Raw genomic sequence first — 115,343 nt, forward strand, 5'->3', positions numbered from 1 at the left:
GGCGCCGGGGCGGGCTCGGGGGCCGGGGCCGGAGCCGGGGCCTCGGCGGCGGCCGGGGCCGGGGCGGCGGGCGGAGCGCCGGAGCCGTCGTCGATGACGGCCAGCTCGGCGCCGACCTCGACCGTCTCGTCCTCGGCGACCTTGATGGAGGACAGCACGCCGGAGGCGGGGGAGGGGATCTCGGTGTCGACCTTGTCGGTGGAGACCTCGAGCAGCGGCTCGTCGGCCTCGACACGCTCGCCCTCGGCCTTCAGCCAGCGGGTGACAGTGCCCTCGGTGACGCTCTCACCGAGCGCCGGAAGGGTTACGGAAACCGCCATGGTTTCGGTTGCTCCTAACGAATTGCGGAAGTCTGTGTCGTCGCGCGCGTGTGACCGAAGGCTCAGTCGTGGGAGTGGAGCGGCTTGCCGGCCAGCGCCAGGTGGGCCTCGCCGAGCGCCTCGTTCTGCGTCGGGTGGGCGTGGATGAGCTGGGCGACCTCGGCGGGCAGAGCCTCCCAGTTGTAGATCAGCTGGGCCTCGCCGACCTGCTCGCCCATGCGCTCGCCGACCATGTGGACGCCGACCACGGCACCGTCCTTGACCTGGACGAGCTTGATCTCGCCCGCGGTCTTCAGGATCTTGCTCTTGCCGTTGCCCGCCAGGTTGTACTTCAGCGCGACGACCTTGTCCGCGCCGTAGATCTCCTTGGCCTTGGCCTCGGTGAGACCCACGGAGGCGACCTCCGGCTGGCAGTACGTCACCCGCGGCACACCGTCGTAGTCGATCGGGACGACCTTCAGGCCGGCCAGGCGCTCGGCCACCAGGATGCCCTCGGCGAAGCCGACGTGCGCGAGCTGCAGGGTGGGCACCAGGTCGCCGACGGCGGAGATGGTCGGGACGTTGGTGCGCATGTACTCGTCGACGAGGACGTAACCGCGGTCCATGGCGACCCCGGCCTCCTCGTAGCCCAGGCCCTGGGAGACCGGGCCGCGGCCGACGGCGACCAGCAGGATCTCGGCCTCGAACTCCTTGCCGTCGGCGAGGGTGACCTTGACGCCGTCCTGGGTGTACTCGGCCTTGTCGAAGAAGGTGCCCAGGTTGAACTTGATCCCGCGCTTGCGGAAGGCGCGCTCCAGCAGCTTGGAGGAGTTCTCGTCCTCGACCGGGACCAGGTGCTTCATGCCCTCGATGATCGTGACGTCGGCACCGAAGGACTTCCACACGGAGGCGAACTCGACGCCGATGACGCCGCCGCCCAGGATGATCGCGGACTTGGGCACGCGGTCCAGGGTCAGGGCGTGGTCGGAGGAGATGATGCGGTCGCCGTCGATCTGCAGGCCCGGCAGGGACTTCGGCACGGAGCCGGTCGCCAGGAGGATGTGGCGGCCCTGGATCCGCTGGCCGTTGACGTCGACGGAGGTCGGGGAGGACAGCCGGCCCTCGCCCTCGATGTACGTGACCTTGCGGGAGGCGATCAGGCCCTGCAGGCCCTTGTACAGGCCCGAGACGACGTCGTCCTTGTACTTGTGGACGGCGGGCACGTCGATGCCCTCGAAGGTGGCCTTGACGCCGAACTGCTCGCTCTCGCGGGCCTGGTCGGCGATCTCGCCCGCGTGCAGCAGGGCCTTGGTGGGGATGCAACCCCGGTGCAGGCAGGTGCCGCCGACCTTGTCCTTCTCGATCAGGGCGACGTCCAGGCCCAGCTGGGCCCCGCGCAGGGCCGCGGCGTAACCACCGCTACCACCGCCGAGGATCACTAGGTCGAAAACGGTGCTGGCGTCGTTCGCCACGTCACGTCCTCCATGCATGTGCGCCGTGCACCGGTCGTCGGTGACCGGTTGGCGGCTGGTGTCCGGCCGCTCGTTCTTCGGCCCTCGGGTAGGGGCCCTGTCCTGCCGACGCCCATCTTTGCACTTGTCAGAACCGGACGAGACGCCGGGCCGCTGTGTGAGACGTACCACGCGCGTCGCGCAAGGGGACAAAACGGCCCCGAGCGCGAGAAGCGCCCGGGGCCGTCCCGCCGGACGGGGGAACTCCCGAGGTGACCGGAGGAAGATCAGACCAGGTCGCCCGCGGCGGCACGCTCCGCCAGCCGCACCAGCGTGCGCACCGCGCTGCCCGTGCCGCCCTTCGGCGTGTACCCGAACGGGCCCTGCTCGTTGAAGGCCGGCCCGGCGATGTCCAGGTGCGCCCAGGTGATGCCCTCGCCGACGAACTCGCGCAGGAACAGACCGGCGACCAGGCCGCCGCCCATGCGCTCGCCCATGTTGGCGATGTCGGCGACCGAGGAGTCCATGCCCTTGCGCAGGTGCCCGGGCAGCGGCATCGGCCAGGAGTCCTCGCCGGCCTCCTGCGCGGCCTCGTGGACCTTGGCGCGGAAGGTGTCGTCGTTCGCCATGATGCCGAAGGTGCGGTTGCCCAGCGCCAGCACCATCGCGCCGGTCAGGGTGGCCACGTCCACCAGCGCGTCCGGCTTCTCCTGCGAGGCAGCCCACAGCGCGTCCGCCATCACCAGCCGGCCCTCGGCGTCGGTGTTGAGCACCTCCACCGTCTTGCCGCTGAACATGCGCAGCACGTCACCGGGGCGCACGGCGGAGCCGGAGGGCATGTTCTCGGCCAGCGCCAGCCAGCCGGTGACGTTGACCTCCAGACCCAGACGGGCGGCGGCGACCACCGCGGCGAACACGGCGGCGGCACCGCCCATGTCGCACTTCATGGTCTCGTTGTGGCCGGCCGGCTTCAGCGAGATGCCACCCGAGTCGTAGGTGATGCCCTTGCCGACGAGCGCCAGGTGCTTCTTCGCCTTGGAGCTGGTGTACGACACCTTCACCAGCCGGGGCGCCGACGCCGAACCCGAGCCGACGCCCAGGATGCCGCCGTAGCCGCCCTTGGCCAGCTCCGTCTCGTCGAGCACCTGCACCTTCAGGCCGTGCTCCTTGCCCGCCTCCTGCACGATGGCGGCGAACGCCGCCGGATTCAGGTCGTTGGAGGGGGTGTTCACCAGGTCGCGGGCGCGGTTCAGCTCCTCGGCCACGGCGGTGGCGCGCTCGACGGCCGCCTTGAACTCCTTGTCGCGGGGCTTGCCGCCGAGCAGCACGGCCTCGCCCAGCGGCTTCTTGCCGTTGCGGCCGGAGCCGTCCTTGCCGTTGTCGCCCTTGTACGCGTCGAAGGAGTACGCGCCGAGCAGCGCGCCCTCGCCGACCGCGCCGGCGTCGGCGGCGTCGGCCAGCGGCAGGAGGAAGGCGGCCTTCTCGGCGCCGGCCAGGGCGCGGGCGGCCGTACCGGCGGCGCGGCGCAGTGCCTCGTGGCCGAAGCGACCGTTCTCCTCGGGCGCCGTGCCCAGGCCCACCGCGAGCACGAGCGGAGCCTTGAACCCGGACGGCGCGGGCAGCTTGGTCACCTCGCCCTCGGCACCCGACGCACCGAGGGTGTCCAGGACGTCGACGAGCTTGCCGTCGAAGGCGGCGTCGACCTCCTCGGCGCCCGGCACGAGGACCAGGTCCCCGGAGGCGGACGAGGAGCCCTTGGCGACACCGACGACGAGCGCGTCGGCACGCAGGCCGGAAACCCCGGCGGTGCTGAGAGTGAGAGCAGTCACGGTGGTGAATTCTCGCTTCCCTGTAAAAGGCGGTGATGTGGCCGAAAGGGGTGGGTCGACCGGGCCCGACCACCGAACCCCAGACCTTGCGGAGATCCTTCCTGCGGCGCGGTCTTCACCCGGACAGGCAGACACCCGGCCACGAGCCTACGCGCGTCGCCGCACCGGGCAGCCGTGCGGGTTGTGTGAAGACGGGGTACCGCCGCCGGCCGCCGGTGTCCCGAGGGCGCCCGTCGGCCGGTGACCAGGCGCTGTCGTGTGCCCGGCGTGTGCGCCGTCCGCCCGGTCCGAAGCGCCGTTGCCGCCGACCCGGTGCGCTCCGCCCGCCGGTCGCGCGCGCCCGTCCGCCGGTGCGCGCACCGCTGGAAAGCGCCAGTGCGCGGTCCGGACGGACACCCGCGCGTCCGGGCGGTGCGGCCGGTCGGCGATGATCGTCATGTGCACACCACCGCAGAGCGCTCCGTCTCCCCGGTCGCCGCCCGCCCGCTCCTCCTCGCCGTCGTCCTCACCGCCCTCCTCGCCGTCTCGCCTCTGCTCGCCGGATGCGCCGGCTCGTCCGGCGGGGCGGAAGGGGACGACGACACGGCGCACGACCGGGACGCCGTGCCGTCCGCATCCGCCGCCCGCTGGCAGCCCCGCCCCGGCACCACCTGGCAGTGGCAGCTCAGCGGGCACCTGGACACCTCCGTGCCGGCCGAGGTGTACGACATCGACGGCTTCGACCAGACCGCGGCGACCGTCGCCGCGCTGCACCGCAAGGGACGCAAGGTCATCTGCTACATCTCCACCGGCGCCTGGGAGGAGTTCCGCGCCGACGCGAAGAAGTTCCCCGCGTCCGTGCTCGGCAAGAGCAACGGCTGGCCCGGCGAACGCTGGCTCGACATCCGCCGCACCGAGGTGCTGGAGCCGCTGATGGCGGCCCGGCTCGACATGTGCCGGGACAAGGGCTTCGACGCGGTCGAGCCGGACAACATGGACGGCTACCGCAACACCACCGGCTTCCCGCTGACCGCCGCCGACCAGCTGCGCTACAACCGTCTGATCGCCCGCCTCGCCCACGAGCGCGGTCTGGCGGCCGGCCTGAAGAACGACCTGGACCAGATCCCGCAGCTGGTCGGCGACTTCGACTTCGCCGTCAACGAGCAGTGCGCCCAGTACGGCGAGTGCGCACGGCTGAAGCCGTTCACCGACGCCGGCAAGGCGGTCTTCCACGCCGAGTACGAGCTGCCGCCCAGCCGCTACTGCGACCAGTCCCGCGAGCTGCGGCTCAGCTCGCTGCGCAAGACGTACGAGCTGACGGCCTGGCGCCGCACCTGCTGACCCGCCGCCCGGCGCCGCCCGCCGTCCCGTCCCGGCCCGGCCGCTCAGCCCAGGGACAGCAGCACCAGCGCACAGGTCGCCGCCGTCTCCGCGAGAGCGCCGAAGACGTCCCCCGTCACCCCGCCGAAACGGCGGACGCAGTGACGCAGCAGCAGCTCGGCGGCGGCGAGCGCGGCGAGCACCGCGCCCGCGGCGAGCAGCGCGGTGCGCACACCCAGGGCCGCGCCCGCCGCGGCGGCGGCCGGCGTGACGACCAGCGCCACGGCGAGCGCACCGCCCGGCGGGACCACACCCGCCACGGCCGCCCCCAGCCCCTCGGGCCGGGCGGCCGGAACCCCGGTGCGCGCGGCCAGCGTCAGCGCCAGCCGGGCCACCACCGCCGCGACGACCGCGGCGAGCGCACCCCGGGCCCAGGAGCCGGCCCAGGCCTGGGCCAGCGCGGCCACCTGGGCCGCCAGCACCAGCACCAGGGTGATCACCCCGAAGGGGCCGATGTCCGACCGCTTCATGATCCGCAGCGCGTCCGCGGCGGGCTTGCCGCTGCCCAGCCCGTCCGCGGTGTCCGCCAGCCCGTCCAGATGCAGCCCGCGGGTGAGCACCGCCGGCACCGCCACGGCGGCGACGGCCGCGAGCAGCGGACCGGCGCCCAGCACCCTCAGCAGCAGGCCCGCGGCGGCGCTCGCGGCACCGACGACCAGCCCGGCCAGCGGCGCGCACAGCATGCCGCCCCGCGCCGCGTCCCGGTCCCACCGGCTCACCCGCACCGGCAGCACGGTGAGCGTGCCGAAGGCGAACCGCAGACCGGGCAGCGCCGGCCGGGGCGGCCGCTCGGGCGCGGCGGACGGCGCAGAGGACGAGGAGGACGAGGAGGACGAGGAGGACGAGGAGGACGAGGACGGCGGGTCAGGAGTGGACGCTGCGGACACCCGGGCAGACTACGGGACCACCGCGCGTGCCCCGCGCACCAGGACCACGACCGCCCATTCCGCCCGGTGCCTCAGTGCCCGCCGGAGGTCTCCGCCTCCGGCCGCACCGTTGCATCGCCCTCGTCGCCGGACGTTCCGCCGGCCGTGTCCGGCGTCTCCTCCTCGGCCGGTGCCTCGGGCAGCTCCGCCGCCAGGGCCGCCGCGGACTGCACCAGCGGCAGGGCCAGCAGGGCGCCCGCGCCCTCGCCGACGGTCACCTCGTGGTCCAGCAGCGGCTCCAGCGCCATCCGGTCCAGTGCCTTGGCCTGGCCCGGCTCCCCGCTGCTGTGCCCGGCCAGCCACCAGTCCGGCGCCCGGAACGCCACCCGCTGGGCCACCAGCGCGCACGCCGCCGAGACCACGCCGTCCAGGATCACCGGCAGCTTGCGCACCGCGCACTGCAGCAGGAATCCGGTCGTCGCGGCCAGATCGGCACCGCCCACCGTGGCCAGCAGCCGCAGCTGGTCGCCGAGGACCGGCCGGGCCCGGCGCAGCGCGTCCCGGATCGCCGCGCACTTGCGCATCCACGCCAGGTCGTCGATCGGCTCCCCGCCGCGCCCGGTCACCACCGAGGCGTCCGTCCCGCACAGCGCGGCGATCAGCACCGCCGCCGCGGTGGTCCCGCCCACGCTGATGTCGCCGAGCACCACCGTGTCCGTGCCGGAGTCGGCCTCCTCGTCGGCCACCGCCATCCCGGCCCGGAACGCGGCCTCCGCCTCCTCGGGCGTCAGCGCGTCCTCGACGTCGATGCGCCCGCTGCCGCGCCGCACCCGGTGCCGTACGACGTCCGCGGGCAGCGACTCGGCCGGGCAGTCCAGCGCCATGTCCACCACCCGCACCGGCACGCCCTGCCGGCGGGCCAGCACCGACACCGGCCGCCCGCCCTCCAGCACCGCCCGCACCAGCCGCTCCGCGCTGCCCGCGGGCCGCCGGGAGACCCCGAGCGACGCGACCCCGTGGTCGCCGGCGAACAGCACCACCCGGGGCCGCTGAATCGGCCGCACCGGCACGGTGCCCTGCGCCGCGGCCAGCCACTCACCCACATGGTCCAGGCGGCCCAGCGCACCGGGCGGCACCACCAGGCGCTCCCGGCGCGCCTCGGCGTCACGGCGGACCCCGCCGTCGGGGCGCTCGATCAGGTCGGTGAAGTCGTCGAGATTCAGCGAGCTCATTCGCGGAACAGTACCGGCCCGCCCCGCGCCGGTCCGAGTCGCGTCACCGCCATACCCGTACGGGCTCTTCCGGGCCAAGATCCCGATCCCATACGTTCCCTTTGCCGTGAAATGCCGACACGGGCGGAGCGGCGCGTCCACGGCGGACGTGCCCCGCCCCGCCCATCCGGGAGCCGCCCATGCCGCCTGTGCCGTGCGCCTCGCCGGTCCGTGACCCGCGCCGCATCGCGTACGCCGCCGAACTCGCCCTCGGCACCGACCACTTCCACGAACCGCGCCGCGAGGACTGCCCCTGGTGCGGATCGACGCGGCTGCGCACCCGGCTGCGCGCCCCCGACCTGCTGCAGCACAAGCCGGGCACCTTCGTCCTGGACCGGTGCCGGGACTGCGGGCACATCTTCCAGAACCCCCGGCTCAGCCCTGCCGGGCTCGCCTTCTACCACCGCGATCACGACGAGACCGACCCGGAGAACCTGCCCGACCCCGTCCTCGCGCTGCGCCGCAGCCACCGGCGCCACCGGGCCGACGCCCTGCTGATGCGGGGCGTGGGCGAGCCCGAGAGCTGGCTGGACGTCGGCACCGGCCACGGCCACTTCCCGGCGGCGGCCAAGGAGGTCTTCCCGTACACCTCCTTCGACGGGCTCGACCCGACCCCGCGCGTGGTGCGGGCCCGCGCAGCCGGCCATGTCGAGGAGGCCCACATCGGTCATCTGGCCGACCCGCGCATCGCGCGGCGGCTGCGCGGACGCTACGACGTCGTCAGCATCTTCCACCACCTGGCCCACGCCCCCGATCCCCGGGCGGAGCTGCGCGGCGCGCTCACCGTCCTGCGGCCCGGCGGGCACCTGCTGGTCGAACTGCCCGACCCGCGCAGCGCGTTCGCCCTGCTGCTGGGAAAATGGTGGCCCGGGCACGGACAGCCGCGCCATCTGCACCTGCTGCCGCCGGCCAACCTCCGCGCGGAACTGCGGGCGGCCGGCTGCACGGTCCTCGTCACCGACCGGCGCAGCCCCCACCGCCCGGGCGACCTCGCCGCGGCCCTCGCGCTCGCCCTCGCCCGCCTCCTGCCGCCGGACGACGTCCCCTGGCGCGCCGTCCCGCCGAGCACCCCGCACCGCGCCCTGCGCACCCTGCTGTCCGCGCTGACCAGTCCCCTGGTGGACGCCACGGCCCTGCTCGACCACGCCCTGGCCCCCCTGGCACGCCGCGTCCCCGGCCTGTCCAACGGCTACCGCGTCGTCGCCCGCCGGGACACCGCATGACGGGACACCACGTGACGGGGCACCGCGTGACGGGATGCGGACCGGGCGGGGTCAGCCCCGCAGCGCCAGGGCCTGGCCCGCCACCACCAGCAGCACCTGCTCGCACTCGGCGGCGAACGCGGCGTTGAGCCGGCCGAGTTCGTCCCGGTAGCGGCGGCCGGAGGCGGTGGCCGGGACGATGCCGGAACCGACCTCGTTGGAGACCGCGACCACCGTACGCCGGGTCGCCCGGACCGCCTCCGTCAAGGCGGTCACTCGTTCTTTGAGCGCCTTCTCGCCGCCTCCCGCCCACTCCGCGTCGTCCCAGGCGCCCACGGCGTCCATCGCGTCCGTCAGCCACAACGACAGACAGTCGATCAGCAGCGGCGGACCGTCCTCGGCCAGCAGCGGCACCAGGTCGCAGGTCTCCACGGTGCGCCAGGAGCCCGGCCGGCGCTCACGGTGCGCGGCGACCCGGGCCGCCCACTCGGTGTCCCCGCCCCGGGTGCCGCCGGTGGCGACGTACACCACTCCGGGAAAGGACTCCAGCCGCCGCTCGGCCTCCGCCGACTTGCCCGACCGCGCCCCGCCCAGCACCAGGGTGCGCCGCGGCACGTCCGGCACGTCCTCGTACGCCCCGACCGTCAGCGTGGTGCCGTCCGGCACCGCCCGCGCCCCGGCCGCCGCCAGCCGGCGGTGCAGCTCCGGGCCGGGCGGCACGTCGTGGTCCAGATGGACCGCGATCACGTCCGTGGTCGGCCCCACCGACCCCACCGCCCGCAGCCGGGCCAGCGCGTCCGGCCTCCCCACCACGTCCAGCAGGACCATGTCGTACGTCTCCGCCGCGCCCTCCTCGACCCCGGCCGGGGCACCCCCCGGCGGCAGATACAGCAGCCGGGTGCCGTCCGCCGCGGTCACCGCGTAGCCCGTGCCCGGCGCGTCCAGGGCCACCGCCCGCACCCGGTGCCCGGTCAGCAGCGCCAGCTCACGGCCGTCCGGCACCCGGCCCGGTTGCGGCAGCCCGGCCGGCACCTCCAGGGCCGGCCCGTCGTGCGGATGGGACAGCAGCACCTGCGTCACCCCGGTCAGCGACCGCCCGGCCCGCGCGGCCGCCAGCGCCGCCCCCGGGGTGAGGTCCAGCAGCAGCGCCCCGTCCACGAGCAGCGCGGTCGCCGTGCGCGCGTCGGGGCCGAGCGCCGACGCGCAGGCCGCGCAGGGGCAATGGGGGCGGGGCAGTCCCGCGGGGGCACCGGTGCCGAGCAGAGTCACGTCCACGGACCCGATTGTCCTGTGCCGTCGCAGGCCTTGCGCATCCGACTAGGCTGCGGGCAGGAGCCGGACCGCGATCCGGCTTCCGCCGTGCAGTGTGCCGACAGTGCTCACACCAGGGAGGCGTCATGGTGGCATGGACGTGGCGGTTCGAGAGGGCCGACGGGACGGAGGTCCAGCCCGCCGTCCAGCCGGAGGAGTTCTCCACGCAGAGCGACGCCGAGTCCTGGATCGGGGAGAACTGGCGGGCCCTGCTGGAGGGCGGCGCCGACCAGGTGCGGCTGTTCGAGGACTCCACCGAGGTCTACGGCCCGATGAGCCTGCACGCGGAGAACACCCCGGGCGACGCGTAGACGTCCCGGCGCGCCGGGGGACGGCCCCGCCGTTCCCCGGCCCTGTTCTCGGGTTCGGTCACTGTTCGCCGAGCGTCACCTCCACCGTCTTCTCCGCGCCGTCGCGCAGATACGTCACCTGCACCCGCTGCCCCGGTTTCGCCGTGGCCAGCGCCTCCGACAGCGAGGTGATCGTGGTGATGTCCGTGCCGCCGACCCGGACGATCACGTCCCCGGCCCGGATGCCCGCCCGGTCCGCCGCGCCGCCCCGCCGCACCTCGACCACCGCGACTCCGGCGGGCTGGAAGCCGGCGTCGACGACCGTGCGGCCGGTGATCTGCAGCGCGGCCCGCCCGGAGCGGACGACCCTGCCGTACTTCACGATCTGCCCGGCGATCGTCTTCACCGTGGACGCCGGGATCGCGAAGCCGATGCCGGGCGCCGCACTGCCGCCCAGCTGGGGATCGGTGGCGGCGAGCGTGGGGATGCCGATGACCTCGCTGTCCAGGTTCACCAGCGCCCCGCCGCTGTTGCCCGGATTGATGGCGGCCGACGTCTGCACCATGTCGGCGATCGTCGCGCCCGTGCCGCCGTTGCCGTCGCCCTCGCTGACGGTGCGCCCCGTCGCCGAGACGATGCCCTGGGTCACGCTGGAGGACAGCCCGAGCGGCGAGCCCATGGCCAGGACGATCTGCCCCACCTCCACCTTCTCGGAGTCGCCGAACACCGCGGGCCGCAGCCCGCGCGGCACCGTGTCCAGCTTGACGACGGCCAGGTCCTGGTCCGGGTAGGAGGAGACCAGACGTGCGGTGAGCGTCTGCTCGCTGCCGGCCGTGGTCACCCGGAACGTGCGGTCGTCCGCGACGACGTGCGCATTGGTGACGATGTGCCCCTTGTCGTCGAACACCACACCCGAGCCGAGATCGCGGCTGCCCTGGATCTGCACCACGGACGGCAGCACGTCCTTGATCACCCGCTGGTAGTCGCTCTGCAGGGCGTCCGTGGCACTGCGGGCGGTGTCCCGGCCGGTCTCCGCGGACGGCTTCTTGGTGCCGGAGGGCTCACCGGAGCCGGTCGGCCCGTCGCACCCGGACAGCGGGGCGGTCAGACACAGGACGGCGACGAGCGCGGCGAGCAGCCTGAGGGCCGGTGTGCGGGCAGGGGAGACGTCCATGCACCGAGTCTGGCCGGGCACCGGGGCCGAGGCGTCCGATGCTCACCCGAACGAGCGGCGCTGTCGGCGCGGACCGGGAAACGCCCGAAGGAACAGTGCGCCCGGCACGCACCCAGGAGCGGACACGTACCGAGGAGTGAGTGAGGAGTGAGTACGGCCCCGGCTCAGCCGCGCACCCCGCACAGGTGCAGCAGGGTGGCGACCGCACGGTAGGGGTCCGTCCGCCCGGCCCGCTCCTCGACGGCCAGCAGCATCCCCACGTCCACCGGCAGACCGGCGTCCGGCTGCGGCCGCTGCGGGAAGACCGCGTCGGTGAAGACCCGCACGCCGTACCAGGCCTGCAGCGGCGCACCGATCCCGGCGAGCGTCGCCGTCAGGTCGGCCAGCCGTTCCGCGCGCCCCTCGCGGGGCGGCTGCGCCGAGGAGGCGCCGGTGTCCGTCTCGTCGTCCGCGCCGGTGCGCGGACCCGGCAGCCGCACGCCGGCGTCGAGGGCCGCCAGCGCCCCGGCCCAGTCGCCGCGCAGCCCCGGCCCGAACGCCGGCGCGTCGCCGTTGCGCACCACCAGGGACAGCAGGCCGCCCGGGGCGAGCATCCGGGCCAGCCCGGCGAGCAGCGGATCGGGCTCCGGCACCGACATCAGCACGCCGTGGCACAGCACCACGTCGAAGCTGCCCGGAAGGAAGTGCACCCCCGTGTCCCGGCCGTCGCCCTCCACGATCCGCGTCCGCTGCCGGATCCCGGGCGGCTCGGCGGCCAGCGCCTCGCGGGCCGCGGTGAGCAGGGCGGGGTCGTCCTCCAGACCGGTCACCGTGTGCCCGGCCCGCGCCAGCCGCAGGGCCTGCGTGCCCAGGCCCATGCCGACGTCGAGCACCCGCAGCTGCCGTCCGAGCGGGAACCGGGCCGCCAGCTGCTCGTCGAGCTGCCGGGCCACCAGCTCCCGCCGTACGACGTCGTGCAGTCCGGCGGGCCGGACGTGCCCGGCGTCCCCGGGGCACGCGGTCGTACTCAGGGCCGCTCCCCGCGCTTGACCACCGGCTTGGGCAGCCGCAGCCGGCGCATCTGCAGCGAGCGCATCAGCGCGTACGCGACCGCGCCCCGCTTGTTCTCGTCCGGGAAGCGTTCGTTCAGCCGCTTCCTCAGCCGGAACCCGGTGACGGCGGAGTCCAGCACGATCAGCACGATCACCACGAGCCACAGCAGCAGCGCGAGGGTCTGCATGGAGTCCACGCGGATCATGCTCAGCACGAGGATGACCACGGCCACCGGCAGGAAGAACTCCGCGACGTTGAACCGCGAGTCGATGAAGTCCCGCGCGTACCTGCGCACCGGTCCCTTGTCACGGGGCGGCAGGTAGCGCTCGTCGCCGGTGGCGAGCGCCTGGCGCTGGCGCTCCAGCGCGGCGCGGCGCTCCTCGCGCCGCCGCGCGGCGGCCTCCTTGCGCGTCATCGGGGTATGGGCGACGCTGCGGCGCTGGGCCTGGGCCTCACGCCGCTTGGGCGTGGGGCGGCCCTTGGGGGCCTGCGGGTCACGGGGCTGCTTGGAGACGGTCACCGGCGCCTGTTCGGCGACCGGGGCCTTCTCTTCCTTGGCACGGGTACGGAACACAAAGCCCAAGGGTAAAGGTTTGACCCTGGCGGGCCCCAGTCCCGCGGGGAACGATCCGGCAACGCCGGGCGTCCTCACGGGGCGAGGAACGCACCCCCGCACGAAACGGTGCACTCCGCCCCTGTCCGCTCCCGCGGCCCACCATCCCCTCCTCCTTGCGCCGGAGCGCGGACGCGCGCAGTCGTCCTCGGGAATGAGCGCATTGCTTCCCCGGCAGTGCGGTAATGGATGCAGGGCCCGTACTGTGGGTTCTGTCGCAGAGCTGTGAGCCGGAGTCGGTCAGAAGGGGGCGCGCGAAGCCCATGAGCGGTGTGATGAAGCGTATGGGGATGATCTTCCGCGCGAAGGCGAACAAGGCCCTGGACCGGGCCGAGGACCCGCGCGAGACCCTCGATTACTCGTACCAGAAGCAGCTGGAGCTGCTGCAGAAGGTCCGCCGCGGCGTCGCCGACGTGGCCACCAGCCGCAAGCGCCTGGAACTCCAGCTCAACCAGCTGCAGCAGCAGTCCGGCAAGCTGGAGGACCAGGGCCGCAAGGCGCTCGCGCTGGGCCGCGAGGACCTGGCCCGCGAGGCCCTGTCCCGCAAGGCGGCCCTGCAGCAGCAGATCACGGACCTGCAGACCCAGCACGCCACCCTCCAGGGCGAGGAGGAGAAGCTGACCCTGGCGGCTCAGCGGCTGCAGGCCAAGGTCGACGCCTTCCGCACCAAGAAGGAGACCATCAAGGCCACCTACACCGCCGCCCAGGCGCAGACCCGCATCGGCGAGGCCTTCTCCGGGATCTCCGAGGAAATGGGCGACGTGGGCCTGGCGATCCAGCGCGCCGAGGACAAGACCGCCCAGCTGCAGGCCCGCGCCGGCGCGATCGACGAGCTGCTCGCCTCCGGCGCCCTCGAGGACCCCTCCGGCATGGTCAAGGACGACATCCAGGCCGAGCTGGACCGGCTTGCCGGCGGTACGGACGTGGAGCTGGAGCTGCAGCGCATGAAGGCCGAGCTGGCCGGAGGCATCTCCGCCGGCCGGCAGGAGCTGGAGGGCGGCCAGGGCCAGGCGCAGCCCCAGCAGCAGCCGCAGGACACCCCGCGGTTCGACAAGCAGTAGGCCGTCCGCGCTCACCGCACCACCGGGCAGCGCGGCAGCAGCCCGCCGCACAGCCACGTCACCGACAGCCGCGGCCGTCCACGCCGCCGAGGAGGGCGACATGATCGTACGGATCATGGGGGAGGGGCAGGTGAGGCTGGCCGACAGCCACCTCGCCGAGCTGAACAAACTGGACGACGAACTCCTGGCCGAGGTGGAGAAGGGCGACGGTTCCGGCTTCCGCCGCACGCTGACCGCCCTGCTCACCCGGGTCCGGGAACTCGGCGAGCCGCTGCCGGACGACTCCCTGGAGCCGTCCGAGCTGATCCTGCCCGCCGAGGAGGCGACCCTGGAGGAGGTCCGGGAGCTGCTCAGCGGCGACGGCCTGATCCCCGGATGACGCCGCGGCAGTCCGCTCCCGCTGCCGACTCCGCCGCAGCTCAGCGGCGACGGCCGGCGCCGCACCCGGCGCCGGCCGCCTGCCGTCACCCCGTACGGTGGACACCCGTGACCACCCTCGACCGCGCCCGCTGCCGGCTGCACGCGCACCCTCGCGCGTGGGACGCGGCTCTCGCCGCCGGTGTGCTGGTGTGCATGGTGGTCGGCTCCTTCGCCGGGCAGAACGGCGGCTGGGCCGTGCACCGCCCGGCACCGCTCAGCCTGGTTTTGATGATCTGCGGTGCCGCCGCGCTCGTGTGGCGCCGCCGCGCCCCCCGCACGGTCCTCGCCCTCACCGCCGCCGCCTCGGTGACCGAGAGCGTCACCGCCGACCCGCGCGCCCCGGTCGCGATGGCCGCCGTCGTCGCCCTGTTCACCGTCGCCGCCTCCACCGACCGCACCACCACCTGGCGGCTCGGCCTGGCCACCATGACCCTGCTGACCGGCGCGGCCATGCTCGGCGGCCCGCTGCCCTGGTACGCCCAGGAGAATCTCGCTCTCTTCGCCTGGACCGGCATGGCCGCGGCCGGCGGCGACGCCGTCCGCAGCCGCCGCGCCTTCGTCAGCGCGATGCGCGAGCGTGCCGAACGCGCCGAACGCACCCGCGAGGAGGAGGCCCGCCGCCGCGTCGCCGAGGAACGGCTCCGCATCGCCCGCGAGCTGCACGACGTGGTCGCCCACCACATCGCCCTGGTCAACGTGCAGGCCTCGGTCGCCTCCCACGTCATGGACAAGCGGCCCGACCAGGCCAAGGCCGCCCTGGCGCACGTCCGCCAGGCCGGCCGGACCGCGCTGGACGAGCTGCGGGCCACCGTCGGACTGCTCCGCCAGGCCGGCGACCCCGAGGCCCCCACCGAACCCGCGCCCGGCCTGCGACGCCTGGACGACCTCGTCGGCACCTTCCGCAGCGCGGGCCTCGACGTCGAGGTCGCCCGCGACGCCGCGGGCACCGTGCTGCCCGCGGCGGTGGACCTGGCCGCGTTCCGCATCGTCCAGGAGGCCCTCACCAACGTGCAGAAGCACGCCGGCACCGGCGCCCGCGCCGAGGTCAGCGTCGTGCGCAGCGGAGAGGACCTGGAGATCACCGTCCTCGACGACGGCAACGGCCACCGCACCGCGTCCGTCCAGGGCGGAGGGCACGGGCTGCTCGGCATGCGCGAGCGGGTCACCGCGCTCGGCGGCATCCTCACCACCGGCCCCCGCCCCGCCGGAGGCTTCCGCGTCCATGCGATCCTGCCGGTCACGACCAGCACGCGTGTTCCGGGGGATGCCGCATGACGATCCGTGTCCTGCTCGCCGACGACCAGGCGCTGCTGCGCAGCGCCTTCCGCGTCCTGGTCGACTCCGAGCCCGACATGGAGGTGGTCGGCGAGGCCTCCGACGGCGCCGAGGCGGTACGGCTGGCCAAGGAGCAGCGTGCCGACGTGGTGCTCATGGACATCCGCATGCCGGGCACGGACGGCCTCGCCGCCACCCGCACGATCTGCGCCGACCCCGGCCTCGCCCACGTCCGCGTGGTCATCCTGACCACCTTCGAGATCGACGACTACGTGGTGCAGGCGCTGCGCGCCGGCGCCTGCGGTTTCCTCGGCAAGGGCAGCGAACCCGAGGACCTGCTCGACGCCGTCCGGATCGCCGCCCGGGGCGACGCGCTGCTGTCCCCGGCCGCCACCAAGAGCCTCATCGCCCGCTTCCTCGCCCAGAGCACCCCCGCCGACGACGGCAGCGACCCGGCCCGGCCGGACCGGCTGGACACCCTGACCGTCAGGGAACGGCAGGTCCTCGTCCAGGTCGCCGGCGGCCACTCCAACGACGAGATCGCCGAACGGCTCCAGGTCAGCCCCCTGACCGTGAAGACCCATGTCAACCGGGCCATGGCCAAGCTGGGCGCCCGGGACCGCGCCCAGCTGGTCGTCATCGCCTACGAGTCCGGGCTGGTGAAACCGGGACGGTGACCTGCCCCGACGGTCACCGCCCTAGGGGAAGACCCCGCACGGGATCAGGGAACCGGCCGGTGCCGCTCCCTCCGCGGGTGGACCGCCCCTCCTCCCGGCGTACTGCGACCGGAGTAGGCGCACGACGCGGAAATGGACCTGGAGGCTACGGAACACCCGACCCCGATGACGCAGGGTGGTAAGGGTGGGCGGACCCTGCCGCCCGTGCCGCATCTGCCGCTCCACAGGAGACTTTGACCCATGTCCTGGCTGTCCAGATTCAGCCTCGCGCAACGAGCGCTGATCGGGCTGATCTCGATCATCGCGCTCGTCTTCGGGGCGATCGCGATACCCCAGCTCAAGCAGCAGCTGCTGCCGAGCATCGAACTGCCCGCGGTGTCCGTGCTGGCGCCCTACCAGGGCGCCTCGCCCGACGTGGTGGAGAAGCAGGTCGTCGAGCCGGTGGAGAACGCCCTGAAGGCCGTCGACGGCATCTCCGGGGTGACCTCGACCGCCAGCGAGGGCAGCGCCGTGATCACGGCCTCCTTCGACTTCGGCAACAACACCCAGCAGCTCGTCGCCGACGTCCAGCAGGCCGTCAACCGCGCCCGCGCCCTGCTCCCGGACGGCGTCGACCCGCAGGTGATCTCCGGTTCCACCGACGACATCCCCACCGCGGTCCTCGCCGTGACCTCCAGCCAGGACCAGCAGGCGCTCGCCGACCGGCTCGACAAGACGGTCGTCCCGGCCCTGAAGACCATCGACGGCGTCAGCCAGGTCACCGTCAACGGTGTGCGGGACCTCAGGGTCACCGTCACCCCCGACGACAAGAAGCTCGCCGCGGCCGGGCTCACCAGCGCCTCCCTCACCCAGGCCCTGCAGGCCGGCGGCGCGACCGTGCCGGCCGGCTCCTTCGACGAGAACGGCGCCAACCGCACCGTCCAGGTCGGCGGCGGCTACACCTCGCTGCAGCAGATCAAGGACCTGGTGGTCACCGGCGGCACCGGCACCGGCGCGGGCCAGGCCAAGCCGGTCCGCCTCGGCGACGTCGCCACCGTCAAGGAGGAGCCCGCCCCGGCCGACTCCATCACCCGCACCGACGGCCGGCCCAGCCTCGCCGTCGCCGTCACCATCGACCACGACGGCAGCGCCGTCGCCGTCTCGGACGCGATCCACGACAAGCTGCCCGAGCTGCGCGACAGCCTCGGCAAGGACGCCAAGATCACCGTCGTCAGCGACCAGGGCCCGGCCGTCGCCAAGTCCATCCACGGCCTGACCACCGAGGGCGCGCTCGGCCTGCTCTTCGCCGTCCTGGTCATCCTGGTCTTCCTGGCCTCCCTGCGCTCCACCCTCGTCACCGCGGTCTCCATCCCGCTGTCGGTGGTGCTGGCCCTGCTGGTGCTGTGGACCGGCGGCCTGTCGCTGAACGTGCTCACGCTGGGCGCGCTGACCATCGCCATCGGCCGGGTCGTCGACGACTCGATCGTGGTCCTGGAGAACATCAAACGGCACCTCGGCTACGGCGAGGAACGCCGCGAAGCCATTCTCAACGCGGTCCGCGAGGTCGCCGGCGCGGTCACCTCCTCCACGCTCACCACCGTCGCCGTGTTCGCCCCGATCGGCCTGGTCGGCGGCCTGGTGGGCGAGCTGTTCGGCCCGTTCAGCATCACCGTCACCGCCGCCCTGCTGGCCTCGCTGCTGGTCGCGCTCACCGTCGTGCCGGTGCTGTCGTACTGGTTCCTGCGCGCCCCCAAGGGCACGCCCGCCGAGGCCGAGGAGGCCCGGCGCCGCGCGGAGGAGAAGGAGGCCAACAGCCGCCTGCAGCGCCTGTACGTCCCGGTGCTGCGCTTCGCCACCCGGCGCCGCCTGACCAGCGTGCTGATCGCGGTGGTCGTGCTGATCGTCACCCTGGGCATGACCCCGCTGCTGAAGACCAACTTCTTCGACCCGGGCGAGCAGAAGGTCCTCAGCATCAGCCAGGAGCTCAAGCCCGGCACCAGCCTGGCGGCCACCGACGCCGAGGCCCGGAAGGTCGAGAAGCTGCTCGCCTCCACCAAGGGCGTCAAGGACTACCAGGTGACCGTCGGATCGTCCGGCTTCCTGGCCGCCTTCGGCGGCTCCACGGACACCAACCACGCCTCCTACCAGGTCATGCTGGAGGACGACGCGTCCGCCGAGACCGTCCGCGCGGACATCGAGAAGGGCCTGCACCGGCTCTCCGGCGCCGGCACCACCAGCGTCAGCGCCGGCGACGGCTTCGGCGACCAGGACCTCAAGGTCGTCGTCAAGGCCTCCGACCCCGACACCCTGCGCCGGGCCGCCGAGCAGGTCCGCACGACGGTGGCCGGCATGGACGACGTCACGGACGTCACCAGCGACCTGTCGCAGAGCGTGCCCCGGATCTCCGTGCGCGCCAACGCCAAGGCCGCCGCGGCCGGCTTCACCCAGCAGACCCTCGGCATGGCCGTGACCGAGGCGGTCAAGGGCACCACCGCCGCCAAGGCGACCCTGGACGACGCCGAACGCGACGTCGTGGTCCGCTCCGCCAAGCCCGCCCGGACCCTGAAGGAACTGAAGAACCTGCGTCTCGGCCCGGTCGAGCTGGGTGACATCGCCACCGTCGAGCTGGTCGACGGGCCGGTGTCGATGACCCGCATCGACGGTCAGCGCGCCGCGACCATCAGCGCCAAGCCCACCGGCGACAACACCGGCGCGGTGAGCACCAAGCTCCAGTCGAAGATTGACGCGCTGAAGCTGCCCGCCGGCGCCACGGCCGAGATCGGCGGCGTCACCTCCGACCAGAACGACGCCTTCACCAAGCTGGGCCTGGCCATGCTGGCGGCCATCGCGATCGTCTTCATGCTCCTGGTCGCGACGTTCCGCTCGCTCGCCCAGCCGCTGATCCTGCTGGTGTCCATCCCCTTCGCGGCCACCGGCGCCCTCGGCCTGCTGCTGCTCACCGGCACCCCGCTGGGCGTGCCCGCGCTGATCGGCCTGCTGATGCTGATCGGCATCGTGGTCACCAACGCCATCGTGCTGATCGACCTGATCAACCAGTACCGGCGGGCGGGCCACGGCGTCATCGAGGCCGTGATCGAGGGCGGCCGTCACCGTCTGCGCCCGATCCTGATGACGGCCCTGGCGACCGTCTTCGCCCTGCTCCCGATGGCCCTGGGCATCACCGGCGAGGGCGGCTTCATCGCCCAGCCGCTGGCGGTGGTCGTGATCGGCGGTCTGGTCACCTCGACCCTGCTGACGCTGCTGCTGGTGCCCACGCTCTACGCGATGCTCGAACTCCGCAAGGAGCGCCGCGCCAAGAAGCGCGCGGCCAAGCGCGAGCAGCCGACCGACGAGCAGCTGGAAGCGGCGGGCGTCTGACCCCACCGCCGCACATCACCGACGGCCGGGCCCCCTGGGTTGCCAGGGGACCCGGCCGTCGCCTCATGTACGCCTCGGGCGCCTCCTGCACCTCTCATGCCGTGAGCGACCTGACGCACGCGTCCCAGGCTCCGTCCGGGACGACGATCACCGGGCCGCCGGCGGCCGCAGGGTCACGGTGTACGAGCGCCGCGGGCAGCTCGCTGACCGGTCACGAGCACGGCCGTGCCCCGGCCCGCGCAACGCGCGCCGGGGCACCGGCGTCCGTGTCCAGCGTCGGCCGCCCTACGGCAGCGCCAGCATCCGCTCCAGGGCCAGCTTGGCGTAGTGCTCCGTCTCCTTGTCGACCTGGATGCGGTTGACCAGGGTGCCCTCGGCCAGGGACTCCAGGGCCCAGACCAGGTGGGGCAGGTCGATGCGGTTCATGGTCGAGCAGAAGCAGACCGTGCGGTCCAGGAAGACGATCTCCTTGCCCTCGGGAGCGAAACGATTCGCCAGGCGGCGGACCAGGTTCAGCTCGGTACCGACCGCCCACTTGGAGCCGGCCGGGGCCGCTTCGAGCGTCCTGATGATGTACTCCGTGGAGCCGACGTGGTCGGCGGCGGCGACCACCTCGTGCTTGCACTCGGGGTGCACCAGGACGTTGACGCCGGGGATGCGGGCGCGGACCTCGTTCACCGAATCCAGGGTGAAACGGCCGTGCACCGAGCAGTGGCCGCGCCACAGGATCATCTTCGCCGCGCGCAGCTCCTCAGCCGTCAGCCCGCCGTTCGGCCGGTGCGGGTTGTAGACGACGCAGTCCTGAAGGGACATGCCCAGGTCGCGGACGGCGGTGTTGCGGCCGAGGTGCTGGTCGGGGAGGAACAGGACCTTCTCGCCTTGCTGGAACGCCCACTCCAGGGCCCGCCGGGCATTGGACGAGGTGCAGATGGTGCCGCCGTGCCTGCCGGTGAAGGCCTTGATGTCGGCGGAGGAGTTCATGTACGACACCGGGATTACCTGACCGGCGATGCCCGCCTCGGTCAGGACGTCCCAGCACTCGGCGACCTGCTCCGCCGTCGCCATGTCGGCCATCGAGCAGCCGGCGGCCAGGTCGGGCAGCACGACCTTCTGCTCGTCGGAGGTGAGGATGTCCGCGGACTCCGCCATGAAGTGCACGCCGCAGAACACGATGTACTCGGCCTCGGGCCGTGCCGCCGCCTCCCGCGCCAGCTTGAAGGAGTCGCCGGTGACGTCCGCGAACTGGATCACCTCGTCGCGCTGGTAGTGGTGGCCGAGCACGAAGACCTTGTCCCCGAGCTTCTCCTTCGCCGCACGGGCGCGTGCCACCAGGTCCGGGTCGGACGGCGCGGGCAGGTCACCGGGGCACTCGACGCCGCGCTCGCTCCTCGGGTCGGCCTCGCGGCCGAGCAGCAGCAGGGCGAGGGGCGTCGGCTGAACGTCGAGCTCCTGGGGCTGGGCGGTGGTCACGACACGCACCCTTTCTACTTATCGTCGAACTGACGCTATCTATCATAGCGGCTTCACGTCAGTTTGACGATGCCCATAGCGTCGATGTGACGCGACTCCTCCCGGGCCCCCCGGACGGGCCCGGGACCGGGTCCGTCGCCGCCGTCCGTCACCCCTCGGGCTGCTGCCCGCTCGTGCCGCGTGTGCGAGCATGGGGACGAGCGTGGACAAGAGAAGAAGCACGAGCCCGGCGCGGAATGAATCCTCGAACTCGCCGGTTGCACTCGTCGGCAAGCAGTCTCCGTACAACCCGGGAGAGATGTAGATGTCCGTATCGGACGAGACCACGACCGTCACCGACGGCATCATCCTGACCGACGCCGCCGCGGCCAAGGTCAAGGCCCTGCTCGACCAGGAAGGCCGTGACGACCTCGCCCTGCGCGTGGCCGTCCAGCCCGGTGGCTGCTCCGGCCTGCGCTACCAGCTCTTCTTCGACGAGCGGTCCCTCGACGGCGACATCGAGAAGGACTTCGGCGGCGTCAAGGTCGTCACCGACCGCATGAGCGCCCCGTACCTGGGGGGTGCCACCATCGACTTCGTGGACACGATCGAGAAGCAGGGCTTCACGATCGACAACCCGAACGCGACGGGCTCCTGCGCCTGCGGCGACTCCTTCCACTGAGCCGAGCCGGCCACAGCGTGACGCACGAGGCGGCGGTCCCCTGCACGGGGCCGCCGCCTCTCGCGTCGCGTCACCTGCCGTCCGCCGCGGCCGGGTGCCTCAGCGCACCGGCTGTGACGACCGCAGGGGCCCCGCCCCCGTCGCCGGCGGGATCGGCCGGCCGTCCGAGCCGGTCACCGTCCGGCCGCCGAGCGGGCGGTCCAGGTGCACCGTGCGCTCGTACTGCCGGGCGATCAGGATGCACACCCGGTCCCGCTGCGAGGTCTGCGTCACCGTGACGGTCACCCGGTCGGAGCTCTCCTTCGCCGACGCGGTGTAGTCCGCGCACACCCCGCCCTCGAAGGACAGCGTCAGCGCGTTCCCCGCCGCGCGGTACCCCGTCACCCGCACATCCTGCGTCACCGTCCCGTCGCCGCCCGGACGGGGACTCTCCGCTCCGGACGGCGTGCCCGCCGACCGCACATACCGCGGATCCACCGCCGGGTACGCCACGGTGAACCCCTCCTGCCCCCTCGTGCCGCGGACGTGGAACAGCCAGGACGGCACCAGCACCGGCCGCCCCTGCGAGGCCTGCGCGGACAGCCCGAACTCCGCCGAGTCGACCGTCGCGGTGCCCCGCCCGGCAGCAGGCGAGGCGACCGCGTTGCACGGCTGCTCCAGCCGGTCCTTGAGCGGCACCGGACGGGTGCAGCCGCCGATCCCCATGCGGTGACCGCCGCCCGCCGAGCCGTTCATCAGCTCCAGGGTCCGCTGCGCGCTCAGCACCGGATACGTGTCCGCCTTCACCGGCTCGGCCAGCTGCCCGCTGCCGCCGACCACCTCGCCGTCCGCGCCGACGGTCAGGGACGTCGTCCAGCCGTGGGTGGGCAGCCCGCCGACCCGCGGATCGGCGTCGACGACCCGCTGGGCGCCCATGACCTGCCCGGCGTCCACCGCGGCGTCGCCCTGCCCCAGGGCCGTGAGCACCGGCGCCGCCGCCTGCTCGGCGGCCTCCTCGCTCACCGGGTCCCCGGCCGGAGCCGCCGGGTCGTGAACGCACCGCACGCCCTTGCAGTCGTCGGTGCCGGGCGCGTACCGGCTGAACGTCCAGGCGCCCGGCGCCTGCCGCTCCACCCGCAGCACCGGGTCGGCGCCGTCCTTCCCGGCGCCCACCCGCCATGCGTCCGCATCGGCCACCGGGGTGCCGGTGACCCCGAGCGCCCGGGCCAGCCGGGTCACCTGCTCCCGGGTCACCTCGCCCCGCGGCACCTGGACCGCCGCCGAGCCGGGGCCGTCGGGCAGCGGGCCCGCGGCCTGGTAGACGGTGCCGTAGGGGTCGGGCTCGCCGGGCGCGATGCCCTGCGTGGCGCCGCCGCTGCCGCCCTCGGCCGGCACACCGTCCAGGACGAGCGCCGCGGGAGTGCCGTGATCACCGCCGGACGCGGAAGCGGCCGCGCGCCCGTCACCCGCGCCGGACGCGCCCGTGGCGAGATACGCCCCGCCTCCGCCCACCAGCAGCACGGCGGCGGCGACCGACGCCACGGCCACAGGCGACCGCCCGCGCCCGAAACGGCCGCGACGGCCCCCGGACGCACCCGCACCCCTACCGGCGTCGCCCCCGCCGGCGGCCCGCGCCTGCGCTGTGTCCTCCGACGCCTGCGAAGTGCCCGCAGACCCCGTCTCCTCCGGCCGCCCCGAGTCCTCCCCGGCGGCCTGCGCGGCCCGGGCCGCGGCCGCATCGTCGTGGTCGGGTCGCTCGGTGTTCACCGCATCGCTCCTTCGGCTGCACGACAGTCCCTGCCGTCCCGGCCCGACGGCCCGGCCCTGTCTGCCCGGCGGGGCGACCGGCCGACGGGACGTATCCGGCATCCCCCAGACGGGGGACGGCGATGGGACGCGGCGGGGGAGTACTTGGTTCCACCGGCGCCGAGGGCACCGCCTCCGTCCGGCTCAGCCGGCCGCTTGAAAGGATCCGTACTCGGACATCCCTGCCACCAGCCGCACGGCCGACGGCGGCACGGACACGCCGCGCAGGCCGGCCGGGAACCTGGACGCGACGGCCTCGTCGTCCGGTCCGCGGCCCGCCCAGCGCGGCACCGTCCGGGCCCCGTCCTCGCGCAGGGACGCCAGGCCGCCCTCGAGGTCGGCCGGAACGGGGGTGGTGCGGGACTCGTGGAACGTCATGCCAGCACCGTAGGCACGGTCACGTATGCCGCGAAAGACCCGGAATCAACCGGTCTGCGATCCTGCGCCCGCGTCCCCGGACCGGGTAGCGTGAACTGTCAATCCGCCTGCTTTCAGGAGAGTCCACGCCGTGCGCATCGCAGTCACCGGGTCCATCGCCACCGACCACCTCATGACCTTCCCCGGCCGTTTCGCCGACCAGCTCGTCGCGGACCAGCTGCACACGGTCTCGCTCTCCTTCCTGGTGGACCAGCTGGACGTACGGCGCGGCGGGGTCGGGGCGAACATCGCCTTCGGCATGGGCCAGCTCGGCACCCGGCCCGTCCTGGTGGGCGCCGCGGGCACCGACTTCGAGGAGTACCGCGCCTGGCTGGAGCGGCACGGCGTCGACACCGACTCCGTGCGGATCTCCGAGACGCTGCACACCGCCCGTTTCGTGTGCACCACCGACGCCGACCACAACCAGATCGGCTCCTTCTACACCGGCGCGATGAGCGAGGCCCGGCTCATCGAGCTGAAGACCGTCGCCGACCGCGTGGGCGGCCTGGACCTGGTGGTCATCGGCGCCGACGATCCCGAGGCGATGCTCCGGCACACCGAGGAGTGCCGCACCCGCGGCATCCCCTTCGCCGCGGACTTCTCCCAGCAGATCGCCCGGATGGACGGCGACGAGATCCGGATACTGCTGGACGGGGCGACGTACCTGTTCTCCAACGAGTACGAGAAGGGCCTCATCGAGTCCAAGACCGGCTGGAGCGATGCCGAGATCCTCGGCCGTGTCGGCCGCCGCGTGACCACCCTCGGCTCCCGCGGCGTGCGCATCGAGAGCGCCGGTGAGGACCCCATCGAGGTGGGCTGCCCGGACGAGGAGCGCAAGGTCGACCCGACCGGCGTCGGCGACGCCTTCCGCGCCGGCTTCCTGTCGGGCCTGGTCTGGGGCGTCTCTCTGGAGCGCGCCGCCCAGGTCGGCTGCATGCTGGCGACCCTGGTCATCGAGACCGAGGGCGCCCAGGAGTACCGGCTGCGCCGCGCCCACTTCATGGAGCGGTTCACCAAAGCCTACGGCGAGGACGCGGCCCGCGAGGTGCGCGCCCACCTGTGACCCTCCCAGCGCCCCGGCCACGGCCCCGCCCTACGGGACCTGCCGGGGTGCCCCGCCCCCGAGGGTGCGTGTCCGGGCCCACCCCCGCCGAGGGTGCGGGCCGTAGCGACACCACTGACCTTGCCGGGGTGCCCCGCCCCCGAGGGTGCGTGTCCGGGCCCACCCCTGCCGACGGTGCGGGCCGTACCAGGGCCAGTGTCCTCCGGACACCGGCCGCGAGGGAGCCTGCGGGGGCGCGCCGGTGGTGAGGGGGTGAACGCGCGCAGGCCCGAAGGGCCGAGCACGATCACCCCCTCACCACCGGCTGCCAGCGCCCCCGCAGGCGACCGAGCCATCCAACCCGCGTCCCACTGCAAGCGCCCTTGAACGACCGGAAGCACCTGGCCAACCGCAAGCACCCCGCCCGACCGATCCTGGCTGCGCCCAGCCGGCCCCAGCCCTCACACCCTCCGCACCACGTAGGCGCTCCCCACCTCCGCAGGCTCCTCGCCCACGTACTCCTGCCCGCGCATCTCGCACCAGGCCGGGATGTCCAGGCGGGCCGCCTCGTCGTCGGCCAGGACGCGGACCGTGCCGCCGACCGGGACCTCGTCGATGATCTTGGCCAGCTCGATGACCGGCAGCGGGCAGCGCTTGCCGAGGGCGTCGACGACCCGTTCCTCCGCCGGGGCGGCCGCCTCTGCCCGCACCGCCGGGGCGTCCAGGTGCTCACGGACCGAGGCCACCGCGCCCGGCAGAACCGACAGGAACCGCTCGACGTCCTCCTCGGGCGTCCCGGGCGGCAGGGACACCCGGACGTTCCCTTCGCTCAGCACGCCCATCGCCTTGAGCACGTGACTGGGGGTCAGGGTGGAGCTGGTGCAGGAGGAGCCGGAGGAGACGGAGAAGCCTTCGCCGTCCAGGGCGTGCAGCAGAGCCTCCCCGTCCACATAGAGACAGGAGAAGGTGACGATGCCGGGCAGCCGGTGGCCGGGGTGGCCCACCACTTCCACGTCCGGCACCAGTTGCGGCACCCGCGTCCGGATCCGCTCGGTGAGGTCCCGCAGCCGCGCCGACTCCGCCGCAGCCTCGGCGCGTACGGCGCGCAGGGATGCGGCCGCCGCCACGATCGCGGGGATGTTCTCGAAGCCCGGCTGCCGGCCGGATTCCCTGTCGTCCGTCGGGCCGGGGACGGCGAACCGTACGCCTTTACGCACCACGAGCAGTCCGACTCCCGGCGGTCCGCCCCATTTGTGGGCACTCGCCGTCAGCAGCGACCAGCTGCCCTCCACCGGTCCCCAGCCCAGTGACTGCGCGGCGTCCACCAGCAGCGGGACACGGGCGGCGCGGCACACCTCGGCGACCTCGGTGACCGGCTGTTCGGTGCCCACTTCGTGGTTGGCGGACTGCAGGCAGGCCAGGGCCGTGTCGGGACGCAGTGCCTCGGCGTACGCGGCGGCGTCGGCCCGGCCGGTGCGGTCGACCCGGACCCGGGTGACAGTTCCGCCGCCCGCTTCGTGGGCGTCAGCCGCATGAAGCACACAGGAGTGTTCGACCGCTGACACGATCAGGTGGCGTCCGGTGCGGCGCCGGCCGGTCAGGGCGCCGGCGATCCCGGTGTGCACGGCCTGGGTGCCGGAGGTGGTGAAGGTCAGCTCGTCCGGTCGGCATCCGACGGCCTCGGCGGCCGTCTCCCGGGCCGCGTCCAGCAGCAGCCGGGCCCGCCGGCCTTCCCGGTACAGCCGTGCGGGGTCGGCCCACCCCTCGTCGAGGGCGGCGAGCAGAGCCTGCCGGGCCACCGGGTGCAGGGGAGCGGAGGAAGCAGCGTCGAAGTAGGCCACACGGCAACGCTACGACCCACCGGCCCACGACGACGCACGGAAGCCCCCGCACTATGCCCACTCCACTACGGACCGCACTCCACTCCGTACCCGCACTCCACTCCGTACCCGCACCACACTCCGCACCCGCACCACACTCCGTACCCGCACCACACTCCGCACCCGCACCACACTCCGTACCCGCACCACACTCCGCACCCGCACCCTCACCCCTCCCACCTCTTCAGGGTGACCCGCGGCGCGTATGGCACCCTCCCCGCGAACCGCCGGAAGGCGTCCAGTAGGGTTTGGTCCGCATAAACATCCAAACCCCTGCCCGACGCAGGGCGGCGACCGACCAGCGAGAAGGCCGCAGCCGAACAGCGCGGGCGAGACTCTCGGGAAGGCGCTACGTGAGTCCCAACGGCTCCGACCGCTCGCCGCGGCGCCCGATGCGGCGGAAGCTGCTGCAGGCACTGACTGCGGGCCTGGTCCTGGCGACCGCTACCGGTTGCACATACAAGGACTTCCCTCGGCTGGGTATGCCCACCCCGACCACGGAAGAGGCTCCCCGGATCCTCTCGCTGTGGCAGGGTTCCTGGGCGGCCGCGATCGCTGTCGGCTGCCTGGTGTGGGGTCTGGTGCTGTGGAGTGCCATCTTCCACCGGCGCAGCCGCACCAAGGTCGAGGTACCTCCGCAGACCCGGTACAACATGCCCATCGAGGCCTTGTACACGGTGGTTCCGCTTCTGGTCGTCTCGGTGCTCTTCTACTTCACGGCCCGCGACGAGTCCAAGCTCCTCGACGAATCCAAGAAGCCCGACGTCACGGTCAACGTCGTGGGCTACCAGTGGAGCTGGGCCTTCAACTACATCGCCGACGTGCCCGGCTCCACCGGTGATGCGAAGACCGACAAGAACCTCTCGGCGATCCCGGACCGGTTCAAGAACGCGTTCCCGGCGAACGCCGGCGGCGTCTACGACGTCGGCACGCCCGCCTCGCGGAACCCGCAGACCGGCCTGCCGGGCCCGACCCTGTGGCTGCCCAAGGGCAAGACCGTCCGCTTCATCCTCACCTCTCGGGACGTCAACCACTCCTTCTGGGTGCTGCCGTTCCTGATGAAGATGGACGTCATCCCGGGGCACACCAACTCCTTCCAGGTGACCCCCAACAAGGAGGGCACCTTCCGGGGCAAGTGCGCCGAGCTGTGCGGCCAGGACCACTCCCGGATGCTGTTCAACGTGAAGGTCGTCTCGCCGGAGCGCTATGAGCAGCACCTCAAGGACCTCGCTAAGAAGGGGCAGACCGGTTACGTTCCCGCCGGCATCGCGCAGACGGGCCACGAGAAGAACCGGGAGACGAACAACCTGTGAGCATCCTCAACGAACCTCAGGGTGCCGCGGCGGCGGGTGCCATCGCGCCCGCACCGCCGGTCCGGCGCAAGCAACCCGGTAGCGTCGTGGTCAAGTGGCTGACGACCACCGACCACAAGACCATCGGAACGCTCTACCTGGTCACCTCGTTCGCGTTCTTCTGCATCGGCGGTGTGATGGCGCTCTTCATGCGCGCCGAGCTCGCCCGCCCGGGTCTGGAGATCATGTCGAACGAGCAGTTCAACCAGGCGTTCACGATGCACGGCACGATCATGCTGCTGATGTTCGCGACGCCGCTGTTCTCCGGCTTCGCGAACTGGATCATGCCGCTGCAGATCGGCTCTCCGGACGTGGCCTTCCCGCGCCTGAACATGTTCGCCTACTGGCTGTACACGTTCGGCTCGCTCATCGCGGTGGGCGGCTTCCTCACCCCGCAGGGCGCGGCCGACTTCGGCTGGTTCGCCTACGCCCCGCTGTCCGACGCGGTGCACTCGCCGGGCGTCGGCGGTGACATGTGGGTGATGGGTCTGGCCCTGTCCGGCTTCGGCACCATCCTCGGTGCGGTCAACTTCATCACCACGATCATCTGCATGCGCGCGCCGGGCATGACGATGTTCCGCATGCCGATCTTCACCTGGAACGTCCTGCTGACCGCGGTGCTGGTCCTGCTGGCCTTCCCGGTGCTGGCGGCGGCCCTGTTCGCGCTGGAGGCGGACCGCAAGTTCGGCGCCCACGTCTTCGACTCCGCCAACGGTGGAGCCCTGCTGTGGCAGCACCTCTTCTGGTTCTTCGGCCACCCCGAGGTGTACATCATCGCGCTGCCGTTCTTCGGCGTGATCAGCGAGGTCATCCCGGTCTTCTCCCGCAAGCCGATGTTCGGCTACATGGGTCTGATCGGCGCGACCATCGCCATCGCGGGTCTGTCGGTGACCGTGTGGGCCCACCACATGTACGTCACCGGTGGTGTGCTGCTGCCGTTCTTCTCCTTCATGACCTTCCTGATCGCGGTCCCGACCGGTGTGAAGTTCTTCAACTGGATCGGCACCATGTGGAAGGGCTCGCTGTCCTTCGAGACGCCGATGCTGTGGGCGACCGGCTTCCTGATCACCTTCGTCTTCGGTGGTCTGACCGGTGTGATCCTGGCGTCGCCGCCGATGGACTTCCACATCTCGGACTCGTACTTCGTGGTGGCGCACTTCCACTACGTGGTGTTCGGCACCGTCGTGTTCGCCATGTTCTCCGGCTTCCACTTCTGGTGGCCGAAGTTCACCGGCAAGATGCTCGACGAGCGTCTGGGCAAGATGACGTTCTGGCTGCTGTTCATCGGCTTCCACGGCACCTTCCTGGTCCAGCACTGGCTGGGTGCCGAGGGCATGCCGCGCCGCTACGCCGACTACCTGGCCGCGGACGGCTTCACCGGCCTGAACATGGTCTCGACGATCTTCTCGTTCCTGCTCGGCCTGTCGATCCTGCCGTTCTTCTACAACGTGTGGAAGACGGCCAAGTACGGCAAGCCGGTCGAGGTGGACGACCCGTGGGGTTACGGCCGCTCGCTGGAGTGGGCGACCTCCTGCCCGCCGCCGCGGCACAACTTCCTCACGCTGCCGCGGATCCGCAGTGAATCCCCGGCGTTCGACCTGCACCACCCGGAGATCGCCGCGCTCGACCAGCTGGAGAGCGCCGGCCACGGTGAGAAGGCCCTCGCTGGCGGCAAGGAGGCCGGCAAGTGAAGATCCAGGGCAAGATGTTCCTGTGGCTGAGCGTCTTCCTGCTCATCATGGCCGTCGTCTACGGCCTGTGGTCGAAGGAGCCCGCCGGCACCACGGCCCTGTTCCTCTCCTTCGGCCTGAGCATCATGGTCGGCTTCTACCTGTCCTTCACGGCCAGGCGGGTCGACGTGGGCGCCCAGGACAACAAGGAGGCGGACGTCGCGGACGACGCCGGTGAGCTGGGCTTCTTCAGCCCGCACAGCTGGCAGCCGCTCGCCCTCGGCGCCGGTGGTGCGCTGGCCTTCCTCGGCGTCGCGATCGGCTGGTGGCTGATCTACTTCGGGGCGCCGCTCGTCATGCTGGGCCTGTGGGGCTGGGTCTTCGAGTACTACCGCGGTGAGAACCGCACTCAGTGACCTCGGCCGACCTGGCTGACGACCCGGAGAACCCGGGCCTCCTCGTGGGGGCCCGGGTTTCTTCCGTTTCCGGGACCGTTGCCGGACCGTTCCGGAACCGCTCCCGGGAACATCCCCCATACGGACGATCCACCGCGCCGGAGTTGACGTACCTCTTTAGCGTGAGGTCATGAGCACCGCCACTCCGCGCATCCATACAGCCGTCAGTTGCGCACTCCTGGTGGCCGCCCTCGCGGCGGGCGTCACGGCCTGCGGACCGGACGGCAGTCCGCTGGCCGCCGATCCCTACGACGCGGCACGTCAGATCTCCGTCAACGCGCCCACGGAACGCGGCAAGAAGGCCGACCCGGACAAGCCCCTGGAGATCACCGCACAAGACACCGACGCCCGTATCACGGACGTCGTCGCCCAGGACGCCACAGGACGCCGTGTCGCCGGTGAACTCGCCGCAGACGGCAGCCGCTGGCACAGCACCTCACCGCTGGCCGCAGGCGCCCACTACACGGTCACCGTGCGCACGGAGGACGCGGACGGAGCACCCGGCCGCAAGGTCCTCACCTTCGACACCAGCCGTCCGACGACGAACAAACGTCTGAACATCAAGCTCGGACCGAAGTCCGGGACCTACGGGGTCGGCCAGCCCATCACCGCCGAACTCGACCAGCCCGTCACGGACAAGGCCCAGCGCGCGATCGTGGAGCGCGGCCTGCAGGTCCGCTCCACGCCCGCGGTGCAGGGCTCGTGGTACTGGGTCAGCGACAAGGAGCTGCACTGGCGGCCGCGGGAGTACTGGCCGACGGGCACCACCGTCGAGGTGCGCAGCGGCCTGGAGAACATGCGCATCGCCGACCGGCTCTACGGCGGGGCCGCCGAACCGGTCCAGCTCACCATCGGCGACCGCATTGTCGCCGTCACCGACGCGGCCGCACACCAGCTGACGTTCTACAAGGACGACGAGAAGATCAAACAGATCCCGGTCACCACCGGCAGGCCCGGCTTCGACACCCGCAACGGCATCAAGGTCGTCCTCGCCAAGGAGGGCACCGTGCGGATGCGGAGCACCACCATCGGCATCGCCGCGGGCTCCTCGGACTCCTTCGACCTGATGGTGAACTGGGCCACCCGGGTCACCTGGAGCGGCGAGTACGTGCACGCCGCCCCCTGGTCCGTGGGCTCGCAGGGCGTGGCCAACGTCAGCCACGGCTGCACCGGCATGAGCAACGCCAACGCCAAGTGGTTCTACGAGAACATCCACGAGGGCGACATCGTCCAGGTCGTCAACTCCAAGGGCAAACCCATGGAGACGTTCGGCAACGGCTTCGGCGACTGGAACATGCCCTGGGACAAGTGGGTCCAGGGCAGCGCCCTGACCTCCGGCGGCGGCACCTCCCCGTCGGACACCTCGCGCCTGACCCCGCAGGCCCTGTGAGGAAGGGCTCCGCAGACCCTGTGAGGAAGGGCCTCGATACGCCGTCGGCGGCCCCACGGACAGCACCGCGGGACCGCCGACGACGGGGCTCACCGGGCTCTCAGGCCGCCAGCGCCTTCGTGCGCAGCAGGCCGGCCAGGGCGGAGGCGAACTCCACGGGATCCACCGGAAGGGTGACGGCCGCGTCCGCCCGGCTCCACGTCGCCAGCCAGGCGTCCTGCGGACGCCCGATCAGCAGCAGCACCGGCGGGCAGCGGAAGATCTCGTCCTTGATCTGCCGGCACAGCCCCATGCCGCCCATGGGCACGGCCTCGCCGTCCAGGACGCACACGTCGATCCCGCCTCGGTCCAGCTCCCGCAGCACGGCCGCGGGCGTGGCGCATTCCACGAACTCCACGACGGGCGTGTCCTGAGCCGGCCTCCGGCCGGTGGCCAACCGCACCTGCTCCCGGGTGTTGGCGTCGTCGCTGTAGACCAGCACCGTCGCGGTCGCCTGCATGGTTCCTCCACACGTCTTGTAGGGAAGGCACAGCATGGGTCGAGAATCCGGGTACCGACGGCGCGGACTCTACTCTTTTCCCCTGCTGGTCGGCACCGTCCGGTGAGCCGCCGGGGCGGGCCGTACGGCCCGGACAGACCGCACAGACACTCCGAACGGGACCCCCGGAGTGAGGGCGGGATAAGCGACCGACATAATGTCGGTCGTGGCGACAGCAACGACAGTAGAAACCGGGCACGCGCACCCGTCGGTCAACCGGCCGAACCTCACCAGCGTCGGAACCATCATCTGGCTGAGTTCCGAGCTGATGTTCTTCGCGGCCCTCTTCGCGATGTACTTCACCCTGCGATCGGTGACGGGGCCCGATCACTGGCGGGAGATGGCGGACCACCTGAACGTCCCCTTCTCCACCGCCAACACCACGATCCTGGTGCTCTCCTCCCTCACCTGCCAGCTCGGCGTGTTCGCCGCCGAGCGCGGTGACGTGAAGAAGCTCCGGGGCTGGTTCATCGTCACCTTCATCATGGGTGCGATCTTCATCGGCGGCCAGATCTACGAGTACACGAGCCTGGTGAAGGAGGACGGGCTGTCCCTGTCCTCCGACCCGTACGGCTCGGTGTTCTACCTGACCACCGGCTTCCACGGCCTGCACGTGACGGGCGGCCTCATCGCCTTCCTGCTGGTCCTCGGCCGCACCTACGCGGCGCGGCGGTTCACCCACGAGCAGGCGACCGCGGCCATCGTCGTGTCCTACTACTGGCACTTCGTCGATGTCGTCTGGATCGGCCTCTTCGCCACGATCTACGTGATCAAGTAAGCCGACGAACCGATCCGAGTCCCGCAAGCATCGACGCAGAAGATCCTGACACCGGGGTAATCCGTGAAAAAGCTCTCCGCACGACGACGCCATCCGCTGGCGGCGGTCGTCGTCCTACTTCTCGCGCTGGCGGCCACGGGGGGGCTGTACACCGCGTTCGCGCCCGCGAGCAAGGCGAAGGCCGACGAGTCCGCCCAGTCCCTCACCATCGAGGAGGGCAAGAAGCTCTACGAGGTCGGCTGCGCCAGCTGCCACGGGGCCGGTGGTCAGGGCACCACTGACGGCCCGTCCCTGGTGGGTGTGGGCGCCGCGGCAGTCGACTTCCAGGTCGGTACCGGCCGTATGCCGGCCCAGCAGCCGGGCGCGCAGGTCCCGCGCAAGAAGGTCATCTACACGCAGGCCGAGATCGACCAGCTGGCGGCGTACATCGCCTCCCTGGGCGCCGGTCCGTCCGTGCCCACGAAGAACCAGTACAGCCCGGAGGGCGCGGACATCGCCAAGGGCGGTGAGCTGTTCCGGACCAACTGCGCCCAGTGCCACAACTTCACCGGCAAGGGCGGTGCGCTCACGCACGGCAAGTTCGCCCCGGACCTCGAGGGTGTCCAGCCGAAGCACATCTACGAGGCCATGCAGACCGGCCCGCAGAACATGCCGTCCTTCCCCGACACCGTGATGCCGGAGAAGGCCAAGAAGGACATCATCGGGTATCTGAACGCGGTCAACAGTGACCAGACGAAGAACCCGGGCGGTCTCGAGCTGGGCGGCCTCGGGCCGGTCAGTGAGGGTCTGTTCGCGTGGATCTTCGGACTCGGTGCGCTGGTCGTCGTCGCCGTGTGGGTCGCCGCCCGGACCGCAAAGGCCAAGAAGTCATGAGTAGCCAAGACATTCCTGAAGAGAAGCTGCCCGCCGAGCCGGGTGCGGCGCACGGCGCCGTGAGGGCCGCGGACGAGGAGAACCCGTTCGCCGACCCGGGCCTGCCCCCGCACGAGCACCGGATCCAGGACATCGACGAGCGGGCGGCCAAGCGGTCCGAGCGCACCGTCGCCCTGCTGTTCACGGTGTCGATGCTGGCCACCCTGGGCTTCATCGCGTCCTACGTGTGGATCCCGAACGACAAGTCGGTCTACATCTTTCCGCTGGGCCACATCAGCGCGATGAACTTCGCCCTGGGGCTCACCCTGGGCGTGGCGCTGTTCTGCATCGGCGCGGGCGCGGTCCACTGGGCCCGCACCCTGATGTCCGACGCGGAGCTCGCCGACGAGCGTCACCCGATCGAGGCCTCCCCCGAGGTCCGTGCCAAGGTCCACGCGGACTTCAAGCAGGGCGCCAAGGAGTCCGCGATCGGCCGCCGGCCGCTCATCCGCAACACGCTGCTGGGTGCGCTGACCCTGGTGCCGTTCTCCGGCCTGTTCCTGCTGCGCGACCTGGGTTCGCTGCCGCACGAGAAGCTGCGCCACACCATGTGGGCCAAGGGCAAGCGCCTGGTGAACATGAACACCAACCAGCCGCTGCGTCCCGAGGACATCACCACCGGCTCCCTCACCTTCGCCAAGCCCGACGGCCTGGAGGAGGAAGGCAACGAGGAGTACCAGACCGAGATCGCCAAGGCCGCCCTGATGATCGTCCGGCTGCAGCCGGACAACATCAAGGACAAGCGCGAGCTCGAGTGGTCGCACCAGGGCATCGTGGCCTACTCCAAGATCTGCACCCACGTCGGCTGCCCGATCTCCCTGTACGAGCAGCAGACGCACCACGTGCTCTGCCCGTGCCACCAGTCCACCTTCGACCTCTCCGACGGCGCCCGAGTCATCTTCGGCCCGGCCGGTCACGCCCTGCCGCAGCTGCGCATCGGCGTGGACAGCGAGGGTTACCTCCAGGCGCTCGGCGACTTCGAGGAGCCCGTCGGTCCTGCATTCTGGGAGCGCGGATGAGTACTACAGCGAGCAACCCGACCCGCTCGCGCGGGAAGGCACCGGCCGGCGAGAAGCTCGCCGACTGGGCCGACGGCCGGCTGGGCATCTACAGCCTGGCCAAGGCCAACATGCGCAAGATCTTTCCCGACCACTGGTCGTTCATGTTGGGCGAGGTCTGCCTCTACAGCTTCCTGATCATCATCCTCACGGGTGTATATCTGACGCTGTTCTTCCACCCCTCGATGAACGAGGTGGTGTACCACGGCAGCTACGTCCCGCTCCAGGGACAGCTGATGAGCGAGGCGTTCAACTCGACCCTGCACATCTCCTTCGAGGTGCGCGGTGGTCTGCTCATCCGGCAGATCCACCACTGGGCCGCGCTGGTCTTCCTCGCCGGCATGTTCGTGCACATGATGCGCGTGTTCTTCACCGGCGCGTTCCGCAAGCCGCGTGAGGTCAACTGGCTGTTCGGCTTCCTGCTGTTCGTCCTGGGCATGTTCACCGGTTTCACCGGTTACTCGCTCCCGGACGACCTGCTCTCCGGCACCGGTGTCCGCTTCATGGAGGGCGCGATCCTGTCCGTGCCGATCATCGGCACGTACATCTCGTTCTTCCTCTTCGGCGGCGAGTTCCCCGGTCACGACTTCGTGGCCCGGTTCTACTCGATCCACATCCTGCTGCTGCCGGGCATCATGCTCGGCCTGGTCGTCGGCCACCTGATCCTGGTCTTCTACCACAAGCACACGCAGTTCGCGGGCCCCGGCAAGACGAACAACAACGTCGTCGGCATGCCGCTGCTGCCGGTGTACATGGCCAAGGCCGGAGGCTTCTTCTTCCTGGTCTTCGGTGCCATCGCGGCCATCGCGGCGATCGCGCAGATCAACCCGATCTGGGCCATCGGCCCCTACCGGCCGGACCAGGTGTCCACCGGTGCCCAGCCCGACTGGTACATGGGCATGGCCGAGGGTCTCATCCGTGCGATGCCCGGCTGGGAGATCAACTTCTGGGGTCACACGCTGGTCCTGGGCGTCTTCATCCCGCTGGTGCTCTTCGGTGTGGTCCTCATCGCGATCGCGCTGTACCCGTTCATCGAGGCCTGGGTCACCGGCGACAAGCGCGAGCACCACATCCTGGACCGCCCGCGCAACGCCCCGACCCGCACCGCCTTCGGTGCCGCGTGGATCGCGTGGTACTTCGTGCTGCTGGTCGGCGGTGGCAACGACCTGTGGGCCACCCACTTCCACCTGTCGATCAACGCGATCACCTGGTTCGTCCGCATCGCGTTCTTCGTGGTGCCGGTTCTCACCTTCATCGTCACCAAGCGGATCTGCCTCAGCCTGCAGCGCCGGGACCGCGACAAGGTGCTGCACGGCCGCGAGTCGGGCATCATCAAGCGCCTGCCGCACGGTGAGTTCATCGAGGTGCACGAGCCGCTCAGCCAGGAGCAGCTGTACACGCTCACCGCTCACCACCAGTACGAGCCGGTGGAGATCGGTCCGACGGTCGACGAGAACGGCGTCGAGCGCAAGGTCAAGGGCACGGAGAAGCTCCGCGCCAAGCTGAGCCGCGCCTACTACGGCGAGGGCAACCAGATCGCCAAGCCGACCGTCGAGGAGTACAAGGAGATCACGAGCGGCCACGGCCACCACTGATCCTTCGATTCCGAGCGTCGCCACGCCCGGTCACAGGGCCCCGTCCGCCTCCCGGACGGGGCCCTGTGCCGTCCCCGGGGCTGGATAGGGTGGAGGCGTTGCACGTCCCCGTCCCGTCCGTGCGGGACACCGAACAGGACACCGGACACCGACCCAGGAGCGGCTTATGAGCGCTGTGACCCCCGCTGGAGGCGACACCGCGGCGGGCCGTTCCTGGCCCCGCGTGCTGAACACCCTGCTGGCCGGCCGCGACCTGGACGCCGACGACACCGCCTGGGCCATGGACCGGATCATGCGCGGCGAGGCGACGGACGCTCAGATCGCCGGCTTCGCGGTGGCGCTGCGGGCCAAAGGCGAGACGGTGCGGGAGATCACCGGTCTGGTCCGGGCGATGTACGAGCACGCCCGCGTCATCGAGGTCCCCGGACCGGCCGTGGACATCGTCGGCACCGGCGGCGACGGTGCGAAGACGGTGAACATCTCCACGATGTCCGCCATCGTCGTCGCGGGCACGGGCACCAAGGTGGTCAAGCACGGCAACCGGGCCGCGTCCTCCGCCTCCGGAGCCTCCGACGTCCTGGAGAAGCTGGGGGTGAACCTGGAGCTGAGCCCGCGGCGGGTGGCCCAGGTCGCCGAGGAGGCCGGGATCACCTTCTGCTTCGCGGTGAAGTTCCACCCCGCCCTGCGGCATGTCGCCGCGGCACGCGGACAGCTCGGCATCCGCACCACCTTCAACTTCCTCGGTCCGCTCACCAACCCGGCCCGGGTCACGGCGCAGGCGGTCGGGGTCGCCGACGCGCGCATGGCGCCGATCGTGGCAGGGGTCTTCGCCGAGCGCGGCAACTCCTCCCTGGTCTTCCGCGGGGACGACGGCCTGGACGAGCTGACCACCACGGCCACCTCGCGGGTGTGGGTGGTCCGGGACGGCACGGTCACCGAGGAGACCTTCGACCCCAGGGACGTCGGCATCGACCTGGTGCCGGTCGAGGCGCTGCGCGGCGCCGACGCCTCCTACAACGCGGACGTCGCCCGCCGGCTGCTGGACGGCGAGCGCGGGCCCGTCCGGGACGCCGTCCTGCTGAACGCCGCGGCCGCCCTGGTGGCGCTGGAGCCCGGCCCGGGGACGCTGCCCGAGCAGATCCGCGCCGGGATGGAGAAGGCGGCCGAGTCCATCGACTCCGGCGCGGCCCGGCGGGTGCTGGACCGCTGGGTGGCGGCCAGCAACGCCTGACGGCCGCCTGCGGCCGTGCGGTCCCGCGATCCGGACACCGGTTGCGGGACCGCGATCTTTTCGCGTACGTTCCTGTCCAGGTCATGAGTGACAGCCTTCAGGCCCCGGCCGGCTGTCCGGCAACCCTCCGTCCGTGGCGGGGTGCCCCGGGTGAAGACCAGGCCGCAGGCAGCGAGGTCTGCGGCAAGCGCGGACCCCTCGCGCGCTCCTGACGAGCGCGAGGCCAGGGGTCCTGGTCGTAACGAGGGAGTCCTCCGTGAGCAAGCGAATGCGTTAGGGCCTGTCGCCCGTCTCCCGCCGTCCGCCCGCGCTCGTGCGGCGGGCCGCGCCGCCGGTGAGCCGCGACAGGCCCGGGGCCCACGCCCCCGCCTCTTCCACCTTTTTCCTCTCGCGTCACTTCTCCCGCGCTGAGCCGTGCCCGACACCGGTATGTCCCGGGGCGCGTGTGCTCGCGCGGTCGATTCCGCCTGTCTCCACGGGAGTTCACCCATGTCTGTCTCCGCTGCTGCCCCCGGCCGGTCCGTGTGCGCCCCGCTGCCCGTGCTCGGCCGTGACGTCACCGTGCCGCTCGTCACCGGCGGCGAGGTCACCTACGCCGCGCTCGACTACGCGGCCAGCGCACCCGCCCTGCAGCGCGTCTGGGACGACGTGGCCGCCTACGCGCCGTACTACGGCAGCGTGCACCGCGGGGCCGGCCATCTCTCGCAGCTGTCCACGGACCTGTTCGAGTCCTCCCGCAGGACGGTCGCGGAGTTCCTCGGCTGCCGCCCGGACGATGAGGTGATCTTCACCCGGTCCACCACCGACTCCCTCAATCTGCTGGCCCGCGCGCTCCCGGCCGGCTGCCAGGTGTTCGTCTTCGCCACCGAGCACCACGCCTCGCTGCTGCCCTGGCGCGGCGCGCAGGTGACGTACCTGGACGCGCCCCGCAGCCCCGGGCAGGCCGTGGACGCCCTGGAGCGGGCGCTGGCCCTGCGCGGACCCCACGGTCCGGCCCTGGTCTGCGTCACCGGCGCCTCCAACGTCACCGGCGAACTGTGGCCGGTCGCCGAGCTGGCTGCCGCCGCCCACGCGCACGGCGCCCGGATCGTCCTGGACGCCGCCCAGCTGGCCCCGCACCACCCGGTCTCCGTGCGGGACCTCGACGTGGACTGGGTGGCGTTCTCCGGCCACAAGCTCTACGCCCCGTTCGGCGCGGGTGTGCTGGCAGGCCGGACCGATTGGCTGCACGAGGCGGAGCCGTACCTCGCCGGCGGCGGGGCCAGCCGCCGCGTCACCCGGCGTGCCGACGGGAGCGTGGACGTGGAGTGGCACAAGGGCGCCGCCCGGCACGAGGCCGGTTCCCCGAACGTCATCGGCGCCTACGCCATCGCGTCGGCGTGCGAGGCGCTGACCGAGGCCGGCTTCGACACGCTGGTGGCCCGCGAGCAGCAGCTGATCCGCCAGGTGCGCGAGGGGCTGGCCGAGGTGCCGGAGGTGAAGGTGCTGTCGCTGTTCGGTGACGACGCCCCGCGGGTCGGTGTGATCTCGTTCGTGGTGCAGGGCTGGAACAGCTCCCACTTCGCCGCGGCGCTCTCCGCCGAGTACGGCATCGGGGTGCGGGACGGGCTGTTCTGCGCCCACCCGCTGGTGCGGACCCTGCTCGGCGGCGACCCTCAGGCGCGGGGCGAGTGCGGTGCCCCCGAGGCCGCGCCCGGCGAGGTGTCGCTGAACGCCGTCCGCGTCAGCTTCGGCGCCGGCACCCCCGACGAGCACGTCGAGCGGTTCGTGTCCGCGGTGCGGGAGCTGGTCCGCGACGGCGCGAAATGGCAGTACCGCACGGAGGGCGGCCGCTGCGTGCCGGTGGTGTGACCCGGGCGGCCGGGAGGCGGCCGGCCGCGGTCAGGAGTCCAGGCCGATGGCGAACGCCGCCTCCAGGTCGTGCTGCGAGTACGTGCGGAAGGCCACATGGGTGTCCGTGGCCTCCACCCCCGGGATCTTGCTGATCCGCCCGGGGATCACCTCGGCCAGCTCCTCGTGCTGCCGCACCCGGACCATGGCGATCAGGTCGTAGGTGCCGGTGACGGAGAAGACCTCGCTGACGGAGTCCAGCGCGGCGATCTGCTCGGCGATCTCGGGGATCCGGTCCACGCTGGTCTTGATGAGGACGATCGCGGTGATCACGGCTGGTTCTCTCCCTCGGGAGCCGGAGCGGGGGCGGGCTTCACTCTAGTCCGCCGCCCGTAGCGGGCCCATGCGCAGGCGAAGCCCAGGCCGAAGCCGATCACATGGGCGAGGTAGGCCACGCCCGGGCCCTGGGTGGCCCGCCCGGCGGCCAGCCACTGCAGGGCCGCCCAGAACGGCAGGACGATCCACGCCGGCAGTCTGAGCGGCAGGAAGAACAGGAACGGCAGGACACTGGTCACCCGCGCCCGCGGGAACAGATACAGGAAAGCGCCGAGGACCGCCGAGATCGCCCCGGAGGCGCCCACCAGGGTCTGCTCGGAGGCGGCGTGGGCGACGGCGTAGCCCAGCAGGGCGAGGCAGCCGCAGCCGAGGTAGAACAGAAGGAACGGCAGGCGGCCCATCCGCTGCTCGGTCATCGCGCCGAAGACGTACAGGAAGAGCATGTTCCCGAGCAGATGGACCCAGCTGCCGTGCACGAACAGCGCGGTCGCCGGGGTCAGGGCGGCCCGCGGGTTACCGGTGAGCAGCTCGGCGGGGATCACCCCCCAGCGCCGGAAGTAGGAGCGCTGGGCGTCCAGCAGCGCGTCCCCGGTGCCCAGCCGGGGGTCGAGGCCGGAGGCGGGGCCGAGCGCGAACAGGACACAGCACACCACGATCAGGGCGCACGTCACCGGCGCGGGCGTGGTCCTGAGCGCCTTCCACGCCCTGGCCGCCCGGCCGGTCACCGTCTTCGTGTCGCCGGTCATGTGCACAGAGCATGGCGTACCGGGACGCTTCCGTGCGGACCGCCTCGCCGCCGCGGACCCCGGGGCGGGCAGGGGATGTGAGGCCGTAGGGTTACGAGCCGGACCCGGTGCGCCCGAGCGACGCGGGCACCGGACACTGGAAGGAAGCGAGCAGCCACGATGACGGTTCCCCAGCCGACCGCCACGACGCGGTGGCGCTGCACCCTCTGCGGCAACCTCACCCGCTTCGACGTGACGCGTTCGTCGAAGGTCGTGGAGTACGTCCACCTCGATCTCGCCGGCGAACCCACGGTGGAGGAGCGCGAGGTGCTCAGTGAGACCATCGAGTCGGTGCGCTGCCGCTGGTGCAACGCCGTGGACAAGGTGGAACTCGTGGACAGGCCGGGCGCCGGCTCCTGAGCGGAGCGGCCCGCACAGGTACCCCCGCCGGGGGACCGCTAGGCATTGGGGTGACGGATGGAGCAGACACGAGGCGGGGAGCCGGACGACGGCGCCGCTGAGGTGCTCGACCGTCCGCTGCCCGAGAGCGTGCGCCGCCGGGTCGTGCAGATCGTCGCCGATGCCTTCGGCCGGCTCACCGTGGCCGAGCTGCCGCTGCAGCTGCGGCAGTACGCCCGGTTCGCGCCCAAGAGCCGCACCAAGTTCGCGGGCAACGCGATGGCGGCCGCGGTGGAGAACGACACGCTGTTCCGGCAGCGCGTCGGGGAGAAGTTCCGCGAGGCGCAGCCGGAGCTGTGCGGCGCGCTGGAGGACGGATCGCCGCCGCCGGCCGCGGATCCCCTCGACGTGGCCGCCGCTGCTTATGTGCTGCGGCCCGCCGGCTGGGTCAAGCTGGTCACCGCCGTCGGCGAGGAGGTCCGGCGGGCGCATGCCGAGCGCGCCGAGGAGGCGAGCCGGGCCGAGCTGGAGCGGCTGCGCGCACAGCTCGCCCAGATGCGCGAGCGCACCCGGGCCGAGACCGAGCGGCTGCGCACCGAGCTGGAGGCCGCCCGCAAGGAGGCCGAGTCGCTGCAGCGCAAGCTGCGCAGTGCGCTCAGCGACGTCAAGCGGGGCGAGGCCGCGCTGCGCGCCGCGCGGTCGGAGACGGAGGCGGTGCGCGCCGAGGGGCAGGCGCAGCTGTCGGCGGCCGAGAGCGAGACCCGGCGGCTCAAAGCCCGCCTGGGCGAGGCGGAGGCCGCGCTGGAGGCCACCCGGCGGGCGGCCCGCGAGGGACGCAGCGTGGAGGACATGCGGGTCCGGCTGCTGCTGGACACGGTGCTGGACGCCGCGCAGGGGCTGCGCCGGGAACTGGCGCTGCCGCCGGTGTCCGTCCGGCCCGCGGAGACCGTGGACGCGGTGGAGCCGGGGCGTATGACGCCGAAGGACATCGCCGCCCGTGCGCTGTCCGAGAACGACCCCGCGATCCTGGACCAGTTGCTCGCGCTGCCGCAGGCCCATCTGGTCGTCGACGGCTACAACGTCACCAAGACCGGGTATCCGCAGATGCCGCTGGAGAAGCAGCGGCTGCGGCTGCTCGGGCAGCTGTCCCAGCTCGCCGCGCAGACCGGCGCGGAGGTCACCTGCGTCTTCGACGGGGCGGAGCTGGCCGCGCCGGTGCTGCTCGCGCCGCCGCGCGGGGTGCGGGTGCTGTTCTCCAAGCCGGGCGTCACCGCCGACGAGCTGATCCGCCAGCTGGTGCGGGCCGAGCCGCCGGGCCGGCCGGTCATCGTGGTCTCCACCGACCGTGAGGTGGCCGACGGGGTCGCCCGGGCCGGGGCGCGGCCGGTGGCGTCGGCCGTGCTGCTGAAGCGATGCACGCGGGGCTGATTCCGGGCACACGGCGTTTTCCGGCCTATGGGTGCCGTAGGGAACGTACGCGGTGAAAACGCGGATCGGTGGGCACCGTGCGGCGACGGTGTGTCAACCGCGTCTTACTCCATGTGAGTTGTGTGCAAAGAATGGCGAGTGTGGTGTGATTTTTTGCTGTGAGGATTTGAATTCATCACGACGAGGTCACTAGGGTCTGGCGTCGAACCTCCGAGCGGGTGATCACTCACAAGAATGGAGCTCGCTTCCGTGGCGTCCCATCGTCGACCCAAGCAGCCGAGTCGTGCACGCGTGACCGTGCTCACCACCGCGGCAGCCGCCGCCGTCGCCATCAGCGCACAGGCGGCCAACGCGGCGCCGAGTGAGAAGCCGAGCAAGGACGAGGTCAAGACCAAGGTCGACAAGCTCTACGAGCAGGCGGAGCAGGCCACCGAGAAGTACAACGGGGCCAAGGAGAAGCAGGAGAAGCTCCAGAAGGAGATCTCCACCATCCAGGACAACGTCGCCCGCGGCCAGCAGGAGCTCAACAAGCTGCGCGACGGCCTGGGTTCGCTCGCCGCCGGCCAGTACCGCTCCGGCGGGATCGACCCCTCGGTCCAGCTCTTCCTCTCCTCCGACCCGCAGGACTACCTGGACAAGGCCGCCACGCTCGACCAGCTCAGCGGCCAGCAGGTGGACGCGCTGAAGCAGATCCAGGACAAGCAGCGCGAACTCGCCCAGCAGCGCGCCGAGGCCACCGAGAAGCTCAAGGACCTCGACGCCACCCGCAGCGAACTGTCCAAGAAGAAGAAGGAGATCCAGGGCAAGCTCGCCGAGGCGCAGCGCCTGCTCAACACCCTCACCGCCCAGGAGAGGCAGCAGCTGGCCGAGGAGGAGCAGCAGCGCTCCACCCGCGCCGGCGGGCGCACCCAGCTGAGCGTCGACGTGCACGGCAGCGGCTTCGCGGGCGCCGCCTTCGCCGCCGCCCAGACCAGGATCGGCTCGCCGTACGTCTACGGCGCCACCGGGCCGTCCTCCTTCGACTGCTCGGGCCTGACCTCCTGGGCCTACGCCCAGGCCGGCGTGTCCATCCCGCGCACCTCCGAGGCGCAGGCCACCATCGGCACCCGCATCTACTCGCAGAGCCAGCTCCAGATCGGCGACCTGGTCTTCTTCTACGGCGACCTGCACCACGTCGGCCTGTACGCGGGCAACGGCCAGGTGCTGCACGCCCCGCACACCGGCGCCAGCGTGCGCTACGAGTCGATCGGCAACATGCCGTTCCAGTTCGGCGTCCACGTCTGACGCCTCCCCGGCACCGGACCGCCCGGGGAGGTTCTGGACACCCCGGACTCACACCCGCGGCGCCGCCCGAACGGGCGAATCACGCCGAGGCACATTGACCCCGCGCCCCGCCTCTGACCTGCTGTCGGAGGCGGGGCGCCGTGCTGCACGCCCCTGAGGTGCGTTCTGACGCGGTTGCCGAGTGGCCTACTGTCTGCCGCGTTTCCCCCGGCCCGCCGGGCGCGCCGCGCGCCCGGCAGCGGGCGGGGAGACGGTGTCCTGTCGGTCCGTGGAGGGAGTTCGGCTTCCCGTGGGGTCCCATCGTCGCCAAGCGCCATCGGGGTTCGACCGGGGTGTCTCAGCGGCCTGCGCCGCCGTCACCGTGCTGTCCGCCGCGCTGGGCGGACTGTCCGCCGCACCGGCCGGCGCCACTTGGCACGGCGGCACCCGCGCCGAGGTGGACCGCCTCTACCAGGAGGCGGAGAAGGCGACCGAGGCCTACGACAAGGCCGGTGAGCGCGCCGAGCGGCTGCGCCGCCGGGTCCGCGACGCCCAGGACCGCATCGCCCGGCACCAGCAGCGCGTCAACACCCTGCGGGACGCCCTGGGTTCGGTGGCCGGCGCCCAGTACCGCTCCGGCGGCGTGGACCCGGCGCTGGCTCTGCTGCTGACCGGCGACCCGGACGACTACCTCGACAAGGCGGCCACGCTCGACCGGATCGGCGCCCACCAGGCCGTCCGGCTGCGTCAGCTGCGGCAGGAGCTGCGCCGGCTCGCCCAGGAACGCGCCGGAGCCACCCGCACCCTCGCCGAACTCGACCGCAGCCGCACGGCCGTCGCCGCGCACCGGCGCGCCGTGCAGCGCAAGCTCGCCCGGGCCCGGCAGCTGCTCAACTCCCTGTCCCCGGCCGAACGGCGCGCCTACCACCGGGCCACCCGCTTCGGCCGCGGCGGCCTGTCCGCCGGCCCCGGCCTCCCCGTGGACGCCGCCCCGGCCTCCGCCCGTGCCGCCGTCGCGCTCACCGCGGTCCGCTCCGCGCTGGGCCGCCCCTACGTCTGGGGTGCCAACGGCCCGTCCGGCTTCGACTGTTCGGGCCTGATGCAGTGGGCCTACGCCCAGGCCGGGGTGCATCTGCCGCGCACCTCCCAGGAACAGCGGCTGGCGGGCCGGCGCATCCCGCTGTCCCGGATCCGCCCCGGAGACCTCGTCGTCTACCGCTCCGACGCCAGCCACATCGGGATGTACGCCGGCCGCGGCCGGGTGATCCACGCACCGTACCCGGGGGCGTCGGTGCGCTACGACCCGCTGCACATGATGCCTGTCTCGTCGGTCACCAGGATCTGACGGCCGCCCGCGCCCCGCACGTGACGTTCCGTCCGCCGCCCGGCCCGCCCCGGGGCGGACGACGCGACGGTGCGGACACGGTGCCGGCGGCCGCCGTACCATCACGCAGTGGCCGGTCGCAGGCGAAGGACGAGACGTGTCGCGGCGGCGGCGTGCCTGCTGCTGGCGTCGCTGTCGGCGTGCGGCGTGCCGTCCGCGGCCGACACCGCGCGCCGGCAGGTGCAGCAGCTGCTGGACCGCAGGGCGGCCGCCGTCCTGCACCACGACCCGGCCGCCTACGCCGCCACCGGAACCCGCGACCCGTACGCGAACCTCAGCTCCGTGCCGTTCGCGGACCTGTCCTACCGGGTGACCGGGGTGCACCGCAGTGGCGGCACGGCCACCGCCGACGCCGAACTGCGCTACCGCCTGGCCGGCTACGACGACGCGCCGGTCACCGCCGGCCGCACCCTCACCCTGGCCACCACCGCCTCCGGCGGCTGGTACGTCACCGCCGACCGGCCCGCGACCCGCTCCGCCCAGCAGCTGTGGGACCAGGGCCGGGTGACGGTGGTCCGCGGCCGCTCCGGCATCGTTCTCGGCGTCGGCCAGTCCGCCTCCGCCCTGCGCGGCTACGCCGGCCTGGCCGACCGCGCGGTGCCCGCGGTGTCCTCCGCCTGGGACGGCGACTGGAGCCACCACGTCGTCGTCCTCGTCCCCGGCTCCCTCCAGGGCATGGCCGCCCTGCTCGGCTCGCGGGCCGCCGACTACCGCGGCATCGCCGCCGTCACCACCGGCGAGGCCGGCAGCGGCGGACGGGCCCCCGCCGACCGGATCATCGTCAACCCCGACGCCTACGGCCTGCTGGGTCCGCTCGGCAGGCAGGTCGTCCTCACCCACGAGACCACCCATGTCGCCACCCGCGCCCACACCGGCGCCGCCACCCCGCTGTGGCTGTCCGAGGGCTACGCCGACTGGGTCGGCTACCGCACCTCCGGCCGCACCCCCGAGCAGGCCGCGCCCGAACTCGCCCGAGCCGTCGCCGCGGGCGAGCTGCCCGACGCCCTGCCCGCCGACCGGGACTTCGCCTTCACCGGCGACGCCAGCGGCCTCGCCCGCGCCTACGAGGGCGGCTGGATGGCCTGCCGGATGATCGCCGACCGGTGGGGCGAGCGACGGCTCGACGCCTTCTACCGCGCCGTCGGAGCCCACGACCGGCGCGGTGGAGCCGTCGAGGACGCGCTGCACACGGTGCTGGGCACCACCCTGGATCAGTTCACCGCGCAGTGGCGGCAGTACCTCAGGGACCGGCTGACCTGAGGCACGCCCGCTCAGGAGTGCAGGTCCTCCCGGCTGCGGGAGACCTGACCGGGCAGGGACACCGCCCGTACCGGCGGCACCGTGGCCCGCCACAGCGCCCGGCAGGCCAGCAGGCAGGCGGCCACCAGCAGCCCGTCGCGCACCACCAGCAGCCCCACCCCGAGCCCGTCGCTCGCCACGACGTCGGCGAAGAACACCGGGAACTCCAGCACCGTCACCCCCGCCGCCGCCAGCACCAGCACCACCGGCAGCCGCATCGTGCTGCCGGCGAAGCACAGGCACACCGCGCCCAGCCCGGCCAGCCACACCAGGTACTGCGGGCTGATCACCCGGCTGGTCACCGTGCACAGCAGCACCGCCGTGAACGCGGCGTCCGCGAGCGTGTGCGGCCCCGACCGGTGGGCCCGCAGCCGCCACGCCAGCAGCCACACGAGCCCGGCCGCGGTCAGCACCTGCGCCACGGTGCCCGCCACCGCGACGTACGGGCCGGTGAACTCCATCGACCCGTAGCGCAGCTCCACCCGGCCGTCCCAGCCGGCCTGCCGGGCCAGATGGAACACCAGCGCGCCCACCGACTCCACCTCCGTGCCCCGGTCGCGCTGGGCGCTCAGGAACGACAGCGCCCCCGGCAGCGCCGACACCGCCACCAGCACCCCCGCCGCCGCGGTCAGCACCGCCGCGCCCCAGGCACGCCGCCCGGTGGTGCCCCGCGCGCCCGCGAGCAGCAGCAGCGGCCAGCCCTTCAGCAGCGCCCCGAAGCCCGCCAGCACGCCCAGCACCCGCGGATGCCGGGCGCCCGCGAGCAGCGCGGCCACCGCCACCGCGGTCACCAGCACGTCGTAGCGGGCGTACAGCGTCGGCCCCACCGCGGCCGCGCCCGCCGTCCACACCCAGGCGCCTCGCGGCGAACGGTCGGCACCCCGGCCGGCGGCCAGCAGCAGGCCCAGCACCACCAGGTCGGCGAGCAGCGCCAGCACGAGGAAGGCCGTGGCGTAGTCGAGGAACGGCAGCACGGCGGGGGAGAGGACCGCCAGGGCGGCACCGGGAGGGTACTGCCAGGCCACGTCGCCGGCCGGGAAGGACCCCTGGCGCAGCACCTCGTACCAGCCCCGGTAGATCACCGAGACATCGCTGGTGACGTCCGGGCCGGGCAGCACCAGCACCCGCAGCACGCACAGCACCAGCACCGCCCGCGTCGCCGTCCACACCGCCAGCAATGCCGCCGTCCGCCGCCCCGCACTCGCCTCGTCCACCGTCTCGACCCTCGTCCGTGTGCCGTGCCGCCGTCACGGCCATGCTCTCCCGCCCGCCCGGCCCCGGGCCACGGCAGTACGGCCGCTCAGGGTCGCGCCCGCCCCACCCGGTAGGGTCGGCGGCGATGCACAAGACCCTCATCGTCACCAATGACTTCCCGCCCCGCCCCGGCGGCATCCAGGCCTTCCTGCACAACATGGCGCTGCGCCTGGACCCGGGCCGGCTGGTCGTCTACGCCTCCACCTGGAAACGCGGACGGGAAGGCGCCGAGGCGACGGCGGCCTTCGACGCGGAGCAGCCCTTCACCGTCGTCCGCGACCGCACCACGATGCTGCTGCCGACGCCGGACGCCACCCGGCGCGCCACCGAGCTGCTGCGCGAGCACGGGTGCACCTCGGTGTGGTTCGGTGCGGCGGCGCCGCTCGGACTGATGGCGCCGGCGCTGCGCCGGGCGGGCGCCGAGCGGCTGGTGGCCACCACGCACGGGCACGAGGCCGGCTGGGCGCAGCTGCCCGTGGCGCGCGGGCTGCTGCGGCGCATCGGTCAGTCCACGGACACGCTCACCTATCTCGGCGAGTACACCCGCTCCCGGATCGCGGGCGCGCTCACCGAGCAGGCCGCGGCCCGGATGGTGCAGCTGCCGCCCGGGGTGGACGAGAAGATCTTCCACCCGGATGCGGGCGGCGACGAGGTGCGGGCCCGGCTCGGCCTGACCGACCGTCCCGTGGTGGTGTGCGTCTCCCGGCTGGTCAGGCGCAAGGGGCAGGACACCCTGATCCGGGCCATGCCCCGCATCCTGGCCGCCGAGCCGGACACGGTGCTGCTGATCGTGGGCGGCGGGCCGTACGAGCGGGACCTGCGCCGGCTCGCCCGGGAGACGGGGGTGGACGCCTCCGTGCGGTTCACCGGCTCGGTGCCGTGGGAGGAGCTGCCCGCGCACTACGGCGCCGGTGACGTCTTCGCCATGCCGTGCCGCACCCGGCGCGGCGGCCTGGACGTGGAGGGGCTGGGCATCGTCTACCTGGAGGCCTCGGCGACCGGTCTTCCGGTCGTCGCCGGGGACTCCGGCGGCGCACCCGACGCGGTGCTCGACGGCGAGACCGGCTGGGTGGTGCGCGGCGGCAGCCCCGAGGAGGCCGCCGACCGCATCGTCGCCCTGCTGAGGGACCCTGCGCTGCGCCGCCGCATGGGGGAGCGGGGACGCCGCTGGGTGGAGGAGAAGTGGCGGTGGGACCTGCTGGCCGAGCGGCTCGAGGACCTGCTCCAGCCGGCCGTGCGCACCATCTGACCCCGGCCGGCCGTGCGCACCGTCCGCCCCCGGCCGGCTGTGCACGCCGGCTGAGGCACGGCGGCCGTTCCCACCGCCCCGTGCACACCCCGAGGCCCCCGGCCCCGCGCCCGCGGGGCCGGCGCGGCGGTCACTTGGCGTACAGCGCCTCGATCTCGTCGGCGAAGTCCTGGGCCACCACGTTCCGCTTGAGCTTCAGCGACGGGGTGAGGTGGCCGGACTCCTCCGTGAACTGGGTGTCGAGGATGCGGAACTTGCGCACCGACTCCGCCTTGGACACGGCCGCGTTGCCGTCGTCGACCGCCGCCCGCACGGCCGCGTGCAGGTCCGGGTCGTCGCGCAGCGAGGCCACGGTGGAGCCGGCGGGCTTGCCGTGCTCGGCCGCCCAGCGGCCCAGGAACTCCTCGTCCAGGGTGATCAGCGCGCCCACGAACGGCCGCCCGTCGCCCACCACCATGCACTCGGCGACCAGCGCGTGGGCGCGGATGCGGTCCTCGATCACGGCCGGGGCGACGTTCTTGCCGCCCGCGGTGACGATGAGTTCCTTCTTGCGGCCGGTGATCCGCAGGTAGCCGTCCTCGTCGAGGGTGCCGATGTCCCCGGTGTGGAACCAGCCGTCGGCCAGCGCCTCGGCCGTCGCTTCCGGGTTGTTCCAGTACTCCTTGAACAGGTGCTCGCCGTGCAGCAGCACCTCGCCGTCGTCGGCGATCCGCACCACCGAGCCGGGCAGCGGCTGCCCGACCGTGCCGATCTTCTGCCGGTCCCACGGGTTGAACGCGGTCGCCGCGCAGGACTCGGTCAGGCCGTAGCCCTCCAGCACGGTGAAGCCGATGCCGCGGAAGAAGTGCCCGAGCCGCTCGCCGAGCGGGGCGCCGCCGGAGATGGCGTACTCCCCGCGCCCTCCGAGCACCGCGCGCAGCTTGCTGTAGACCAGCGTGTCGAACACCTTGTGTTTCAGGCGCAGCCCCAGCGACGGGCCGGACGGGGTGTCCAGGGCCTTGCTGTACGCGATCGCGGTGTCCGCGGCCTTGTCGAAGATCGTGCCCTTGCCCTCGGCCTGCGCCTTGGACCGCGCCGCGTTGTACACCTTCTCGAACACCCGCGGCACACCCAGTATCAGCGTGGGGCGGAAGGTGGCCAGCTCGTCGGTGAGGTTCTTGATGTCGGGGACGCAGCCGAGTTTGATCGGCGCCATCATCGAAGCGATCTGCACCAGCCGCCCGAAGACGTGCGCCAGCGGCAGGAACAGCAGCACCGAGCACTCACCGGTGCGGAACAGGGGACGCAGCCGCTCGACCACGTTGCCGCACTCGGCGAAGAAGCTGCGGTGGGTGAGCACGCAGCCCTTGGGCCGCCCGGTCGTGCCGCTGGTGTAGACGATGGTGGCCGGGTCGTCGGCCTTCGCCCGCGAGCCGCGCTCCTCGACCGTCTCGTCGGACACACCCTGCCCGAGCCGGCCCAGTTCCTCGACCGCGCCGGCGTCGATCTGCCACACGTGCTTCAGCGCGGGCAGCGCCTCGCGCACCGACTCCACGGTGGCGGCGTGCGCCCCGGTCTCCACCACGCATGCGGTGGCGCCCGAGTCGCTGAGGATCCAGCGGACCTGTTCCGCCGAGCTGGTCTCGTACACCGGCACGGTGACCGCGCCCGCGCTCCAGATGGCGAAGTCCAGCAGCGTCCACTCGTAGCGCGTCCTGGACATCAGGCCCACCCGGTCGCCTGGCTGCACACCGGCGGCGATCAGGCCCTTGGCGGCGGTGTGCACCTCGGCGAGGAACTCCCGGGCGCTGACGTCCTGCCAGACGCCGTCAGCCTTGCGGGCGATGACGGCCACATCCGGATGCTGCGCGGCGTTTCTGCGGACGATGTCGGTCAGGTTCCCGTCCGTGGGAACCTCGTACAAGGCCGGAAGGCTGAACTCGCGCAAGACTGCTGCTCCTCACAGGGCGCCGGCGCCACGACGTGATGTGATGCGATGGTGCGGTCCAAGGCTCGGTCGGGTGCCCGGGTTCGCCAGGAGCCGCTGGGGCCCGATGGTTGAGATCCAGAGCACGACTGGACCGACCGGAGGCTACCCGCCGGTATGGCCACTCCGACAGGGGGCCGGGCGAGATGTTCGCTGCGTCACATGGGGGATGTCCCTGCGGGCACACTAGTCGACACCGGGAACGACTGGCCACAAAAGGGCCAGGTGAGCGCCTCTGTTCACCCATGCCGCACGCCGCCTACGCTCGATGACCATGAACCGTCCACCGTCCGGTACCCGCCGCACACGTGTGCACGTGGTCAGCGACGTGCACGGCAACGTGCGCGACCTGGCCCGGGCCGGCGAGGGTGCCGACGCCCTGATCTGCCTGGGCGACCTCGTTCTCTTCCTCGACTACGCCGACCACTCGCGCGGCATCCTCCCCGACCTGTTCGGCACCGAGAACGCCGACCGGCTCGTCGCCCTGCGCACCGAGCGCCGCTTCGAGGAGGCCCGCGTGCTGGGCGCCCGGCTCTGGGCGGGCATCGACGGCGACCGGACCGAGGTGATCGAACAGGCGGTCCGCCGGCAGTACGCGGAACTCTTCGCCGCCTTCCCCACACCGACCTACGCCACTTACGGCAATGTCGACGTCCCGCACCTGTGGCCCGAGTTCGCCCGGGAGGGCACCGTCGTGCTCGACGGGCAGCGGACGGAGATCGGCGGCCGCGTCTTCGGGTTCGTCGGAGGCGGCCTGCGTTCCCCGATGCGGTCCGGCTACGAGATCGGCGACGAGGAGTACGCCGCGAAGATCGAGGCCGTCGGCGAGGCCGACGTGCTGTGCACCCACATCCCCCCGGACGTCCCCGAACTCCTCTACGACACCGTCGCCCGCCGCTTCGAGCGCGGCAGCCGCGCCCTGCTGGACGCCATCCGCCGCACCCGCCCCCGCTACGCCCTCTTCGGCCATGTGCACCAGCCGCTGGTGCGCCGCATGCGCATCGGCGCCACCGAGTGCGTCAACGTGGGCCACTTCGCGCGCACGGGCACGCCCTGGGTCCTCGAGTGGTGACGAGGGGTGCGCACACGCATCCGCAGGGGCGAGGACGCCCTGGCCGGACCCGTCATGTCCGCAGGTGCGGGTCGAGTCCGCCGGTCCTCTGCGCGGTAGCCTTCACGCTGCACACACGTGCGCACACGAACCCGACTTGCGGCCCGCATCTGGAGGAGCCACGGCGATGGCGGAACACACCAGCTCGAGCATCACCATCGAGGCGGCACCGGCCGACGTCATGGGGGTGATCGCCGACTTCGCCCGCTATCCCGACTGGACCGGCGAGGTCAAGGAGGCCGAGGTCCTCAGCACCGACGACCAGGGCCGCGCCGAGCAGGTCCGCCTCGTGATGGACGCGGGCGCCATCAAGGACGACCAGACCCTCGCCTACACCTGGACCGGCGACCACGAGGTCTCCTGGACCCTGGTCAAGTCCCAGATGCTGCGCTCCCTCGACGGTTCCTACCTGCTCAAGCCGGTGGGCACCGGCGCGACCGAGGTGACCTACCAGCTCACCGTGGACGTCAAGATCCCCATGCTGGGCATGATCAAGCGCAAGGCGGAGAAGGTCATCATCGACCGCGCCCTGGCCGGCCTGAAGAAGCGGGTGGAGTCCAAGGAGGCGTGAGCGGGACCGGGGCCGCCCCGGCCGGACCCTGCCGTGGCCGCCCACCGGCGGGCCGGCGCACCCTCACCTACCGTTCATCCCCATGCGTACCCTCCTGATCACGGGCCCCGGCGGCAGCGGCCGCACCACCGTCTCCGCGGCCACCGCCCTCGCGGCCGCCCGCGCGGGCGTGCCCACCCTCGTCCTCAGCAGCGACCGCGCGGACACCCTCGGCACGGCACTGGGCGTGCCCACCGGCGCGGAGCCCGTCGAGGCCGGACCCCGGCTGACCGCCTGGCGTCCGGACGCCGAGGCCTCCTTCCGGGCGGACGTCGTCGCCCTCCAGGACCGTGCCGCAGGCGTCCTCGACCTGCTGGGCGCCTCCCGTCTGGACGCCGAGGAGATCACCCTGCTGCCGGGCGCCGAGGAGCTGGCCCTGCTGCGGGCCCTGCGGGACGCCGCCCTGTCGGAGCGCTACGAACTGCTGGTCGTCGACCTGCCGCCCGTCGAACGGGCCCTCGCCCTGCTCGCCCTGCCCGCCGAGCTGCGCCGCCTGCTGCGCCGCCTGCTCCCGCCGGAGCGGCAGGCGGCACGCGCCCTGCGCCCGGTGCTCGGCCGGCTCGCGGGCGTGCCCATGCCCGCCGAGGGGCTGTACGAGACGGCGGAACGCTGGGACACGGAGCTGGCCGCCGTGGACGCCGTCGTCGCCGACCGCGGCACCGCCGTCCGCCTGGTCGCCGAGCCCGGACCGGCCGGCGCGGACGCGGTGCGCAGCGCCGTGCTCGGCGCCGCGGTGCGCGGGCTGCCGGTGGAGTCCGTGGTGGCCGCCCGGGTGCTGCCGGAGGCGGCCGCGGACTCCTGGCTGGCCGTCCCCCTCGCCCAGCAGCGCAAGACGCTGGACGAGTGGGCCGGGACGTACACCGTGCACCGCGCCGCCCACCTGGGCCGGGACCCGCGGGGCCGGGACGACCTGGCCGCGCTGGGGGTGCCCGGCGTCACCGCACCCCCCGGCCCGGTCGAGTGGCCCGTGACCGACCGGATCGCCGAGGACGGGGTCCTGGTGTGGCGCATCCCGCTGCCCGGCGCCCGGCGCGAGGAGCTGGACCTCGTCCGGCGCGGCGACGAGCTGCTGCTGGCCGCGGGAGGGCACCGCCGGATCGTCCCGCTGCCGTCGGCGCTGCGCCGCTGCACGGTGGCCGGGGCGTCGCTGCGCGAGGGCGAGCTGCGCATCCGGTTCGCGCCGGACCCGCAACTGTGGCCGCGCCGGGACTGAGCCGCCCCGGCGGCCCGGTCCGGACCGCCCCCCGGTCCGGACCGCCCCCCGCGGCCGCGGACCGGCCCGCGGTGGCGGATGAACCGGCCCGCACGGTTCCGGTAACGTCGACAAGACGAACCGCAGTCAGGAGTCCGTCATGAGCGAAGAGCGCACACCGTCCGACGACGCCGCGCGGGACGACACCGCTCAGGGCGGGACCGGCGGCGAGGAGTCGCGCGAGGAGCCCCGCACCGTCGATCCCGACGCCTGGGCCACGGCCTGCGCCGAGGACCTCCAGGCGGAGCGGGCCCGGCGCCGCGCCCGCACCGGCTCCCCCGAGGGCTCGGCCGCCGAGGAGCTGCGCAAGCTCGTGGACGCGGTCGCCGGCAAGCTGTCCTCGCTGCAGGCGCCGCTGCTCGGCGCGGCCGCCTCACCCGCCGCCCAGCAGGTGGTGCGGCAGGTCGTCCAGCAGGCCAAGGCGGTCGTGGAACCCGTCGTGGAGCGCAACCCCGAGGTCTTCGACCACCTGGCCGCGGCCGGCAGCGAGCTGCTCGCCGCCTACCGATCGGCCGTCACCGCACAGGAACGCCGCTGGACCAGAGACGGCAAGGATCTCGCCGACGAGCTGAAGGACCTCGGGGACCGTCCCGGACGCCGCGACGGCGGCGAGGGCACCGGCGGCGGGGAACGCATCGACGTGGACTGAAGTCCCCTCGGGTACGGTTGGCCGTAGCGGGGCTCGACCGAAACTGAGGGATAAATGGGACTCACCATCGGCGTCGACATCGGCGGCACGAAGATCGCGGCCGGCGTGGTCGACGAGGAAGGCAACATCCTTTCGACCTTCAAGGTGCCGACCCCCCACTCACCCGAGGCCATCGTGGACGCCATCGCCTCGGCGGTGGAGGGCGCACGTGCGGGGCACGAGATCGTCGGCGTGGGCATCGGTGCCGCCGGTTACGTCAACCGGCAGCGGTCCACCGTCTACTTCGCGCCCAACATCGACTGGCGCAGCGAACCGCTCAAGGAGAAGGTCGAGGCGCGGGTCGGCCTGCCGGTCGTCGTGGAGAACGACGCGAACGCCGCCGCCTGGGGCGAGTACAAGTTCGGCGCCGGCAAGGGCCACCGCAACGTCATCTGCATCACCCTGGGCACCGGCCTGGGCGGCGGCATCATCATCGGCAACAAGCTGCGCCGCGGCCACTTCGGCGTGGCCGCCGAGTTCGGCCACATCCGCATGGTGCCCGACGGCCTGCTGTGCGGCTGCGGCTCGCAGGGCTGCTGGGAGCAGTACGCCTCCGGCCGCGCCCTCGTGCGGTACGCCAAGCAGCGCGCCAACGCCACTCCGGAGAACGCCCAGATCCTGCTGTCCCTGGGCGACGGCACGCCCGACGGCATCGAGGGCAAGCACATCTCCATGGCCGCCCGCCAGGGCGACAAGGTCGCCATCGACTCCTACCGCGAGCTGGCCCGCTGGGCCGGCGCCGGCCTGGCCGACCTGGCGTCCCTGTTCGACCCGTCCGCGTTCATCGTCGGCGGCGGCCTGTCCGACGAGGGCGAGCTGGTCCTGGAGCCGATCCGCAAGTCGTACCGGCGCTGGCTGGTCGGCGGCAACTGGCGCCCGGTGGCCGAGGTGATCGCCGCCCAGCTCGGCAACAAGGCCGGCCTGGTGGGTGCCGCGGACCTGGCCCGCGAGCCCGACCCGGTCATGTGACGCGCGCTGCCGCGCCGACGCGCCCACCGTCCCGTCGCCCGGGGCCGGTGGGCGCCGTCGTACCGGCCCGCGGGCGCCGCCGTGACCTGGGACGGAGCCCCTGCGGCCGCCGGGCGTGCGCGGGCGTATGTTGATCCTCATGCAGCTGCCCACGTCCCGCACCGAGCCCGACGGCTCCGCCGTCGTCCGTGTCCTGTCCTGCAACGTCCGCTCGCTCAAGGACGACACCGAGGCCCTGGCCCGGGTGATCCGGGCCTCGGCGCCCGATCTCGTCCTCCTGCAGGAGGCGCCCCGGTTCTTCCGCTGGCGCAAGAAGCTGGCGCGGCTGGCGCGCGCCGCCGGGCTGGTGATCCTCACCGGGGGCGCGACGGCCGCCGGCACGGCCGTGCTGTGCTCGCTGCGCGCCACCGTCGAGCGCACCGAGGACGTGCTGCTGCCGCTCACCCCCGGGCTGCACCGCAGGGGGTTCGCCACGGCCGTCGTCCGGTTCGGCGGGGCGCGCCTCGGCGTGCTCGGCTGCCACCTCTCGCTCGACAAGGACGAACGCTACGAGCAGAGCGGCATGCTGCTGGACCGGCTGGCCGGGATGGGCGTGGACCACGCCATCGCGGGCGGCGACATCAACGAGGGCCCCGAGGGACCGGCCTTCACCCGCCTGGCCGGCGCGCTGCGGGACGGCTGGGCGACCGCGCCGTGGGGCGGTGAGCACACCTGGTCCGCCGCCGACCCGCACCGGCGCATCGACGCGCTCTTCGCCACCCGCGGCGTCGAGGTCCTCGGCTGCGGGGTGCCCGTCGGTCTCCCCGGTGTCACGCAGACCGAGCTGCGCACGGCCACGGACCACCTGCCGGTGCTCGGCGCCTTCCGGGTCCCGGCGGCGTGACGGCCGCGGACGCCCCTCCCGGGGGCCGGGCGGCGACCCTCCGGTGACGGCGGAGGCCCGGCCCGCGGGCACGCGCCGCTGCCCCGCCGGTCAGACCACCGCGCCCCGCCCCGGGTCGTCGTCCTCGTCGTCGCCCGGGTTCATGCGGGCCACGAGCGTCGCGATGCCGCCGAGGAAGCCGCCGACGCAGACCGTGGTCAGCCACCAGGTCATGTCCCAGCCGAGCACCACGGCCAGCAACAGCAGGACCGGGCCGCCGACCACGCCCAGCCAGGCGAACTTGGCGGTGGTGTCCGCCTCCGGCAGCGGCGGCGGCTCGGGCGGCACGAAGTGGCCCTCGTCGTCCTCGTCGAAGTCGTCGTCGGACGGCTCCCCGAGCGCGTAGTCCCGGGGACCGGCGGGCCCCACCCCGGGGGCGAAGGAGACCGAGCCGCCCAGCCGCGGCGCGGACCGGCCCGCGCCGCCGGGCCCGCGCCCCGCACGCTCGTCGTCCTCGACCGGCCGGAACGGCCGGGCGCCGGGCGGATCCGGCGGCTCCTCCCCGTACCCGGCGACGATGGCGGCCCAGGCGGCCTCCTCGTCCAGCGGCAGCCGCCCGGCACCCCTCGCACCGCTCTCCGTCACACCGGAACCGGCGGCACCGGAACCGGCGGCACCGGTCGTCCCGGCGGTCGCGCCGGAAGCCGCATCCCCGCTCGCGGTGCCCTCGTCCGCCGCGGCCGCCTCGCCGGCCCCCGACCGCTCCCGGCCCGCGGCCCCGGACGCGGGCGTGCCGCCGCCGCGCTCGGTGCGGTCCTGGGACGTCCCGCCGTCCGCGGGTCCCGGAGAGTCCCCGCCCTCACGGAGGTTCTCCGCGGCCTCATGGTCGCGTTCGTGCTCAGCCACCTGCCGTCGCCCCTTCCTTGCCGACGCCGGTTGCGAGCCGGCCGATGAAGGCGAGGCTCTCCTCGAAGATCCGGTCCGCGTCGTGGTCCAACGTCGCCACGTGGTAGCTGTGTTCCAGCAGGACCTCGGTGACGTCCAGGGAGGAGACCCGGCTGAGGATCCGGGCCGAGTCGGCCGGCGGCACCACATGGTCCTGCGGGCTGCGCAGCAACAGCAGCGGCTGCGTGACCTGCGGCAGCTCGCGGTCGAGGAGGCGGAGGAAGGTCCGCAGCGAGTGGGCGGCGTGCAGCGGCACGTAGTCGTAGCCCAGCTCCGTGACGCCCTCCTTGGCGATGTCGCTGGCGATTCCCTTGACGGCGGGCAGCAGGTGCCGGACCACGGGCAGGGCGTACGCGGGCAGCCCGTGCAGCCTGTGCACCGGGTTGACCGCGATGACTCCGCTCACCGCGTCCCCGTGCCGGGCGGCCAGGCGCAGCGCCAGGGCACCGCCCATGGACAGCCCGGCCACGAACACGTGCGTGCAGCGCTGCCGCAGGAGGCGCAGCGCGCGGTCCGCCTCCGCGTACCAGTCCTGCCAGCCGGTGACCTGCATGTCCTGCCAGCGTGTCCCGTGCCCCGGCAGCAGCGGCACCGAGACCGACAGGCCGTGCTCGGCCACGTGGCCGGCCCAGGGGCGCATCGACTGGGGACAACCGGTGAAGCCGTGAAGGAGGAGGACACCGACCGGGCCGCCCTCGTGGCGGTACGGCTCGGCTCCGGGCAGGACCGGCACGACGGTCTCCTGTTCGTGAGGTGACGGAGCACGACGATCACAGGGCTGCCCCGGTGCCACCGGGTGCCGCGCGGGCGGGTGGGGGCGTCGGGGCGACACGTTCCGCCGACGGCGGACGGCCGCCGACCGCGGGTACTTCACCGTAGACGACCACACCGGCACCGACCAGGTCTGCCGGGCGGCTTCTGTCGCCGCCGCGGGTTATGGTCTGATCGACACACACAGGAGGCACTCGGTTGTTGTACGGCGCGTTGAAGGTCGTCCTCGGGGGGCCGCTGAAGGTCGCCTTCCGGCCCTGGGTGGAGGGCCTGGAGAACGTCCCCGCCGAGGGCCCCGCGATACTGGCGAGCAACCATCTGTCGTTCTCGGACTCGTTCTTCCTGCCCGCGGTGCTGGACCGCAAGGTCACCTTCATCGCGAAGGCCGAGTACTTCACCACGCCCGGGGTGAAGGGGCGGCTGACCGCCGCGTTCTTCAAGGGCGTGGGGCAGCTGCCCGTGGACCGTTCCGGGGCGCGCGGCGCCGGCGAGGCGGCGGTGCGCAGCGGCATCGAAGTGATCGAGCGCGGCGAGCTGTTCGGCATCTATCCCGAGGGCACCCGGTCGCCCGACGGCCGCCTGTACCGGGGCAAGCCCGGCGGCCTCGCCCGGGTGGCCCTGGCCACGGGGGCGCCGGTCATCCCGGTCGCCATGATCGACACGGAGAAGATCCAGCCGCCGGGGAAGATCGTGCCCAAGCTGATGCGTCCGGGCATCCGTATCGGCAAGCCGCTGGACTTCCGGCGCTACCAGGGCATGGAGAACGACCGCTTCGTGCTGCGCGCGGTGACCGACGAGGTCATGTACGAGATCATGAAGCTGTCCGGCCAGGAGTACGTGGACATCTACGCGACCGTGGTCAAGCGGCAGATCGCACAGGCAGCGAAGGCCGAGAAGGAAGCGGAGAAGGCGGCGAGGGCACGGGCCGGGAAGCAGGCCGGGCAGGACCGGACGGAGCAGGACGAGGGCGGGCGGTAGCGGCGGGGCACCGCACAGGCCGGCGGGCAAGACCGCGGCGGCCCGCGGACAGGGGGACTGGGGGGACATGGCCGGGCGCGATCGGGTCATGAGGATGTCGGTCGAGCAGCCGCTGTGGCGCGCGCTGGCCGGGTACCGCGTGCTGACCATGGTGTACGCCGTCGCTCTGTTCGCCGCCGCCCACGAGCGGTTCTCCCGCCCCTGGATCGCCGTCGCCTACTACTGCGTGCTGTGCGGCTGGACCCTGGCCACGCTGCCCAGGGTCTCCGGCGCGGCGAGCTGCACCCGCGGCTTCCTCGTCGCCGACCTCGCGCTGGCGGTGACCGGCATCCTGCTCACCCCTCTCGCCGACGCCGGGCACGCCGCGGCCGGCGGACCGACGCTGCCGTCGATCTGGACCGCCGGTTCCGTCCTGGCCTTCGCGGTGCGGGGCGGCTGGCGCTGGGCCGCCGTGGCGTCCACCGCGGTCGCCGTCGCCAGCCTCGTCGAGCGCGGCACCCCGGCCCGGGACACCGTGCACAACGTGGTCCTGGTGTGGGTGGCGGCTCTGGCGATCGGCTACGTCGTCGAGGTCGCCCGCGCCTCCGAGCGCACCCTCGCCCGCGCCCTGGAGATCCAGGCGGCGACCCGCGAGCGGGAGCGGCTGGCCCGGGACATCCACGACGGCGTGCTGCAGGTGCTGGCCATGGTGCAGCGGCGCGGCGCGGTCCTCGGCGGCCAGGCGGCCGAGCTGGGCCGGCTGGCCGGGGAGCAGGAGGCGGCGCTGCGCACCCTGATCTCCGGCGGGCCGCTGCCCCGCCCCCGCACCTTTGGCGAGGGCCCCCCGCTCACCGCGGGAGCGGTGGCGGACGCCGCCGAGGACGGGGAGACGGCCGGGAGCGAGAGCCAACCGGCCGACCTGCGCACCCTGCTCGCCCCGTACGCCGGAAGCCGGGTCGGCATCGCCGAGCCGGGAGCCCCGGTGCTGCTGCCGGCCGCCGTCGCGCGGGAGGTGGCCGCCGCCGTGGGAGCGGCCCTGGACAACGTCCGCCGGCACGCGGGCGAGGACGCCCGGGCGTGGATCCTGATCGAGGACGAGCCGGACGTGGTGCTGGTGACCGTCCGGGACGACGGGCCCGGCATCCCTCCGGGCCGGCTGGCGCAGGCCGAGAGCGAGGGCCGGCTGGGGGTGTCGCAGTCCATCCGGGGCCGGCTGCGCGACCTCGGCGGCAGCGCCGAGCTGGTCTCCGTGCCCGGACAGGGCACCGAGGTGGAACTGAGAATACCGAGGAAGGCGAGGGCGGAACGCCGATGAGCGAGCAGCGGGACCCGATCAGGGTCATGGTGGTCGACGACCACCCGATGTGGCGCGACGCGGTCGCGCGGGACCTGACCGAGTCCGGCTTCCACGTGGTCGCCACCGCGGGCGACGGCGAGCAGGCGGTGCGCCGGGCCAAGGCGGCCGCCCCCGACGTGCTGGTCCTCGACCTGAACCTGCCCCTCAAGCCCGGGGTGCGGGTCTGCAAGGAACTCGTCGCGCACGACCCGTCGTTGCGGGTGCTGGTGCTCTCGGCCAGCGGCGAGCACGCCGACGTGCTGGAGGCGGTGAAGTCGGGTGCGACGGGCTATCTGGTGAAGTCGGCGTCCACGCAGGAACTGCTGGACGCGGTGCGCCGCACCGCGGCCGGCGACGCCGTGTTCACGCCCGGCCTGGCCGGGCTGGTCCTGGGCGAGTACCGGCGGCTGGCCGCCGAGCCGGCCCCCGCCCCCGGTGCGGACGACGCCGGCGCGCCGAGGACGCCCCGGCTCACCGAGCGGGAGACCGAGGTGCTGCGCCTGGTCGCCAAGGGGCTGAGCTACAAGCAGATCGCCGAGCGCCTGGTGATCTCCCACCGCACGGTGCAGAACCATGTGCAGAACACCCTCGGCAAGCTCCAGCTGCACAACCGGGTCCAGCTGGTCCGGTACGCCATCGAACGCGGACTCGACGGCGAGTAAACCCGCGTCCGCGCACACCCCTCACCCTTTCGGGTGGATTCGCCGTCCTCAACTACGCGACGTTTTACCGGAATTGACCGTCCCGTCCCTCCTGAAGTGACGTACGTCACCCTTAGCGTGGCCCTCACCAGGCAACCGCGGCGAAGGGACATTTCCATGCGGGTCGGAGTTCTGACCGGCGGCGGCGACTGCCCCGGGCTCAACGCCGTCATCCGGGGCATCGTCCGCAAGGGCGTGCAGGAGTACGGCTACGACTTCGTCGGCTTCCGGGACGGCTGGCGAGGACCCCTGGAGAACGTCACCGTCCGTCTCGACATCCCCGCCGTGCGCGGCATCCTGCCCCGCGGCGGCACCATCCTCGGCTCCTCGCGCACCAACCCCCTCAAGGAGGAGGACGGCGTCCGGCGCATCAAGGACACCCTCGCCAAGCAGGAGATCGACGCGCTCGTCGCGATCGGCGGCGAGGACACCCTGGGCGTCGCCGCCCGGCTCGGCGACGAGTACGGCGTCCCCTGCGTCGGTGTGCCCAAGACCATCGACAACGACCTGTCGGCCACCGACTACACCTTCGGTTTCGACACCGCGGTCTCCATCGCCACCGAGGCCATCGACCGCCTGCACACCACCGCCGAGTCGCACATGCGGGTCCTGGTCTGCGAGGTGATGGGCCGGCACGCCGGCTGGATCGCCCTGCACGCCGGGCTCGCCGGCGGCGCCAACGTCATCCTCATCCCCGAGCAGCGCTTCGACCTCGACCAGGTCTGCGCCTGGATCACCTCCCGCTTCAAGGCGTCCTACGCCCCGATCGTGGTCGTCGCCGAGGGTGCCATGCCCAAGGACGGCGACCTGATCCTCAAGGACACCTCCCGGGACTCCTTCGGGCACGTGCGGCTCTCCGGGGTCGGCGAGTGGCTGGCGAAGGAGATCGAGAAGCGCACCGGCAAGGAGGCGCGGACCACCGTCCTCGGGCACATCCAGCGCGGCGGCACCCCCACCGCCTTCGACCGCTGGCTGGCCACCCGGTTCGGGCTGCACGCCATCGACTGCGTGCACGACGGCGACTTCGGGAAGATGGTCGCCCTGCGCGGCACCGACATCGTGCGCGTCCCGATCGCCGAGGCCACCGCCAAACTCAAGACCGTCGACCCGAAGCTGTACGAGGAGATCGGCGTCTTCTTCGGCTGACCGCCCTGTGCCGGGGCCCGCGGGAGGGACCGCACCGCGGGCCCCGCGCCGTTCACCGCGCCGGGCTCGCGCACAGCGGGAGGACCAGCTCCCGCACGATCGCCGCCCCGTTCAGCGTCAGCACCGACTCCGGGTGGAACTGCACACCCGCGAATCCCGGCCCGCGCAGCGCGTGCACCTCCCCGTCCGCCGACCGGCTCACCTCGATGCCGTGCGCCGCCAGCTCCCGCGCCGCCTCGTCGTCGCAGCGGGCCGCGAAGCTGTTGTAGAACCCGACCGTCTCCGGGCGCCCGAACAGGTCGATCGTGGTCTGCGCCCCCTGGTACGGCACCTGCTTGCGGACGATGTCCAGTCCCAGCTCCGCCGCGATCAGCTCATGGCCCAGGCACACGCCCAGCACCCCGTGCCGGCGCTCCTGGATCACGGCTGCCGCCAGCTCGCGCAGGAGACGCATCTTCGGGTCGGCGGCGTCCGCCGGGTTCCCGGGGCCGGGGCCGAGCACCACCGGCCCGTCGTGCGCGAGCACGTCCGCTCGCAGCCCCGGCTCGTCGTAGCGTCGCACGGTCACCTCCAGGCCCGCCGAGCGCAGCACATGCGCGAGCATCGCGGTGAAGGTGTCCTCGCCGTCCACGACCAGGGCGTGCCCGACGACCTCGGACGGCCGCCGCTGCATCCGCAGCCAGAACGGCGCCAGCGAGGCCCGGCGCCCGTCCAGCGCCTCCCGCACCCGCGGATCGTCGGCGAGCCGGGGCAGCTCTCGCTCGGCGCGCGGCCGGGCGGGACGCACGCCCAGCGCCGCCAGCACGCCCGCCGCCTTCGCATGGGTCTCCGCGGCCTCGCTCGCCGGATCGGAGCCGCGGACCAGCGTCGCGCCCACCGACACCGTCAGCCGCCCGGCCGCGTCGATGTCCGCGGTGCGGATGAGGATGGGGGAGTCGAGGGTCTGCGCACCTCCGCCGTCCCGGCCGAGCAGGGCGAGGGCCCCCGCGTAGTAGCCGCGGCCGCCGGACTCGTACCGTTCGATGACCCGGCAGGCGTTCTGCACCGGCGAGCCGGTGACGGTCGCCGCGAACATGGTCTGCCGCAGCACCTCCCGCACGTCCAGACAGGACCGCCCGCGCAGCTCGTACTCGGTGTGCGCCAGGTGCGCCATCTCCTTCAGCCGCGGCCCGACGACGACACCGCCCCGGTCGCCGACGGTGCACATCATCTTCAGCTCCTCGTCGACGACCATCGACAGCTCCTCGGTCTCCTTGCCGTCGGCGAGGAACTCCAGCAGGCCTTCGGTGGTCGGCCCCTCGGCGGGATACCGGTACGTGCCGCTGATCGGGTTCATCACGACCGTGTCGCCGGAGCAGCGCACGTGCACCTCCGGACTGGCCCCGACCAGGGTGCGCTCCCCGGTGTGCACGACGAACGTCCAGTACGCTCCGCGCTCGCCGTCCAGCAGCCGGCGGAACAGCGCCAGGGCGTCCGCCCGCCCGAAACCGGGGATCTCGCCCCGGTACGTGCGCCGGATCACGAAGTTCGCGCCCTCGCCCGCGCCGATCTCGTCGCGCAGCACCCGGCCGACGATCCGCTCGTACTCCTCGTCGCCGACGTCGAAGCCGCCGCCCGTGACCCGCACCGGGTGCGCCGGCAGCTGCTGAAGCGCCTGCTCCAGCGGGATCACATGCCGTTCCTCGGGCACCAGCGCCACCAGCGGGGTGCCGTCGTCGCGGACGTCGAAACCGCGCTCGCGGATCTGCCGGAAGGGCACCATCGCCAGGCACTCGTCGGGCAGGCCGGCCAGGCGCTCGACGGTGCGCACCGGGCCGAGCAGCACCTCCACCAGGTCGTGGTCGCCGCCCGGCGTGCGGCGTCTGAGCAGGGCGAAGGGGCGGGGGTCGGGCAGCAGCCGTGCCAGGTTCACGGGTCCTCTTTCCGTATCTCTTGCCGTCGGTCCGGCGAGGAACGGCCCGGGTGCCGCATACGACGAAGGCCGCCCCTCGGGCGGCCTGTCGCGAAGTCGAGCGTACGCGCTGTCAGCGGGCCGCCACGGAAGCGGTCCACCACCACGTCTGGTGCGTCGGCACGTACATGCGAGGAACTGTAACGCACGCCGTCACCGCGGCGTGACGACCGGGACGGGGTGACCGCTCGGGTCGTGTGCGGTCACGGACCGTGTCGTCTCACCTGTCGAGCCGGGCGGAGGACGGCCCGCCACGACCCCGTAAGGTGGACGATGTGACCGTGAACGCTGATTCCCAAGCCGTCGCCGCGCGAGCGACGTGGCACGATCTGCCCGCGGCGCAGCAGCCCGACTACCCCGATCCCGAGGCTCTGCGCGAAGTCGTCGCGGAGCTGGAGACCTATCCGCCGCTCGTCTTCGCGGGCGAGTGCGACCAGCTGCGCGCCCGGATGGCGGCCGTCGCCAAGGGTGAGGCGTTCCTGCTCCAGGGCGGCGACTGCGCCGAGTCCTTCGACGCGGTGTCCGCCGAGCACATCCGGGCGAAGCTGAAGACGCTGCTGCAGATGGGCGCCGTGCTCACCTACGCCGCGTCCGTGCCGGTGGTCAAGGTCGGCCGTATCGCCGGCCAGTACTCCAAGCCGCGCTCCAAGCCGACCGAGACCCGCGACGGGGTGACGCTGCCGGTCTACCGCGGCGACTCCGTCAACGGCTTCGAGTTCACCGCCGAGTCCCGCGTCCCGGACCCCGAGCGGCTGAAGCGGATGTACCACGCCTCGGCGGCCACGCTGAACCTGGTGCGCGCCTTCACCACCGGCGGCTACGCCGACCTGCGGCAGGTGCACGCCTGGAACCAGGACTTCGTGAAGTCCTCCCCGGCCGGCCAGCGCTACGAGCAGCTCGCCCGCGAGATCGACAACGCCCTGAACTTCATGCGGGCCTGCGGCGCGGACCCGGAGGAGTTCAAGACCGTCGAGTTCTACTCCTCGCACGAGGCGCTGCTGCTGGACTACGAGTCGGCGCTCACCCGGGTCGACTCGCGCACCGGCCAGCTGTACGACGTCTCCGCGCACATGGTGTGGATCGGTGAGCGCACCCGGCAGCTGGACCACGCGCACATCGAGTTCGCCTCCAGGATCCGCAACCCGATCGGCATCAAGCTCGGCCCGGCCACGACGGCCGAGGAGGCGCTGCAGTACATCGACCGTCTGGACCCCGAGCGGGAGCCGGGCCGGCTGACCTTCATCGTGCGCATGGGCGCCGACAAGATCCGCGACAAGCTCCCCGAGCTGGTGGAGAAGGTCACCGCCTCCGAGGCGACCGTGGCCTGGGTGACCGACCCGATGCACGGCAACACCTTCGAGGCGGCCTCCGGGCACAAGACCCGCCGCTTCGACGACGTGCTCGACGAGGTCAAGGGCTTCTTCGAGGTGCACAAGGCGCTCGGCACCCACCCGGGCGGCATCCATGTGGAGCTGACCGGCGACGACGTCACCGAGTGCGTGGGCGGCGGCGACGAGATCTTCGTCGACGACCTGCACCAGCGCTACGAGACGGCCTGCGACCCGCGGCTGAACCGCAGCCAGTCCCTGGACCTGGCGTTCCTCGTCGCGGAGATGTACCGCAACCAGTGACGGCGCCGTGACGGACCGCCGAGTGGGGCGCGGATCACACACGATCCGCGCCCCCGCGCTTTCCCGGCTCCCGCACGCCAGGTAAGGTTAGGTTTACCTCACCGAGATGGATGCTCGGGAGGGGGTTCCTGATCCGGTCCGGCGGGAGGTGAGCCGCGTGTATGTCTGCAGCTGCTTCGGCATCACCGAGCAGCAGGTGAAACAGCACGCGGAGAACGGCGCCTGCACGCCCCGCCAGATCGCCTCCGCCTGCAAGGCCGGCACCGACTGCGGCGGCTGCGTCCGCCGGATCCAGGCGCTGCTCGGCCGCGGCGCCTGCCCGCGCCGGGAGCTGATCGACCGCGGAGCCCCCGCCTTCGGCCGGCTGCCCGCCGCCTCCTCGGCCGCGCGCCCGCAGGACCTCGACGACGCGGCCTGAGCCAACGTCTCGCCCCGGCGGCGGCCGCTCAGGGCGTGGAGAAACCGTGGGTGCCCGGACCCGAGGCGTCCGGCTGCCTCTGCTTGACGACCGTCGACAGATAGAGCGCCTCGCCCAGCTTGTCCACCAGCTCCAGCTGGGTGTCCAGGTAGTCGATGTGGTGCTCCTCGTCGGCGAGGATGGCCTCGAAGATGTTGGCCGAGGTGATGTCGCCCTTGTCGCGCATGATCTCCACGCCCCGGCGCAGCCGGTCGACGGCCTCCGCCTCCAGCTGCCGGTCGGCGCGGAACATCTCGGTCACCGTCTGCCCGACCTGCACATGGAACAGCCGCTGGTAGTTGGGCAGTCCGTCCAGCAGCAGGATGCGGTCGGTCAGCAGCTCCGCGTGCCGCATCTCGTCGAAGGACTCGTCCCGGGTGTACTTGGCGAGCTTCGTCCACCCCTTGTGGTCCTGCAGCTTGGAGTGCAGGAAGTACTGGTTGATCGCGGTGAGCTCGGCCGTCAGCTGCTCGTTGAGCAGTTCGATGACCTCGGGGTCGCCTTGCATCGCGGTGTGCTCCTTCCGGACAGCCCTGGGGTCCGCATGATGTCACCGGTATCCATAATCATCCAGTAAGTTCACGCTTAGTAGGAGATGCCCGTTTTATCCCTCGCATGGTCCGATGCACCCCCTCCCGTCTGTCAGGATGGAGTCATGGGTCAGCCGGAGCAGAGAGGATCAGGAGGGGCGCCGCGAGCAGCGTCGGAGCAGGCGGCACGGCAGGGACTCCCGCCGGGGCAGCGGCTGCAGCGCGGCTGGCCGGTCACCCACTACGGGCCGGTGCCCAAGTTCCGGCCCGAACGCTGGGAGTTCCGCGTGTTCGGCGCGACCGCCGACGGCGAGAAACACTGCTGGACGCACGAGGAGTTCACCGCCCTGCCCTACACGACCGTGGTGGGCGACCTGCACTGCGTGACGAAGTACAGCATGCTCGGTGCCGAGTGGGGCGGCGTCCCCGCCCGCACCGTCCTCGAGATCGCGCCGCCCGCCCCGGACGTCACCCATGTGATGGTCTGGGCCGAGTACGGCTTCAGCTCCAATCTGCGCCTGTCGGACTTCACCGCCGAGACCACCTTGTTCGCCACCCACAAGGACGGCGAACTGCTCACCGCCGAGCACGGTTTCCCGCTGCGCCTCGTCGTCCCGCACCTGTACGCCTGGAAGGGCCCCAAGTGGGTGCGGGGGGTGGAGTACATGACCAGTGACCGCCGCGGCTTCTGGGAGGAACGCGGCTACCACAACATCGGCGACCCCTGGAAGGAGCAGCGCTACTCCTACCAGGAGGAACCGGGGGACGGGCCGGAGCTGTGAGACGGGCGCCGGGGCTCAGCCGGCCCTGAGCTTCTTCAGCCGCTCCACGTCGGCCGCGTGGCCCTCCTTGCCGCCGGGCGTCTCGATGATCAAGGGCACGCCCGCGGTGGCCGGGTGGGTCGTCAGGGCGCGGAACGGCTCCTCGCCGATGTGGCCGGCACCGATGTTCGCGTGCCGGTCCTTGTGCGCGCCCGCCACGTCCTTCGAGTCGTTGGCGTGGATCAGCTTCAGCCGGCCCGGGCCGACCGTCTCCACCAGCGCGTCCAGCGTCCGGTGCACGCCGTCCGGCCCGGTCAGGTCGTGCCCGGCGGCGAACACATGGCAGGTGTCCAGGCACACCCCGAGCTTCGGGTGGGCGTCGAGCGCCTCGAAGTACGGCCCGAAGTCCTCCATCCGCGCACACAGCGAGGCGCCCTGGCCGGCCGTGGACTCCAGCAGCAGCCACGGGTCGTCGTCGCCCAGCTCCTCCAGCAGCGGCAGCAGGCGCTCCCGCACCTGCCGCAGCGCCGCCTGCCGCTGTCGTCCGCCGGTCGCGCTGCCGGTGTGCACCACGACACCCGAGGCGCCGATCTCCCGGCCCCGCCGCAGCGAGTGCCGCAGCGAGTCCACCGAGCGTTCGACGGTGGCCTCGGTGTGCGAACCGAAGTTGATCAGGTAGGGGGCGTGCACGTACACCGGCAGCGACGCCTCGGCGCAGGCGGCCCGGAACGCGTCGTCCTGCCGCGCGTTCCCGGCGGGCGTGGCCCAGCCCCTCGGGTTGGCGACGAAGACCTGCACGGTCTCCGCCTGGATCTCACGGGCGTAGGCCAGGCCCACCTTGTGCAGTCCGCCGGCCACGGGCACATGGCCGCCGACGGGATTGCGCGGCACGGGGAAGGAAGAGGGTGGGGTCATGACACCCCCAGCATGCCAGCCGGCGCAGAGCGCCGGTGCGGCGCCCCGGGACCGGGCACCGTGGCGCCCCCGCTCACCGGATGGTGATCGTGATCGTCGACCCCTTCGGGGCGCGGTCGCCGCCCTTGACCGACTGCTTCTTCACCGTGTCGCCGAACAGCCCGAGCAGCCCGCGGTCCTCCTTCACCCGGAAGCCGGCCTCCTCCAGGGTCCGCTTGGCGTCGTCCACGCTGTCCCCGGTGACGTCCGGCACCTCGACCAGCTCCGGGCCCTTGGACAGGGTCAGCGTGACCGTGTCGCCCTCGGCCAGCTGCCGGCCGGCCGGCGGGTTCTGCCGGGCGACCTGGCCCGCGTCGAACTCCGAGGTGACCCGCTCCGGGGCGACCGTGACCTTCAGGCCCGCCTCCCCGAGGTCGGACGTCGCCTCGTCCAGGTCCTCCCCGGTGACGTCCGGCACCTTCACGGGCCGGCCGCGGCTGACGACCAGCGCGATCGCCGAGCCGGAGTGCCGCTCGGTGCCCGCCGGCGGGTCGGTGCGGATCACCGTGCCCTTGGGGACGTCCTCGCTGAACGCCCGGCTGACCATGCCGGGCTCCAGCCCGGCCGCGCGCAGCCGCTGCCGCGCCGTGTCCAGCGGGCGGCCCCGCACATCGGGCACGCGGACGGTCTTGGGGCCGTCGGAGACGGTGAGCGTGACCGAGCCGTGGTCGCGGATGCGGGTGCCGGGCGACGGGTCCGTGCTGATGACCGTGCCCCGGGCGACGGTGTCGCTGTGGGCGTGCTCGACGCCGCCGACCTTCAGCCCGGCCGCCTCCAGCCGCTGCCGGGCCTGGGCCTCGGTCTTCGACAGCAGCGGCGGGACCGTCGTGAACTGGCCCGAGTTGATGTACCACAGGCCCGCGCCGCCCACGAGGACCAGCACGACGGCGGCCACGGCGGCCACCAGCGCGCGCCGGCGGCGCAGGCCGCCCGGCCGGCGGGCGCCGGCGTCCGGGACCGGCGTGTCCAGCCGGCTGGTGCGGTGGAAGGCGTCGGTCGGCTCCTCGTCCCCGTCCACGGGCAGCGGACGCGGCACCGCCAGGGCGCGCGGCAGGACGCTCGTGCGGTCCTCGGCGTTGTCGTGACCGGTGGTGCGGGCCTGCGGCGGCAGCGCGTCCAGCTCGTCGTCGCCGAGCCGCGCACGGGCCTCGCGCACCCGCGCCAGCAGCGCCACCGCGTCGGCCGGACGCTCGTCGGGGGTGCGCGCGGCGGCCGCCGCGACCAGCTCGTCCAGCTCCGCCGGCAGGCCCGGCACGGCCCCGGACGGCGGCGGCACGTCCTCGTTCACGTGCCGGTAGAGCACCTGGGCCGGGGTCTCGCCCTGGTAGGGCTTGGCCCCGGTGAGCATCTCGTACAGCATCACCCCGCACGCGTAGACGTCCACGCGCGGCGAGGCGGTGCCCTCCTCGATCTGCTCCGGCGCGAGATAGGAGACCGTGCCGAGTACCGTGCCGGTGGTGTGGGTGACCGCGTCCACCGCCCGCACCAGTCCGAAGTCGGCGACCTTGACCCGGCCGTCGTCCCCGATCAGGACGTTCTCCGGCTTCATGTCGCGGTGCACGAAGCCGGCGCGGTGCGCGGCGCCCAGCGCCGCCAGCACCGGCTCCAGGATGTCCAGCGCGGCCCGCACCGGCAGCGCCCCGCGTTCGCGCAGCACGTCCCGCAGGGTGCAGCCGGAGACGTACTCCATGGCGAGGTAGACGTACGACCCGTCCGTCCCCTGGTCGAACACCCCGACGACGTTCGGGTGGTCCAGGCGGGCGGCGGACTTCGCCTCCCGGATGAACCGCTCGACGAAGGAGGCGTCCGCGGCGAGCGAGGGGTGCATCACCTTCAGCGCGAGCACGCGGTCCAGCCGCGTGTCCAGGGCCCGGTAGACGGTCGCCATGCCTCCGACGGCTATCCGCGCGTCGATGCGATACCGGCCGTCGAGCACCTGCCCGACGAGAGGGTCCTGAAGGGTCGTGTCCACGCAGGCGAGTCTACGAGCCGCCCCCGACAGCACTGTCCTGCTCGGTCACCTCGGCGGCGGACCGCAGCCGACCTGTGACACTGCCCGCACGCGTGTGCGGGAAAGCGGGACGCTCCGGGTCCAGCCGGGCCAGCCCCTCGGTGGGGGACGAGGCCTCGGCGAAGAACCGCTTGGGGATGCGGCCCGCCCGCCGGGCCAGCCGGCCCGCGGTGACCGCGTGCCGCATCGCCTCGGCCATGAGCACCGGCTCCTGGGCCCGCGTCACCGCGGAGGCGAGCATCACCCCCGCACAGCCCAGCTCCATCGCCAGGGCCACGTCCGAGGCCGTGCCCGCGCCCGCGTCCAGGATCACCGGCACCTGCGCCTGCTCCACGATCAGCTGGAAGTTGTGCGGGTTGCGGATGCCGAGCCCGGAGCCGATCGGCGAGCCCAGCGGCATGATCGCGGCACAGCCGGCGTCCTGCAGCTTCCGGGCGAGCACCGGGTCGTCGTTGGTGTACGGCAGGACCGTGAAACCGTCGTCGACCAGTGTCTCCGCCGCGTCCAGCAGCTCGATCGGGTCGGGCAGCAGGGTGCGCTCGTCGGCGATGACCTCCAGCTTGACCAGGTCGGTGCCGAGCGCCTCGCGGGCCAGCCGCGCGGTGAGCACCGCCTCCCCGGCGGTGAAGCAGCCCGCCGTGTTGGGCAGCACCTGGATGTCCAGCTTCCGCAGCACGGACAGCACCGAGCCGTGCACCGACGGGTCGACCCGGCGCATCGCCACCGTGGTCAGTTCGGTGCCGGAGGCCTTCAGCGCCCGCTGAAGCACGTCCAGGCTCGGCGCGCCGCCGGTGCCCATGATCAGCCGGGAGGTGAAGGTCCTGCCGCCGAGGACGAGAGGGTCGTCGGTCATGGGTCAGCCTCCCTGGACGGCGGTCAGCACCTCGACCCGGTCCCCGTCACGAAGCGGTGTCGAGGCCCACCGGGCGCGCGGCACGACGGTCTCGTTGAGGGCGGCGGCCACCCCGGAGGGCGCGGCGGTCAGGGAGCGCACGACCGCGTCGAGGGACGTGCCGGGCGCCACCCGGCGGGGCTCGCCGTTGATGAAGATGGTCACGTGGGCGACGGAGACGTTCATGCGGGCAGCTCCGTGAGGACGGCGGTGCGAAAGCGCCGCGGGGTGAACGGGCGGGCGACCTCAGGCAGCTCGCCGGTGGTCAGGGCGTGCGCCAGGGCGTCGCCCGTGACGGGCGTGAGCAGCACGCCGTTGCGGTAGTGGCCGGTGGCCAGCAGCAGCCCGGGCAGCTCGGTGGGCCCGAGCAGCGGCGCGTTGTCCGGGGAGCCGGGCCGCAGTCCGGCGCGGGTCTCGGTCAGCGGCAGCTCGGTGATGCCCGGCACCAGCTCGTGCGCGTCGCGCAGCAGCTCGTACACCCCGCCCGCGGTCACCGTGGTGTCCCAGCCCAGCTCCTCGGTGGTCGCGCCGATCACCAGTTCGCCGCTGAGCCGCGGCACGAGGTACACCTGGCTGCCGCGCACCACGGCCCGCACGGTGCGGTTCAGGAACGGCGCGTACCGCTTGGGCACGGTCAGCCGCACCACCTGCCCCTTCACCGGCCGCACCGGCGGCAGCACGTCGTCGGGTACGCCCGCGAGCTGCCCGCTGCGGCTGCCCGCCGCGAGCACCACCTGCCGAGCGCCGAGCCGTGAGCCGTCGCGCAGCTCGCAGCCCGCGGCCCGGTCCCGCCGCACGACGAGACGCTCGGCCCACGTCCGGTGGAAGACCACCCCCGCCTGCTCGCAGGCCGCCATCAGCGCGCCGGCCAGCCGCCGGGGGTCGATCTGGTGGTCGCCGTCCACCCGCAGCCCGCCGCGCACGCCGGGCGCGAGCATCGGCTCCAGGCGCCGGCAGTCGCGCCCGGACAGCCACTCCGACTCCAGGCCCGACGCCCGCTGCAGGGCGTGCAGTTCGCGCAGGTGGGTGCGGTCGTCGGCGTCCAGCGCGACGGCCAGGGTGCCGCAGCGGCGGTAGCCGAGGTCGTGGCCGGTCAGCTCGGTCAGCTCGGCGGCGAAGTCCGGGTAGCGGCGCGCGGAGGCGAGGTTCAGCCCGAGCAGCGTCTGCTCGCCGTGGTGCAGCTCGGTGACGGCGGCCAGCATCCCCGCGGCCACCTGCGCGGCGCCGCCGCCGGGCTCGGGGTCCACCACCGCCGTGCTCAGGCCGCGCTGCGCCGCGCGCCAGGCGGTGACCAGACCGATGATGCCGCCCCCGATCACGAGGACGTCCGAAGTACGTGACAACGACATGGGCGAAAAGCCCCTCCCTTCGCCGGCATGACCCGGATCAGGTTCGTACGGTCGGAGGCCGCCAGCCTCCCTCTCAGCCCGGTGCGTCCGGGCTCCCGCGCATGCTTGTACGGCCACCCTAGCCGCCGGGCCGCGATCTTGTAAGAGCGGGGAGGGGCCACCCGCCGGGGCAGCGGCCCGGCACGCGGACCCCGCAGAGAAGACAGCAATCCCCTCGCCCTGTGCCCGGCGGGACGCGGGCTGTCTATGGTGATCGGGTGAGCGAGCAGACGCAGAAGAGCACGGGCGGTCCGCGGCGCGTGGTCGTCGTCGGGGCGGGCATGGCCGGCGTGCAGACCGCGGTCGCCCTGCGCGAACAGGGCTTCACCGGCACCGTCACCCTCATCGGCGCCGAACCCCACCAGCCCTACGACCGGCCGCCGCTGTCCAAGGCCGTGCTGCTCGGCACGGCCGAGGGCTCCGCCTTCGACATCGACTTCGAGGCGCTGTCGCTCCGGCTCCGCCTGGGCTGCGAGGCGCTCGCCGTGCACCCCGCGGAGCATGTGCTGGACACCTCCGAGGGGCCGGTCCCCTACGACGTGCTCGTGCTGGCCACCGGCGCCGAACCGGTCCGCCTGCCGGGCACCGAGGGCGTCCCCGGCGTCCACCTGCTGCGCACCCTGGACGACGCCGCGCGGCTGCGGCCGGTGCTCGCCGGCCGGCAGGACATCGTGGTCGTCGGCGCCGGCTGGATCGGTGCCGAGTTCGCCACCGCCGCGCGCGAGGCGGGCTGCGCGGTGACGGTCGTCGAGGCCGCCGGCCGGCCGCTGGCGGGCGCCCTGCCCGCCGAGGTGACCGCGCCGATGGCCGCCTGGTACGCGGAGAGCGGTGTGACGCTGCGCACGCACGCCCGCGTCGAGCGGATCGAACCGGGAGCCGTGGTGCTCGACGACGGCACACGGCTGCCCGCGGGCGCCGTCGTCGTGGGCATCGGCGCCCGCCCCGCCACCGCCTGGCTGGCCGGCTCCGGCATCGAGCTGGGCGCGCACGGCGAGGTGCTCGCCGACGACCACCTGCACACCTCGGTGCCGGACGTGTACGCGGTCGGCGACTGCGCCTCCTTCCCCTCCGCGCGCTACGGCGAGCGTCTGCTCGTGCACCACTGGGACAACGCCCTGCAGGGCCCCCGCACCGTCGCCGCCCATGTGATGGGCCAGGCCGCGGTGTACGACCCGGTGCCGTACTTCTGGTCCGAGCAGTTCGGCCGGTTCGTGCAGTACGCCGGCCACCACACGGCCGCCGACAGCATGGTCTGGCGCGGCGACCCGAACGGCCCGGCCTGGTCGGTGTGCTGGCTGCGCGAGAACCGGCTGGTCGCCCTGCTCGCCGTCGGCCGGCCGCGGGACGTGGCCCAGGGCAGGCGGCTGATCGAGTCCGGCCGGCCGCTCGACCCCGCCCTGCTGCCGGACGCGTCGCGCCCGCTGAAGGCCGCGGTCGCGTGACGCCCGCGGAGGCCCGGCAGCCGTTCCGGTTCACCCGGCTTCCCCGTCGGCAGGCGGCGCGGCCGCGACCTCGGCGGGACCCGCGGCTTCCGGCCGCCGCGCGGCTTTCGCACCCCCGCGCGCGTCCTGCCGTGTGATCTTCCGCGCGACGGGTCGTCGCAGGTGGACGCGGTTGGCTTCCGACTGTCGGTGGCAGATGGCACGCTTGGTTCCGTGACCGAGATTGACGCGAAGATCGATGCTCTCGTCCCCGCCTGGCTCACCCTTCCCGACGTCGCCGAACGGCTCGGCGTCGAGGTGACGCGGGTGCGGCAGCTGGTCAAGGAGGGCCAGCTCATCGCCGTACGCCGGGGGGAGAACCGGGTGCTGCAGGTCCCCGCCGCCTTCATCGACGGAGACAAGATCGTCAAGGGCCTCACCGGCACCCTGACGCTCCTGCGGGACGACGGCTTCACGGTCGAGGAAATGATCGAGTGGCTGTTCACCCCCGACCCGACCCTGCCCGGCACCCCCGCGCAGGCCCTGAGCGAGAATCGGGGCACCGAGGTGAAGCGCCGCGCCCAGGCGCTCGCCATCTGACCACCGAGCGACCGACCGGCGTACGGCCCGCGGCCGGGACCGCCCGGGCCCACCGGCCCCGCGCGTCCCGCACCGCGCCCGTACGCCACCGACGCACCCGCACCGACCGGTCCGTGCCGGCCGGTGGCACCGACGACGGGGGGACCCACGCATGCCCGACACCGCTCACGTCACCGCCCGTGACCGGCTCGCCGACGCACGCCTGTACCTGTGCACGGATGCCCGCACCCGCCAGGGAGACCTGGAGGAGTTCCTCGACGCGGTCCTGGCCGGCGGTGTCGACATCGTGCAGCTGCGCGACAAGGGCATGGAGGCGGCCGAGGAACTGGAGTACCTCCAGGTGTTCGCCGACGCCTGCGCCCGCCACGGCAAGCTGCTCGCCGTCAACGACCGCGCCGACGTCGCCCACGCCGCCCGCCCGGACGTGCTGCACCTCGGCCAGGGCGACCTGCCGGTGCCCGCGGCCCGCGCGATCCTCGGCGACAGCATCCTGATCGGCCGCTCCACCCACAGCGAGGCGGAGGCCGCCGCGGCCGCCGTCCAGGAGGGCGTGGACTACTTCTGCACCGGCCCCTGCTGGCCCACCCCCACCAAGCCCGGCCGGCCCGCGCCCGGCCTGGACCTGGTGCGCTACGCCGCCGGCCTGGACACCGACCGCCCCTGGTTCGCCATCGGCGGCATCGACCTGGGCAACCTGGACCAGGTCCTGGACGCCGGAGCCCGGCGGGTCGTCGTGGTCCGCGCGCTCACCGAGGCCGACGACCCGGGCGCGGCGGCCGCCGCGTTCGCCGGGCGGCTGCGGCAGCGCTGACAACGGATCCGCCGGACGCCGCACTGTCCACTGTGTGGACAGAGAACCGATAAAACGGGCAAAAGCCCGGCATCCGGTTGGGGGACCGCCGCGGCCTGGCTAACCTGCGGGTATGGCCCTCGGCACCGCATCCGTCAGGTCGGACCACGCCCCCACCGTGCGCGACATGCTCGCGACCGGCAAGCGCACGTACTCGTTCGAGTTCTACGCCCCCCGCACCCCCAAGGGCGAGAGAAACCTGTGGAACGCGCTGCGCCGGGTCGAGGGCGTGGCCCCCGACTTCGTCTCGGTGACCTACGGCGCGGGCGGCTCCACCCGCGCCGGCACGGTGAAGGCCACCGAGGCCATCGCCTCGGACACCACGCTCACCCCGATCGCCCACATCACCGCCGTCGACCACTCCGTGGCCGACCTGCGCAACATCATCGGGCAGTACGCCGACGCCGGGATCCGCAACATGCTGGCGCTGCGCGGCGACCCGCCCGGGGACCCGATGGGCGAGTGGGTGCCCCACCCGCAGGGCCTGACCTACGCCGCCGAACTCGTCGAACTCATCAAGACCTCCGGTGACTTCTGCGTCGGTGTCGCGGCGTTCCCCGCGATGCACCCGCGCTCCACGGACTGGGACACCGACATCCGGCACTTCGTCGCCAAATGCCGGGCCGGCGCCGACTACGCCATCACCCAGATGTTCTTCGACCCCGAGGACTATCTGCGCCTGCGCGACCGGGTTGCGGCGGCCGGCTGCGACACCCCGATCATCCCCGAGGTCATGCCGATCACCAGCATGAAGACGCTGATGCGGGTGCCGCAGCTGACCAACGCCGTCTTTCCGGCGGCTGTGAAGGAGCGCATGGTCGCTGCGAAGGACGATCCCGCGGCGGTACGCTCCATGGGCATCGACTTCGCCACGGAGTTCTGCGCGCGGCTGCTGGCCGAAGATGTGCCCGGGCTGCACTTCATCACGCTGAACAACTCCACGGCGACACTGGAGATCTACGAGAATCTGGGCCTGCACCACCCGCCGCGGGCCTAGGCCGGCCGTACGCGGATCCCGCCGGACCGCGGCACGGCCTCGGGGAGAGGGGCGTACATGGGCTGGGCGGTCCTCTACATCGCGTTCGGCGTCGTCGCACTGTGGCTGCTCGGCGAGGTGCTGCTGCAGTACAAGGCACGGCTGCGGTGGCGGCTGCTGGCCTTCGGCGGCTTCCTCTGCGTGGTGCTGGGCGTGCTGCTGCCGTCGGTGATCGTGATCGCGCTGGGCGCCGCCGCCTTCGCGGTCGGCCAGACCTACGTCACGCTGTCCTTCCGCCGCGGCTTCACGGCCGGCTGGGCGGTCCGGCACCCCGGCTCGGGCGGTGAACGGCCCAAGCGCCGCCGGGCCCGCGGCGAGCGCGCGGCCGCCGCCCCTAAGCCCGCCGCGCCCGCGGACGACGACGCCGGCGACGCCGCCGCCGGCCACGACGACACCCGGGAGCAGCCCCAGATCCCGGCCCCGGCACCGGGGTACGGGTTCGAGGACGACGACCGCGACGACGTCTTCACCCCCGTCGACCGCGCGGCGGGGCAGACGGCCGCCGAGTCCACCGCGGTCTACCAGCCGCAGCCCCTGCCCGACGACACCGGGAACTACGGCGTCTACGACTCCGGTTACCCCACGACGGACCGGACCCAGGACCCGTACGCCACCACCGCCCACACCGAGCAGTCCTACGGCTACGACTACTCCGGCTACGACGGCGCCGCCCACGGCTACGGCACCACCGGCCCGCAGGACTACACCGGCTACACCGAGCCCTACGCCGGTGCCGCCGCCTACGGCGGCACCTCCTACGACCCCGGCTACGCCCAGCAGCAGCCGCCCTACGCCGCCCAGGACCCCTACGCCCACGGCGGTTACGCGGGCGAGACCCCGGCCGGCGGTGTGTGGGTGCCGCAGCAGCGCACCGACGAGTCCTACGGCGACCAGCTCCCGCCGGAGCAGCCGTACCCGTACCCGGGCACCCACGGCGGCCAGGCGCAGCACGGCGCGGGCTACGACGAGCAGTACCGCTACTGACCCGCACGGCCGCCCGCTTCCCGGCTCACGGACCCGCGGCGTGACCCCGGCCGCCGGCGGCCGGGGTCACTGGGAGCCGCGGAACTCCGGCCCCTCCACGATCAGCCCGGCCACCAGCGCCCCCGACATCCCGGCGTGCGGCAGCCCGCCGCCCGGGTGCGACCAGCCGCCCACGGTGAACAACCCTTCCACGGCAGTGGAGTTGGCCGGGTGCAGCAGCCGCCCGTCCGCCGCCGGCAGCGCCGGTGCGGGAACGGCACCGCCCGGCGCGCCCGTGGCCTCGGCGACGTCCGCCGGGGTGCGGATCTCGTGCCACAGCAGCCGGTCCCGCAGCCGGGGCACGGCCCGCTCGGCGGCGGTGATCATGCGCTCGGCGTGCGCCTCACCGTCACCGCCGGCCGTGCCCGCCGGCACCGTGGCGGTCAGCGTCACCGCCTCGTGCTCCGCGTCCGGGACCAGCGCCGGGTCGTCGGGCCGGGTGACCGTGACGGTCGGCTGCGCGGGCGTGTGCGGCTCCGGGCCGAACAGCGCCTCCAGCTCCGCCTCGCGGTCCGCGCAATGCACCACCGTGCGGTGGACGGTCCCCTCCGGGCGGCCGCCGCGCAGCGCCAGCAGCACCGTCAGACGGCTGGGCAGCCCCCGCTGCGGCGGCACACCGCCCTCGCGCACCGGCGTGCCGCCCAGCAGCCCGTCCAGGGTCCGCGGCGGCACCCCGGCGACCACGAACTCGGCGTCGGCTACCTTGCCGTCGGCGAACTCCACGCCGGTGACCTTGCGGTCCGCGGTGGCGATCCGTGTCACCTCGGCACCGAAGACGAACTCCACCCGGCGTTCCAGGCACCGCTCGTACACCGCCCGCGCGAGCTCCCGCAGCCCGCCGCGGACGTACCAGAGGCCGAAGGCGTGCTCCATGTACGGCAGCACCGCCGCGCCGGCCGGAGCGGTCCGCGGATCGAGGCCGCAGGCGAGCGCATGGCTGTCCAGCAGCGCGGCCAGCCGTGGATCCCGCAGCTCCAGGGCCCCGATCCCGGCCAGGGTGCCGGCCCGCCGGGTGCGCAGCAGACGCTTGCGCGGCACCGCCGGATACGGCTCGCGCTCGGCCAGCACCTGCCAGTTGGGCCACAGCGGCTCCTCCAGCAGCGGCCGGCGGCAGCGGTCCCAGGTCTCGCGGGCCCGGACCAGGAAGTCGCCCCAGCGCTGCCCGGCCCCCGCGCCCAGCGCCTCGTCCAGGGCGGTGACGACCCCCGCGCGGGAGGCGTTGGGCAGCGTCACCCCGGTGCCGTCCGCGAAGACGTGCCGGTCCGCGGGGTCCACCTGGACCAGGTCGACGCAGTCCTCCAGCTGCCGCTTGCCGGTCTTGACGAACAGGTCGCGGTAGACCGCGGGCAGCGGCAGCACGGCGGGACCGGTGTCGAAGCGGAAGCCGTCCCGCTCGACGCTGCGCAGCGCACCGCCGTACGTCTCCGTGCGTTCGTACACCGTCACCCGGTGGCCCGCGACGGCCAGCCGGGCAGCGGCCGCCATCGCGCCCATTCCGGCGCCGATCACCGCAGTCCGTGCCATGTCCGCGACTTTAACGACCATCACCGGCGACGCCCGCTCCGGGGCGCGGTCCGGCCGGGCCCGTGGGCCGTGGTACCCGGGTGCGGGTGCGCACGGCTGAGTAGGTGTACCTAGCCGCACAGATGAGTACCCGCGCGGATGGGCGCGGGCCTGCGCGACAGGGACAGTGGAGGCACGGAAAGGGGCAGGGCGCCGGCACCGCCGACACGGGGCGGCGGAACGGCGCGGCCCCGGACCGCTCCTTTCGCCGGACCCCGGCGGGGGGAGCCACGACGGAGCACCGGGGGAGCGACCGGGCGGGACCCGGCGGGGGAGGCAGGACCCGCCCGGCGGGCGAGCCCCACGGGGCACACGGGTGACACGGGGGAGCACCACGGGAACACGGGGAGCGCGAAGCGGCCGGTGCGCGGCGGCGGAGGGGGAGACGCCGCGGCGCACCGGCCCTTCGCGCTCCACCGGAGACGCACGGCGTCCCCACGGCGGCACTGCTGCACGACCCGCAGGGCCGGGCCTGCCGGGGCCGACGGAAGCCTGCCGGGTCCGCCGGGCCTGACCCCGCGGCCGGGCGGTCGCCCGGCGGCGCGCTCAGGAGATGCCGCTCACCCGGCCCCGCAGCAGCCGGGACAGCGCCGCATGGACCTCGCCCAGGGACCGCTCGGGCTGGAAGGACTTCCAGTCCAGGGCGGCCACCAGCACCATGCCGACCAGAGCGGCGGCGGTCAGCGGTACGTCGATCTCCGCGCTGAACTCGCCCCGCGCCACGCCGTCGCGCAGCACCCCCTCGACGACCGCGACCGCCTCCCGCCGGACCACCAGGAGCGTGGACTGCCAGGCACGGTTGGTGCGCCACAGCTCCGCCACGTACAGCTGTGTGAAGGCCGGATAGCGGTCGATGTACTCCAGCCCGGCCCGGATCATCGCGTCCAGCGCGTCGACCCGGCGGCCGCCCGCGCGCACCGCGGACTCGGCCGCCTCGCGCAGGGAGGCGGTCAGCAGGCCCACGCCGTGCCGCAGCAGCTCCTCGAAGAGGACCGCCTTGCTGGCGAAGTTGTAGTAGACCGTGCCCTTGGCGACCCCGGCCCGCTCGGCGATCTCGTCCACGGTGGTGGCGGAGTACCCCTGCTCGGCGATGAGCGTGACGGCCGCGTCGAAGAGCTTCTGCCGGGTGGCCTCGCGGCGGCCGCGGCTGCCCCGCGTGGCGCTGCTGCTGTCCATGGCGTCGATTCTCACAGGCGCGGCCGGCCGGCCCGCACCACGGTCGGCTTCTTGGCCTCCCGCGTCCGCACGGAGCGGAAAACGCAGGCCGCAAGGGGTTCGGTGGCATACCGCACGAGGGGTGCGGACGACGCGCATGCCGTCACGGGACGTCGAGCGCGGCGCCACGGGACGTCGAGCGCGGCGCCCCGCCGGTGCGCCCTCGCCGAGGCCGGCGCACCGGGTGCGGTCGGCCGACGCGACGCCGACGGCCCGGTACGGCCCGGTAATGCCCGACACGGACCGATACGACCCGGTGCGGGAGGTCACGGCGTTCCCGCGCATCGTCGGGCAAAGGCCTGCGGAGCGGCCGGTGCGGGGCGTGCCGCGCCGCGGCCCACAGAGCGCGGGGCCGCGCGGTGACGGGCCGGGCCCCGGCACGCACGGGCGGCACGCCGGACGCGGGCCGTGGCCGCGGACCGGCGGCGGGCGGTGCGGGCGGCGAAGGCAATAGGGTGGAGGGCGCCTGACAGCCTCCCGCCTGCCCACTCGCGGCCGGCGGAGGACAGACCGAACGCCCCGCCGTGCCAGAGGCGGCGCCGCCTCGAGGAGTCAACAGCCGTGTCCGACCCGATGCGCCCACCCGTCTCCCGCCCGCACCCCGGAACGGCGTCGCCGCGCTCCGGCTCCCGGTCGCACGCCTCGCTCCGGACCGCCGTGGTCTGGGAGGTCCTGCAGGACGCCCTGGACCGCAAGGCCGAGGCCACGGGCCGGGAGTCGCTGGACGTCCTGGACACCGGCGGCGGCAGCGGCAAGTTCGCCGTGCCCGTCGCCCGCCTCGGCCACCGGGTCACCGTCGTCGACCCCAGCCCCAACGCCCTGTTCGCCCTGGAGCGCCGTGCCGCCGAGGCCGGTGTGGCCGACCGCGTGCACGGGGTGCAGGGCGACGCCCACGGGCTGTTCGACGTGATCGAGCGCGGCGGCTTCGACGCGGTGCTCTGCCACGGGGTCCTGGAGTACGTCGACGACCCCGCCGAGGGCCTGCGCAACGCCGTCGCGGCCCTGCGTCCCGAGGGCGTGCTCAGCCTGCTCGCCGCCGGTCTGGGCGGCGCGGTGCTCGCCCGGGCCCTGGCCGGCCGCTTCACCGAGGCCCGGCACGCCCTCCAGGACCCCGAGGGACGCTGGGGCGAGGGCGATCCCGTGCCGCGCCGCTTCACCGCCGAGCAGCTCACCGCGCTCGCCGAGGGCGCCGGGCTGACCGTGCGGGCCGTGCACGGCGTACGGGTCTTCGCCGACCTGGTGCCCGGCGTGCTCGTCGACACCGAGCCCGGTGCCCTGGACGCCCTGTTGAAGCTGGAGGCGGCCGCGGCCGAGCTGCCCGCGTTCCACTCCGTCGCCACGCAGATCCACGTGCTCGGAGAGACGGCGGGCGGCACCGCCGGCGCCTGAGCTGAGTGGGCCCTGTGCGGCGGGCCCGACGGCCCGGGATGGAGTGCGCCACAGGCCCTCCGAAGCCGCTTTTCGGACCGTATGATCGAGGGAGACCGTCCGGCATGACGGGTCCGCGGCCGGGGAATGGACACCTCAGCGGGCCGGGTCCGCCGTGGTGGATCAGGTTGGCCAATTGGCGCAGAGGGGCGGGTTTCACGGGGGCGAATCCCTGCCTATCCTGGAAGACCCCCGGGTCGCCCCGGCGACTGCACGATGAGGAGGACTCCGTGCCGCTCTCGGAGCACGAGCAGCGCATGCTCGAGCAGATGGAGCGAGCGCTGTACGCCGAAGATCCCAAATTCGCGTCGGCGCTCGAGGGAGCCGGGCTGCGCACGTACACCCGGCGGCGGGTCTACCAGGCCGTCGCGGGATTCCTCGTCGGCGTCGCGCTCCTGATGGCGGGCGTGATCGTCCCGTACTACTGGGTCAGCGTGGTGGGCTTCCTGGTGATGCTGGCCTGTGCGCTGGTGGCCGTCACCGGCTGGCGCAAGGCGCCCAAGCCGGGGGAGCACCCCGTCGGCGGCCCGCACGGCCGCCGTCCCGCCCGGCCCAAGCGCTCCATGATGGACCGCATCGAGGAGCGCTGGCAGCGCCGCCGCGACGAGCAGGGCCACTGAGCTGCTGAGGGTCCGCGTCCGGCTCGGCGGAAGTGCGGGACCGTGAGGGCGGTGCGCACCGCACGAAAGACCCTGATCCGCTGGACCGGGCCGCATCCACGGAACGTACCGAGGGGCCGGCCACCGCGATCAGCGTGGCCGGCCCCTCGATGTGTGTCCGAAGAGGCATGCTCCGGCGGTCCCGGCCGAGCGGTTCGGGGCGCGTGGTCGCGGCCGGGCAGCAGGCCCCTCCCAACCCCGGCCTGCTGAGACGCTCAGCCCTCCGGCCGTGACGGTCCGTGCGCGGACGGCTTGCGCAGCACCGGGCGGAGCGCTGCCACGCGGGACCTCACCGCTGCCCACCGGGCGGCGAACGCCCAGGTCAGCCGGGTGGCCGACCGGGGTGCCAGCAGGGCCCGCAGCCGGGTGCCGCGGGAGGCGGTGGAGCGCAGGCCCTCGGTGACCCGGCGGACGTCCGCGGCGAGCCCGGCCACCGGGCGAGGCCGCGGCGCGTACAGCGCCTGCTCCACGGCGCCGGCGACCCGGTGCACCGATGCGGCGGCCACCGGATCCAGACGGCCCAGGCGCACCAGCCGCGCCGCCGCCTGCCGCGGCGTCTGCGATTCCTCCGGCCGGATCCCGAAGTCCCAGGCCGTGTTGGTGAGTTCCTGCCACACGGCCAGGGTGTGCGGCACCGCGTCCCGCTCGCCGCGTCCGTGCGCGCCGAGCCGGACGGACCGCACACGCCTGCGCCACAGCAGCGGTGACAGCGGCAGCAGCAGGACGACCAGCGCCGCCAGCGCAGCCGCGGCGATCGTGAACGGCCGCGGGCCGTCGTCGGAGGGACCCGCCACGGGCTGCGCGGACGGCGTCGGGCACTCCTGCAGCCGCCGCAGCTCCGGCGGGCAGCCGGCGGTCGCCGAGGGCGCCGCGCTCGGCGCGGTGCTCGCCTGCGCGGAGGGCACCGCCGGATCCGGCAGCGGAGCGCCGGGCTCCTCCGACCGGGTGTACGACGGGGTGGTGCCGCGGGTCGGCGTCGGCTCGAAACGGGTCCAGCCCACGCCCTCGAAATACAGCTCGGGCCAGGCGTGCGCGTCCTTCAGCCCCACCGCGATCGTGCCGTCGCCCTGCACCGTGCCCGGGGCGAAACCCACCGCCACCCGGGCGGGGATGCCCAGGGTGCGGGCCATCGCGGCCATCGCGAAGGAGAAGTGGACGCAGAAGCCCCGCTTGTCCCGCAGGAACCGGGAGATCGCCTGCGGGCCGGTGCCCACCTCGACCTGGGTGTCGTACTGGAAGCCGCCGTCGAAGGCGAACCAGTTCTGCAGCTTCACCGCCTGCTCGTAATGGTTCCCGGCGCCCTCGGTGACCCGGCGCGCCGTGGCCGCGACATCGGCCGGCAGCGTCCTGGGCACCTTGGTGTACTCGCGCACCAGCGCCGGTGCCGGGTCGGGGGCGGTGGCCAGCTGCTCGGTCGTCGGCAGCACCTGCAGGCTCCTGACCTGGTACGTCAGCCCGCGTGTGGTCTGGCCGTGGTCGCCGACCAGCGTCATGCCGACCGGTTCGTAGCGCCAGCTGCCGCGGATCCGCACACCGCTCGGCGGGTAGGGCATCGGCAGCCAGTCCTGCGCGTACCAGTCCGCCGCCGAGATCGTCGTGGTGATCTCCGTCCGCGGGACGTCGGCGGACAGGCCGGCCGGCGCGGGCAGCGTGTCGGGCACGGCGACGATGTGCCGCTGGGACGGCTTCCAGGTGGTGCCGTCGAAGTCGTCCAGCGACACGATCCGCACATACAGGTCCGAGGTGTCCCGGGTGTCGGTGCGCAGGGTGAGCACCGTGCGGTCCTCGTCGACGTTCAGGCTGTCGCGCAGCGAGACCAGCGGATTGACCGCGGAGATCGTGCCGCCGTCCCCGTGGCCGGCGCCGGTGCGGGAAGGGTCCAGCAGGCCGTGCCGCATCCCCGGCAGGGCCAGCGGCACCACCAGGGCCACGCCCAGCGCGACCACGCCGATCCGGCGCCCGGTGCGCACCGGCGCCACCGCGGAGCCGCGCTCGCCGCGCGGCGACCTGACCGCCCCGGTGAACACCCGGCCCCACTGCGACAGCCGGTCGCGGCCCTCGGCCAGGAGCAGCATCAGATACCCGGCCGCCGCGAGCAGGAACCACAGCCAGCCGGCGCCCCCGTCGGCCAGCCCCGCCGCCACCGAGTACAGGGCCAGCAGCGGCAGCCCCGCGGTGGCCGCGCTGCGCAGGGTCACCGCGAGGGCGTCCACGATCAGCCCGATCAGCAGCACCCCGGCGACCAGCAGCAGCCGGATGCCGTCCGTCAGCGGCGCCGGGGTGGTGTAGCGGCCGACGTCCTCCGCGCCCTGGCGCACCAGGCCGGCCAGGTGCCGGAAGGCCTCCGGGCCGGGCACCAGCCCGGCCGGCGCCTGCTGCCGGGCGAACACCAGGGTCAGCAGCACCAGGGTGACCAGCACCTGGGCCGCGACGGTCAGCGGCCGGGCCAGCGGCACCCGCCGGGCCGCCGCGCCCACCGCCGACTGCACCGCCAGCAGCAGAGCGACCTGCACGATCCATGTCGCCGGGGACACCAGCGGCAGCAGTGCGCACGCCGTCATCAGCGTGGCCGCCCACGCGCACAGCGCCAGACGTGTCCGTCCGCTCATGACCGCCCCTTGCGCACATCCGCACCGCTCGTCCGGCCCGCCGGGCCGGCGCGGAAGGCCGGTGCGTCCACCGCCCGGCTCATGGCTGCTTCCTCTCCGGTCCCGCCGCGCCGGCCACCGGGCGCGTGCCGCTCACCGTGCCGTCGTCCGCGCCGGCGCCCGGCGTGCCGTGACCTCCCCCGGCCCCGGTGCCGGTCCGCTCCCGGTCCGCCTGCCGCCACACCTCGGACAGCGCGGCTCCGCGCGGCACCATCACCGCCGTCCAGCCCGCGTCCCGCAGCATCCGCAGCCGCTCCTGAAGCCGGTCCGCCGGCGCCGGCGCACCGGCCCGGGGCAGCCAGACCCCGCTGTCCAGGACGAACGCGACCGCGCCGCCGCTGCGCCGGCGCATCCGGGCGGCCACCGCGGCCTGCGCCTCGTCCAGATCGCCGAGGAACGCCACGAGCAGCCCGTCGTCGCCCCCGCGCAGCACGTCGTAGGCGCGCGACAGGCCCGCACCGTCGGAGTGGCCGATCACGGCGAGGGTGTCCATCATCAGCCCGGCCGCGTCCGCCGGCTCCTGGCTCGTCCCGGTCGCCGTGAACCCGTCGCCGCCCTCGCCCGGCACCGTGCTGCCGGTGTCGGTCAGCAGCCGCACCGAATAGCCCCGCTGCAGCATGTGCGTCATGACGGAGGCCGCACCCGAGACGGCCCACTCGAAGGCCGAGTCCGGGCCGGCTCCGGAAAAGGCGCGGGCCCGGGTGTCCAGCAGCACCGTGCAGCGGGCCCGGTGCGGCTGCTCCTCGCGGCGCACCATCAGCTCGCCGTGGCGGGCGGTGGAGCGCCAGTGCACCCGGCGCAGGTCGTCGCCGTAGCGGTAGCCGCGCGGGATCACGTCGTCCTCGCCTGCCAGTGCCAGGGCGCGCTGCCGGCCGTCGCCGTACCCGGTGGCCTCGCCGGACAGCCGCACCGGCGGCAGCGGCTCCACCCGCGGGGTCACGGTCAGCGTGTCGGACGCCGAGAACGAGCGGGTCAGCTCGCACATGCCGAACGGGTCGGACAGGCGCAGCTGCAGCGGGCCCAGCGGATAGCGGCCGCGCAGATCCGAGCAGACCCGGTAGGACACCTCGCGGCGGCCGCCCGGCTCGATCCGGTCCAGCACGAACCGCGGCCGGGGCCCGAGCACGTACGGCACCCGGTCCTGGAGCAGCAGCAGGCCGGTGGGCAGCCGGGAGACGTTGTCCATCCGCAGACGCACCCGGGCCTCGGCGCCGGCCGGCACCCGGGCCGGGGTGAGCCGGCGGCTGCCGGAGACCCGGTAGCGGGTGCGGTACAGCACCGCGGCGCACAGCAGCGGCAGCACCGCCAGCAGCAGCCCGACCCGCAGCAGATCGGGCTGGCCGAGGACGTAGGCGCACACGGCGGCCGCGACGCCCGCGGCCAGGAACGAGCGGCCACGGGTGGTCAGACCGGCCAGCGCGACGCGGACGCCGCCCTGGTCGTCCCCGCCCGTGCGTGCGGCCCCCGCGTCGCTCATCACAGACCCCGCGACCGCCGGCCGGACTGCGCCATCCGGCCGCCGAGGCCGAGCCCGCCGGCCTGCTGCGGCGCCGCGGGCACCGGGGTCTGCTGGACGATCTCCTGCACGACCTGCTCCGCGGTGCGCCGGTTCAGCTGGGCCTGCGCGGTGGGCAGCAGCCGGTGGGCCAGGACCGGGACGGCCAGGGCCTGCACGTCGTCCGGCAGGGCGTAGTCCCGGCCGCCGAGGGCCGCGGCCGCCTTCGCCGCGCGCAGCAGATGCAGCGTCGCGCGCGGCGAGGCGCCGAGTCTGAGGTCCGGGTGGCTGCGGGTGGCGCCGACCAGGTCCACCGCGTATCTGCGCACCGGTTCGGCGACGTGCACGCCGCGCACCGCCTCGATCAGCTTGACCACCTCGTGCGCGTGCGCGACGGGCCGCAGGCCGTCCAGTGGGCTGACCCCGCCGTGCACGTCCAGCATGCGCAGCTCGGCCTCCGGATGCGGGTAGCCGATGGACACCCGGGCCATGAACCGGTCCCGCTGGGCCTCGGGCAGCGGATAGGTGCCCTCCATCTCCACCGGGTTCTGCGTGGCCACCACCATGAAGGGGCTGGGCAGTTCGTAGGTCTGGCCGTCGATGGTGACCTGCCGCTCCTCCATCGACTCCAGCAGCGCGGACTGGGTCTTCGGAGAGGCGCGGTTGATCTCGTCGCCGATCACGATCTGTGCGAAGACGGCGCCGGGCTTGAACTCGAAGTCCCGGCGCTGCTGGTCCCAGACGGACACCCCGGTGATGTCCGAGGGCAGCAGGTCGGGAGTGAACTGGATGCGCCGCACCGAGCAGTCGACGGACCGTGCCAGCGCCTTGGCGAGCATCGTCTTGCCCACTCCGGGGACGTCCTCGATCAGCAGGTGGCCCTCGGCGAGCAGCACGGTCAGCGCCAGCCGCACGGCCTCGGGCTTGCCCTCGATCACCTTCTCCACCGAAGCGCGCACCCGTTCCACGGTGGCGGTCAGATCGGTGAGATCGGCTCCGTCGTCATAGGTCGTCACCCGGCCCTCCTCGGCCCGTCCCCACGCCCGCAGGCGAGCAGGGGTCTCCCCAGTCTCCCGGGCCGGTCCCGCTGCGTCGCCGGCCCACCTCGAACACGGACGCCGCCTCGGAAAAGTTCCGCGCGACGTCACATCCCGCATTCTTGCCGCCGCCGCGGACGCGTGTCACTCGCCTGTGGACAACTGGCCGTCGTCCGTCGGGTCTTATGACGGTCTGCTGATGGCATCGGCGGGCCACCGCGCCGCCGCCCTCACCGGGATCCCGCCCGGCTCACCGGCATCCCGCCCGGCGCGGACCCGCCCGTCCGGGTGAATGCGTTCCGTCGGCCGGGTCACGGGACACCCGCCCGGACGACGCGCAGGCCGGTTGATTGACCGGGCGACACGGTGGACTAAAGTGACGCGAAGCGGGAGGCGTGGCCCTCCCTGCTGATCGCTTGACCCGGAGACCCCGCGCACGCGGCAGGAGTCTCCCCACGTGCGCGGCGCGTACGTACGGCTCGGCCTCCACCCGCTCCGGCCGGCTGACGCTTCGGGGCGCCGGCAGGTCCTCGACGTCCGTGAGCGGCCCGGGGACCGGGCGGTGCGTGCGGGACGCCGGACCTGAGAGGGCCTCTTGAGCAACAGCCGACACGTCCCCGTGATGCTCCAGCGGTGCCTGGACCTGCTGGCGCCCGCCCTGCAGCGGCCCGGAGCGGTGGTCGTCGACTGCACCCTGGGCCTCGGCGGCCACAGCGAGGGACTGCTCACCCGCTTCCCCGAGGCCCGCCTGATCGGTCTCGACCGCGACAAGGAGGCGCTGCGCCTGGCCGGTGAGCGGCTGGCCCCCTTCGGCGAGCGGGCGACGCTGGTGCACGCCGTCTACGACGAGCTGCCCGAGGTGCTGCGGCGCCTCGGCGTCCCGCGCGTCCAGGGCGTCCTGTTCGATCTCGGCGTGTCCTCCATGCAGCTCGACGAGGCCGGCCGCGGCTTCGCCTACGCCCAGGACGCCCCCCTGGACATGCGCATGGACCAGTCCACCGGCATCAGCGCCGCCGAGGTCCTCAACACCTACCCGCCCGGCGAACTGGTGCGCATCCTGCGGGCCTACGGCGAGGAGAAGCAGGCCAAGCGGATCGTCGCCGCGATCGTGCGCGAGCGCGAGAAGGAGCCGTTCACCACCAGTACCCGCCTGGTGCAGCTGATCCGCGACGCGCTGCCCCAGGCCGCCAAGCGCACCGGAGGCAACCCGGCCAAGCGCACCTTCCAGGCCCTGCGCATCGAGGTCAACGGCGAACTCGCCGTGCTGGAGCGGGCGATCCCGGCCGCGGTGAAGGCGCTCGACGTCGGCGGACGGATCGCCGTTCTGTCGTACCACTCGCTCGAAGACCGCCTGATCAAGCAGGTGTTCGCGGCCGGCGCCGCCTCCACCGCGCCGCCCGGGCTGCCCGTCGTCCCCGAGCGCTATCAGCCCCGGCTCAAGCTGCTCACCCGCGGTGCCGAACTTCCCACCGAGGAGGAGATCGCCGAGAACCGGCGCGCCGCACCGGCACGCCTGCGCGGGGCCGAGCGCATCAGGGAGGACGTCGAGTGAGACAGGGGGAGTGGTGAGCAGAAGACCCGAACTGCGCGGCCGGGCCGCCCGGCTGGCACGGATGTTCCCGGCCGGGCGCCGGCAGGCCGCCCGCACACCCTTCGTCCTCCTCGTGGTGCTGCTCCTCGGCGGTGGCCTGATCGGGCTGCTGGTGCTGAACTCGGCGCTCAGCGCGGGTGCGTTCCAGCGCGACGACCTGGAGCGGGACACCAAGAACCTCACCGACGAGGAGCAGGCCCTGCAGCGGGACATCGACTCGTACTCCGCCCCCGACGCCCTGGAGCGCCGCGCCCGCGAACTGGGCATGGTGCCCGGCGGCGACCCGGCGTTCCTCGACCCCGACGGCACCGTCAAGGGCGTCCCATCGCCCGCCGCCCGGCAGTCCTCCGCCGACGGCGTGCCGCTGTCGGTGCGCCCGCCCGAGGCACTCACGGCCCCGCCGTCCTGGACGGACACCGGCACCTCCGGCACCCCGGACCCGGGAGCGGAGCCGGAGCTCCAGGACGTGGCGGACCTGTCGCCGGCCGATCCGGCCGGCCCGGACACCGCGGACGTCCCCGGGCCGCACACCGGCCCGTCCGCACCGCCCCAGCCAGCCCCGACCACGACCCCCGGCAGGTGAGCCACGTGACCGACAGGCAACCGCCGCGCCGCCGCGTGCCCGGGTCCTCCCGGCCCGCCCGGCCGGCGAGCCGCCCGCGTCCCCGCACCGGCTCCCGCCCGGCCCGCCGCCCCAGCTCCACCTGGCGTCCGCCGCCCGTGCGGGTGCTGCGCCTGGGCAGCCCCCGCCCGCGGCTGCGCATGGTCGGCGTGGCGCTGACACTGGTCATGGCCGTCTTCGCGGTGCGGCTGCTGCAGGTGCAGGCCATCGACGCCAGCGCGTACGCCGCCAAGGCCGACGAGAACCGCTACGTGGTGCACGCCATCGCCGCCGAGCGCGGCGCCATCACCGACCGCAACGGCGTCACCCTGGCCGCCAGTGTCGACGCCGAGGACATCACGGCCGACCCGACCATGTTCACGCGCGAGCAGCTGAAGATCGACGACGGGCCGGAGCAGGCCGCCGCGCTGCTCGCCCCGATCCTCGGTCTGGACCAGGAGGCGCTCGCCGGCAAGCTGCGCACCCCGAACACCCGGTACGTGCTGCTGGCCGCCCGGCAGACCCCGCAGGTGTGGAACCAGATCAAGGACCTGAAGACCACCCTGGCGAAGAAGGCGCAGACCGACAGGACGACCGTCAACGTCCTCGCCGGCGTCTTCTCCGAGCCGAGCAGCAAGCGTGTCTACCCGGCAGGCGACCTCGCCGCCGGAGTGCTGGGCTGGGTCGACGCCTCCGGCAAGGGCGGCGGCGGCATCGAGCAGCAGCTGAACGAGGAGCTGGCCGGCAAGCCCGGCAAGGTCCGCTACGCCCAGTCCGGCGGCCGCGAGGTCCCCACCGCGGGCTCCGCCGAGACACCCGCGGTGCCCGGCTCGGACGTCGAGCTGACCATCGACCGCGACATCCAGTGGGCCGCGCAGAACGCCATCACCGAGCAGGTGCGCGCCTCGCAGGCGGACCGCGGCTATGTGATCGTCCAGGACACGCGCACCGGCGAGATCCTCGCCATGGCCGAGTCCCCGGGCTTCGACCCCAACGACCTCGCCCACGCCGACCCGGACGCCCTCGGCAACGCCGCCGTCCAGGACGCCTACGAGCCCGGCTCCACCGCCAAGGTCATGTCCATGGCCGCGGTGCTGGAGGAGCACAAGGCCACCCCGCTCACCCACGTCGTGGTGCCCAACCGGCTGCACCGCGGTGACCGGCTCTTCCAGGACGACGTCGACCACGACACCTGGTACCTCACCCTCAACGGGGTGCTCGCCAAGTCCAGCAACATCGGCACGATCCTGGCCACCGGCCAGCTCGGCAGAACCCAGGCCGAGGCCAACCGGGTCCTCTACTCCTACCTGCGCAAGTTCGGGATCGGCGAGTACACCGGCATCGGCTTCCCCGGCGAGACCAAGGGCATCCTGGCACCCCCCGGCAAGTGGTCCACCTCGCAGCAGTACACGATCCCGTTCGGTCAGGGCTTCTCGATCAACGCGCTGCAGGCGGCGTCCATCTACTCGACGATCGCCAACGGCGGGGTGAGGATCCAGCCGACCCTGGTGCGCGGCATCAAGGGCCCCGACGGCCGTTTCACGCCCGCCCCGAAGCCCGAGAAGACCCGGGTCGTGAGCGAGAGGACCGCCACCCAGCTGGCCCAGATGCTGGAGTCCGTCGTGGACGACGAGCAGGGCACCGGCCTGAAGGCACGCATCCCCGGCTACCGCGTCGCGGGCAAGACCGGCACGGCCAACCGTGTGGATCCGGCCACCGGCCGCTACCGCGGCTACACCTCGTCCTTCGCCGGTTTCGCCCCGGCCGACAAGCCCCGCATCACCGTCTACTGCGCCATCCAGAACGCCACCAAGGGCAGCTACTTCGGCGGCCAGATCTGCGGACCGATCTACAAGAAGGTCATGGAGTTCGCGCTGAAGACGCTCCAGGTGCCGCCGACCGGCACCCGGCCCGCGAACCTGCCCGTCGACTTCACGCCATGAGCACACGGTGCGGGCCGCGGCCCCGCGCCCCGCACCGCCCACCGTCCCCCGGTGCCCACCCCCCCGCACAGAACCACCAGGAACGAGTCCGTGACCACGATCACCCCCGATCCCGGGAACCAATCCGGGCCCCGGCCCTCGCTTCGCCCGCAGGCCGCCACGCCCGGTACGCTCACCGCCGTGCCACACGCTGATCAGACCCGAACCACCCGGAAGGGCGATTCCGTGACGTACCCGGGACCGCCCAGGCCGGCTCAGGTCACCGCCACCTCGCTGGCGGACCTCGCCGGTCAGCTGGGTGTCGAGCCGCCGGACGGCGCCGCCGAGGTCACGGGCATCACCCACGACTCGCGCGCCGTGCGCCCCGGTGACCTGTACGCCGCCCTGCCCGGAGAGCGCGCGCACGGCGCCGACTTCGTCACCCAGGCGGCGGGCCTCGGCGCGGCCGCCGTGCTCACCGACCCGGCCGGCGCCGAGCGCGCCGCCGCCACCGGCCTGCCCGTGCTGGTGGTGGACGACCCGCGCGCCCGGATGGGCGAGCTGGCCGCCACCGTCTACGGCCGGCCCGGCCGCGATCTGCTGCAGATCGGCATCACCGGCACCTCCGGCAAGACCACCACCGCCTACCTCGTCGAGGGCGGCCTGAGGACGGTCCGGAGCACCGGTCTGATCGGCACCGTGGAGATGCGCGTCGGCGACGAGCGCATCAAGTCCGAGCGCACCACCCCCGAGGCCACCGACCTGCAGGCCCTGTTCGCCGTGATGCGCGAGCGCGGGGTCGAGGCGGTCGCCATGGAGGTCTCCAGCCACGCCCTGGTGCTCGGCCGGGTCGACGGCTGCGTCTTCGACGTCGCCGTCTTCACCAACCTCAGCCCGGAGCACATGGAGTTCCACTCCGGGATGGAGGACTACTTCCAGGCCAAGGCGCAGCTGTTCACGCCGCGGCGCAGCCGCCTGGGCGTGATCAACTTCGACGACGAGTACGGCCGGCGGCTCGCCCGGCAGGCCACGGTCCCCGTCGTCACCTACTCGGCCGAGGGTCACCCGGACGCCGACTGGCGCGCCCAGGACGTGGAGGTCGGCCCGCTCGAGTCCACGTTCACCGTGCTCGGCCCCGAGGGGCAGCGGATCGCGGCGCGATCGCCGCTGCCGGGCCCGTTCAACGTGGCCAACACCCTCGCCGCCGTCGTGGCCCTGGCCGCCGCGGGCCTGGATCCGCAGACGGCCGCCGACGGTGTCGCGGCCGTGCCCGGCGTCCCCGGCCGGCTGGAGCGGGTCGACGCCGGACAGCCCTACCTCGCCGTCGTGGACTACGCGCACAAGACCGACGCCGTGGAGTCGGTGCTCAAGGCCCTGCGCAAGGTCACCAAGGGCCGGCTGCACGTGGTGCTCGGCTGCGGCGGCGACCGCGACCGGACCAAGCGCGGCCCCATGGGCGCCGCCGCGGCCCGCCTCGCCGACACCGCCGTACTGACCTCCGACAACCCCCGCTCCGAGGACCCGCTCGCGATCCTCGCGGCCATGCTCCAGGGCGCCGCCACGGTGCCCGCGCACGAGCGCGGGGAGGTGCTCCTGTTCGAGGACCGTGCCGCCGCGATCGCCGCCGCCGTGGGCCGTGCGCACCCCGGCGACACCGTGCTGGTCGCGGGCAAGGGCCACGAACAGGGCCAGGACATCGCCGGCGTGGTCCGTCCCTTCGACGACCGCCAGGTGCTTCGCGAAGCAATTAAGAACACCCAGGGATGAAAATCCGGAAGACCCAGGGGAAGAACTTGTGATCGCCCTCTCCCTCGCCGAGATCGCAGATGTCGTCGGCGGGCAGACGCACGACATACCGGATCCGTCCGTCGAGGTCACCGGACCCGTCGTCCGGGACTCCCGCGAGGCGGTGCCCGGCAGTCTGTTCGTCGCCTTCACCGGCGAACGCGTCGACGGCCACGACTTCGCCGCCGCCGTGATCGAGGCGGGCGCCGTCGCCGTACTGGCGTCCCGTCCCGTCGGTGTGCCCGCGATCGTCGTCGACGACGTCCAGGCCGCCCTCGGCGCCCTCGCCCGCCATGTCGTCGCCCGGCTCGGCGCGACCCTGGTGGGACTGACCGGTTCCGCCGGCAAGACCAGCACCAAGGACCTCATCGCCCAGGTGCTGCGGCGCACGGCACCGACCGTGTTCACGCCCGGCTCCCTCAACAACGAGATCGGGCTGCCGCTGACCGCCCTGAGCGCCACCGAGGAGACCCGGTTCCTCGTGCTGGAGATGGGCGCCCGCGGCCTCGGCCACATCCGCTACCTCACCGGGCTGACCCCGCCGCGCATCGGCGTGGTGCTCAACGTGGGCAGCGCCCACGTCGGCGAGTTCGGCGGCCGTGAGCAGATCGCCCGGGCCAAGGGCGAGCTGGTGGAGAGCCTGCCCGCCGCCGAGGACGGCGGCGTCGCGGTGCTCAACGCCGACGATCCGCTGGTGAAGGCCATGGCCTCCCGTACGAAGGCGAAGGTGCTCCTTTTCGGAGAGTCCGGCGAAGCGGACGTTCGCGCCGAGAACGTGAGACTCACGGACAGCGGGCAGCCCGTTTTCCGGCTTCACACACCCTCCGGTGCATCCGATGTGACCATGCGCCTGTACGGTGAGCACCACGTGTCGAACGCGCTCGCCGCGGCCGCCGTCGCCCATGAGCTGGGCATGTCCGCGGAAGAGATCGCCACCGCGCTCTCCGAGGCGGAGTCCCTCTCCCGGTGGCGCATGGAGGTCGTCGAGCGCCCGGACGGCGTGACCATCGTCAACGACGCCTACAACGCCAACCCCGAGTCCATGCGGGCCGCGCTGCGCGCGCTGGTGGCCATGGGCCGCGGACGGCGGACGTGGGCGGTGCTCGGTCCGATGGCCGAGCTGGGGGACGAGGCGCTCGCCGAGCACGACGCGGTCGGACGGCTGGCCGTCCGGCTCAACGTCAGCAAGCTCGTCGCGGTCGGGGGCAGGGAAGCGTCCTGGCTGCAACTGGGCGCATACAACGAGGGTTCGTGGGGTGAGGAGTCGGTGCACGTGTCCGACGCACAGGCGGCGGTCGACCTGTTGCGCAGCGAGTTGCGCCCGGGGGACGTGGTGCTCGTGAAGGCGTCCCGTGCGGTCGGTCTGGAAAGCGTCGCCGAGGCGCTGCTGCAGGCCGGGACCGAGGGTGAGGTCGCCGCCCGATGAACCAGATTCTCTTCGCGGGCGTCATCGGGCTCTTTCTGACCCTGATCGGCACCCCCTTGCTGATCAAACTCCTGGCCCGCAAGGGCTACGGCCAGTACATCCGTGACGACGGACCGCGCGAGCACGCCAGCAAGCGCGGTACGCCGACCATGGGCGGCATCGCCTTCATCCTGGCCACGGTCGCCGCCTACTTCCTGGCCAAGGTGATCACCGGGCAGCCCCCGCGCTTCTCGGGTCTGCTGGTGCTCGGCCTCATGGTCGGCATGGGCATGGTCGGCTTCCTCGACGACTACATCAAGATCGTCAAGCGTCGTTCGCTGGGTCTGCGGGCCAAGGCGAAGATGGCCGGCCAGCTGATCGTCGGCATCGCCTTCGCGGTGCTGTCGCTGCAGTTCGCCGACAACCGGGGCAACACGCCCGCCTCCACCAAGCTGTCGTTCATCACCGACTTCGGGTGGTCGATCGGCCCGGTGCTGTTCGTGGTCTGGGCGCTGTTCATGATCCTGGCCATGTCGAACGGCGTGAACCTCACCGACGGTCTGGACGGCCTGGCCACCGGCGCCTCAGTCCTGGTCTTCGGCGCCTACACCTTCATCGGCGTCTGGCAGTACCAGGAGTCCTGCGCCAACGCCATGACGCTGACCAACCCGGGCGCCTGCTACGAGGTGCGCGACCCGCTCGACCTCGCGATCGTGTCCTCCGCGCTCATGGGTGCCTGCCTCGGCTTCCTGTGGTGGAACACCTCGCCGGCGAAGATCTTCATGGGTGACACCGGTTCGCTCGCGCTCGGCGGTGTGCTGGCGGGCCTGGCCATCTGCTCCCGCACCGAGCTGCTGCTCGCGCTGCTGGGCGGCCTGTTCGTCCTCATCACCATGTCGGTGATCATCCAGGTCGGCTCCTTCCGCCTGACCGGCAAGCGCGTCTTCCGGATGGCGCCCCTGCAGCACCACTTCGAACTCAAGGGCTGGTCCGAAGTGCTCGTGGTGGTCCGTTTCTGGATCATCCAGGGCATCTGTGTCATCGTCGGACTCGGCCTCTTCTACGCGGGATGGGCAGCGGACAAGTGACCGACTGGCAGGGAAAGAACGTCACCGTCGCCGGGCTCGGCGTCTCCGGGGTCCCGGCGGCCAAGGTCCTGCACGGCCTGGGCGCGCGGGTCACCGTCGTCAACGACGGCGACGACGAGCGCGCCCGGGCGCAGGCCGCGGAGCTTCAGGCCCTGGGGATCACCGTCCGCCTCGGCGACGGGGACTCCCTGCCCGACGGCACCGAGCTGATCGTCACCGCCCCCGGCTGGAAGCCGGACAAGGCGCTGTTCCGCGCCGCCGAGAAGGCGGACGTCCCCGTCTGGGGCGACGTGGAACTCGCCTGGCGGCTGCGCGGTCACGGCGGCCGCACGCCCGCACCGTGGCTGGCGGTCACCGGCACCAACGGCAAGACCACCACGGTGCAGATGCTCGCCTCCATCCTGAGGGCGGCGGGCCTGCGCACGGCCGCCGTCGGCAACATCGGCGTCTCGCTGCTGGACGCGGTCCTCGGCGAGGAGACCTACGACGTCCTCGCCGTCGAACTGTCCAGCTACCAACTGCACTGGGCGCCGTCGCTGCGGGCGCACTCCGCCGCGGTCCTCAACCTCGCGCCGGACCACCTGGACTGGCACGGCTCCATGGAGGCCTACGCGGCCGACAAGGGCCGCATCTACGAGGGCAACCGGATCGCCTGCGTCTACAACGCGGCGGACAAGGCCACCGAGGACCTGGTGCGCGAGGCCGACGTGGAGGAGGGCTGCCGGGCGATCGGCTTCACGCCGGGCACCCCGGCGCCCTCCCAACTCGGCGTCGTGGACGGCATCCTGGTCGACCGCGCCTTCGTGCCGAACCGGCAGAAGAACGCCCAGGAGCTGGCCGAGGTGGCGGACATCCGGCCGCCGGCCCCGCACAACATCGCCAACGCCCTTGCCGCGGCGGCCCTCGCCCGCGCCTACGGGGTGCCCGCCGCGGCCGTGCGGGAGGGGCTGCGGGCCTTCACGCCCGACGCGCACCGCATCGCGCACGTCGCCGACCTCGACGGCGTCGCCTACGTCGACGACTCCAAGGCCACCAACACCCACGCGGCACAGGCCTCGTTGGCGTCATATGAGTCGATCGTATGGATCGCAGGGGGGCTGGCGAAGGGCGCGACCTTCGACGAACTGGTCGCCGGCGCGGCCGGGCGGCTGCGCGGCGTGGTGCTGATCGGCGCCGATCGCGGCCTGATCCGGGACGCCCTGGCGCGACACGCGCCGGAAGTACCCGTCGTCGACCTCGACCGGACCGACACTGGGGCGATGCTCCAGGCCGTCCAGGAGGCGAAGCGGCTGGCCCGCGCGGGTGACACGGTGCTCCTCGCCCCGGCCTGCGCCTCCATGGACATGTTCGTCAACTACAACCAGCGCGGTGACGCGTTCGCGGCGGCCGTTCGCGAACTCGCCGCCCGCTGACCCCGGCCGCCCCCGCTGCCGGGCGACCTTGGGAGGGACGCGTGGGACCCGCCAGCCGAGCCACTGCCCGCCGGGGCACGTCACCGGTGCGGCCGACGGACAGCGGAGGCGCACGTGGCCGCTAGCCCCGCAGGCCGCACCGGCCGTCCGACCGTGCAGCGCGCCGCCCGGCGGCCCGCCGTCGCCCGGGCGGTGCACGACAACCCCGTGCGCACCCTCGTCACCCGTGCCCGCAAGGCCTGGGACCGGCCGCTGACCGCCTACTACGTGCTGGCCGGCGGCAGCGCGCTGATCACGGTGCTCGGCCTGGTGATGGTGTACTCCGCCTCCCAGGTCACCGCGCTGCAGATGGCGCTGCCCGGGTGGTACTTCTTCCGCAAGCAGCTGCTCGCCGCCGCCATCGGCACCGTGCTGCTGCTGGTGGCCGCCCGGATGCCGGTGAAGCTGCACCGGGCGCTGGCCTACCCGATCCTGGCGGGCGCGGTGTTCCTCATGGCGCTGGTGCAGGTGCCGGGGATAGGAGTGTCGGTCAACGGCAACCAGAACTGGATCTCGCTGGGCGGCTCCTTCCAGATCCAGCCCAGCGAGATCGGCAAGCTGGCCCTGGTGCTGTGGGGCGCCGACCTGATCGCCCGCAAGCAGGAGAAGCGGCTGCTGACGCAGTGGAAGCACATGCTGGTGCCGCTGGTCCCGGTCGCCTTCATGCTGCTCGGACTGATCATGCTGGGCGGCGACATGGGCACCGCGATCATCCTCACCGGCATCCTCTTCGGGCTGCTGTGGCTGGCGGGCGCGCCCACCCGCCTGTTCGTGGGCGTGCTCTCGGTCGCCTCCCTGATCGGCCTGGTGCTCATCAAGACCAGCCCCAACCGGCTGGACCGGTTCGCCTGCGTCGGCTCCACCGACGTCACCAAGTGCTGGCAGGCGGTGCACGGCATCTACGCCCTCGCCTCCGGCGGACTGTTCGGCTCCGGGCTCGGCGCCAGTGTGGAAAAATGGGGGCAACTGCCCGAGGCCCACACCGACTTCATCTTCGCGGTCACCGGTGAGGAACTGGGCCTTGCGGGGACGCTGTCGGTGCTCGCCCTGTTCGCGGCTCTAGGCTATGCGGGCATCCGCGTGGCCGGACGCACGGAGGATCCCTTCGTCAGGTACGCCGCGGGAGGCGTGACCACGTGGATCACCGTCCAGGCGGTGATCAACATCGGTGCGGTGCTCGGTCTGCTGCCGATCGCCGGCGTTCCGCTCCCGCTGTTCTCCTACGGAGGATCCGCCCTGCTGCCGACCATGTTCGCCATCGGGCTGCTGATCGCCTTCGCGCGGGACGAGCCCGCTGCGCGGGCAGCGCTTGCCATGCGGCAGCCACGCTTTGGTAGAAAGCGCACGTCAGGCTCCGCGGCCGGACGCACGACCGGCCGGAGGCCCGAGCGCGGCTCCGGCCGGACACCGGGCCGGGCCTCCGCACGGGCCTCCGGCGGGAACTCCGGCCGGGGAACGGGTCAGGGGTCCGGCCAGGGGCCTCGGAGATGGAACACGATGCGACGGCGTGCCTCGGCGGCGCGTCCGTCCGGAGAGCGGTGAATTTCGGTGCATGTCGTACTCGCCGGCGGAGGTACCGCGGGCCACATCGAGCCCGCGCTCGCCCTCGCGGACGCCCTGCGCAGGCAGGACCCGACCGTGGGCATCACGGCCCTGGGCACGGAGCGGGGACTGGAGACCCGGCTCGTCCCGGAGCGGGGCTACGAGCTCGCGCTGATCCCCGCGGTGCCACTGCCGCGCAAGCCCACGCCCGAACTGATCACCGTGCCGGGCCGGCTGCGCGGCACCATCAAGGCCGCCGAGCAGATCCTGGAACGCACCAAAGCCGACGTGGTCGTCGGCTTCGGCGGCTATGTCGCCCTGCCCGGCTATCTCGCGGCCAAGCGGCTCGGGGTGCCCATCGTCGTCCACGAGGCCAACGCCCGGCCGGGCCTGGCCAACAAGATCGGCTCGCGGTACGCGAACCAGGTCGCCGTCTCCACCCCCGACAGCAAGCTGCGCAACGCCCGTTACATCGGCATCCCGCTGCGGCGCTCCATCGCCACCCTGGACCGCGCCGCCGTACGCCCCGAGGCGCGCGCGGCGTTCGGCCTGGACCCGAACCTGCCCACCCTGCTGGTCTCCGGCGGCTCCCAGGGCGCCCGCCGCCTCAACGAGGTGATCCAGCAGGTCGCCCCCCGGCTGCAGCAGGCCGGGATCCAGATCCTGCACGCGGTCGGCCCGAAGAACGAACTGCCGCAGGTGCAGCAGATGCCGGGTATGCCCCCCTACATCCCGGTAAGTTATCTGGACCGGATGGACCTCGCGTACGCCGCGGCCGACATGATGCTCTGCCGCGCGGGCGCGATGACCGTCGCCGAGCTCTCCGCCGTCGGACTCCCGGCCGCCTACGTCCCGCTGCCCATCGGCAACGGCGAACAGCGGCTCAACGCCCAGCCGGTGGTCAAGGCAGGCGGCGGACTGCTGGTCGACGACGCGGAACTGACGCCGCAGTGGGTGCAGGACAACGTCCTGCCCGTGCTCGCCGATCCGCACCGGCTGTACCAGATGTCCCGCGCCGCCAGCGAGTTCGGCCGCCGGGACGCCGACGAGCTGCTCGTCGGCATGGTGTACGAGGCCATCGCCTCGAAGCGTTAGGACCATGGGGACGAAGGGGCGCACAGCGTGGCCGGACCGACGACCGCCCGGCGCGGTCAACGCCAGCAGAAGCCGTCCGGCCCGCCCCTGCGTCTCGGCCGGCTGAGACGGCCGAGCCCGCGGGCCGTCGTCCTGCCGGCGCTGGGCGTCGTCCTGCTCGGCGCCGCCGTGCTGTGGCTGCTGTACGGCTCGCCGTGGATCCGGGTGGAGCACGTGTCCGTGTCCGGCACACGCGTTCTGACGCCCGCTCAGGTGCGTGAGGCGGCCGAGGTGCCGTCCGGGGGCCCCCTCGTCTCCGTCGACACCGGTGCCGTCGCGGACCGGGTGCGCCGGCGGCTGTCCCGGGTCGCCACGGTCGACGTCAGCCGTTCCTGGCCCCACGGAATCGACGTGAAAGTGGTCGAACGCACCGCGGTCATGGTGGAGAAAAAGGGCGGAAAGTTCGTCGAAGTGGACGCGCACGGCGTCCGCTTCGCGACGGTTTCCAGGGCGCCGGACTCGGTGCCGGTTCTGGAATTGTCCCTTTCCCGTTCTCCGTCGGCCGCGGCGAGCCTGCGGCGTTTCGGCGAGAGCCGGCTCGTGCGCGAGGCGGTCAGGGTCGCCAGTGATCTGCCGGCCGCCGTCTCGCGCCAGGCCCGCACCGTCGAGGTCCGTACCTATGACGACATCTCGCTGGAGCTGACCGGTGGGCGGACCGTCTCCTGGGGCAGCAGCGAGAAGGGCCGTCAGAAGGCGCGTGCGCTCACCGCGTTGATGAAAGCCGCGCCGCGGGCACGGCACTTCGACGTCAGCGTGCCCACCGCCCCGGCGTCATCAGGGAGTTGACGGTCCTCGGCGCAGGCCAGCACCCTGGTTGGTCAGCGCTGTGGCCGATCACATAGGGTGAAAAGAAAAACGGGAGGTTCGGCGTGTTCGTTGAACGGGCGCCGCTGGTCGACTTAGTGTCCTGTTCAGAGGACTCCAGGGAACAGGCACACTGGTAACCCTAAACTTCAGGGTTAGGGTTCGGGTCGGCGCTATGGACCGTCCCATTCGGCATCAGTCGTCGGATCGCGGCCACCGCGAGGCGGCGACACGTAACTCGAGGCGAGAGGCCTTCGACGTGGCAGCACCGCAGAACTACCTCGCAGTCATCAAAGTCATCGGTGTCGGCGGCGGTGGTGTCAATGCCATCAACCGGATGATCGAGGTCGGTCTCAAGGGCGTCGAGTTCATCGCCATCAACACCGACGCGCAAGCTCTGTTGATGAGCGACGCCGACGTCAAGCTGGACGTCGGCCGTGAACTCACCCGCGGACTCGGCGCCGGCGCCAACCCGGCCGTCGGCCGCAAGGCCGCCGAGGACCACCGCGAGGAGATCGAGGAGGTCCTCAAGGGGGCCGACATGGTCTTCGTGACAGCCGGTGAAGGCGGCGGCACCGGCACCGGCGGCGCGCCGGTCGTGGCCAACATCGCGCGCTCGCTGGGCGCCCTCACCATCGGCGTGGTCACGCGCCCGTTCACCTTCGAAGGACGGCGCCGTGCGAACCAGGCCGAGGACGGCATCGCCGAGCTGCGCGAAGAGGTCGACACCCTCATCGTCATCCCCAACGACCGGCTGCTGTCCATCTCGGACCGCCAGGTCAGCGTGCTCGACGCGTTCAAGTCCGCGGACCAGGTGCTGCTGTCCGGTGTGCAGGGCATCACCGACCTGATCACCACCCCCGGTCTGATCAACCTCGACTTCGCCGATGTGAAGTCGGTCATGTCCGAGGCCGGTTCGGCCCTGATGGGCATCGGCTCGGCCCGCGGCGACGACCGCGCGGTGGCCGCGGCCGAGATGGCGATCTCCTCGCCGCTGCTGGAAGCCTCCATCGACGGCGCCCGCGGCGTGCTGCTGTCCATCTCCGGCGGCTCCGATCTCGGCCTGTTCGAGATCAACGAGGCCGCCCAGCTGGTCAGCGAGGCCGCCCACCCCGAGGCCAACATCATCTTCGGCGCGGTCATCGACGACGCGCTCGGCGACGAGGTCCGGGTGACCGTGATCGCGGCCGGTTTCGACGGCGGACAGCCGCCGGCCCGCCGCGACAACGTCCTCGGTTCCTCCGCCACCACCCCCGCGCCCCGCCGCGAGGAGCCCGCACCGATCCGCCAGCCGGAGTCCCGGCCGACGTTCGGGGCGCTTGGCAGCGTGACGCCGAAGGAGGAGCCGGACCCGGCCGCCCCCGAGCCGGTCCACGACATCCCGGCCCCGGCCGCCCCGCCCATCCCGCCGGCGCCGCGGACCTACTCGGACAGCGCGGCCGAGGAACTGGACGTACCGGACTTCCTCAAGTGATAGGCCGGCGCGACACCGTGAACGGCGCGCACTTCGCCTTCACCGACCGGTGGGGCGGGGTGAGCGCCGTTCCGTACGAGGAGCTGAATCTCGGCGGCGCGGTCGGCGACGACCCCGGCGCCGTGCGCACCAACCGGGAACGGGCCGCGCGGGCCCTCGGGCTCGACCCGGCCCGCGTGGTGTGGATGAACCAGGTGCACGGCGCGGACGTCGCGGTCGTGGACGGGCCGTGGGACACCGCGGACATCCCGCCGGTCGACGCGATCGTCACCGCCCGGCGCGGGCTCGCCCTGGCGGTGCTCACCGCCGACTGCGTCCCGGTGCTGCTCGCCGACCCGGTGGCCCAGATCGCCGCCGCGGCCCACGCCGGACGCCCCGGCATGGTGGCCGGAGTGGTCCCCGCCGCCGTGCGCGCCATGGTGGATCTCGGCGCCGACCCGGCCCGGATCGTCGCCCGCACCGGCCCCGCGGTGTGCGGCCGGTGCTACGAGGTGCCGGAGGCCATGCGCGCCGAGGTGGCCGCCGTCGAGCCGGCGGCGTACGCCGAGACGCGTCGGGGCACGCCCGCCGTCGACGTGAGCGCCGGCGTGCACGCGCAACTGGAGCGCCTGGGCGTGCACGACCGGAAGCAGTCGCCGGTGTGCACGCTGGAATCGCGCGACCACTTCTCGTACCGCCGCGACCGCACCACCGGCCGGCTGGCGGGCTATGTCTGGCTGGACTGAGGGACATGACGGACCGTAAGGACGAGATCGCCAGAAACCTGGCACAGGTCGAGGAGCGCATCGCCGCGGCGTGCGCGGCCGCCGGGCGCTCCCGCGACGAGGTGACCCTGATCGTGGTCACCAAGACCTACCCGGCGGCGGACGTACGGGTGCTGGCGGAGTTCGGCGTACGGCACGTGGCGGAGAACCGCGACCAGGAAGCGGCGCCGAAAGCCGCGGAATGCGCGGATCTGCCCCTCAGGTGGCATTTTGTCGGTCAGCTCCAGACCAACAAGGTGCGCTCGGTGGTCGGTTACGCCGACGTCGTGCAGTCCGTCGACCGGCCCCGGCTGGTCACGGCGCTGTCGAAGGAGGCGGTGCGCGCCGGGCGCGAAGTGGGCTGCCTGATCCAGGTCGCGCTGGACGCGGGCGAGAGCGGACGCGGGGAGCGCGGCGGCGTGGCCCCCGAGGGAATCGAAGAGTTGGCCGACCTCGTCGCCCGGTCCGAGGGCCTGCGGTTGGACGGTCTGATGACCGTCGCGCCGTTGACCGGACAGTATGCGGGCCGTCAACGGGCGGCGTTCGATCGGCTCATGGATTTGTCGACCGACCTGCGCAGGGGCCATCCGGCTGCCACCATGGTCTCGGCAGGGATGAGTGCGGACCTCGAGCACGCCGTGGCGGCCGGTGCGACACATGTACGCGTCGGCACCGCGGTACTCGGAGTCCGACCCAGGCTCGGGTAACGTCGCCAAGAAGTCGGACCACAGCAGAAAATATGGTCGATACCGCCGGAGACGGCGCAACGACCTGTGGATCGCGGGGACTTGGCGGTCGTCAGCCGATCCACCACAGAGCGGAGGACTCAGAGCATGGCCGGCGCGATGCGCAAGATGGCGGTCTACCTCGGCCTCGTGGAGGACGATGGGTACGACGGCCGGGGATTCGACCCCGATGACGATTTCGAACCGGAACTCGACCCGGAGCCCGAGCGTGACCGCCGGCGGCAGGAGCCGTCGCACCAGTCGCACGGGACACACCAGTCACAGAGGGACGAGCCGGTACGAGTGGTGCAGCCTCCGGCGCCACGCGAACCGGTGACCCCGGCCGCTTCGCTGCCGGCGGAATCGGGCCGTCCGGCGCGGATCGCGCCCGTGGCGTCCATCACACAAGAACGCGCAAGCCTGGAGAAGAACGCACCGGTGATCATGCCCAAGGTCGTGTCCGAACGTGAGCCGTACCGGATCACCACGCTGCACCCCCGGACCTACAACGAGGCCCGTACCATCGGGGAACACTTCCGTGAGGGCACTCCGGTGATCATGAATCTGACGGAGATGGACGACACCGATGCGAAGCGACTTGTCGACTTCGCGGCCGGTCTGGTGTTCGGTCTTCACGGCAGCATCGAGCGGGTGACGCAGAAGGTGTTCCTGTTGTCGCCTGCTAACGTCGATGTCACGGCGGAGGACAAGGCCCGCATCGCAGAGGGCGGGTTCTTCAACCAGAGCTGAGACGCACCACCGGACGGACTCGGAGCAGGGGAGAGGGGAGCACCGATCATGGGCGTGGCCATGGAGGTTCTCTACATCGCGCTGATGGTGTTCCTCATCGTGCTCATCTTCCGTCTGGTCATGGACTATGTGTTCCAGTTCGCCCGCTCGTGGCAACCCGGCAAGGCGATGGTGGTCGTACTGGAGGCCACCTACACTGTCACCGATCCACCGCTGAAGCTTTTGCGGCGGTTCATCCCGCCGCTGCGTCTCGGGGGCGTGGCACTCGACCTGTCCTTCTTCGTACTGATGATCATCGTCTACATCCTGATCTGGATCGTGGGGAACCTCGCGACGTGAGGGTGGACGATACGGTCTTGCCGACTGCCGATGACTACGTTGAGGTGAAGAGATGCCGTTGACCCCCGAGGACGTGCGGAACAAGCAGTTCACGACCGTGCGCCTCCGAGAAGGCTATGACGAGGACGAGGTCGATGCCTTCCTCGACGAGGTCGAGGCCGAGCTGACCCGCCTGCTGCGCGAGAACGAGGACCTGCGCGCCAAGCTGGCCGCGGCCACCCGGGCCGCCGCCCAGAACCAGCAGAACATGCGCAAGGGTCCCCCAGAGCAGCAGGACCAGCAACATCAGCAGCAGGGCGGCGCGCCGCAGCCGGGCATGCGAGGTCCCGGCGCTCCTATGCCCGCCGGGATATCGGGACCGCCGCAGCAGCACGGCGGCCCCATGGGTGGCCCGCCGCAGCTGCCGAGCGGTGCCCCGCAGCTGCCCGCCGGCCCCGGCGGTCAGGGCCCGCAGGGCCCCGGCCCGATGGGCCAGGGTCCCGGTCCGATGGGCCAGGGGCCGATGCAGGGGCAGATGGGTCCGGGCGGCCCGATGGGCGGCCCCGGTCCCATGGGGGGTCCCGGCCCGATGGGTCAGGGCCCCGGTGGCGACAGCGCCGCGCGCGTGCTGTCGCTGGCCCAGCAGACCGCGGACCAGGCGATCGCCGAGGCCCGGGCCGAGGCCAACAAGATCGTCGGCGAGGCGCGGTCGCGCGCCGAGGGTCTGGAGCGCGACGCCCGTGCCAAGGCCGACGCGCTGGAGCGGGACGCGCAGGAGAAGCACCGTGTCGCGATGGGCTCCCTGGAGTCCGCCCGCGCCACGCTGGAGCGCAAGGTCGAGGACCTGCGCGGCTTCGAGCGCGAGTACCGCACGCGGCTGAAGTCGTACCTGGAGTCGCAGCTGCGCCAGCTGGAGACGCAGGCCGACGACTCGCTGGCCCCGCCGCGCACCCCCGCGACGGCGTCGCTGCCGCCGTCCCCGGCGCCCTCGCCCTCGATGGCCCCGGCCGGTGCGGGGGCCCCGTCCTACGGCGGCAACCAGTCGGTGGGCGGCGGCGGTTCCGGCGGCCAGTCCACCCCGTCCTACGGCGGCCAGCAGCAGATGACGCCGGCGATGACCCAGCCGATGGCTCCGGTCCGCCCGCAGGGCCCGTCCCCGATGGGCCAGGCGCCGTCTCCGATGCGCGGCTTCCTCATCGACGAGGACGACAACTGAGCACGACGGCGTAGTCGGACGTCGGCAGCCACGCGGACGGCCCCGGAGACAGTTCCCTCCGGGGCCGTTCGGCTGTCCGGGGACGCGGCGGGTGGTGCGGCGGCGTCGCGGACGGCGGACCAGGCCGCGGGCGACCGTCGGCCGGGCAGCGGGATGCTCCCGTGCGCCGGGGCGTGCGAGCCGGCGGTGAAGCCGGCGCGTGGAAGCCGGGGTGAAGCCGGGGCGCGCACGACGAAGGCCTCGCCGGGAGCTTGGGTTCAAGGGGTCGTCGGACGGCGAGGGGCGGGCATCCGCCGGGCGCCCGCCCCTCGCCGTGCGTCACGCCTTGCGCAGACGGAACGTCAGCGACAGCCCGTCGTCGGTGAACGGCTCGCCGTAGGAGTCGTCGGCCTCGCCCTCGGCGAAGTCCGTGGCGAGGACCTCGTCGGCGATGAGCCCGGCGTGCTGTGACAGCGCCGCCACCACGGCGGGATCCGTGGAGGTCCACCGCAGGGCGATCCGGTCGGCGACGTCCAGACCGCTGTTCTTGCGGGCCTCCTGGATCAGCCGGATCGCGTCACGGGCCAGGCCCGCCTGCCGGAGCTCCTCGGTGATCTCCAGGTCCAGCGCCACGGTCGCGCCCGCGTCGGACGCCACCGACCAGCCCTCGCGCGGGGTCTCGGTGATGATCACCTCGTCCGGAGCGAGGCTGATGGTCTCCCCGTCGACCTCCACGGACGCCGTGCCCTCGCGCAGCGCCAGCGACAGCGCGGCGGCGTCGGCCGCGGCGATCGCCTTGGCGACGTCCTGCACCCGCTTGCCGAACCGCTTGCCCAGCGCCCGGAAGTTGGCCTTGGCGGTGGTGTCCACCAGGGACCCGCCGACCTCGGACAGCGACGCCAGCGAGGTGACGTTCAGCTCCTCGGTGATCTGGGTGCGCAGCTCCGCGTCCAGGGACTCGAAGCCGTTCGCGGCGATCAGCGCACGGGACAGCGGCTGACGGGTCTTGACGCCCGACTCGGCGCGGGTGGCCCGGCCCAGCTCCACCAGCCGGCGCACCAGCACCATCTGCCGCGACAGCTCGGGGTCGATCGCCGACAGGTCCGCCTCCGGCCATGACGCCAGGTGCACCGACTCCGGGGCGCCCGGCGTGACCGGCACGATCAGGTCCTGCCACACCCGCTCGGTGATGAACGGGGTGATCGGGGCCATCAGCTTGGTGACGGTCTCCAGCACCTCGTGCAGCGTGCGCAGGGCCGCCTTGTCGCCCTGCCAGAACCGGCGGCGGGAGCGGCGCACGTACCAGTTGGACAGGTCGTCGACGAACGCCGACAGCAGCTTGCCGGCGCGCTGCGTGTCGTAGGCCTCCATGGCCTGCGTGACCTGGTCGGTCAGCGCGTGCAGCTCGCTGAGCAGCCAGCGGTCCAGCAGCGGACGCGCGGCCGGCGCCGGGTCGTCGGCCGAGGGCGCCCAGCCGGAGGTACGGGCGTACAGCGCCTGGAAGGCGACCGTGTTCCAGTACGTCAGCAGCGTCTTGCGGACGACCTCCTGGATGGTGCCGTGGCCGACGCGGCGGGCCGCCCACGGGGAGCCGCCGGCCGCCATGAACCAGCGGACCGCGTCCGCGCCGTGCTCGTCCATGAGCGGGATCGGCTGGAGGATGTTGCCCAGGTGCTTGGACATCTTCCGGCCGTCCTCGGCCAGGATGTGGCCCAGGCACACGACGTTCTCGTACGCGGACGTGTCGAACACCAGGGTGCCGACGGCCATCAGCGTGTAGAACCAGCCGCGGGTCTGGTCGATCGCCTCGGAGATGAACTGGGCCGGGTAGCGGCTCTCGAACAGCTCCTTGTTCTTGTACGGGTAGCCCCACTGCGCGAACGGCATGGAGCCCGAGTCGTACCAGGCGTCGATGACCTCCGGCACGCGGGTCGCGGTCTTGCCGCAGCCCTCGTGCGGGCAGGCGAAGGTCACCTCGTCGATGAACGGGCGGTGCGGGTCCAGGTCCGACTGGTCGGTGCCGGACAGCTCGGTCAGCTCCGCGCGGGAGCCGACGCAGGTGAGGTGGTCGTCCTCGCAGCGCCAGATCGGCAGCGGGGTGCCCCAGTAACGGTTGCGGGAGAGCGCCCAGTCGATGTTGTTGTTCAGCCAGTCGCCGAAGCGGCCGTGCTTGACCGTCTCCGGGAACCAGTTGGTCTTCTCGTTCTCCGCGAGCAGCCGGTCCTTGATCGCGGTGGTGCGGATGTACCAGGACGGCTGGGCGTAGTAGAGCAGCGCGGTGTGGCAGCGCCAGCAGTGCGGGTAGCTGTGCTCGTACGGCAGGTGCCGGAACAGCAGCCCGCGCTCCTTGAGGTCCTGGGTGAGCTTTTCGTCCGCCTTCTTGAAGAAGACGCCGCCGACCAGCGGGACGTCCTCGGCGAAGGTGCCGTCGGGACGGACCGGGTTGACCACCGGAAGGTCGTAGGAGCGGCACACCTTCAGGTCGTCCTCACCGAAGGCGGGGGACTGGTGGACCAGGCCCGTACCGTCCTCGGTGGTGACGTACTCGGCGTTGACCACGAAGTGCGCCGGGGCCGGGTTGCCCTCGGCCGTCTCGTCCGGGAACTCCACCAGCTCGAACGGCCGCCGGTAGGTCCAGCGCTCCATCTCGGCGCCGGTGAAGCTCTGCCCGGTGGGCTCCCAGCCCTCGCCGAGCGCCTTGCCGAGCAGCGGCTCGGCGACGACGAGCTTCTCCTCGCCGTTCGTCGCGACGACGTAGGTGACCTCCGGGTGCGCGGCCACGGCCGTGTTGGAGACCAGGGTCCACGGCGTGGTCGTCCACACCAGCAGCGCGGCCTCGCCGGCCAGCGGGCCGGAGGTGAGCGGGAAGCGGACGTAGACCGACGGGTCGACGACCGTCTCGTAGCCCTGGGCCAGCTCGTGGTCGGACAGGCCGGTGCCGCAGCGCGGGCACCAGGGCGCGACCCGGTGGTCCTGGACCAGCAGGCCCTTGGTGAAGATCTCCTTCAGCGACCACCACACCGACTCGATGTACTCGGGGTCCATGGTGCGGTAGGCGTCGTCGAGGTCGACCCAGTAGCCCATGCGGGTCGTCAGCTCGGCGAAGGCGTCGGTGTGCCGGGTGACGGACTCACGGCACTTGGCGTTGAACGCGGCGATGCCGTACGCCTCGATGTCCTGCTTGCCGGTGAAGCCCAGCTCCTTCTCCACGGCCAGCTCCACGGGCAGGCCGTGGCAGTCCCAGCCGGCCTTGCGGCCCACGTGGTAGCCGCGCATGGTGCGGAAGCGGGGAAAGACGTCCTTGAAGACGCGGGCCTCGATGTGGTGCGCGCCCGGCATGCCGTTCGCGGTGGGCGGGCCCTCGTAGAACACCCACTCCGGGCGCCCCTGCGACTGCTCCAGGCTCTTCGCGAAGATCTTCTGCTCGCGCCAGAAGTCGAGCACCGCGTGCTCGAGCGCGGGCAGGTCGATCTGCGCGGGCACCTGTCGGTACTGCGTCATCGGTCTTCCTCCGGCGGACGTGCTGCCTTCCGTCGGAGGGACGAGAGCCTGTGCTGTCCACGCCGTCTGCGGCGCGCTCCCGCGGTACCACCCTCCTTGGCCCCCCGGTGCGCGGTGCGCTCCGGCGAACCCCCTCATTTGGGATCGCGATGCCTGGTTCTACTCACCCCTCGGGACGTCAGAGGGGCTTTCTTCCGGCAGCTCCGGGGTGATCTTCACGTCGCGCTCGCCCCCGGGCTTCCACCGTCCCCGGGTCGCTCCAGGCTGCGTACGCCGCTACTCGTCCCCATCCACGCTTTTCGCTGCGCCCCAGTGTACGGCTCCGCGGGACCTGTGGCCGACCGGATTCACCGACGCGCGCCGGGCGGGAGACGCGCGCCGTGCGGTGACCCGAACGGCACGGCGCACCCGGCCGGATCGCACGACAGGCCGCCGGCCGGATTACCCGGCGGCCAGCTGGGCACAACGCATGCATGCCGGCCCCGCGGCACGCGCGAGGCGGGCGAATCGGGCGGCGTGCCCCGTTGCCGCGGGAGACGGGTCGATTTATCGTCCCAGCACGATTCGCGAGCAAGATCACACTATGTGAAGGGGCCGCGGCCATGGTGGCGAAGAAGACCGCCGAGCAGTCGGCGTCCGGCGGGACCCGGACCTCGGGCGCCGCCGGCACGCCGTCCGGTTCCCGCGACGCGACGGCGACCGGGAGGAAGGCCGCGGACGCCGCCGCCGAGGGGGCACCCGCGCGCGGACCGGCCGCGTCGCGTGCTCCCGCACGCGGTGCGCAGCCGGGGCTCACGGCCGCTGTGGACGCGGCCGCGCGGGCAGCGGGAAGGAAGAGCACGGCCAAGAAGGCGGGCGCGGCTCGGGCCGCGAAGAAGACGGGAGCCACGACGGTGGGTGCGAAGAAGACTCCTGGTACGGCCGCGGCGGCCACGACCGCCATCCCGGAGGTACGCGCCGGGGCGGTGGAGCCGGGCGACCTCCCGGTCCGGCCGGGCGAGGACCCCTGGACGGCCGAGGAGGTCGAGGAGTCCCGCGCCGGGCTGCAGGCGGAGGCGGAGCGGCTGCGCGCGGAGATCACCTCCGCCGAGGAGTCCCTGGTGGGCCTCATGCGGGACTCCGGGGACGGCGCCGGCGACGACCAGGCCGACACCGGCACCAAGAACATCACGCGCGAGCACGAGCTGGCGCTCGCCGCCAACGCGCGCGAGATGCTGGTACAGATCGAACGCGCCCTGGAGCGGCTGGACGCGGGCACCTACGGGCTGTGCGAGAACTGCGGGGACCCGATCGGCAAGGCCCGCATGCAGGCCTTCCCGCGGGCCACCCTGTGCGTGCAGTGCAAGCAGAAGCAGGAGCGCCGGTACTGAGCCTCGCGGATGCCGGGCCGGGGACGACAACGCCGGTACGGAAACCGGCGGGAGGCGTGCCGTAGTCTCGTCCTTCAGTCAGGTACCTAGGTCGAGGGACTCACGTGGCAGAGGTGGAGCGCATCATCGGTACGCCGGACACCCCGGACGCGGCAGCGGGCGGCGGGAAGGAGCGGCCCGGCGCCGGCGCGGAACCGGAGGCGCGGCCGGACGCCGAGGGGGAACGGACCCAGGACACCGCCGAGGAGGAGCGGGCCCCGGCCGGCGGATCCGGCGCCGGCACCCCGGCGCCCGCGGCGGAGGGCACGGCCGCCGTGCCCGCCCCGGCCGGCGACGGCGAGGACGCCTCCGCCCCGGACCAGCGGCCCCGCGGCCGCCGCCGGGTCGCCGTGCTGTTCACGGTCGCGGCGGTCGCGTACGCGCTCGACCTGATCAGCAAGATCATCGTGGTGGCCAAGCTGGAGCATCACGCCCCGGTGAAGATCATCGGTGACTGGCTGCAGCTGGAGGCGATCCGCAACGCCGGTGCCGCCTTCAGTTTCGGCGAGGCCTACACGGTGATCTTCACGGTGATCGCGGTGGCCGTGATCGTGGTGATCATCCGGCTCGCCCGCAAGCTGTACAGCGTGCCGTGGGCGATCGCGCTCGGCCTGCTGCTCGGCGGTGCGCTGGGCAATCTCACCGACCGCATCTTCCGCGCGCCACGCGTGTTCGAAGGCGCGGTGGTGGACTTCATCTCGCCCAAGCACTTCGCGGTCTTCAACCTCGCCGACTCGGCGATCGTCTGCGGCGGCATCCTGATCGTGCTGCTGTCCTTCCGCGGACTGGATCCGGACGGCACCGTCCACCGCTGACGCCTCCCGTACGGGAGCAGTCGGCCTGGCGGGCTCCCGTACGGGACCGCCGCGCCCGTCCGGCATACTCGACGGGTGAGCACGCTTCCCGAGATCCGTACCCTTCCCGTGCCCGACGGCCTGGAGGGCGAGCGCGTCGACGCCGCCATCTCCCGCATGTTCGGCTTCTCCCGCACCAAGGCCGCCGAGCTGGCCGCCGCGGGCAAGGTGCTCGTCGACGGCACGGCGGTCGGCAAGTCCGAGCGGGTGCGCGGCGGGGCCTGGCTCGAAGTGGAGATGCCCCAGGCGCCCGCCCCGGTGCGGGTGGTGGCCGAGCCGGTCGAGGGCATGCAGATCGTGCACGACGACGAGGACGTGGTCGTGATCGTCAAGCCGGTCGGCGTGGCCGCGCACCCCAGCCCCGGCTGGACGGGCCCCACCGTGATCGGCGGGCTGGCCGCGGCCGGCTTCCGCATCTCCACCTCGGGCGCCGCCGAACGCCAGGGCATCGTGCACCGCCTGGACGTGGGCACCTCGGGCCTGATGGTGGTGGCCAAGTCGGAGTACGCGTACACCTCGCTCAAGCGCCAGTTCAAGGAGCGCACGGTCGACAAGCGCTACCACACCCTGGTGCAGGGACACCCCGACCCGACCAGCGGCACCATCGACGCGCCCATCGGCCGGCACCCGCACCACGACTACAAGTGGGCCGTGACCGCCGACGGCAAGCCGTCCGTCACGCACTACGACCTGATCGAGGCCTTCCGCTCCGCCTCGCTGCTCGACGTCAAGCTGGAGACCGGCCGCACCCACCAGATCCGGGTGCACATGGCCGCCCACCGCCACCCCTGCGTCGGCGACCTCACCTACGGCGCCGACCCCACCCTCGCCAAGCGGCTGAGGCTGACCCGGCAGTGGCTGCACGCCGTGCGGCTCGGCTTCGAGCACCCCGCCGACGGCCGCTGGGTGGAGTTCACCAGCGACTACCCGGAGGACCTGCAGCGCGCCCTGGACCAGGTCCGTGCGGAGACCTGGGCATGAGCGGGCCGTCGTTCGCCGTCCGGGTCGCCGAGGACCCGGCCGACCGCGAGGCGTGCTTCGCGGTGCGCAAGGAGGTCTTCGTCGCCGAGCAGGGCGTCCCCGAGGACATCGAGTACGACGCCTACGACGCCGTCGCCGTGCATGTGCTCGCCGTCCGCGACGACGGCACCCCGCTGGGCACGGGCCGGCTGCTGTACGGCGAGGCGGCCGCCGCGAAGACAGGCGGCGACCTGTCCGTCGGCTCCCTCGGGCGGCTGGCCGTCGCCCGCCCGGCCCGCGGACTGGGCGTCGGCGCCGCCCTGGTGGGGGCCATCGAGGAGGCGGCCCGCGCCCGCGGCCTGACCGCGGTGGACCTGCACGCGCAGACCCATGCGCTGGGCTTCTACGAGCGGCTGGGGTACACGGCGTACGGCCCGGAGTTCCTCGACGCGGGCATCCCGCACCGCGCCATGCGGCGCGCGCTGTAGCACACAGCTGCCACACGGGCCCGACCGGGGGTCAGCACGCCCGGCCGCCAGGCCGCCGCGCAGGTCAGCGGGGCGGCCTGGCAGGCTGGAGGCTGCCGTGGCCCGTAGTGACCCTGGAGCGCCGCCCGTGGACCAGCTGGCCCTGCTGTTCGCCGTCCTGCTCGGTGCCGTGATCAGCGTGCCCGTCGGCGACCGCCTCGGGCTGCCCGCGCCGGCGCTGATGACGCGCTTCGGGATGGTCCTCGCCGTGGCGGACTTCGTGCCGAACGCCGACATCCCTCCCGCCCGAGCTGATCCTGCCCACGCTGCTGCCGCCGCTGCTCTACGCCGCCGTGCGGCGCACCTCCTGGCGGCAGTTCGCGGCGAACAAACGGCCGATCTTCCTGCTGGCCGTGGCGCTGGTGTTCGTCACCACCGTCTGCGTCGCCGTCGTCGCCCACGCCATCGTGCCGGGGCTGCCGCTGGCCGCCGCCGTGGCGCTGGGCGCGCTGGTGGCCCCGCCCGACCCGGTGGCGGCGACCGCCGTGGCCGGACCGCTCGGACTGCCCCGCCGTCTGGTGTCGATCCTGGAGGGCGAGGGGCTGTTCAACGGCGTCACGGCGATCGTGCTGTACCGCGTCGCCATACCGCCGTCGTCAGCGGCGAGTTCTCCGTCTGGAAGGCCGGGCTCGACCTGGTGCTGTCCGCGGTGGTCGCGGTGATCGTGGGCTTCGCCCTGGGCTGGGGCGCGAACGAGCTGCTGGGCCTGCTGGAGGACGCCACCTGCCAGATCGGGCTGACCCTGCTCGTGCCGTACGCCTCCTGCGTACTGGCCGAGGAGCTGCACGGCTGTGGGGTCCTGGCCGTGCTCACCACCGCGCTGGTCCTGGCCGAGTACGCACGGCCCACCAGCCCAGCAGCTCGCCCCAGCGGCCGGAGGCGGTGTTGAGGGCGTTGTGCAGCTCCAGGCCGATCAGCCCGAAGGCGACACCGGTGACGAGGGTGTCGACGACGTCCCAGACGGTGTGTCCGGCCGGCCGGGTCATCACGTCGTCGGCGTCGGCGCGAGATGCTCAGCGCGGCCCGGCACGAGGTGCTGGCGGTGCGCAGCGAGCCCGGTGCCGACCCGGAAAGGCGTGGACCGGGTGCTGCGTCACCTGGACGTGCGCAGCCTGCGCTGGGCGCGGGCCGGGCCTGTCGCCCGGATCAGCGCGTGCCAGGCCCCGCGACGCCGGGACGATCCGAGCGGCAGGCCCTGGGGAACCGGCCGCCCAACGGTTGCCGCCGCGCCGCGCGAGCCGCAAGCTGTGATCATGACGCGCAACGTGGTGATCAGCGGGGCGGGCACCGGCATCGGCCTGGCCACGGCCCGGATGTTCGCGGACCACGGCGACCGGGTCCTGCTGCTCGGACGGCGCGCGGACGTGCTGCGCGAGGCGCGGGTGCCCGGTGCCCTCACGTACGCCGCCGACGTCGCCGACGTGGCGTCCCTGCGCGGCGTCACCCGGTTCGTGGCCGACGAGATGGGCGCCGTGGACGTCCTGATCCACAGTGCCGGAGGCTCCGGACAGCTCGAGCCGCGGCAGGAACGGGAGGATCCGCTCGAAGCCGTCGCCGACGACTGGACGACCGCCTTCCGGCTCAACACGCTCACCGCCGTCCTGCTCACCGAGGCGCTCAGGAGCCGGCTCGCCGAGCCCGGCGGACGGGTGCTGTTCCTCAGCTCCATCGCCGCCTACCGCGGCTCGGGCCGCGGCGCCTACGCCGCCGCCAAGGCGGCCCTTCACCCCTACGCCCACGCCCTGGCCCGCGAGCTGGGCCCGCACGGCATCACGGTGAACGTCGTGGCGCCCGGCTATGTGGAGGACACCG

Annotated in this window: 99 protein-coding genes, 3 pseudogenes and 2 riboswitches (1 of these 104 running past the window's edge); of the genes and pseudogenes, 68 read left to right on the forward strand and 34 right to left on the reverse strand. The window is 73.0% G+C overall.

Annotation, left to right across the window (positions count from 1 at the left end):
* The 3 genes from IE286_RS03610 to IE286_RS03620 all read right to left on the reverse strand — a co-directional run.
* Nucleotides 1–320, reverse strand: a 320-nt coding sequence (locus IE286_RS03610) for a biotin/lipoyl-containing protein (protein ID WP_308437388.1), incomplete at its 3' end; no start/stop codon positions are given.
* A gap of 62 nt (nt 321–382) precedes the next feature.
* Nucleotides 383–1,771, reverse strand: a complete 1,389-nt coding sequence (lpdA, locus tag IE286_RS03615; RefSeq protein WP_189795123.1) for a dihydrolipoyl dehydrogenase — start codon at nt 1,769–1,771, stop codon at nt 383–385.
* 266 nt (nt 1,772–2,037) lie between these two features.
* Nucleotides 2,038–3,579, reverse strand: a complete 1,542-nt coding sequence (locus IE286_RS03620; protein WP_189795124.1) for a leucyl aminopeptidase — start codon at nt 3,577–3,579, stop codon at nt 2,038–2,040.
* Between the two features lie 438 nt (nt 3,580–4,017).
* Here IE286_RS03620 and IE286_RS03625 point away from each other — a divergent pair, with 438 nt between their 5' ends.
* The gene (locus tag IE286_RS03625) at nt 4,018–4,899 is read left to right on the forward strand and encodes an endo alpha-1,4 polygalactosaminidase (protein ID WP_229861938.1); all 882 of its coding nucleotides are present in this window, start codon (nt 4,018–4,020) and stop codon (nt 4,897–4,899) included.
* A gap of 44 nt (nt 4,900–4,943) precedes the next feature.
* Here IE286_RS03625 and IE286_RS03630 read toward each other — a convergent pair whose 3' ends face one another.
* Both IE286_RS03630 and cobT read right to left on the reverse strand, forming a co-directional pair.
* Entirely contained in the window at nt 4,944–5,708 is a 765-nt protein-coding gene (locus tag IE286_RS03630; RefSeq protein WP_229861961.1) for an adenosylcobinamide-GDP ribazoletransferase, read from the reverse strand.
* 188 nt (nt 5,709–5,896) lie between these two features.
* A complete protein-coding gene (gene cobT, locus IE286_RS03635) occupies nt 5,897–7,036 on the reverse strand; it encodes a nicotinate-nucleotide--dimethylbenzimidazole phosphoribosyltransferase (RefSeq protein WP_189795126.1) in 1,140 nt (379 codons plus the stop codon).
* Nucleotides 7,037–7,215: 179 nt separating this feature from the next.
* On the opposite strand from cobT, the gene IE286_RS03640 reads away from it, so the two are divergent.
* Nucleotides 7,216–8,298: a class I SAM-dependent methyltransferase gene (locus IE286_RS03640; RefSeq protein WP_189795127.1), complete on the forward strand. Its 1,083-nt coding sequence runs from the start codon at nt 7,216–7,218 to the stop codon at nt 8,296–8,298.
* A gap of 51 nt (nt 8,299–8,349) precedes the next feature.
* Here IE286_RS03640 and IE286_RS03645 read toward each other — a convergent pair whose 3' ends face one another.
* Nucleotides 8,350–9,552, reverse strand: coding sequence for a bifunctional adenosylcobinamide kinase/adenosylcobinamide-phosphate guanylyltransferase (locus IE286_RS03645; protein ID WP_189795128.1), 1,203 nt, complete (start codon nt 9,550–9,552; stop codon nt 8,350–8,352).
* A gap of 122 nt (nt 9,553–9,674) precedes the next feature.
* Here IE286_RS03645 and IE286_RS03650 point away from each other — a divergent pair, with 122 nt between their 5' ends.
* Nucleotides 9,675–9,899 (forward strand): hypothetical protein, encoded by a 225-nt coding sequence (locus IE286_RS03650; protein WP_189795129.1) that lies wholly within the window; start codon nt 9,675–9,677, stop codon nt 9,897–9,899.
* Between the two features lie 58 nt (nt 9,900–9,957).
* Here IE286_RS03650 and IE286_RS03655 read toward each other — a convergent pair whose 3' ends face one another.
* From IE286_RS03655 to IE286_RS03665, 3 genes are all read right to left on the reverse strand, one after another.
* Nucleotides 9,958–11,052 (reverse strand): S1C family serine protease, encoded by a 1,095-nt coding sequence (locus IE286_RS03655; protein WP_189795130.1) that lies wholly within the window; start codon nt 11,050–11,052, stop codon nt 9,958–9,960.
* 164 nt (nt 11,053–11,216) lie between these two features.
* Nucleotides 11,217–11,987: a class I SAM-dependent methyltransferase gene (locus IE286_RS03660; RefSeq protein WP_189795426.1), complete on the reverse strand. Its 771-nt coding sequence runs from the start codon at nt 11,985–11,987 to the stop codon at nt 11,217–11,219.
* A gap of 71 nt (nt 11,988–12,058) precedes the next feature.
* On the reverse strand, nt 12,059–12,658 hold the full coding sequence (locus tag IE286_RS03665; RefSeq protein ID WP_229861939.1) for a DUF3043 domain-containing protein: 600 nt from the start codon (nt 12,656–12,658) through the stop codon (nt 12,059–12,061).
* Nucleotides 12,659–12,960: 302 nt separating this feature from the next.
* Here IE286_RS03665 and IE286_RS03670 point away from each other — a divergent pair, with 302 nt between their 5' ends.
* From IE286_RS03670 to IE286_RS03690, 5 genes are all read left to right on the forward strand, one after another.
* Complete coding sequence (locus tag IE286_RS03670) at nt 12,961–13,758, forward strand: PspA/IM30 family protein (RefSeq protein ID WP_189795132.1); 798 nt, start codon at nt 12,961–12,963, stop codon at nt 13,756–13,758.
* Between the two features lie 100 nt (nt 13,759–13,858).
* Nucleotides 13,859–14,137, forward strand: coding sequence for a PspA-associated protein PspAA (pspAA, locus tag IE286_RS03675; protein ID WP_189795133.1), 279 nt, complete (start codon nt 13,859–13,861; stop codon nt 14,135–14,137).
* A gap of 107 nt (nt 14,138–14,244) precedes the next feature.
* The gene (locus tag IE286_RS03680) at nt 14,245–15,453 is read left to right on the forward strand and encodes a sensor histidine kinase (protein ID WP_189795134.1); all 1,209 of its coding nucleotides are present in this window, start codon (nt 14,245–14,247) and stop codon (nt 15,451–15,453) included.
* Nucleotides 15,450–16,130, forward strand: coding sequence for a response regulator (locus IE286_RS03685; RefSeq protein ID WP_189795135.1), 681 nt, complete (start codon nt 15,450–15,452; stop codon nt 16,128–16,130). The genes IE286_RS03680 and IE286_RS03685 overlap by 4 nt, the downstream gene beginning before the upstream one ends.
* 240 nt (nt 16,131–16,370) lie before the next feature.
* Complete coding sequence (locus tag IE286_RS03690) at nt 16,371–19,487, forward strand: efflux RND transporter permease subunit (protein ID WP_189795136.1); 3,117 nt, start codon at nt 16,371–16,373, stop codon at nt 19,485–19,487.
* A 285-nt stretch (nt 19,488–19,772) separates the two neighbouring features.
* On the opposite strand, the gene nadA is transcribed toward IE286_RS03690, so the two are convergent.
* The gene (gene nadA, locus IE286_RS03695; protein WP_189795137.1) at nt 19,773–20,957 is read right to left on the reverse strand and encodes a quinolinate synthase NadA; all 1,185 of its coding nucleotides are present in this window, start codon (nt 20,955–20,957) and stop codon (nt 19,773–19,775) included.
* A 304-nt stretch (nt 20,958–21,261) separates the two neighbouring features.
* Here nadA and IE286_RS03700 point away from each other — a divergent pair, with 304 nt between their 5' ends.
* Nucleotides 21,262–21,618 carry an iron-sulfur cluster assembly accessory protein gene (locus IE286_RS03700; RefSeq protein ID WP_125500069.1) on the forward strand — a complete coding sequence of 119 codons (357 nt, stop codon included), beginning with the start codon at nt 21,262–21,264 and terminating at the stop codon, nt 21,616–21,618.
* A 99-nt stretch (nt 21,619–21,717) separates the two neighbouring features.
* Here IE286_RS03700 and IE286_RS03705 read toward each other — a convergent pair whose 3' ends face one another.
* Both IE286_RS03705 and IE286_RS03710 read right to left on the reverse strand, forming a co-directional pair.
* Entirely contained in the window at nt 21,718–23,364 is a 1,647-nt protein-coding gene (locus tag IE286_RS03705) for a hypothetical protein (RefSeq protein WP_189795138.1), read from the reverse strand.
* 183 nt (nt 23,365–23,547) lie between these two features.
* Nucleotides 23,548–23,781: a hypothetical protein gene (locus IE286_RS03710; RefSeq protein WP_189795139.1), complete on the reverse strand. Its 234-nt coding sequence runs from the start codon at nt 23,779–23,781 to the stop codon at nt 23,548–23,550.
* A 130-nt stretch (nt 23,782–23,911) separates the two neighbouring features.
* Here IE286_RS03710 and IE286_RS03715 point away from each other — a divergent pair, with 130 nt between their 5' ends.
* Nucleotides 23,912–24,883 carry a carbohydrate kinase family protein gene (locus IE286_RS03715; protein WP_189795140.1) on the forward strand — a complete coding sequence of 324 codons (972 nt, stop codon included), beginning with the start codon at nt 23,912–23,914 and terminating at the stop codon, nt 24,881–24,883.
* Between the two features lie 440 nt (nt 24,884–25,323).
* On the opposite strand, the gene IE286_RS03720 is transcribed toward IE286_RS03715, so the two are convergent.
* Complete coding sequence (locus IE286_RS03720; protein WP_189795141.1) at nt 25,324–26,703, reverse strand: cysteine desulfurase/sulfurtransferase TusA family protein; 1,380 nt, start codon at nt 26,701–26,703, stop codon at nt 25,324–25,326.
* Between the two features lie 392 nt (nt 26,704–27,095).
* Here IE286_RS03720 and ctaC point away from each other — a divergent pair, with 392 nt between their 5' ends.
* The 4 genes from ctaC to IE286_RS03740 all read left to right on the forward strand — a co-directional run bounded on the left by ctaC (nt 27,096) and on the right by IE286_RS03740 (nt 31,609).
* Nucleotides 27,096–28,055, forward strand: coding sequence for an aa3-type cytochrome oxidase subunit II (gene ctaC / locus IE286_RS03725; protein WP_189795142.1), 960 nt, complete (start codon nt 27,096–27,098; stop codon nt 28,053–28,055).
* Nucleotides 28,052–29,785 carry an aa3-type cytochrome oxidase subunit I gene (gene ctaD / locus IE286_RS03730; RefSeq protein ID WP_189795143.1) on the forward strand — a complete coding sequence of 578 codons (1,734 nt, stop codon included), beginning with the start codon at nt 28,052–28,054 and terminating at the stop codon, nt 29,783–29,785. The genes ctaC and ctaD overlap by 4 nt, the downstream gene beginning before the upstream one ends.
* Nucleotides 29,782–30,180: a cytochrome c oxidase subunit 4 gene (locus IE286_RS03735; RefSeq protein ID WP_189795144.1), complete on the forward strand. Its 399-nt coding sequence runs from the start codon at nt 29,782–29,784 to the stop codon at nt 30,178–30,180. Before ctaD ends, IE286_RS03735 begins: the two co-directional genes overlap by 4 nt.
* Before the next feature lie 169 nt (nt 30,181–30,349).
* Nucleotides 30,350–31,609 carry a L,D-transpeptidase gene (locus IE286_RS03740; RefSeq protein ID WP_189795145.1) on the forward strand — a complete coding sequence of 420 codons (1,260 nt, stop codon included), beginning with the start codon at nt 30,350–30,352 and terminating at the stop codon, nt 31,607–31,609.
* Nucleotides 31,610–31,709: 100 nt separating this feature from the next.
* Here IE286_RS03740 and IE286_RS03745 read toward each other — a convergent pair whose 3' ends face one another.
* Nucleotides 31,710–32,108: a response regulator gene (locus IE286_RS03745; protein WP_189795146.1), complete on the reverse strand. Its 399-nt coding sequence runs from the start codon at nt 32,106–32,108 to the stop codon at nt 31,710–31,712.
* A 196-nt stretch (nt 32,109–32,304) separates the two neighbouring features.
* Between IE286_RS03745 and ctaE the strand changes: the two genes are divergently transcribed.
* The 6 genes from ctaE to IE286_RS03775 all read left to right on the forward strand — a co-directional run bounded on the left by ctaE (nt 32,305) and on the right by IE286_RS03775 (nt 39,572).
* A complete protein-coding gene (ctaE, locus tag IE286_RS03750) occupies nt 32,305–32,925 on the forward strand; it encodes an aa3-type cytochrome oxidase subunit III (RefSeq protein ID WP_189795147.1) in 621 nt (206 codons plus the stop codon).
* Between the two features lie 63 nt (nt 32,926–32,988).
* Nucleotides 32,989–33,798 carry a cytochrome bc1 complex diheme cytochrome c subunit gene (gene qcrC, locus IE286_RS03755; RefSeq protein WP_189795148.1) on the forward strand — a complete coding sequence of 270 codons (810 nt, stop codon included), beginning with the start codon at nt 32,989–32,991 and terminating at the stop codon, nt 33,796–33,798.
* On the forward strand, nt 33,795–34,856 hold the full coding sequence (gene qcrA / locus IE286_RS03760) for a cytochrome bc1 complex Rieske iron-sulfur subunit (RefSeq protein WP_189795149.1): 1,062 nt from the start codon (nt 33,795–33,797) through the stop codon (nt 34,854–34,856). Before qcrC ends, qcrA begins: the two co-directional genes overlap by 4 nt.
* On the forward strand, nt 34,853–36,490 hold the full coding sequence (gene qcrB / locus IE286_RS03765) for a cytochrome bc1 complex cytochrome b subunit (protein WP_189795150.1): 1,638 nt from the start codon (nt 34,853–34,855) through the stop codon (nt 36,488–36,490). The genes qcrA and qcrB overlap by 4 nt, the downstream gene beginning before the upstream one ends.
* A gap of 166 nt (nt 36,491–36,656) precedes the next feature.
* Nucleotides 36,657–37,721 (forward strand): anthranilate phosphoribosyltransferase, encoded by a 1,065-nt coding sequence (trpD, locus tag IE286_RS03770; protein WP_189795151.1) that lies wholly within the window; start codon nt 36,657–36,659, stop codon nt 37,719–37,721.
* Between the two features lie 79 nt (nt 37,722–37,800).
* Nucleotides 37,801–37,917: riboswitch (SAM riboswitch) on the forward strand.
* Between the two features lie 293 nt (nt 37,918–38,210).
* Complete coding sequence (locus IE286_RS03775) at nt 38,211–39,572, forward strand: aminotransferase class V-fold PLP-dependent enzyme (RefSeq protein ID WP_189795152.1); 1,362 nt, start codon at nt 38,211–38,213, stop codon at nt 39,570–39,572.
* Nucleotides 39,573–39,602: 30 nt separating this feature from the next.
* On the opposite strand, the gene IE286_RS03780 is transcribed toward IE286_RS03775, so the two are convergent.
* Nucleotides 39,603–39,884: an Lrp/AsnC family transcriptional regulator gene (locus tag IE286_RS03780; protein WP_125498078.1), complete on the reverse strand. Its 282-nt coding sequence runs from the start codon at nt 39,882–39,884 to the stop codon at nt 39,603–39,605.
* A complete protein-coding gene (locus IE286_RS03785; RefSeq protein WP_189795153.1) occupies nt 39,881–40,633 on the reverse strand; it encodes a rhomboid family intramembrane serine protease in 753 nt (250 codons plus the stop codon). The genes IE286_RS03780 and IE286_RS03785 overlap by 4 nt, the downstream gene beginning before the upstream one ends.
* 159 nt (nt 40,634–40,792) lie before the next feature.
* Here IE286_RS03785 and IE286_RS03790 point away from each other — a divergent pair, with 159 nt between their 5' ends.
* The 5 genes from IE286_RS03790 to IE286_RS03810 all read left to right on the forward strand — a co-directional run bounded on the left by IE286_RS03790 (nt 40,793) and on the right by IE286_RS03810 (nt 46,346).
* On the forward strand, nt 40,793–41,032 hold the full coding sequence (locus tag IE286_RS03790) for a hypothetical protein (protein ID WP_125498076.1): 240 nt from the start codon (nt 40,793–40,795) through the stop codon (nt 41,030–41,032).
* Between the two features lie 57 nt (nt 41,033–41,089).
* Nucleotides 41,090–42,439 carry an NYN domain-containing protein gene (locus tag IE286_RS03795; protein WP_189795154.1) on the forward strand — a complete coding sequence of 450 codons (1,350 nt, stop codon included), beginning with the start codon at nt 41,090–41,092 and terminating at the stop codon, nt 42,437–42,439.
* Nucleotides 42,440–42,688: 249 nt separating this feature from the next.
* On the forward strand, nt 42,689–43,723 hold the full coding sequence (locus IE286_RS03800; protein ID WP_189795427.1) for a C40 family peptidase: 1,035 nt from the start codon (nt 42,689–42,691) through the stop codon (nt 43,721–43,723).
* 289 nt (nt 43,724–44,012) lie between these two features.
* Nucleotides 44,013–45,047, forward strand: coding sequence for a C40 family peptidase (locus IE286_RS03805; protein WP_189795155.1), 1,035 nt, complete (start codon nt 44,013–44,015; stop codon nt 45,045–45,047).
* Nucleotides 45,048–45,155: 108 nt separating this feature from the next.
* A complete protein-coding gene (locus tag IE286_RS03810) occupies nt 45,156–46,346 on the forward strand; it encodes a hypothetical protein (RefSeq protein WP_189795156.1) in 1,191 nt (396 codons plus the stop codon).
* 11 nt (nt 46,347–46,357) lie between these two features.
* Here the strand turns inward: IE286_RS03810 and IE286_RS03815 are convergent, their stop codons facing one another.
* Nucleotides 46,358–47,599 (reverse strand): glycosyltransferase 87 family protein, encoded by a 1,242-nt coding sequence (locus tag IE286_RS03815; protein WP_189795157.1) that lies wholly within the window; start codon nt 47,597–47,599, stop codon nt 46,358–46,360.
* Nucleotides 47,600–47,724: 125 nt separating this feature from the next.
* On the opposite strand from IE286_RS03815, the gene IE286_RS03820 reads away from it, so the two are divergent.
* The gene (locus tag IE286_RS03820; protein ID WP_189795158.1) at nt 47,725–48,888 is read left to right on the forward strand and encodes a glycosyltransferase family 4 protein; all 1,164 of its coding nucleotides are present in this window, start codon (nt 47,725–47,727) and stop codon (nt 48,886–48,888) included.
* 130 nt (nt 48,889–49,018) lie between these two features.
* Here the strand turns inward: IE286_RS03820 and IE286_RS03825 are convergent, their stop codons facing one another.
* Complete coding sequence (locus IE286_RS03825) at nt 49,019–50,815, reverse strand: AMP-dependent synthetase/ligase (RefSeq protein WP_189795159.1); 1,797 nt, start codon at nt 50,813–50,815, stop codon at nt 49,019–49,021.
* 313 nt (nt 50,816–51,128) lie between these two features.
* Here IE286_RS03825 and IE286_RS03830 point away from each other — a divergent pair, with 313 nt between their 5' ends.
* The 6 genes from IE286_RS03830 (at nt 51,129) to IE286_RS03855 (ending at nt 56,367) form a co-directional block, all read left to right on the forward strand.
* Nucleotides 51,129–51,926, forward strand: a complete 798-nt coding sequence (locus tag IE286_RS03830) for a metallophosphoesterase family protein (RefSeq protein ID WP_189795160.1) — start codon at nt 51,129–51,131, stop codon at nt 51,924–51,926.
* A 166-nt stretch (nt 51,927–52,092) separates the two neighbouring features.
* Nucleotides 52,093–52,536, forward strand: a complete 444-nt coding sequence (locus IE286_RS03835) for an SRPBCC family protein (RefSeq protein ID WP_189795161.1) — start codon at nt 52,093–52,095, stop codon at nt 52,534–52,536.
* A gap of 82 nt (nt 52,537–52,618) precedes the next feature.
* Nucleotides 52,619–53,788 (forward strand): ArsA family ATPase, encoded by a 1,170-nt coding sequence (locus IE286_RS03840; protein ID WP_189795162.1) that lies wholly within the window; start codon nt 52,619–52,621, stop codon nt 53,786–53,788.
* A gap of 139 nt (nt 53,789–53,927) precedes the next feature.
* Entirely contained in the window at nt 53,928–54,476 is a 549-nt protein-coding gene (locus IE286_RS03845) for a DUF5304 domain-containing protein (RefSeq protein ID WP_189795163.1), read from the forward strand.
* A gap of 54 nt (nt 54,477–54,530) precedes the next feature.
* The gene (locus IE286_RS03850) at nt 54,531–55,484 is read left to right on the forward strand and encodes an ROK family glucokinase (RefSeq protein WP_189795164.1); all 954 of its coding nucleotides are present in this window, start codon (nt 54,531–54,533) and stop codon (nt 55,482–55,484) included.
* A gap of 139 nt (nt 55,485–55,623) precedes the next feature.
* On the forward strand, nt 55,624–56,367 hold the full coding sequence (locus tag IE286_RS03855; RefSeq protein WP_372462492.1) for an endonuclease/exonuclease/phosphatase family protein: 744 nt from the start codon (nt 55,624–55,626) through the stop codon (nt 56,365–56,367).
* A gap of 90 nt (nt 56,368–56,457) precedes the next feature.
* On the opposite strand, the gene IE286_RS03860 is transcribed toward IE286_RS03855, so the two are convergent.
* Together IE286_RS03860 and IE286_RS03865 are read right to left on the reverse strand one after the other, a co-directional pair.
* On the reverse strand, nt 56,458–56,991 hold the full coding sequence (locus IE286_RS03860) for a hypothetical protein (RefSeq protein ID WP_229861965.1): 534 nt from the start codon (nt 56,989–56,991) through the stop codon (nt 56,458–56,460).
* 253 nt (nt 56,992–57,244) lie between these two features.
* The gene (locus IE286_RS03865; RefSeq protein ID WP_189795166.1) at nt 57,245–58,024 is read right to left on the reverse strand and encodes an alpha/beta hydrolase; all 780 of its coding nucleotides are present in this window, start codon (nt 58,022–58,024) and stop codon (nt 57,245–57,247) included.
* A 236-nt stretch (nt 58,025–58,260) separates the two neighbouring features.
* Between IE286_RS03865 and IE286_RS03870 the strand changes: the two genes are divergently transcribed.
* The 4 genes from IE286_RS03870 (at nt 58,261) to IE286_RS03885 (ending at nt 62,202) form a co-directional block, all read left to right on the forward strand.
* Nucleotides 58,261–59,040 carry a lysophospholipid acyltransferase family protein gene (locus IE286_RS03870; RefSeq protein ID WP_189795167.1) on the forward strand — a complete coding sequence of 260 codons (780 nt, stop codon included), beginning with the start codon at nt 58,261–58,263 and terminating at the stop codon, nt 59,038–59,040.
* A gap of 67 nt (nt 59,041–59,107) precedes the next feature.
* Nucleotides 59,108–60,334: a MacS family sensor histidine kinase gene (gene macS, locus IE286_RS03875; protein ID WP_189795168.1), complete on the forward strand. Its 1,227-nt coding sequence runs from the start codon at nt 59,108–59,110 to the stop codon at nt 60,332–60,334.
* Entirely contained in the window at nt 60,331–61,017 is a 687-nt protein-coding gene (locus tag IE286_RS03880) for a response regulator (protein WP_189795169.1), read from the forward strand. Before macS ends, IE286_RS03880 begins: the two co-directional genes overlap by 4 nt.
* A gap of 156 nt (nt 61,018–61,173) precedes the next feature.
* Nucleotides 61,174–62,202, forward strand: a complete 1,029-nt coding sequence (locus IE286_RS03885; protein WP_189795170.1) for a 6-phosphofructokinase — start codon at nt 61,174–61,176, stop codon at nt 62,200–62,202.
* Nucleotides 62,203–62,254: 52 nt separating this feature from the next.
* Here the strand turns inward: IE286_RS03885 and IE286_RS03890 are convergent, their stop codons facing one another.
* The gene (locus IE286_RS03890) at nt 62,255–64,114 is read right to left on the reverse strand and encodes an anthranilate synthase family protein (protein ID WP_189795171.1); all 1,860 of its coding nucleotides are present in this window, start codon (nt 64,112–64,114) and stop codon (nt 62,255–62,257) included.
* 314 nt (nt 64,115–64,428) lie between these two features.
* Here IE286_RS03890 and IE286_RS03895 point away from each other — a divergent pair, with 314 nt between their 5' ends.
* Together IE286_RS03895 and IE286_RS03900 are read left to right on the forward strand one after the other, a co-directional pair.
* On the forward strand, nt 64,429–65,784 hold the full coding sequence (locus tag IE286_RS03895) for a class II 3-deoxy-7-phosphoheptulonate synthase (RefSeq protein ID WP_189795172.1): 1,356 nt from the start codon (nt 64,429–64,431) through the stop codon (nt 65,782–65,784).
* A gap of 157 nt (nt 65,785–65,941) precedes the next feature.
* The gene (locus IE286_RS03900) at nt 65,942–66,202 is read left to right on the forward strand and encodes a (2Fe-2S)-binding protein (RefSeq protein ID WP_189795173.1); all 261 of its coding nucleotides are present in this window, start codon (nt 65,942–65,944) and stop codon (nt 66,200–66,202) included.
* Nucleotides 66,203–66,230: 28 nt separating this feature from the next.
* On the opposite strand, the gene bfr is transcribed toward IE286_RS03900, so the two are convergent.
* On the reverse strand, nt 66,231–66,749 hold the full coding sequence (bfr, locus tag IE286_RS03905) for a bacterioferritin (RefSeq protein ID WP_189795174.1): 519 nt from the start codon (nt 66,747–66,749) through the stop codon (nt 66,231–66,233).
* Nucleotides 66,750–66,896: 147 nt separating this feature from the next.
* Here bfr and IE286_RS03910 point away from each other — a divergent pair, with 147 nt between their 5' ends.
* A complete protein-coding gene (locus tag IE286_RS03910) occupies nt 66,897–67,553 on the forward strand; it encodes a sulfite oxidase-like oxidoreductase (RefSeq protein ID WP_189795175.1) in 657 nt (218 codons plus the stop codon).
* A 15-nt stretch (nt 67,554–67,568) separates the two neighbouring features.
* Here the strand turns inward: IE286_RS03910 and IE286_RS03915 are convergent, their stop codons facing one another.
* The 5 genes and pseudogenes from IE286_RS03915 to thiO form a co-directional block, all read right to left on the reverse strand.
* A complete protein-coding gene (locus IE286_RS03915) occupies nt 67,569–68,447 on the reverse strand; it encodes a deoxyribonuclease IV (protein WP_189795176.1) in 879 nt (292 codons plus the stop codon).
* Nucleotides 68,448–68,520: 73 nt separating this feature from the next.
* Entirely contained in the window at nt 68,521–70,458 is a 1,938-nt protein-coding gene (gene pknB, locus IE286_RS03920) for a Stk1 family PASTA domain-containing Ser/Thr kinase (protein ID WP_189795177.1), read from the reverse strand.
* Between the two features lie 100 nt (nt 70,459–70,558).
* Nucleotides 70,559–71,350 (reverse strand): annotated as a pseudogene (locus IE286_RS03925) (thiazole synthase); the annotation flags it as partial.
* A gap of 3 nt (nt 71,351–71,353) precedes the next feature.
* Complete coding sequence (thiS, locus tag IE286_RS03930; protein ID WP_189795429.1) at nt 71,354–71,554, reverse strand: sulfur carrier protein ThiS; 201 nt, start codon at nt 71,552–71,554, stop codon at nt 71,354–71,356.
* Nucleotides 71,555–71,571: 17 nt separating this feature from the next.
* Nucleotides 71,572–72,738, reverse strand: a complete 1,167-nt coding sequence (gene thiO, locus IE286_RS03935; protein ID WP_189795178.1) for a glycine oxidase ThiO — start codon at nt 72,736–72,738, stop codon at nt 71,572–71,574.
* Nucleotides 72,736–72,847: riboswitch (TPP riboswitch) on the reverse strand. Its footprint overlaps the gene before it by 3 nt.
* 148 nt (nt 72,848–72,995) lie before the next feature.
* On the opposite strand from thiO, the gene IE286_RS03940 reads away from it, so the two are divergent.
* From IE286_RS03940 to IE286_RS03960, 5 genes are all read left to right on the forward strand, one after another.
* The gene (locus IE286_RS03940; protein ID WP_189795179.1) at nt 72,996–74,219 is read left to right on the forward strand and encodes an NAD(P)/FAD-dependent oxidoreductase; all 1,224 of its coding nucleotides are present in this window, start codon (nt 72,996–72,998) and stop codon (nt 74,217–74,219) included.
* A 213-nt stretch (nt 74,220–74,432) separates the two neighbouring features.
* Nucleotides 74,433–74,798: an Rv2175c family DNA-binding protein gene (locus tag IE286_RS03945; RefSeq protein WP_189795180.1), complete on the forward strand. Its 366-nt coding sequence runs from the start codon at nt 74,433–74,435 to the stop codon at nt 74,796–74,798.
* A gap of 151 nt (nt 74,799–74,949) precedes the next feature.
* A complete protein-coding gene (gene thiE, locus IE286_RS03950; protein ID WP_189795181.1) occupies nt 74,950–75,609 on the forward strand; it encodes a thiamine phosphate synthase in 660 nt (219 codons plus the stop codon).
* Between the two features lie 112 nt (nt 75,610–75,721).
* Entirely contained in the window at nt 75,722–76,645 is a 924-nt protein-coding gene (gene metF, locus IE286_RS03955) for a methylenetetrahydrofolate reductase [NAD(P)H] (protein ID WP_189795182.1), read from the forward strand.
* 57 nt (nt 76,646–76,702) lie between these two features.
* On the forward strand, nt 76,703–77,668 hold the full coding sequence (locus IE286_RS03960) for an SCO2102 family sporulation regulator (RefSeq protein ID WP_189795183.1): 966 nt from the start codon (nt 76,703–76,705) through the stop codon (nt 77,666–77,668).
* 66 nt (nt 77,669–77,734) lie between these two features.
* On the opposite strand, the gene IE286_RS03965 is transcribed toward IE286_RS03960, so the two are convergent.
* Together IE286_RS03965 and IE286_RS03970 are read right to left on the reverse strand one after the other, a co-directional pair.
* The gene (locus IE286_RS03965; RefSeq protein WP_189795184.1) at nt 77,735–79,231 is read right to left on the reverse strand and encodes a phytoene desaturase family protein; all 1,497 of its coding nucleotides are present in this window, start codon (nt 79,229–79,231) and stop codon (nt 77,735–77,737) included.
* Between the two features lie 585 nt (nt 79,232–79,816).
* The gene (locus IE286_RS03970) at nt 79,817–80,446 is read right to left on the reverse strand and encodes a TetR/AcrR family transcriptional regulator (RefSeq protein WP_189795185.1); all 630 of its coding nucleotides are present in this window, start codon (nt 80,444–80,446) and stop codon (nt 79,817–79,819) included.
* A 600-nt stretch (nt 80,447–81,046) separates the two neighbouring features.
* Between IE286_RS03970 and IE286_RS03975 the strand changes: the two genes are divergently transcribed.
* Nucleotides 81,047–81,874 (forward strand): methyltransferase, encoded by an 828-nt coding sequence (locus IE286_RS03975; RefSeq protein ID WP_189795186.1) that lies wholly within the window; start codon nt 81,047–81,049, stop codon nt 81,872–81,874.
* A gap of 269 nt (nt 81,875–82,143) precedes the next feature.
* Nucleotides 82,144–82,533 (forward strand): SCO2097 family morphological protein, encoded by a 390-nt coding sequence (locus tag IE286_RS03980; protein WP_189795187.1) that lies wholly within the window; start codon nt 82,144–82,146, stop codon nt 82,531–82,533.
* A 254-nt stretch (nt 82,534–82,787) separates the two neighbouring features.
* Here the strand turns inward: IE286_RS03980 and IE286_RS03985 are convergent, their stop codons facing one another.
* From IE286_RS03985 to IE286_RS03995, 3 genes are all read right to left on the reverse strand, one after another.
* The gene (locus IE286_RS03985) at nt 82,788–85,181 is read right to left on the reverse strand and encodes a transglutaminase TgpA family protein (protein ID WP_189795188.1); all 2,394 of its coding nucleotides are present in this window, start codon (nt 85,179–85,181) and stop codon (nt 82,788–82,790) included.
* 79 nt (nt 85,182–85,260) lie between these two features.
* Nucleotides 85,261–86,697, reverse strand: coding sequence for a DUF58 domain-containing protein (locus IE286_RS03990; RefSeq protein WP_189795189.1), 1,437 nt, complete (start codon nt 86,695–86,697; stop codon nt 85,261–85,263).
* The gene (locus tag IE286_RS03995) at nt 86,697–87,731 is read right to left on the reverse strand and encodes an AAA family ATPase (protein ID WP_189795190.1); all 1,035 of its coding nucleotides are present in this window, start codon (nt 87,729–87,731) and stop codon (nt 86,697–86,699) included. The genes IE286_RS03990 and IE286_RS03995 overlap by 1 nt, the downstream gene beginning before the upstream one ends.
* 616 nt (nt 87,732–88,347) lie before the next feature.
* On the opposite strand from IE286_RS03995, the gene rsmH reads away from it, so the two are divergent.
* The 16 genes from rsmH (at nt 88,348) to IE286_RS04075 (ending at nt 106,301) form a co-directional block, all read left to right on the forward strand.
* Nucleotides 88,348–89,304 (forward strand): 16S rRNA (cytosine(1402)-N(4))-methyltransferase RsmH, encoded by a 957-nt coding sequence (gene rsmH / locus IE286_RS04000; protein WP_189795191.1) that lies wholly within the window; start codon nt 88,348–88,350, stop codon nt 89,302–89,304.
* A gap of 13 nt (nt 89,305–89,317) precedes the next feature.
* Nucleotides 89,318–89,926: a cell division protein FtsL gene (gene ftsL / locus IE286_RS04005; protein WP_189795192.1), complete on the forward strand. Its 609-nt coding sequence runs from the start codon at nt 89,318–89,320 to the stop codon at nt 89,924–89,926.
* Nucleotides 89,927–89,931: 5 nt separating this feature from the next.
* Complete coding sequence (locus IE286_RS04010; RefSeq protein ID WP_308115032.1) at nt 89,932–91,887, forward strand: peptidoglycan D,D-transpeptidase FtsI family protein; 1,956 nt, start codon at nt 89,932–89,934, stop codon at nt 91,885–91,887.
* Nucleotides 91,888–92,112: 225 nt separating this feature from the next.
* Complete coding sequence (locus IE286_RS04015; protein ID WP_189795194.1) at nt 92,113–93,633, forward strand: UDP-N-acetylmuramoyl-L-alanyl-D-glutamate--2,6-diaminopimelate ligase; 1,521 nt, start codon at nt 92,113–92,115, stop codon at nt 93,631–93,633.
* A 28-nt stretch (nt 93,634–93,661) separates the two neighbouring features.
* Nucleotides 93,662–95,077, forward strand: a complete 1,416-nt coding sequence (locus IE286_RS04020; protein WP_189795195.1) for a UDP-N-acetylmuramoyl-tripeptide--D-alanyl-D-alanine ligase — start codon at nt 93,662–93,664, stop codon at nt 95,075–95,077.
* The gene (mraY, locus tag IE286_RS04025; RefSeq protein WP_189795196.1) at nt 95,074–96,144 is read left to right on the forward strand and encodes a phospho-N-acetylmuramoyl-pentapeptide-transferase; all 1,071 of its coding nucleotides are present in this window, start codon (nt 95,074–95,076) and stop codon (nt 96,142–96,144) included. Before IE286_RS04020 ends, mraY begins: the two co-directional genes overlap by 4 nt.
* On the forward strand, nt 96,126–97,556 hold the full coding sequence (gene murD, locus IE286_RS04030) for a UDP-N-acetylmuramoyl-L-alanine--D-glutamate ligase (RefSeq protein ID WP_189795197.1): 1,431 nt from the start codon (nt 96,126–96,128) through the stop codon (nt 97,554–97,556). The genes mraY and murD overlap by 19 nt, the downstream gene beginning before the upstream one ends.
* 252 nt (nt 97,557–97,808) lie before the next feature.
* Nucleotides 97,809–99,137: a putative lipid II flippase FtsW gene (gene ftsW, locus IE286_RS04035; RefSeq protein WP_267969119.1), complete on the forward strand. Its 1,329-nt coding sequence runs from the start codon at nt 97,809–97,811 to the stop codon at nt 99,135–99,137.
* A gap of 6 nt (nt 99,138–99,143) precedes the next feature.
* The gene (gene murG / locus IE286_RS04040) at nt 99,144–100,232 is read left to right on the forward strand and encodes an undecaprenyldiphospho-muramoylpentapeptide beta-N-acetylglucosaminyltransferase (protein WP_189795199.1); all 1,089 of its coding nucleotides are present in this window, start codon (nt 99,144–99,146) and stop codon (nt 100,230–100,232) included.
* A 27-nt stretch (nt 100,233–100,259) separates the two neighbouring features.
* Nucleotides 100,260–101,057, forward strand: a complete 798-nt coding sequence (locus tag IE286_RS04045) for a cell division protein FtsQ/DivIB (protein ID WP_189795200.1) — start codon at nt 100,260–100,262, stop codon at nt 101,055–101,057.
* Nucleotides 101,058–101,334: 277 nt separating this feature from the next.
* Complete coding sequence (gene ftsZ / locus IE286_RS04050; RefSeq protein ID WP_189795201.1) at nt 101,335–102,549, forward strand: cell division protein FtsZ; 1,215 nt, start codon at nt 101,335–101,337, stop codon at nt 102,547–102,549.
* Nucleotides 102,546–103,274 (forward strand): peptidoglycan editing factor PgeF, encoded by a 729-nt coding sequence (pgeF, locus tag IE286_RS04055; RefSeq protein ID WP_189795202.1) that lies wholly within the window; start codon nt 102,546–102,548, stop codon nt 103,272–103,274. Before ftsZ ends, pgeF begins: the two co-directional genes overlap by 4 nt.
* A gap of 5 nt (nt 103,275–103,279) precedes the next feature.
* Nucleotides 103,280–103,999 (forward strand): YggS family pyridoxal phosphate-dependent enzyme, encoded by a 720-nt coding sequence (locus tag IE286_RS04060; RefSeq protein ID WP_189795203.1) that lies wholly within the window; start codon nt 103,280–103,282, stop codon nt 103,997–103,999.
* 126 nt (nt 104,000–104,125) lie between these two features.
* Nucleotides 104,126–104,767 (forward strand): cell division protein SepF, encoded by a 642-nt coding sequence (locus IE286_RS04065; protein WP_125497799.1) that lies wholly within the window; start codon nt 104,126–104,128, stop codon nt 104,765–104,767.
* A gap of 48 nt (nt 104,768–104,815) precedes the next feature.
* Nucleotides 104,816–105,106 (forward strand): YggT family protein, encoded by a 291-nt coding sequence (locus IE286_RS04070; protein ID WP_028422526.1) that lies wholly within the window; start codon nt 104,816–104,818, stop codon nt 105,104–105,106.
* 52 nt (nt 105,107–105,158) lie between these two features.
* Nucleotides 105,159–106,301 carry a DivIVA domain-containing protein gene (locus IE286_RS04075; protein ID WP_189795204.1) on the forward strand — a complete coding sequence of 381 codons (1,143 nt, stop codon included), beginning with the start codon at nt 105,159–105,161 and terminating at the stop codon, nt 106,299–106,301.
* 318 nt (nt 106,302–106,619) lie between these two features.
* Here the strand turns inward: IE286_RS04075 and ileS are convergent, their stop codons facing one another.
* Nucleotides 106,620–109,781, reverse strand: coding sequence for an isoleucine--tRNA ligase (ileS, locus tag IE286_RS04080; RefSeq protein WP_189795205.1), 3,162 nt, complete (start codon nt 109,779–109,781; stop codon nt 106,620–106,622).
* Between the two features lie 602 nt (nt 109,782–110,383).
* Between ileS and IE286_RS04085 the strand changes: the two genes are divergently transcribed.
* From IE286_RS04085 to IE286_RS04105, 5 genes and pseudogenes are all read left to right on the forward strand, one after another.
* A complete protein-coding gene (locus tag IE286_RS04085) occupies nt 110,384–111,151 on the forward strand; it encodes a TraR/DksA family transcriptional regulator (protein WP_189795206.1) in 768 nt (255 codons plus the stop codon).
* A gap of 104 nt (nt 111,152–111,255) precedes the next feature.
* On the forward strand, nt 111,256–112,005 hold the full coding sequence (lspA, locus tag IE286_RS04090) for a signal peptidase II (protein WP_189795207.1): 750 nt from the start codon (nt 111,256–111,258) through the stop codon (nt 112,003–112,005).
* A gap of 75 nt (nt 112,006–112,080) precedes the next feature.
* A complete protein-coding gene (locus IE286_RS04095) occupies nt 112,081–113,025 on the forward strand; it encodes an RluA family pseudouridine synthase (RefSeq protein WP_189795208.1) in 945 nt (314 codons plus the stop codon).
* On the forward strand, nt 113,022–113,492 hold the full coding sequence (locus IE286_RS04100) for a GNAT family N-acetyltransferase (protein WP_189795209.1): 471 nt from the start codon (nt 113,022–113,024) through the stop codon (nt 113,490–113,492). Before IE286_RS04095 ends, IE286_RS04100 begins: the two co-directional genes overlap by 4 nt.
* A 127-nt stretch (nt 113,493–113,619) precedes the next feature.
* Nucleotides 113,620–114,372 (forward strand): annotated as a pseudogene (locus IE286_RS04105) (cation:proton antiporter domain-containing protein); the annotation flags it as partial.
* Here the strand turns inward: IE286_RS04105 and IE286_RS27840 are convergent.
* Nucleotides 114,371–114,532, reverse strand: a pseudogene (locus IE286_RS27840) (Na+/H+ antiporter); the annotation flags it as partial. The pseudogenes IE286_RS04105 and IE286_RS27840 sit on opposite strands and share 2 nt — an antisense overlap.
* Nucleotides 114,533–114,784: 252 nt before the next feature.
* Between IE286_RS27840 and IE286_RS04110 the strand changes: the two are divergent.
* Nucleotides 114,785–115,343, forward strand: the 5' portion of a protein-coding gene (locus IE286_RS04110; RefSeq protein WP_189795210.1) for an SDR family NAD(P)-dependent oxidoreductase. 182 nt of this gene lie beyond the right edge of the window; only the first 559 of its 741 coding nucleotides appear in the window; the start codon lies at nt 114,785–114,787; its stop codon lies beyond the right edge, outside the window.

It is taken from the genome of Streptomyces thermodiastaticus, assembly GCF_014656135.1.
GTDB lineage: Bacteria > Actinomycetota > Actinomycetes > Streptomycetales > Streptomycetaceae > Streptomyces > Streptomyces thermodiastaticus.

Excerpts from the sequence above, each read along its gene's own strand:
- cobT (WP_189795126.1), bottom strand. The coding sequence starts at position 7,036 with ATGAGCTCGCTGAATCTCGACGACTTCACCGACCTGATCGAGCGCCCC.
- IE286_RS03640 (WP_189795127.1), top strand. The coding sequence starts at position 7,216 with ATGCCGCCTGTGCCGTGCGCCTCGCCGGTCCGTGACCCGCGCCGCATC.
- IE286_RS03650 (WP_189795129.1), top strand. The coding sequence starts at position 9,675 with ATGGTGGCATGGACGTGGCGGTTCGAGAGGGCCGACGGGACGGAGGTC.
- IE286_RS03655 (WP_189795130.1), bottom strand. The coding sequence starts at position 11,052 with ATGGACGTCTCCCCTGCCCGCACACCGGCCCTCAGGCTGCTCGCCGCG.
- IE286_RS03670 (WP_189795132.1), top strand. The coding sequence starts at position 12,961 with ATGAGCGGTGTGATGAAGCGTATGGGGATGATCTTCCGCGCGAAGGCG.
- pspAA (WP_189795133.1), top strand. The coding sequence starts at position 13,859 with ATGATCGTACGGATCATGGGGGAGGGGCAGGTGAGGCTGGCCGACAGC.
- IE286_RS03685 (WP_189795135.1), top strand. The coding sequence starts at position 15,450 with ATGACGATCCGTGTCCTGCTCGCCGACGACCAGGCGCTGCTGCGCAGC.
- IE286_RS03690 (WP_189795136.1), top strand. The coding sequence starts at position 16,371 with ATGTCCTGGCTGTCCAGATTCAGCCTCGCGCAACGAGCGCTGATCGGG.
- IE286_RS03700 (WP_125500069.1), top strand. The coding sequence starts at position 21,262 with ATGTCCGTATCGGACGAGACCACGACCGTCACCGACGGCATCATCCTG.
- IE286_RS03710 (WP_189795139.1), bottom strand. The coding sequence starts at position 23,781 with ATGACGTTCCACGAGTCCCGCACCACCCCCGTTCCGGCCGACCTCGAG.
- IE286_RS03740 (WP_189795145.1), top strand. The coding sequence starts at position 30,350 with ATGAGCACCGCCACTCCGCGCATCCATACAGCCGTCAGTTGCGCACTC.
- IE286_RS03745 (WP_189795146.1), bottom strand. The coding sequence starts at position 32,108 with ATGCAGGCGACCGCGACGGTGCTGGTCTACAGCGACGACGCCAACACC.
- ctaE (WP_189795147.1), top strand. The coding sequence starts at position 32,305 with ATGTCGGTCGTGGCGACAGCAACGACAGTAGAAACCGGGCACGCGCAC.
- qcrA (WP_189795149.1), top strand. The coding sequence starts at position 33,795 with ATGAGTAGCCAAGACATTCCTGAAGAGAAGCTGCCCGCCGAGCCGGGT.
- qcrB (WP_189795150.1), top strand. The coding sequence starts at position 34,853 with ATGAGTACTACAGCGAGCAACCCGACCCGCTCGCGCGGGAAGGCACCG.
- trpD (WP_189795151.1), top strand. The coding sequence starts at position 36,657 with ATGAGCGCTGTGACCCCCGCTGGAGGCGACACCGCGGCGGGCCGTTCC.
- IE286_RS03775 (WP_189795152.1), top strand. The coding sequence starts at position 38,211 with ATGTCTGTCTCCGCTGCTGCCCCCGGCCGGTCCGTGTGCGCCCCGCTG.
- IE286_RS03785 (WP_189795153.1), bottom strand. The coding sequence starts at position 40,633 with ATGACCGGCGACACGAAGACGGTGACCGGCCGGGCGGCCAGGGCGTGG.
- IE286_RS03790 (WP_125498076.1), top strand. The coding sequence starts at position 40,793 with ATGACGGTTCCCCAGCCGACCGCCACGACGCGGTGGCGCTGCACCCTC.
- IE286_RS03795 (WP_189795154.1), top strand. The coding sequence starts at position 41,090 with ATGGAGCAGACACGAGGCGGGGAGCCGGACGACGGCGCCGCTGAGGTG.
- IE286_RS03820 (WP_189795158.1), top strand. The coding sequence starts at position 47,725 with ATGCACAAGACCCTCATCGTCACCAATGACTTCCCGCCCCGCCCCGGC.
- IE286_RS03830 (WP_189795160.1), top strand. The coding sequence starts at position 51,129 with ATGAACCGTCCACCGTCCGGTACCCGCCGCACACGTGTGCACGTGGTC.
- IE286_RS03835 (WP_189795161.1), top strand. The coding sequence starts at position 52,093 with ATGGCGGAACACACCAGCTCGAGCATCACCATCGAGGCGGCACCGGCC.
- IE286_RS03840 (WP_189795162.1), top strand. The coding sequence starts at position 52,619 with ATGCGTACCCTCCTGATCACGGGCCCCGGCGGCAGCGGCCGCACCACC.
- IE286_RS03845 (WP_189795163.1), top strand. The coding sequence starts at position 53,928 with ATGAGCGAAGAGCGCACACCGTCCGACGACGCCGCGCGGGACGACACC.
- IE286_RS03850 (WP_189795164.1), top strand. The coding sequence starts at position 54,531 with ATGGGACTCACCATCGGCGTCGACATCGGCGGCACGAAGATCGCGGCC.
- IE286_RS03855 (WP_372462492.1), top strand. The coding sequence starts at position 55,624 with ATGCAGCTGCCCACGTCCCGCACCGAGCCCGACGGCTCCGCCGTCGTC.
- macS (WP_189795168.1), top strand. The coding sequence starts at position 59,108 with ATGGCCGGGCGCGATCGGGTCATGAGGATGTCGGTCGAGCAGCCGCTG.
- IE286_RS03880 (WP_189795169.1), top strand. The coding sequence starts at position 60,331 with ATGAGCGAGCAGCGGGACCCGATCAGGGTCATGGTGGTCGACGACCAC.
- IE286_RS03885 (WP_189795170.1), top strand. The coding sequence starts at position 61,174 with ATGCGGGTCGGAGTTCTGACCGGCGGCGGCGACTGCCCCGGGCTCAAC.
- bfr (WP_189795174.1), bottom strand. The coding sequence starts at position 66,749 with ATGCAAGGCGACCCCGAGGTCATCGAACTGCTCAACGAGCAGCTGACG.
- IE286_RS03910 (WP_189795175.1), top strand. The coding sequence starts at position 66,897 with ATGGGTCAGCCGGAGCAGAGAGGATCAGGAGGGGCGCCGCGAGCAGCG.
- IE286_RS03915 (WP_189795176.1), bottom strand. The coding sequence starts at position 68,447 with ATGACCCCACCCTCTTCCTTCCCCGTGCCGCGCAATCCCGTCGGCGGC.
- thiO (WP_189795178.1), bottom strand. The coding sequence starts at position 72,738 with ATGTCGTTGTCACGTACTTCGGACGTCCTCGTGATCGGGGGCGGCATC.
- thiE (WP_189795181.1), top strand. The coding sequence starts at position 74,950 with ATGCCCGACACCGCTCACGTCACCGCCCGTGACCGGCTCGCCGACGCA.
- metF (WP_189795182.1), top strand. The coding sequence starts at position 75,722 with ATGGCCCTCGGCACCGCATCCGTCAGGTCGGACCACGCCCCCACCGTG.
- IE286_RS03960 (WP_189795183.1), top strand. The coding sequence starts at position 76,703 with ATGGGCTGGGCGGTCCTCTACATCGCGTTCGGCGTCGTCGCACTGTGG.
- IE286_RS03965 (WP_189795184.1), bottom strand. The coding sequence starts at position 79,231 with ATGGCACGGACTGCGGTGATCGGCGCCGGAATGGGCGCGATGGCGGCC.
- IE286_RS03970 (WP_189795185.1), bottom strand. The coding sequence starts at position 80,446 with ATGGACAGCAGCAGCGCCACGCGGGGCAGCCGCGGCCGCCGCGAGGCC.
- IE286_RS03985 (WP_189795188.1), bottom strand. The coding sequence starts at position 85,181 with ATGAGCGGACGGACACGTCTGGCGCTGTGCGCGTGGGCGGCCACGCTG.
- IE286_RS03990 (WP_189795189.1), bottom strand. The coding sequence starts at position 86,697 with ATGAGCGACGCGGGGGCCGCACGCACGGGCGGGGACGACCAGGGCGGC.
- mraY (WP_189795196.1), top strand. The coding sequence starts at position 95,074 with ATGAACCAGATTCTCTTCGCGGGCGTCATCGGGCTCTTTCTGACCCTG.
- murD (WP_189795197.1), top strand. The coding sequence starts at position 96,126 with ATGGGCAGCGGACAAGTGACCGACTGGCAGGGAAAGAACGTCACCGTC.
- IE286_RS04060 (WP_189795203.1), top strand. The coding sequence starts at position 103,280 with ATGACGGACCGTAAGGACGAGATCGCCAGAAACCTGGCACAGGTCGAG.
- IE286_RS04065 (WP_125497799.1), top strand. The coding sequence starts at position 104,126 with ATGGCCGGCGCGATGCGCAAGATGGCGGTCTACCTCGGCCTCGTGGAG.
- IE286_RS04070 (WP_028422526.1), top strand. The coding sequence starts at position 104,816 with ATGGGCGTGGCCATGGAGGTTCTCTACATCGCGCTGATGGTGTTCCTC.
- IE286_RS04075 (WP_189795204.1), top strand. The coding sequence starts at position 105,159 with ATGCCGTTGACCCCCGAGGACGTGCGGAACAAGCAGTTCACGACCGTG.
- ileS (WP_189795205.1), bottom strand. The coding sequence starts at position 109,781 with ATGACGCAGTACCGACAGGTGCCCGCGCAGATCGACCTGCCCGCGCTC.
- IE286_RS04085 (WP_189795206.1), top strand. The coding sequence starts at position 110,384 with ATGGTGGCGAAGAAGACCGCCGAGCAGTCGGCGTCCGGCGGGACCCGG.
- IE286_RS04100 (WP_189795209.1), top strand. The coding sequence starts at position 113,022 with ATGAGCGGGCCGTCGTTCGCCGTCCGGGTCGCCGAGGACCCGGCCGAC.